80 protein-coding genes (1 of these 80 running past the window's edge) are annotated in these 115,343 nt (G+C 65.4%); 31 read left to right on the top strand and 49 right to left on the bottom strand.

The window, feature by feature from the left end; translation table 11 throughout:
- A protein-coding gene (locus ABIC90_RS20340; RefSeq protein ID WP_436318229.1) for a pilus assembly protein PilM crosses the window boundary here: on the bottom strand, positions 1 to 596 show its 5' portion. The gene continues 442 nt to the left of window position 1, outside the view; only the first 596 of its 1,038 coding nucleotides appear in the window; the start codon lies at positions 594 to 596; its stop codon lies beyond the left edge, outside the window.
- 280 nt (positions 597 to 876) lie between these two features.
- On the opposite strand from ABIC90_RS20340, the gene ABIC90_RS20335 reads away from it, so the two are divergent.
- Positions 877 to 3,288 carry a penicillin-binding protein 1A gene (locus ABIC90_RS20335; RefSeq protein ID WP_354357229.1) on the top strand — a complete coding sequence of 804 codons (2,412 nt, stop codon included), beginning with the start codon at positions 877 to 879 and terminating at the stop codon, positions 3,286 to 3,288.
- Positions 3,289 to 3,301: 13 nt separating this feature from the next.
- Here ABIC90_RS20335 and cyaY read toward each other — a convergent pair whose 3' ends face one another.
- Complete coding sequence (gene cyaY, locus ABIC90_RS20330) at positions 3,302 to 3,634, bottom strand: iron donor protein CyaY (protein WP_354357227.1); 333 nt, start codon at positions 3,632 to 3,634, stop codon at positions 3,302 to 3,304.
- A 63-nt stretch (positions 3,635 to 3,697) separates the two neighbouring features.
- On the opposite strand from cyaY, the gene lptM reads away from it, so the two are divergent.
- Both lptM and lysA read left to right on the top strand, forming a co-directional pair.
- On the top strand, positions 3,698 to 3,919 hold the full coding sequence (gene lptM, locus ABIC90_RS20325) for an LPS translocon maturation chaperone LptM (protein WP_354357225.1): 222 nt from the start codon (positions 3,698 to 3,700) through the stop codon (positions 3,917 to 3,919).
- Complete coding sequence (gene lysA / locus ABIC90_RS20320) at positions 3,916 to 5,187, top strand: diaminopimelate decarboxylase (RefSeq protein WP_354357223.1); 1,272 nt, start codon at positions 3,916 to 3,918, stop codon at positions 5,185 to 5,187. The genes lptM and lysA overlap by 4 nt, the downstream gene beginning before the upstream one ends.
- An 18-nt stretch (positions 5,188 to 5,205) precedes the next feature.
- Here the strand turns inward: lysA and ABIC90_RS20315 are convergent, their stop codons facing one another.
- The 5 genes from ABIC90_RS20315 to ABIC90_RS20295 form a co-directional block, all read right to left on the bottom strand.
- Positions 5,206 to 5,859, bottom strand: coding sequence for a sulfite oxidase heme-binding subunit YedZ (locus tag ABIC90_RS20315; RefSeq protein ID WP_354357221.1), 654 nt, complete (start codon positions 5,857 to 5,859; stop codon positions 5,206 to 5,208).
- A 28-nt stretch (positions 5,860 to 5,887) separates the two neighbouring features.
- Entirely contained in the window at positions 5,888 to 6,901 is a 1,014-nt protein-coding gene (msrP, locus tag ABIC90_RS20310) for a protein-methionine-sulfoxide reductase catalytic subunit MsrP (RefSeq protein WP_354357219.1), read from the bottom strand.
- A 142-nt stretch (positions 6,902 to 7,043) separates the two neighbouring features.
- Positions 7,044 to 8,360 carry a c-type cytochrome biogenesis protein CcsB gene (gene ccsB / locus ABIC90_RS20305; protein ID WP_354357217.1) on the bottom strand — a complete coding sequence of 439 codons (1,317 nt, stop codon included), beginning with the start codon at positions 8,358 to 8,360 and terminating at the stop codon, positions 7,044 to 7,046.
- Positions 8,357 to 10,528 carry a cytochrome c biogenesis protein ResB gene (locus ABIC90_RS20300; protein ID WP_354357215.1) on the bottom strand — a complete coding sequence of 724 codons (2,172 nt, stop codon included), beginning with the start codon at positions 10,526 to 10,528 and terminating at the stop codon, positions 8,357 to 8,359. Before ABIC90_RS20300 ends, ccsB begins: the two co-directional genes overlap by 4 nt.
- A gap of 117 nt (positions 10,529 to 10,645) precedes the next feature.
- Positions 10,646 to 11,329, bottom strand: coding sequence for a c-type cytochrome (locus ABIC90_RS20295; protein WP_354357213.1), 684 nt, complete (start codon positions 11,327 to 11,329; stop codon positions 10,646 to 10,648).
- Positions 11,330 to 11,400: 71 nt separating this feature from the next.
- Between ABIC90_RS20295 and yihA the strand changes: the two genes are divergently transcribed.
- Together yihA and ABIC90_RS20285 are read left to right on the top strand one after the other, a co-directional pair.
- On the top strand, positions 11,401 to 12,159 hold the full coding sequence (yihA, locus tag ABIC90_RS20290; RefSeq protein ID WP_354357211.1) for a ribosome biogenesis GTP-binding protein YihA/YsxC: 759 nt from the start codon (positions 11,401 to 11,403) through the stop codon (positions 12,157 to 12,159).
- 95 nt (positions 12,160 to 12,254) lie between these two features.
- Positions 12,255 to 13,169 carry an alpha/beta fold hydrolase gene (locus ABIC90_RS20285; protein ID WP_354357209.1) on the top strand — a complete coding sequence of 305 codons (915 nt, stop codon included), beginning with the start codon at positions 12,255 to 12,257 and terminating at the stop codon, positions 13,167 to 13,169.
- Here the strand turns inward: ABIC90_RS20285 and ABIC90_RS20280 are convergent, their stop codons facing one another.
- Complete coding sequence (locus ABIC90_RS20280; protein ID WP_354357207.1) at positions 13,170 to 14,054, bottom strand: LpxL/LpxP family acyltransferase; 885 nt, start codon at positions 14,052 to 14,054, stop codon at positions 13,170 to 13,172.
- On the bottom strand, positions 14,051 to 14,947 hold the full coding sequence (locus ABIC90_RS20275) for a lysophospholipid acyltransferase family protein (RefSeq protein WP_354357205.1): 897 nt from the start codon (positions 14,945 to 14,947) through the stop codon (positions 14,051 to 14,053). The genes ABIC90_RS20280 and ABIC90_RS20275 overlap by 4 nt, the downstream gene beginning before the upstream one ends.
- A gap of 215 nt (positions 14,948 to 15,162) precedes the next feature.
- Between ABIC90_RS20275 and metK the strand changes: the two genes are divergently transcribed.
- The gene (gene metK, locus ABIC90_RS20270; protein WP_354357203.1) at positions 15,163 to 16,347 is read left to right on the top strand and encodes a methionine adenosyltransferase; all 1,185 of its coding nucleotides are present in this window, start codon (positions 15,163 to 15,165) and stop codon (positions 16,345 to 16,347) included.
- Between the two features lie 27 nt (positions 16,348 to 16,374).
- Here the strand turns inward: metK and ABIC90_RS20265 are convergent, their stop codons facing one another.
- The 4 genes from ABIC90_RS20265 to ABIC90_RS20250 form a co-directional block, all read right to left on the bottom strand.
- On the bottom strand, positions 16,375 to 18,510 hold the full coding sequence (locus ABIC90_RS20265; protein ID WP_354357201.1) for a TonB-dependent receptor: 2,136 nt from the start codon (positions 18,508 to 18,510) through the stop codon (positions 16,375 to 16,377).
- A gap of 100 nt (positions 18,511 to 18,610) precedes the next feature.
- Positions 18,611 to 18,805, bottom strand: coding sequence for a hypothetical protein (locus ABIC90_RS20260; RefSeq protein WP_354357199.1), 195 nt, complete (start codon positions 18,803 to 18,805; stop codon positions 18,611 to 18,613).
- Positions 18,802 to 20,004, bottom strand: coding sequence for a PepSY-associated TM helix domain-containing protein (locus ABIC90_RS20255; protein WP_354357197.1), 1,203 nt, complete (start codon positions 20,002 to 20,004; stop codon positions 18,802 to 18,804). Before ABIC90_RS20255 ends, ABIC90_RS20260 begins: the two co-directional genes overlap by 4 nt.
- A 30-nt stretch (positions 20,005 to 20,034) precedes the next feature.
- A complete protein-coding gene (locus ABIC90_RS20250) occupies positions 20,035 to 22,155 on the bottom strand; it encodes a TonB-dependent siderophore receptor (protein WP_354357195.1) in 2,121 nt (706 codons plus the stop codon).
- 172 nt (positions 22,156 to 22,327) lie between these two features.
- On the opposite strand from ABIC90_RS20250, the gene ABIC90_RS20245 reads away from it, so the two are divergent.
- Positions 22,328 to 23,917, top strand: coding sequence for a phospholipase D family protein (locus ABIC90_RS20245; protein ID WP_354357193.1), 1,590 nt, complete (start codon positions 22,328 to 22,330; stop codon positions 23,915 to 23,917).
- 34 nt (positions 23,918 to 23,951) lie between these two features.
- On the opposite strand, the gene ABIC90_RS20240 is transcribed toward ABIC90_RS20245, so the two are convergent.
- Both ABIC90_RS20240 and pyrB read right to left on the bottom strand, forming a co-directional pair.
- The gene (locus ABIC90_RS20240) at positions 23,952 to 24,707 is read right to left on the bottom strand and encodes a sulfite exporter TauE/SafE family protein (RefSeq protein WP_354357191.1); all 756 of its coding nucleotides are present in this window, start codon (positions 24,705 to 24,707) and stop codon (positions 23,952 to 23,954) included.
- On the bottom strand, positions 24,701 to 25,654 hold the full coding sequence (gene pyrB, locus ABIC90_RS20235; RefSeq protein WP_354357189.1) for an aspartate carbamoyltransferase: 954 nt from the start codon (positions 25,652 to 25,654) through the stop codon (positions 24,701 to 24,703). The genes ABIC90_RS20240 and pyrB overlap by 7 nt, the downstream gene beginning before the upstream one ends.
- A gap of 171 nt (positions 25,655 to 25,825) precedes the next feature.
- Here pyrB and ABIC90_RS20230 point away from each other — a divergent pair, with 171 nt between their 5' ends.
- Entirely contained in the window at positions 25,826 to 26,776 is a 951-nt protein-coding gene (locus ABIC90_RS20230) for a LysR family transcriptional regulator (protein ID WP_354357187.1), read from the top strand.
- On the opposite strand, the gene ABIC90_RS20225 is transcribed toward ABIC90_RS20230, so the two are convergent.
- From ABIC90_RS20225 to ABIC90_RS20205, 5 genes are all read right to left on the bottom strand, one after another.
- Positions 26,754 to 28,004, bottom strand: coding sequence for a Zn-dependent hydrolase (locus ABIC90_RS20225; protein ID WP_354357185.1), 1,251 nt, complete (start codon positions 28,002 to 28,004; stop codon positions 26,754 to 26,756). The two genes, ABIC90_RS20230 and ABIC90_RS20225, sit on opposite strands and share 23 nt — an antisense overlap.
- A gap of 107 nt (positions 28,005 to 28,111) precedes the next feature.
- On the bottom strand, positions 28,112 to 29,020 hold the full coding sequence (locus tag ABIC90_RS20220) for an MFS transporter (RefSeq protein WP_354357183.1): 909 nt from the start codon (positions 29,018 to 29,020) through the stop codon (positions 28,112 to 28,114).
- 225 nt (positions 29,021 to 29,245) lie between these two features.
- Positions 29,246 to 32,128 (bottom strand): T6SS effector BTH_I2691 family protein, encoded by a 2,883-nt coding sequence (locus tag ABIC90_RS20215; RefSeq protein WP_354357181.1) that lies wholly within the window; start codon positions 32,126 to 32,128, stop codon positions 29,246 to 29,248.
- Positions 32,129 to 32,133: 5 nt separating this feature from the next.
- Positions 32,134 to 33,285, bottom strand: coding sequence for a DUF4123 domain-containing protein (locus tag ABIC90_RS20210; protein WP_354357394.1), 1,152 nt, complete (start codon positions 33,283 to 33,285; stop codon positions 32,134 to 32,136).
- The gene (locus ABIC90_RS20205) at positions 33,285 to 35,657 is read right to left on the bottom strand and encodes a type VI secretion system Vgr family protein (RefSeq protein ID WP_354357179.1); all 2,373 of its coding nucleotides are present in this window, start codon (positions 35,655 to 35,657) and stop codon (positions 33,285 to 33,287) included. The genes ABIC90_RS20210 and ABIC90_RS20205 overlap by 1 nt, the downstream gene beginning before the upstream one ends.
- 387 nt (positions 35,658 to 36,044) lie before the next feature.
- Here ABIC90_RS20205 and ABIC90_RS20200 point away from each other — a divergent pair, with 387 nt between their 5' ends.
- Both ABIC90_RS20200 and groL read left to right on the top strand, forming a co-directional pair.
- The gene (locus ABIC90_RS20200; protein ID WP_176660349.1) at positions 36,045 to 36,335 is read left to right on the top strand and encodes a co-chaperone GroES; all 291 of its coding nucleotides are present in this window, start codon (positions 36,045 to 36,047) and stop codon (positions 36,333 to 36,335) included.
- A gap of 52 nt (positions 36,336 to 36,387) precedes the next feature.
- Complete coding sequence (gene groL, locus ABIC90_RS20195; protein WP_042579049.1) at positions 36,388 to 38,043, top strand: chaperonin GroEL; 1,656 nt, start codon at positions 36,388 to 36,390, stop codon at positions 38,041 to 38,043.
- A 160-nt stretch (positions 38,044 to 38,203) separates the two neighbouring features.
- Here groL and xylB read toward each other — a convergent pair whose 3' ends face one another.
- The 17 genes from xylB to tal form a co-directional block, all read right to left on the bottom strand.
- Positions 38,204 to 39,673: a xylulokinase gene (gene xylB, locus ABIC90_RS20190; RefSeq protein ID WP_354357177.1), complete on the bottom strand. Its 1,470-nt coding sequence runs from the start codon at positions 39,671 to 39,673 to the stop codon at positions 38,204 to 38,206.
- A 30-nt stretch (positions 39,674 to 39,703) separates the two neighbouring features.
- Positions 39,704 to 40,660 (bottom strand): AraC family transcriptional regulator, encoded by a 957-nt coding sequence (locus ABIC90_RS20185; protein WP_354357175.1) that lies wholly within the window; start codon positions 40,658 to 40,660, stop codon positions 39,704 to 39,706.
- 11 nt (positions 40,661 to 40,671) lie between these two features.
- Positions 40,672 to 41,640, bottom strand: a complete 969-nt coding sequence (locus tag ABIC90_RS20180) for a carbohydrate kinase family protein (protein WP_354357173.1) — start codon at positions 41,638 to 41,640, stop codon at positions 40,672 to 40,674.
- 17 nt (positions 41,641 to 41,657) lie between these two features.
- Positions 41,658 to 42,332: a transaldolase family protein gene (locus tag ABIC90_RS20175; protein ID WP_354357171.1), complete on the bottom strand. Its 675-nt coding sequence runs from the start codon at positions 42,330 to 42,332 to the stop codon at positions 41,658 to 41,660.
- A gap of 114 nt (positions 42,333 to 42,446) precedes the next feature.
- Positions 42,447 to 43,235: an L-iditol 2-dehydrogenase gene (locus ABIC90_RS20170; RefSeq protein ID WP_354357169.1), complete on the bottom strand. Its 789-nt coding sequence runs from the start codon at positions 43,233 to 43,235 to the stop codon at positions 42,447 to 42,449.
- Positions 43,232 to 44,611: a D-arabinitol 4-dehydrogenase gene (gene dalD, locus ABIC90_RS20165; protein ID WP_354357392.1), complete on the bottom strand. Its 1,380-nt coding sequence runs from the start codon at positions 44,609 to 44,611 to the stop codon at positions 43,232 to 43,234. The genes ABIC90_RS20170 and dalD overlap by 4 nt, the downstream gene beginning before the upstream one ends.
- Before the next feature lie 79 nt (positions 44,612 to 44,690).
- Positions 44,691 to 45,731: an ABC transporter ATP-binding protein gene (locus tag ABIC90_RS20160; RefSeq protein WP_354357167.1), complete on the bottom strand. Its 1,041-nt coding sequence runs from the start codon at positions 45,729 to 45,731 to the stop codon at positions 44,691 to 44,693.
- Between the two features lie 18 nt (positions 45,732 to 45,749).
- Positions 45,750 to 46,574: a carbohydrate ABC transporter permease gene (locus ABIC90_RS20155; protein WP_354357165.1), complete on the bottom strand. Its 825-nt coding sequence runs from the start codon at positions 46,572 to 46,574 to the stop codon at positions 45,750 to 45,752.
- A 10-nt stretch (positions 46,575 to 46,584) separates the two neighbouring features.
- Positions 46,585 to 47,442, bottom strand: coding sequence for a carbohydrate ABC transporter permease (locus ABIC90_RS20150; protein WP_354357163.1), 858 nt, complete (start codon positions 47,440 to 47,442; stop codon positions 46,585 to 46,587).
- Between the two features lie 156 nt (positions 47,443 to 47,598).
- Entirely contained in the window at positions 47,599 to 48,909 is a 1,311-nt protein-coding gene (locus tag ABIC90_RS20145) for an ABC transporter substrate-binding protein (RefSeq protein WP_354357161.1), read from the bottom strand.
- Positions 48,910 to 49,375: 466 nt separating this feature from the next.
- Positions 49,376 to 49,789, bottom strand: coding sequence for a hypothetical protein (locus tag ABIC90_RS20140; protein WP_354357159.1), 414 nt, complete (start codon positions 49,787 to 49,789; stop codon positions 49,376 to 49,378).
- A 325-nt stretch (positions 49,790 to 50,114) separates the two neighbouring features.
- Positions 50,115 to 50,798, bottom strand: coding sequence for a hypothetical protein (locus ABIC90_RS20135; RefSeq protein ID WP_354357157.1), 684 nt, complete (start codon positions 50,796 to 50,798; stop codon positions 50,115 to 50,117).
- A gap of 3 nt (positions 50,799 to 50,801) precedes the next feature.
- Positions 50,802 to 53,084, bottom strand: a complete 2,283-nt coding sequence (locus ABIC90_RS20130) for a M23 family metallopeptidase (RefSeq protein ID WP_354357155.1) — start codon at positions 53,082 to 53,084, stop codon at positions 50,802 to 50,804.
- A gap of 10 nt (positions 53,085 to 53,094) precedes the next feature.
- On the bottom strand, positions 53,095 to 55,551 hold the full coding sequence (locus ABIC90_RS20125) for a type VI secretion system Vgr family protein (RefSeq protein WP_354357153.1): 2,457 nt from the start codon (positions 55,549 to 55,551) through the stop codon (positions 53,095 to 53,097).
- A gap of 209 nt (positions 55,552 to 55,760) precedes the next feature.
- Positions 55,761 to 56,093: a DUF805 domain-containing protein gene (locus ABIC90_RS20120; protein WP_354357151.1), complete on the bottom strand. Its 333-nt coding sequence runs from the start codon at positions 56,091 to 56,093 to the stop codon at positions 55,761 to 55,763.
- Positions 56,094 to 56,222: 129 nt separating this feature from the next.
- Positions 56,223 to 57,782: a glucose-6-phosphate isomerase gene (pgi, locus tag ABIC90_RS20115; RefSeq protein ID WP_354357149.1), complete on the bottom strand. Its 1,560-nt coding sequence runs from the start codon at positions 57,780 to 57,782 to the stop codon at positions 56,223 to 56,225.
- Positions 57,783 to 57,784: 2 nt separating this feature from the next.
- A complete protein-coding gene (gene tal, locus ABIC90_RS20110) occupies positions 57,785 to 58,741 on the bottom strand; it encodes a transaldolase (RefSeq protein ID WP_354357147.1) in 957 nt (318 codons plus the stop codon).
- A gap of 283 nt (positions 58,742 to 59,024) precedes the next feature.
- On the opposite strand from tal, the gene ABIC90_RS20105 reads away from it, so the two are divergent.
- On the top strand, positions 59,025 to 59,699 hold the full coding sequence (locus tag ABIC90_RS20105) for a lipocalin family protein (RefSeq protein ID WP_354357145.1): 675 nt from the start codon (positions 59,025 to 59,027) through the stop codon (positions 59,697 to 59,699).
- On the opposite strand, the gene ABIC90_RS20100 is transcribed toward ABIC90_RS20105, so the two are convergent.
- Positions 59,645 to 60,307, bottom strand: a complete 663-nt coding sequence (locus tag ABIC90_RS20100) for an HAD-IA family hydrolase (RefSeq protein WP_354357143.1) — start codon at positions 60,305 to 60,307, stop codon at positions 59,645 to 59,647. The two genes, ABIC90_RS20105 and ABIC90_RS20100, sit on opposite strands and share 55 nt — an antisense overlap.
- 250 nt (positions 60,308 to 60,557) lie before the next feature.
- Here ABIC90_RS20100 and zwf point away from each other — a divergent pair, with 250 nt between their 5' ends.
- Positions 60,558 to 62,024 (top strand): glucose-6-phosphate dehydrogenase, encoded by a 1,467-nt coding sequence (zwf, locus tag ABIC90_RS20095; RefSeq protein WP_354357141.1) that lies wholly within the window; start codon positions 60,558 to 60,560, stop codon positions 62,022 to 62,024.
- 21 nt (positions 62,025 to 62,045) lie between these two features.
- On the opposite strand, the gene ygiD is transcribed toward zwf, so the two are convergent.
- From ygiD to ABIC90_RS20055, 8 genes are all read right to left on the bottom strand, one after another.
- Positions 62,046 to 62,972 carry a 4,5-DOPA dioxygenase extradiol gene (gene ygiD / locus ABIC90_RS20090; RefSeq protein ID WP_354357139.1) on the bottom strand — a complete coding sequence of 309 codons (927 nt, stop codon included), beginning with the start codon at positions 62,970 to 62,972 and terminating at the stop codon, positions 62,046 to 62,048.
- 81 nt (positions 62,973 to 63,053) lie between these two features.
- On the bottom strand, positions 63,054 to 64,082 hold the full coding sequence (locus ABIC90_RS20085; RefSeq protein ID WP_354357137.1) for an ABC transporter ATP-binding protein: 1,029 nt from the start codon (positions 64,080 to 64,082) through the stop codon (positions 63,054 to 63,056).
- Entirely contained in the window at positions 64,079 to 65,149 is a 1,071-nt protein-coding gene (locus ABIC90_RS20080) for an ABC transporter ATP-binding protein (RefSeq protein WP_354357135.1), read from the bottom strand. The genes ABIC90_RS20085 and ABIC90_RS20080 overlap by 4 nt, the downstream gene beginning before the upstream one ends.
- A gap of 21 nt (positions 65,150 to 65,170) precedes the next feature.
- A complete protein-coding gene (locus ABIC90_RS20075) occupies positions 65,171 to 66,082 on the bottom strand; it encodes an ABC transporter permease (RefSeq protein ID WP_354357133.1) in 912 nt (303 codons plus the stop codon).
- A 162-nt stretch (positions 66,083 to 66,244) separates the two neighbouring features.
- Positions 66,245 to 67,825 (bottom strand): ABC transporter substrate-binding protein, encoded by a 1,581-nt coding sequence (locus ABIC90_RS20070; protein ID WP_354357131.1) that lies wholly within the window; start codon positions 67,823 to 67,825, stop codon positions 66,245 to 66,247.
- 30 nt (positions 67,826 to 67,855) lie between these two features.
- Positions 67,856 to 69,118: a M20 aminoacylase family protein gene (locus ABIC90_RS20065; RefSeq protein WP_354357129.1), complete on the bottom strand. Its 1,263-nt coding sequence runs from the start codon at positions 69,116 to 69,118 to the stop codon at positions 67,856 to 67,858.
- A gap of 2 nt (positions 69,119 to 69,120) precedes the next feature.
- Positions 69,121 to 70,101 carry an ABC transporter permease gene (locus ABIC90_RS20060; RefSeq protein WP_354357127.1) on the bottom strand — a complete coding sequence of 327 codons (981 nt, stop codon included), beginning with the start codon at positions 70,099 to 70,101 and terminating at the stop codon, positions 69,121 to 69,123.
- 193 nt (positions 70,102 to 70,294) lie between these two features.
- Positions 70,295 to 71,539: a porin gene (locus ABIC90_RS20055; RefSeq protein ID WP_354357125.1), complete on the bottom strand. Its 1,245-nt coding sequence runs from the start codon at positions 71,537 to 71,539 to the stop codon at positions 70,295 to 70,297.
- Positions 71,540 to 71,820: 281 nt separating this feature from the next.
- Between ABIC90_RS20055 and coq7 the strand changes: the two genes are divergently transcribed.
- Positions 71,821 to 72,450, top strand: coding sequence for a 2-polyprenyl-3-methyl-6-methoxy-1,4-benzoquinone monooxygenase (gene coq7, locus ABIC90_RS20050; protein ID WP_354357123.1), 630 nt, complete (start codon positions 71,821 to 71,823; stop codon positions 72,448 to 72,450).
- A gap of 12 nt (positions 72,451 to 72,462) precedes the next feature.
- Here coq7 and ABIC90_RS20045 read toward each other — a convergent pair whose 3' ends face one another.
- The gene (locus ABIC90_RS20045; RefSeq protein ID WP_354357121.1) at positions 72,463 to 72,912 is read right to left on the bottom strand and encodes an OsmC family protein; all 450 of its coding nucleotides are present in this window, start codon (positions 72,910 to 72,912) and stop codon (positions 72,463 to 72,465) included.
- A 269-nt stretch (positions 72,913 to 73,181) separates the two neighbouring features.
- Here ABIC90_RS20045 and ABIC90_RS20040 point away from each other — a divergent pair, with 269 nt between their 5' ends.
- Complete coding sequence (locus ABIC90_RS20040) at positions 73,182 to 74,381, top strand: porin (RefSeq protein ID WP_354357390.1); 1,200 nt, start codon at positions 73,182 to 73,184, stop codon at positions 74,379 to 74,381.
- 97 nt (positions 74,382 to 74,478) lie between these two features.
- Here ABIC90_RS20040 and ABIC90_RS20035 read toward each other — a convergent pair whose 3' ends face one another.
- Complete coding sequence (locus ABIC90_RS20035; protein ID WP_354357119.1) at positions 74,479 to 75,609, bottom strand: hypothetical protein; 1,131 nt, start codon at positions 75,607 to 75,609, stop codon at positions 74,479 to 74,481.
- A gap of 49 nt (positions 75,610 to 75,658) precedes the next feature.
- Here ABIC90_RS20035 and ilvA point away from each other — a divergent pair, with 49 nt between their 5' ends.
- Positions 75,659 to 77,266, top strand: coding sequence for a threonine ammonia-lyase, biosynthetic (ilvA, locus tag ABIC90_RS20030; protein WP_354357117.1), 1,608 nt, complete (start codon positions 75,659 to 75,661; stop codon positions 77,264 to 77,266).
- Between the two features lie 66 nt (positions 77,267 to 77,332).
- On the opposite strand, the gene ABIC90_RS20025 is transcribed toward ilvA, so the two are convergent.
- The gene (locus tag ABIC90_RS20025) at positions 77,333 to 77,965 is read right to left on the bottom strand and encodes a type II secretion system protein N (protein WP_354357115.1); all 633 of its coding nucleotides are present in this window, start codon (positions 77,963 to 77,965) and stop codon (positions 77,333 to 77,335) included.
- Between the two features lie 50 nt (positions 77,966 to 78,015).
- Here ABIC90_RS20025 and gspG point away from each other — a divergent pair, with 50 nt between their 5' ends.
- The 16 genes from gspG to ABIC90_RS19945 all read left to right on the top strand — a co-directional run bounded on the left by gspG (position 78,016) and on the right by ABIC90_RS19945 (position 115,269).
- Positions 78,016 to 78,456, top strand: a complete 441-nt coding sequence (gene gspG, locus ABIC90_RS20020) for a type II secretion system major pseudopilin GspG (RefSeq protein ID WP_354357113.1) — start codon at positions 78,016 to 78,018, stop codon at positions 78,454 to 78,456.
- Positions 78,431 to 78,904, top strand: coding sequence for a prepilin-type N-terminal cleavage/methylation domain-containing protein (locus ABIC90_RS20015; protein WP_354357111.1), 474 nt, complete (start codon positions 78,431 to 78,433; stop codon positions 78,902 to 78,904). The genes gspG and ABIC90_RS20015 overlap by 26 nt, the downstream gene beginning before the upstream one ends.
- Complete coding sequence (gspI, locus tag ABIC90_RS20010; protein ID WP_354357109.1) at positions 78,901 to 79,290, top strand: type II secretion system minor pseudopilin GspI; 390 nt, start codon at positions 78,901 to 78,903, stop codon at positions 79,288 to 79,290. The genes ABIC90_RS20015 and gspI overlap by 4 nt, the downstream gene beginning before the upstream one ends.
- The gene (locus ABIC90_RS20005; protein WP_354357107.1) at positions 79,290 to 79,976 is read left to right on the top strand and encodes a PulJ/GspJ family protein; all 687 of its coding nucleotides are present in this window, start codon (positions 79,290 to 79,292) and stop codon (positions 79,974 to 79,976) included. Before gspI ends, ABIC90_RS20005 begins: the two co-directional genes overlap by 1 nt.
- The gene (gene gspK, locus ABIC90_RS20000; RefSeq protein ID WP_354357105.1) at positions 79,973 to 81,004 is read left to right on the top strand and encodes a type II secretion system minor pseudopilin GspK; all 1,032 of its coding nucleotides are present in this window, start codon (positions 79,973 to 79,975) and stop codon (positions 81,002 to 81,004) included. Before ABIC90_RS20005 ends, gspK begins: the two co-directional genes overlap by 4 nt.
- Before the next feature lie 126 nt (positions 81,005 to 81,130).
- Positions 81,131 to 82,342 carry a type II secretion system protein GspL gene (gene gspL / locus ABIC90_RS19995; RefSeq protein ID WP_354357103.1) on the top strand — a complete coding sequence of 404 codons (1,212 nt, stop codon included), beginning with the start codon at positions 81,131 to 81,133 and terminating at the stop codon, positions 82,340 to 82,342.
- Positions 82,339 to 82,884, top strand: a complete 546-nt coding sequence (gene gspM / locus ABIC90_RS19990; protein ID WP_354357101.1) for a type II secretion system protein GspM — start codon at positions 82,339 to 82,341, stop codon at positions 82,882 to 82,884. The genes gspL and gspM overlap by 4 nt, the downstream gene beginning before the upstream one ends.
- A gap of 10 nt (positions 82,885 to 82,894) precedes the next feature.
- Complete coding sequence (gspN, locus tag ABIC90_RS19985) at positions 82,895 to 83,695, top strand: type II secretion system protein N (RefSeq protein ID WP_354357099.1); 801 nt, start codon at positions 82,895 to 82,897, stop codon at positions 83,693 to 83,695.
- 8 nt (positions 83,696 to 83,703) lie between these two features.
- Entirely contained in the window at positions 83,704 to 85,995 is a 2,292-nt protein-coding gene (gene gspD, locus ABIC90_RS19980) for a type II secretion system secretin GspD (protein ID WP_354357097.1), read from the top strand.
- Positions 85,996 to 86,000: 5 nt separating this feature from the next.
- On the top strand, positions 86,001 to 87,392 hold the full coding sequence (locus tag ABIC90_RS19975; RefSeq protein WP_354357095.1) for a GspE/PulE family protein: 1,392 nt from the start codon (positions 86,001 to 86,003) through the stop codon (positions 87,390 to 87,392).
- Between the two features lie 17 nt (positions 87,393 to 87,409).
- A complete protein-coding gene (gene gspF, locus ABIC90_RS19970) occupies positions 87,410 to 88,648 on the top strand; it encodes a type II secretion system inner membrane protein GspF (protein ID WP_354357093.1) in 1,239 nt (412 codons plus the stop codon).
- 22 nt (positions 88,649 to 88,670) lie between these two features.
- Positions 88,671 to 89,570, top strand: a complete 900-nt coding sequence (locus tag ABIC90_RS19965; RefSeq protein ID WP_354357091.1) for a 5'-nucleotidase — start codon at positions 88,671 to 88,673, stop codon at positions 89,568 to 89,570.
- A 322-nt stretch (positions 89,571 to 89,892) separates the two neighbouring features.
- The gene (locus ABIC90_RS19960) at positions 89,893 to 91,821 is read left to right on the top strand and encodes a LamG-like jellyroll fold domain-containing protein (protein ID WP_354357089.1); all 1,929 of its coding nucleotides are present in this window, start codon (positions 89,893 to 89,895) and stop codon (positions 91,819 to 91,821) included.
- A gap of 263 nt (positions 91,822 to 92,084) precedes the next feature.
- On the top strand, positions 92,085 to 94,316 hold the full coding sequence (locus ABIC90_RS19955; protein ID WP_354357087.1) for a phosphocholine-specific phospholipase C: 2,232 nt from the start codon (positions 92,085 to 92,087) through the stop codon (positions 94,314 to 94,316).
- Between the two features lie 4 nt (positions 94,317 to 94,320).
- Positions 94,321 to 96,567, top strand: coding sequence for a phosphocholine-specific phospholipase C (locus ABIC90_RS19950; RefSeq protein ID WP_354357085.1), 2,247 nt, complete (start codon positions 94,321 to 94,323; stop codon positions 96,565 to 96,567).
- A gap of 435 nt (positions 96,568 to 97,002) precedes the next feature.
- Positions 97,003 to 115,269 carry an Ig-like domain repeat protein gene (locus tag ABIC90_RS19945; RefSeq protein ID WP_354357083.1) on the top strand — a complete coding sequence of 6,089 codons (18,267 nt, stop codon included), beginning with the start codon at positions 97,003 to 97,005 and terminating at the stop codon, positions 115,267 to 115,269.
- Positions 115,270 to 115,343 lie beyond the last annotated feature (74 nt).

The raw sequence follows: 115,343 nt of genomic DNA, 5'->3' as shown, positions 1-115,343 counted from the left end.
ACCTGCATGCTGGTGGTGAATGCGCCCACTTCGAACAGGGCCACGATCGCATCCACGCCCTTGCCGGGCAGTTGCTCGATCAGGCGGGCGGTGGCAAGGCGCGACGCATAGGACTCGACGTCCAGAATCACGGCCTTGAGGCCCGCGGCTTCCGCCAGGCCTTCGCGATCCTGGACCTTCTCCTTGCGGGAGGCGGCGATCAGCACTTCGACATCGCCGGCGGACGTGGTGCTCGGGCCTGTGACGCAGAAGTCGAGGCTGACTTCGTCGAGCGAAAAGGGGATGTATTGGTTGGCTTCGGACTCGACCTGGATTTCGAGTTCCTGCTCGCTCATGCCGCCGGGAAGAATGATCTTCTTGGTGATCACTGCCGACGGCGGCAGGGCCAGGGCCACATTGCGCGTCTTCGTCCCGCTCTTGCGCACGACGCGCCGCACGGCCTCGGCCACTTCGTCGAACTTCTCGACGTTGCCATCGGTGATCCAGCCGCGTTCGAGCGGCTCGATGGCGCAACGCTCCAGAATCAGCTTACCGCTGGCGTCACGGCCGAGCTCGACCAGCTTGACGCTGGACGAGCTGACATCCAGCCCGAGCATGGGGGCGTTTTGACGACGAAACAATGTTCCAAGAGCAGCCAAGTTAGGTCCCTCTCCCCCTGTATTTGTAACCAATGGAAAAATATGCGTTCGGTTGCACTCTAGCAGCACGCGATTCGGCAACCAAGTACCCGCGAGGGACAAAGGGGGGAACCGTTGTCAAAACCTGACGCTAAAGCCGCATTCTGTAACCTTTGGCTTAGGACTGCGGAAGTAACAAAGATCGGGACCGCGTCCGTGGGGCGGCTTTTTATAATGTCCGGTGACTCTTCGGGCCCTCATGCAAGAAACTCCACGCCCCAAAGGGCCAGCCAAGACCCCTCCCCCCGCACGCCCCGCCTGGCTCAGGTGGCTGTTGCGCTTTGTTTTCTGGGGGCTCGGCATCGCCGCGGCAGGCGCGCTGTCGATCCTGTGCGTGGTGGCGGTGGCGCTGGCCGTCGCCTATCCCAACCTGCCGGACATCTCGGAACTCTCCGACTACCGCCCCAAGTTGCCGCTGCGGGTTTTCTCCGCTGAAGGCACGCTGATCGGCGAATTCGGCGAAGAGCGCCGCAACCTCACGCCCATCGCCGCGATCCCCAAGCTGGTGAAGGACGCGGTGCTCGCCGCGGAGGACGCGCGCTTCTATGACCACGGCGGCGTCGACTACAAGGGCATGGTGCGTGCCGGCCTGGCCAACCTGAACCGCGTGAAGAGCCAGGGCGCCTCGACCATCACGATGCAGGTGGCGCGCAATGTCTATCTGAGCTCCGAGAAGACGCTCACCCGCAAGGTCTACGAGGTGCTGCTGACCTTCAAGCTGGAGCACCTCCTCTCCAAGGACCAGATCTTCGAGATCTATCTGAACCAGATCTACCTGGGCAACCGTGCCTACGGCTTCGCAGCCGCTTCGGACGCGTATTTCGGCAAGCCCCTGCAGGATCTGACGATCGCGGAGGCCGCCATGCTCGCCGGCCTGCCCAAGGCCCCCGGTGCCAACAACCCGGTCAACAACCCGCAGCGTGCGCGCGGCCGCCAGTTCTACGTGATCGACCGCATGCTGGAGTCGGGCTTCATCACCGCCGAGCAGGCCGCCGAAGCCAAGAAGGAAGAACTGCACCTGCGCGACGCCGCCGACCCCAACCGCCTGCATGCCGAATACGTGGCCGAAACCGTGCGCCAGCTGATGTATGCGCAATACGGCGACAGCACCTACACGCGCGGCCTCAAGGTCTACACCTCGCTGGTCGCCGCCGACCAGGCCGCTGCCTACAAGGCCCTGCGCAAGGGCATCATGGATTACGAGCGGCGCCAGATCTACCGCGGCCCCGAGAAGTTCGTCGACCTGCCCACCGATCCCAAGGAGCTTGACGAAGCGGTGGACGACGCGCTCACCGACCATCCCGACAACGGCGATGTGATGGCGGCCGTGGTGCTCAAGGCCAACGCCAAGGAAATCTCGGCCGTGCGCGGCAACGGCGATGCGGTGCAGATCACCGGCGAGGGCCTCAAGCCCGCGCAGTCCGGCCTCTCCGACAAGGCGCCTCCCAACATCAAGATCCGCCGCGGCGCCGTCATCCGCGTGGTGAAGACGCCCAAGAACACCTGGGAAATCACGCAGCTCCCCGAAGTGGAAGGCGCCTTCATCGCCATGGATCCGCGCGATGGTGCCATCAAGGCGCTGGTGGGCGGCTTCGACTTCGGCAAGAACAAGTTCAACCACGTCACGCAGGCCTGGCGCCAGCCGGGTTCCAGCTTCAAGCCGTTCATCTATTCAGCAGCGCTCGAAAAGGGCTTCACACCCGCGACGGTCATCAACGACGGGCCGCTCTTCTTCGACGCCGGCACCACCGGCGGCCAGCCCTGGGAGCCGAAAAACTACGGCGGCGGCTACGACGGCCCGATGTCGATGCGCACGGCGCTGATGAAGTCCAAGAACCTCGTGTCGATCCGCATCCTGCAATCCATCGGCACCCGCTATGCGCAGGAATGGATCACCAACTTCGGCTTCGACAAGGAAAAGCACCCCGCCTACCTCCCGATGGCGCTTGGCGCTGGCGCGGTCACGCCGATGCAGATGGCTGTGGGCTACTCGGTGTTCGCCAATGGCGGCTACCGCGTCAATCCTTACCTGGTGACCCGGATCACCGACCACAAGGACAGGGTCCTGGTCGACAAGCAACCCTCGCTGCTCAACGAAGCGACTCGCGTCATTCCCCAGCGCAACGCCTTCATCATGGACACCCTGCTGCAATCGGTGGCGCGCGCGGGCACCGCCGCCAAGGCGCAGGCGATGCTCAAGCGCCCCGACCTCTACGGCAAGACCGGCACGACCAACGACTCGCTCGATGCGTGGTTCGCGGGCTTCCAGCCCACGATGACGGCCATCTCGTGGATCGGCTACGACACGCCGCGCAACCTGGGCGACCGCGAAACCGGCGGCGGGCTGAGCCTGCCGATCTGGATCAACTACATGGAAACCGCCATCAAGGGCGTGCCGGTGACCGACCTGTCGACGACGCCGCCCCCGGGCATCGTGAGCGTGGGCGGCGAGTGGTACTACGACGACTACGCACCGGGCCGCGGCGTGGCGAGCCTGGGCGTGGAAGCGGCTGCGCCCGTGGCGCCGGTCGAGGCCCTGACCGGCGTTCCGGTAAGCCCGCCGGCGCCGCCGGAAGAGCGCAACAGGATCCTCGATCTGTTCCGGAACTGAGGAGGCCGTTCGGTCAGGCGGCCGCGAACTCCAGCGGCTGGCCTGCCTGAAGGCTTGCTTCGCGCGAGAGGTTGCCAAAAAACTCCTCGCCCGTCTTGGTGTCGACCCAGGCCTTGCCGTCGTGCCGGTAGTGGTAGCCGCCGGAGCGGGCGGCCAGCCAGATTTCCTGCAGCGGCTTCTGCAGGTTCACGATCAACTGGCTCCCGTTCTGGAAAGACATCGTGATCATCCCGCCCACCCGCTGGTTGTCGATGTCGGCGTCGGTCGCGTCGTTGATGCGATCGCAGGCCTGCTCGATGGCGGCAAGCGCTGCTTCGGCGCGGTCCATGTACTCGGTGTCGGTCATTACAATTTCGCTATGTTGAATGTTCGCCAAATTCTAGTGACCGCCCGCGGCCGCACTGTGTTCATGGTCTGCATCGCCGCCGCTGCGGCAGCCGGCCTCGCGGCCTGCGGCCAGCGCGGTGCGCTGTACCTGCCGACCGATCCCGCAGCCGCTCAGCGCGCCACCTTGCCGCAGCTCATCACCCCCGGCGGCTCGGGCGCCTCTTCCAATGAAGCGGCCCCCAAGCCTGCCGCCGCCAGCAGCGCGCCGGCCGCAGCCACCTCCGGCAGCGGAGCGCCCAAGTGACGAACGCTTCCCTTCCCGGCCACCCCCACATCGCTCACCGCGACGGCGCCCTCCATGTCGAAGGGCTGGCGCTCGATGCGTTGGCGCGCGAGCACGGCACCCCGCTGTTCGTCTATTCGAAGCAATGGATGCTGGACGCGCTGGCCGCCTACCAGCGCGGCTTCGAGGGTCGCGACGCCCTCATCTGCTATGCGATGAAGGCCAATTCGTCGCTCGGCGTGCTGCGCGTGTTCGCCGACGCGGGCTGCGGTTTCGATATCGTCTCGGGCGGCGAGCTGGCGCGCGTGCTGGCCGTCGGCGCCGACCCGAAGAAGATCATCTTCTCGGGCGTCGGCAAGACCCGTGCGGAAATGCGCCAGGCGCTGGCGGCCGGCATTGCCTGCTTCAATGTCGAGAGCGAAGCCGAGCTCGATGTGCTCAACGAAGTGGCGCTGGCCGAAGGCAGCCGCGCGCCCATCAGCATCCGCATCAATCCGAACGTCGATCCGAAGACGCACCCCTACATTTCCACCGGCCTCAAAGGCAACAAGTTCGGCATCGCGCACGACCGCGCGGTCCAGGCGTACCAGCACGCCGCCAGGCTGCCGGGCCTCGAGGTGGTCGGCATCGATTGCCACATCGGCTCGCAGATCACCGAAGCCTCGCCGTACCTGGATGCCTGCGACCGCGTGCTCGACCTGGTCGAAGCCATCGAGGCGGCGGGCGTGCCGATCCATCATCTGGACTTCGGCGGCGGCCTGGGCATTGACTACAACGGCGAGGTGCCGCCCAAGGCTGATGCGCTCTGGCAGCAGCTGCTCGCCAAGCTGGATGCGCGCGGGTTCGGTGCGCGCAAGCTGGTCATCGAGCCCGGCCGTTCGCTGGTCGGCAACGCGGGCGTGTGCGTGACCGAGGTGCTCTACACCAAGCCCGGCGAGGACAAGAACTTCTGCATCGTCGATGCGGCAATGAACGACCTGCCGCGCCCCGCGATGTACCAGGCCTTCCAGAAGATCGTGCCGTTGCGCATTCGCGCGGGCGATGCGCCGACCTACGACGTGGTGGGCCCGGTCTGCGAAAGCGGCGACTGGATCGGCCGAGACCGCGCGCTCAACGTGGTGGCCGGCGATCTGCTGGCCGTGCTGTCGGCGGGTGCGTACTGCATGAGCATGGCCAGCAACTACAACACGCGTCCGCGCGCTGCTGAAGTGCTGGTGAGCGGCCAGAGCGCCACGCTTATCCGTCGCCGCGAGACGATGGAAGACCAGCTGCGCAGCGAGCAGGCCTGAGGCCGGCCTGCCCCGGGCTCAGGTGCTGCGCAGCGGCTTCTCGCCGCCGCGCGCGCCGACGACCGGCTTCTGCTTGCGCTTGCTCGCGTAGTGCCACACGCGCCATCCCAGCAGCACCGCGATGATCGCGGCGTAGACGAACACTTCGGCAAAGTCGTTCTTGCCCGCGCGCATCCAGAAGAAGTGCAACAGGCCGAGCCCTGCGATCACATAGACCAGCTTGTGCAGCATCTGCCAGCGCTTGGCGCCCATCGCCTTGATCGCGCGATTGAACGATGTGGCTGCCAGCGCCGTCAGCAGCACGAAGGCCGAGAAGCCCACCAGGATGAACGGCCGCTTCGGGATGTCCTTGGCGATCTCGCTCCAATCGAAACCCATGTCGAACCAGCTGTAGCACAAGAGGTGCAGCACCACATAGAAATAGGTGAACAGGCCCAGCATGCGGCGAAAGCGGACCAGCGCATTCCACTTGGTTGTCACGCGCAGCGGCGTCACGGCCAGCACGATGCAGATGAAGCGCAGGGTCCAGTCGCCCGTGGCGCGAATCAGGAACTCGGCCGGATTGGCGCCCAGCCCGCCGGTGAACGCACCGTAAGCCAGCTGCGCAAACGGCAGAAGGCACAGCAGAAAGATGACCGGCTTGGCCGCCGGGTGCATGAGCAGCTTGTTCATCGAACGAGGGGCAGGCGTTGCAGCAGGCTCAATAGTTCTTCTTCAGGTCCATGCCCGCATACAGCTGGCCGACCTGCGCTTCATAGCCGTTGAACATCAGCGTCTTGTTGCGCTTGGCGAACAGCCCGCCGCCGTCGCCGATGCGGCGCTCGGTCGCCTGGCTCCAGCGCGGATGGTCAACGTTCGGGTTCACGTTCGAATAGAAGCCGTACTCCTGCGCCGCGGCCTTGTTCCATGCGGTGCTCGGCTCCTTCTCGACAAAGCGGATCTTGACGATCGACTTGGCCGACTTGAATCCGTACTTCCATGGCACCACCAGGCGCACCGGCGCGCCGTTCTGGTTGGGCAGCACTTCCCCGTACATGCCGAAGGCCAGCAGCGTCAGCGGATGCATCGCCTCGTCCATGCGCAAGCCCTCGGTGTAGGGCCAGTCGAGCACACGCGAGCCCACGAAAGGCATGGTCTTGGGATCGGCCAGCGTCACGAATTCCACGAACTTGGCGTTGCCCTGCGGCTCGACCTTCTTGATCAGCTCGGCCAGCGAATAGCCGACCCACGGAATGACCATCGACCAGCCCTCGACGCAGCGCAGGCGGTAGATGCGCTCTTCCTGCGCGCTGAGCTTGAGCAGGTCCTCGATGCCGTACTTGCCCGGCTTCTTGACGAGGCCTTCGACCTCCACGGTCCACGGCCGCGTCTTCAGCGTGCCGGCGTTCTTGACCGGATCGCCCTTGTCGGTGCCGAACTCGTAGAAGTTGTTGTAGCTCGACGCGTCCTTGTAGTCGGTGAGCTTGTCCATCGCCTGCGCACCCGGCACGGTCGATTTGACGGCCGGCAGCAACGCCAGCTTGTGCGGACCCAGGGCTTGCGCGAAAGCCTCGCGTCCCGCAAAACTGGCCAAAGCCGCACCGGCCGCCCCGCCGGCCATCAGCTTGAGCAGGTCGCGGCGGCCTTCGTAGGCGGCGCGCGGCGTGATTTCGCTGGCCAGCGGATGGTTGAAGCCGCTGGTATCGCGGCGGTGCGAACGGGAATGGGACGACATGACAGGCCTTTCGCGTGAATCGGTGTGTGCAGGGTAGTTCGGAACACACCCTGCTTTGGTTACGCGCCATTGCATCGCGCGGTTTCAATTCTTCGCAATCGGCCTGTGCAGGCCCACGGGCCCGCTAGGGCGAAGCTCGCGCCTACAGCGTGCCGTAGCTGTGCAGCCCGCTCAGGAACATGTTGACGCCCAGGAACGCAAAGGTCGTGACCGCCAGCCCGCCCAGCGCCCACCAGGCCGCCACGGTGCCGCGCAGGCCCTTCACGAGCCGCATGTGCAGCCATGCCGCGTAGTTGAGCCAGACGATCAGCGCCCAGGTTTCCTTCGGGTCCCAGCTCCAGTAGCCGCCCCAGGCATCGGCGGCCCATAGGGCGCCGAGCACGGTGGCGATGGTGAAGAAGGCGAAGCCGACGGTGATCGACTTGTACATGACGTCGTCGAGCACTTCATTGGCCGGCAGGCGTGCCGCGATGCGCTTGCGGCCCAGCAGGATGCCCGCGGCGATCAGCGCCGAGATGCCCGCATAGATCACCCAGTAGCTGCCGCCGGCTTCCTGCACGCGCTGGCGGAACGCCACCGGCACGAAGCACAGCGCCACGCCCAGGAGCCAGATCGGCGTGAGCTTGTACCAGCGGGTTTCGGTGGCCTGCTCCTTGATGAGGTACGCAAACGCCACCATCGCGGCGAGCGCGAAGGTGCCGTAGCCGATGAAGTTGGCCGGCACGTGCAGCTTCATCCACCAGCTCTGCAGGGCGGGCACCAGCGGCTGGATCTCGTGCGCCTCGCGCACGATCGTGTACCAGAGCAAAAAGCCGACCGCGGCGCTCACCACCAGCATCACGAAGGCGCCGAGCGCGCGCGTGTTGTAGCGCTCCTCGAAGTAGAGGTAGAACGCGGCGGTCATCCAGCAGAACAGCACGAACACTTCGTACAGGTTGCTCACCGGGATGTGGCCGATGTCCGGCCCGAGCTGATGGCTTTCGTACCAGCGCACCATGGTGCCGACCAACGCCATCGTGACGGCCGCCCAGGCCAGGCGCGAGCCGATCGCGTCGAAGGTGTCGGACTGCTTGCCGCCGAAGAAGCCGAGCCAGTAGAACAGCGTGCTCATGAAGAACAGCACGCTCATCCAGAGGATGGCCGACTGGCTCGACAGGAAATACTTGAGCCAGAACACCGTGTCGGCGCGCGCCAGGTCGCCCTGGTACGAGGTAATGGCCAGCAGCGAGGCCGCAGCCACCACCAGGGCCAGCACCCGCAGCGGGCGCCAGAACCAGCCGATGGCGATCATCGCGACCACGGTCGCGGCGAGGATCGGCTTTTCGTACGAATCCATAGCCCCCGCATAGCGCGCAAAGGCGAACAGCCCGCCGGCCAGCACCAGCGCCGCGAACACCCAGTCGAACAGGTTCCGGCGCGAGAGCCAGCTTTCATTGAGCGTGAGGGTCGTGGTGTTCATGGTGTCTCTGGTTCTGTTTTGTTCAGCGTGAGCAGCTTGTGCTTGAGGTGCTCGAATTCGCGGTCGCTGTCGATCGTCTTGCGGTTGACCGAAAAAGCCATCGTGGCGGCTGTCGCGCTGCTTCCGGAAAGGTCGCCATCGGGTGTCAGCCACACCCAGAGCCGCCGCTCGCGCACGTAAAGCATGGCAAAAATCCCGATGATCAGCAACAGGCAACCCAGATAGACCACGTTCTTCCCGGGCGCGCGCGCCACCTGGAACACGCTGGCCTGCACCTGGGTGAAGTCGGTCATCATCATCGCGACGGGCGCGGGGTAGAAGTGCGCATCGCTGATGGCCAGCACCGCCTGGGTCAGGTAGGCCTGAGATTTTTCGTCGTTCGGCAGCACGGCCAGGCCGGCGCCCTCGCGGCTGAGGTTGAGCACCTCGAACAGCACGTCGTTGAGGATGCGCACCAGCACCGCGCCCGCGCGCTCGCGCTCGGCCTCGGGCACGTTGACTTCCATGAATTCGGCAATCGCCTGCCAGCCGCCCGCCGTGGCGGCGTCGGCCTTGGCCCGCTCGCTGCCGGAGAACAACGCCAGGGCGCGGGTGGCCGACACACGCAGCTGCTCCGCCATGTCGGGCCGCTTCGGATCGGTCGCGCGCGCGATGTAGCGCTCGATGGCGCGCGCGCGGGTGTCGGGGTCGGCCAGCGCCGCGCGCATGCGCACGAAGCCGTCCATCGAACCCTGTTCGTCGGCCGGCACGCGCAGATAACGGAACGGCTCCTCGGGCTTCTCGCGCATGCCGAGCAGGAACACCGGCTGGCCGTCGCCGGTGTCGACCGGGATCATGTAGTTCTGGTACTCCCGCGCCTGGCCCGCCGCATCGCGCAGCTTGTAGCCGATGCTCGGTCCGATGTTGCGCAACACCTTGGGCTTGTTGGTCTTGTTGGCGGCACCCAGGCGCGACTCGAGGCTGTGGCGCAGGTCGACCTTGCGCACGTCGGCGCCGCTGCCCATGGCACCGCCGTCGGCGAAGTTCTCGACGTTGATCACGCGCAGCGCGGCGTATTCGAGCGTGAGCTTGTCACGGCCGTTGGTGATCTCGGTGTTCGGCCCACCGATGACGCCCTCGACCTCGAAGGGCTTGGCCGCGGCCGACATCGGCACCGCTTTGAGCTTCACCTTGGAGCCGCCGTCGTCGAAGCTGGACTGGTAGATCTCCACGCCCTTGTAGCTGGCCGGATGGTTGACCTCGATGCGCGCGGGCACCTGGGCGCCGGTTTCGCGGTCGTGCAGCACCACCTCGCTCGCAAAGAGCTTGGGCATGCCGGTCGAGTAGTAGTCGACGATGAACTTCTTGAGCTCGATGGAGAACGGCAGTTCCTGCAGCAGCACGCCGTCGGCCTGGTTCAGGATGGCCACGCTGCCCTGCCCGCCCTCGGGCACGAGGATGTTGCCGCGGAAGGTCGGGTTGCTCGCCGACAGCCGGTGCTCGGGCGCCACGTCGGCGATCATGCCGCCGCCGGTGAACACGCTCTTGCCGTTGAACCAGGTCTGCGCGCGCACCACGAGATCGCCGTCCAGCAGGCCACCGATGCACACCAGCACGATGGCGCTGTGCGCCGCGATATAGCCCAGCTTGTGGGCGCCGCCGGCGCGCGCGGCGACCATCCAGCCCGGGGCGGCCTTGCCGTCGCCCGTGCCGTCACGCTGCTGCAGCTTGACCTTCCAGCCCCCACTCACCAGCAGTTGCCCGATGCGATTGGCGGCGGCCTCCGGCGTTTCGGCGAGCCGGTTCTCGGCGCGCTGGCCGAAGGCCTTGAGGCTCTGCGCGCGGATGTCTTCCTTGAAGGTCTTCAAGTCGACCAGGATGCGCGGCGTATTGCGCGCGATGCACAGCGTGGTGCTGATCACCAGGAACAGCAGGATCAGCAGAAACCACCAGGCGCCGTAGATGGAATCGAGCCGCGCCGCGCGAAAGAGCTGTGCCCAGAACGGTCCGAACTGGTTGATGTAGTTGTTGATCGGCTCGTGCTGCTTGAGCACCGTGCCGATGATCGAGGCGATGCAGATGACGGTGAGCAGCGCGATCGCGAAGCGCATCGACGAAAACAACTCCACCGCGGCGCGAAGCACTTGCGGGCCGCGATGAACGCGAAGGCCATGGGTGGAGACGGACATCTGGTGGAAAAAAAGGAAAAGAGAAAAAAAGCAAAAGGGCGGGCCATCCTCCTGGATCGGCCCGCCCTTTGTTTGGGATTGTTATCGGCGGTTAGTTCATGCGCGAAAGCGCGGAGATCAGCGCAGGCCGGCGATGTAGTCGGCCACAGCCTTGATTTCGCGGTCGTTGAGCTTGGCGGCAACGCCGGTCATGGGGAGGCTGTTCAGGCGCACGTTGTCGCGGAAGGCGATGAGCTGGGCCACGGTGTACTCGGCGTTCTGGCCGCCCAGGCGCGGGTACTGGGCGGGAATGCCGGCACCGTTGGGGCTGTGGCAACCGGCACAGGCCGGAATCTGGCGATCGCCGATGCCGCCGCGGTAGATTTTTTCGCCCAGGGCGATGGTGTCCTTGTCCTTCGAGAAGCCGGGCTTGACCTTCTTGGAGCCGACGAACCACGCGATGTTGCGCATGTCTTCGTCCGACAGCGCTGCCGCCAGCGGCTTCATGATCGCGCTCTTGCGGGCGCCGGACTTGAACTCCTGCAGCTGCTTGAGGATGTATTCGGGATGCTGCTGCGCCAGCTTCGGATTGGCCGCAATGGCCGAGTTGCCGTCGGCGTTGTGGCACGACGCACAGCTCTGGCTGTTGGCCGGCGTTGCGTTGAACAAGGTGTCACCCTTGGCCAGGTCGGGCTTGGCCGGCATTGCGGCAGCCGCCGCGGGTGCGGCCGCAGGCGCATCGGCTGCAAAACTCGCGCTGGCTGCACCACCCGCAAGGGTTGCCACGAGGGCTGCAAGCAGAATATTGGCAAACAACTTCATATCGGGGGCTTCGAATTTATGGCGCAAAACCCCGCGATTCTACAATGGCGCCCCGTTCCGAAAGCCCATTGATGACCTCCCCGCGCGCCAAGTCAGCCGCTTATCCTCCCCGCGCGGCCCCCGCCGCCGACCCGCAGGTCGCCGAACGCGAGCGCGTGGCACTGGGTTGGCTGCACACCGCCCACTTCCTCACCAGCGCTCCGCAGCTGGAACACCTGCCTCCGGTCGACCTGCCCGAGATCGCCTTCGTCGGCCGCTCGAACGCCGGCAAATCGACCGCCATCAACACCCTCACCCAGCAGACGCGCCTGGCTTTTGCCTCGAAGACGCCGGGCCGCACGCAGCACATCAACCTGTTCGGCATCGGCAAGCAGAAGGTCGACGACGCGGTGCTCGCCGACCTGCCCGGCTACGGCTATGCGGCCGTGCCCAAGGAAGCCAAGCTGCGCTGGCAACGCGTGATGGGCAACTACCTCATGACGCGCGAAAGCCTGCGAGGGGTTGTCCTGATGTGCGATCCGCGCCACGGTCTGACCGAGCTGGACGAGATCCTGCTCGACGTGATCCGCCCGCGCGTGGAGCAAGGCCTGAAGTTTCTCGTGCTGCTGACCAAGTCCGACAAGCTCACGCGCAGCGAAGCCGCCAAGGTGCTGTCGATTACGCGACTGAACGCCGGCGGCGGCGAGGTCAAACTCTTCTCCGCATTGAAGAAGCAAGGCGTCGGCGATGCGGCACAGTTGCTGTGGCAGTGGGTGCATCCGGACGGCGTTGCCGTGCCGGCGGAGCCGCAGGAGCCCCAGGGCTCGCCGGAGCCACCTGACCCAAGCTGAAGCCGCCCAGTTGCAAGCAGGCCGCATCGACGGCTCGCATCTGCCCAGTTCACTATCAAAACAATAGCGACAGTCAACCCCAGGAGACAACAAGCATGATCGAGACCTTCCAACGCAGCCTGCCCAACGGCACCACCCTGAGCTGCCGCGCCACGGGCGAGCCGGGCCGGCCGCTGATGGTGTTCCTGCACGGCTTTCCCGAGGCCGCCTTCATCTGGGATGAGCTGCTCGAATACTTCGCGGACCCCGCGCACGGCGGCTACCGCTGCGTGGCGCCCAACCTGCGCGGCTTCGAGAAATCGAGCGCACCGACCGAGGTGGCCGCGTACAAGCCCCAACTGCTGATCCAGGACATCCAGCAACTCGTCGCCACCGAAAGCACCGACGGCACGATGGCCGCGCTGGTCGCCCACGACTGGGGTGGCGCCTTCGCGTGGGGGTACGCCAACGCGTTCCCGCAGCAGATCGGCAAGCTGGTCATCATCAATTCACCGCACCCGGGCACCTTCACGCGCGAGCTGCGCAACAGCCCGGCGCAGCAGCAGGCCAGCGCGTACATGAACTTCCTTGCGCGTCCCGATGCCGAGGCCATGCTCGCGGCCGACGACTTCAAGCGCATGTGGCCCTTCTTCACGCTGATGAAGGCCGGCCCCGACGGCTTCGGCTGGCTCACGGAAGAGGTCCGGCAGAAATACCGCGAGGTCTGGGGCGCGGGCCTCACCGGTGCGTGCAACCTCTACCGCGTGACACCCATGAAGCCACCGCTGCCGGGCCAGACCATCGACGGCATCCCGGTACTGCCGCACGAACGCCTCACGGTGAACGTGCCGACCTTCGTGTTCTGGGCGCTCGACGACGCGGCGCTGCTGCCAGGGCTGCTCGAAGGGCTCGACGAATACGTGCCGAAGCTCGAGATCAAGAAGGTGCCCAAAGCGACCCACTGGATCGTGCATGAGCAGCCTCAGCTGGTCGCGCGCGAGATCGAGTCCTTCCTGCAGCGCAACGCGTAATCAGTAGATCTTCGGCTCGCCTTCGGGGCGGGTCTTGAAGCGGCGGTGCACCCAGTAGTACTGGGACGGCATCGTGTCGATGTAGCCCTGCAGCCGCTCGTTCATGAGCGCGGTGTCGGCTTCGACGTTGTCGGTGGGGAAGTTCTGCCACGCAGCCTTCACCTCGATCTCGTAGCCGCCGGGCGTGAGCTTGGCCACCACCGGCACCACCTTGGCCTTGCCCAGCCGCGCAAAGCGCGAGAGCGAAGGCACGGTCGCGGCCTGCACGCCGTAGAACGGCACGAAGATCGTCTGGTCGCGGCCGAAGTCCATGTCCGGCAGCAAGTACAGCAGGCCACCCTTGCGCAGCCCCGAGAGCACCGGCTTGATGCCGTCCACCCGGTTGAGCGCTGCCACGTCGCCAAAACGCGTGCGGCCTTCGCGGATCCATGCGTCCACCATCGGGTCGCGCTGGGTCGTGTAGATGGTGGCCGAGGGGCGAGCCGTGTGCATGGTCAGCGCGGTGGCCGCGGCATCGAGGCCGTAGAAGTGCGGCGCGAACAGGATCATCGGCGCGTCGCCCTCGGCGATCTCGGCGATCTCGGATGCCGAACCCACGATCTTCAGGCGGCTCGCCACCACCTTCTGCGGCGCATGCCAGAGCCAGCTGCGGTCCAGCCATGACTGCGCGACGAAGACAAAGGTCTCGCGCGCAATGGCCCGGCGCTCGGCCTCAGATTTTTCGGGAAAGCAGAGGGCCAGGTTCCGGTCGACCACACGGCGCCGCGGCAGCGCGACCATGTACAGCAAGCGGCCGAGGATCGCGCTGAAACCGCGCACCAGCGGCAGCGGCAACGGCGCCAGCACCCGCATGAAGCCGATGCCAAGTCGGGACCCGAGACTCATGGCGTCTGCTCTCCGATAGCAGCCGCAACGGCCCGGTCGCCGCGCGGCTCCTTGAAGCGCGCGTAGTCCCACACGTACTGGCCGGGCAGGCTTCGGATGAGGCGGCCGATGGCGTCGTTCATGGCGGCGGCGGCGTCTTCGACGGAAGCCTTCGGATCGGTCAGCGCCGTGCCCACGATGGGTTCGAAGCGGATCACATAGCCCGCGCCGCGCGGCAACCGCTCGCACACGCTGAGGAAACAGGCTGCGCCGGTCTGCTGCGCGAGGCGAGGGAGCAAGGTCATGGTGTAGGCCGCCCGGCCGAGGAACGGCACCCACACGCCCTGCCCCTGCGGCGGCACCTGGTCGGGCAGGATGCCGGTGTAGCCGCCGTTGCGCAGCGTGCGGATGAGGCCCCGCACGCCGGTGTTGTTGGTCGGCAGCGTCTGCAGGCCGGGGCGGTCGCGCGAGCCCGCGGCGATCAGGTCGGCCATCCATTTCTTGCGCGCCGGGCGGAACAACGCGGTGATCGGGCCGAAAGCCTCGAAGAAGCGCTCGCCGATTGCCTGGCCGCACATTTCCCAGCTGCCCAGGTGCGGCGCGACCAGAATCACACCCTTCTTCGCCCGCATGGCAGCCTCGAAAGCCTCGACGCCTTCCCAGCGCACCACGCGCGGCAGCACGCTCTCGCCCTGCGGACGCAGCCACAGCCATGGCAATTCGGACGCCATATGGCCGGCTGCAGCTACGGCGGGACGGTATTGGGCGGGGGTGAACCCCGCGCTTTCGGCATGGGCCTTGAACCGGCGGCGATAGTCCGGCGCGCAGATCCAGACCAGCCAGCCCAGCATGGCGCCCAGGCGATGCATCAAAGGCATCGGCACGCGGGCAAGCAGGCGGAACAGGGTGATCATTGAAACGGGAGGGGAGTCAAAAACAGGACGCGCGCGCATGGTAATGAGCGGCTCGAATAGAATGCAAATTGTCGCCGAGTTACGGAACAACTTGCAGGGCGACAAACACAAGCGCAAAGCGATTGTGCCCCGCCGATTCTCGGCATCTGCTAAAGCGTTCGCCAGGGCTCCGCAGAGTTGGCAACGCGCCAATCCACTTCAAGGAGCTTTGAAAAATGGCGAACGACTTCCTCTTCACTTCCGAATCCGTCTCCGAAGGCCACCCCGACAAGGTCGCCGACCAGATCTCCGACGCCATCCTGGACGCGATCTTCGAGCAGGACCCGCGCAGCCGCGTGGCCGCCGAGACGCTCACCAACACCGGCCTCGTGGTGCTCGCCGGCGAAATCACGACCAACGCGCACGTCGACTACATCCAGGTGGCGCGCGACACCATCAAGCGCATCGGCTACGACAACACCGACTACGGCATCGACTACAAGGGTTGCGCGGTGATGGTCTGCTACGACAAGCAGTCCAACGACATCGCCCAGGGCGTGGACCATGCCTCCGACGACCACCTGAACACCGGTGCCGGCGACCAAGGCCTGATGTTCGGCTACGCCTGCGACGAAACGCCCGAGCTGATGCCCGCGCCCATCTATTACGCGCACCGCCTGGTCGAGCGCCAGGCTCAGTTGCGCAAGGACGGCCGCCTGCCGTTCCTGCGCCCCGACGCCAAGAGCCAGGTCACGATGCGCTACGTGGACGGCAAGCCCCACAGCATCGACACCGTGGTGCTCTCCACGCAGCACAGCCCCGACCAGAGCGAGACCTCGACCAAGATGAAGGCTTCGTTCAACGAAGCCATCATCGAAGAAATCATCAAGCCCGTGCTGCCCAAGGAATGGCTGCAGAACACGCGCTACCTGATCAACCCGACCGGCCGCTTCGTCATCGGCGGCCCGCAGGGCGACTGCGGCCTCACCGGCCGCAAGATCATCGTGGACACCTACGGCGGCGCCTGCCCGCACGGCGGCGGCGCGTTCTCGGGCAAGGACCCGTCCAAGGTCGACCGCTCGGCCGCCTACGCCGCGCGCTATGTGGCCAAGAACATCGTGGCCGCGGGCCTGGCGCGCCAGTGCCAGATCCAGGTGGCCTACGCGATCGGCGTGGCCGAGCCGATGAACATCACGGTCTACACCGAAGGCACCGGCGTGATCCCCGACGACAAGATCGCCGAACTCGTGCGCGAGCATTTCGACCTGCGTCCCAAGGGCATCATCCAGATGCTCGACCTGCTGCGCCCGATCTACCAGAAGACCGCCGCCTACGGTCACTTCGGCCGCGAGGAGCCCGAGTTCACCTGGGAAGCCACCACGCAGGCACCCGCACTGCGCGCGGCAGCCGGCCTCAAGTAAGCAGGCACTGAAAACGACGGTGGGTCGTCAGAAGCGGTACGCACCGCTCAGGCCCACCGTCCAGTTGCGGCCCGGCGCGGGCTCGTAATAGCGCGCATTGCCTTCGTTGACGATCACCGAGCCCACATAGCGCCGGTCGAACAGGTTGTCCACGCGCGCGAAGGCGTTGAACTCCCAACGCTCCCATTTCTTCAGATACCCCGCATACAGCGCCGCCACGGCATAGCCCGGTGCGCTCGCGGTGTTGACGTCGTTCGCCTGGATGCGGCCCAGCGCGCGCATCTCCACACCCGCGCGCCAGCCCTCGGGCGGCACCCAGCCCAGCGATGCGAACAGCGACTGCCGCGCGATGCCCGGAATGCGGTTGCCGCCGGCCACGGTGTTGGCGGCCGCACAGGGCGACGGCGAGCAGAAGGCATCGCGGTAGGTCGCGTCCAGCCAGGTGTAGGCCACCTGCGTGCGCCAGTGGTTCGCCGTTTCGTGCTGCCAGCCCAGCTCGAAGCCGTTGCGCCGCGTGCGCCCGGCGTTCTGGAAGGTCGAGCGCCCGCCGACGTTGGTGTCGGTCACGATCTCGTCGCGCGTGCGGGTGTGGAACAGCGCGGCCGTCAGCAGCCCGCCCGCAAGCCGCGCCTTCGCGCCCAGCTCGATGCTGTCGTTGACCGACGGCCGCAGCGCGAAGTTGAGCCCGCTGGCACCGCCCGAGCGGTAAGAGAGCTCGTTGAGCGTCGGCGTCTCGAAGCCGCGGCCGATGGAGCCGTAGAGCGCGAGGTCGGGCGTGGCCTGGTAACGCAACGACGCCACGGGCAGCGTCTTGCTGTAGCGCGCGCTGCCGCTGTCGTCGCGGTTCGCGCCCACGATGTAGCCGTCGTGCGAATCGAAGTGCACGCTGCTGCGGCGCACGCCGGCCTCCAGCGTCCAGCGGTCGGTGAAGCGCCATGTGGCCTGCGCATACGGGTCGAGGTTCCAGACTTCGTTGCGTTCGCTGCGGCGCAGGCGCCCCTGCACGCCCAGCACCGGCGCGACCACGCGGCCCAGGTAGTTTTCGTAGCCGCGGCGGCGCTCGCGCAGGCTGTCGTAGCCCAGGCCGACCACCACGTCCAGCGGCCGGTCGGCCAGTTGCAGCGCGGCGGTCCATCGCAGGTCCACGCCGCCGTACTGCCGCGACAGGTCGATCACGCCGCCCGCGTGCAGGGGGGCCTGCTGCGCGGAAGGCGGAATCGACTGGTACTGCGTGGTCTTGCGCTCGCCGCCATAGACCATGAGGCGCAGCCCCTGGGTCGCGTCGATGCGCCGTTCGTAGAGCAGGCCCAGCTGCGACTGCTCCACCGTCTTGCGCGTGTCGTACTGCACGGCCAGCGGCGCGTTGCGCGGCGCCAGAGCGTACTGGCCGGCGGTCAGGCCCAGCGGGTCCTGCGCATCGATGCGCACGCTGTTGATCACCAGCGTGAGCTTGTCGCCGTTGTCCAGTGCAATGCCCAGCTTGCCGTTGGCGATGTCGCGCCGCGCCGCGCTGTGCTCGCGCCAGCCGTCGGTGTGGAAGCGGCTCGCACCGAGCAGATAGTCGACCGCGCCCTGCGAACCGCTCAGCTGCAGCGACTGGCGCCAGGTGCCGAAGCTGCCGCCGGCTGCGGAATAGGAAAGCCGCGGCGCACCCTCCCCCGACGCGGTGAAGGCCTGCACCACGCCGCCCGACGAATTGCCGTAGAGCGCGGAAAACGGCCCGCGCAAGACCTCGACGCGGTCGAGCGAGGCGATGTCGATGTTGGAGGTCTGCCCCTGCCCGTCGGGCAAGGTGGCCGGAATGCCGTCGACGTAGAGCCGCACACCGCGCACGCCGAAGGTGGAGCGCGCGCCGAAGCCGCGGATCGACAGCTGCAGGTCTTGCGCGTAGTTAGAACGGTTCTGCACCTGCAGCCCCGGCACGGCGCCCAGGCTTTCGGAAAGGTTGACCTGCAGGCGGCTGTCGCGCATTTCGGCGCCGTCCACCCGGTCGACCGAGCCGGGCACGTTGAAGGGCGCGACCTCGCCGCGCGGCGTGGAGACCGTGACCTCAGGCAATTGGCCGCTGGCCGCATCGGCAGGAGGCGCCTGCTGGGCCTGCACGGCGAAAGGAACGCCCAGTGCGAGCAGGCGAAGGGTGGTGGTGGAGAGTGCAACGGTCATTGCACCGATTCTGCGTGGGCGCCGCGATGCGCCGCCTAGCGAGAACCCCGCAAGACCCCTGAGAACCCGGCCGCAGCCGGAACACCGATGTGCCTGCCGGTCAGCGCCCGGGCGGCCGGCGCCAGCCGTACCAGGCGCACACGATGACCGGAATGCCGAGCGTGACCCAGGCGAAGACATCGCCGAACCCGCCGTCGCTGAACAGCGCCGAGACCAGGCCGGCGGACGTCATCACGCCGAGCGCGATCGGCCAGCCCCACATGCGCCAGAAAGATTGGTGCTGCGGCTTCGTCACAGCTGCGCCTTCATGGCCGGCGCCGGATCGGATTGCGGGCCGGAGACGGGCGGCGCACGCCCCTGCGCAGTTGTCGTGGGGACCGCGGGCGTCTTCGCCGGCACCGTGTTGCCGCGCTTGAGCCACAGATAGAGCCCGCTGCCCAGGACGATGATGGTTGCGATATCGAGCAGCGCCCAGAGAATCTGCATCGGCATGCCGCCGTAGTCGCCGAAGTGCAGCGGCTGCGACACCAGCAGCGCCGTGAGGTACCAGGGCATCTTCGGTGCGGCCGTCACCTCCGCGGTCTTGGCGTCGACCAGCACCGGCTGCAACAGCTTCGAGGTAAAGGGCTCGTTGCCGCGCATGAAGAATGTGTTGTGGTGCGGGCTTGAGAAGGCGGTGCCGGGGAAGGCGATGAAGGACAGCTTCATGCCGGGCGTGCGCTGCATGGCCTGGTCCATCGAGCGTTGCACCGAGCCGCGCTCGGACGCCGCCACCACCGGCTCGTTCTTGTAGGGCGCGAGCAATGTGCTGAGCTGGTCGTACTGCCAGTACTTGATGACCAGATCCGCCCAAGTGTTGATCATGCCGGTGGATCCCACCACGAACAGCCACACCAGCGTGACGATGCCCAGCAGGTTGTGCAGGTCCAGCCACTTCAGGCGCGGACGCTTCTCGCGCCGCACCGTGCCGAAATCGAGCTTGCGCATGAAGGGCGAATAAAGCACCACGCCCGAGACGATCGCCACCAGCAGCAGAAAGCCCATGAACCCGAGGAACAGCTTGCCCGCAAGCCCCGCGAACAGGTCGACGTGCAGCTTGAACATCACGTACATGAAGCCCTCGTCGAACTTGGGCTGGGCCAGCACCACGCCCGTGCGCGCATCGACCGCCACCGACTTGAAGTCTTCCGTGGGCGCGGGCGTGGGCGTGAGCGTGACGAACCACAGGCCGTCGTCGTCCTCGGGCTGCGAGGCGAACTGCACCACGCGGTCGGGGTGCTTGGCCTTGGCGATCTCCAGCACCTTGTCCAGGCTGATGCGCGGCGTGTCGGCCGGCATCTTCGGCGCCTCGACTTCGGTGCCCAGCAGGTGGCCGATTTCGTGGTGAAAGATCAGCGGCAGGCCGGTGATGCACAGCAGCAACATGAACACGGTGCACACCAGGCTGCTCCACTTGTGCACCCAGGCCCAGGTCTTGATCTTTCGGCTGTTCATGTCGTCGTGGCGGTTGGTTGAAGGCGGAGTTTAGAAGCGGTAGGTTGCGCTGGCGACGACACTGCGACGCGCACCGTACCAGCAATCGCCGCGCGCCAGGCAGGTGCTGAAGTAGGTCTTGTCGGCCGCGTTGTTGATGTTCAGGGCATAGCGCCACTTGTCCGACTCGTAGGCCAGCATCAGGTCCAGCAGGGCCACGGCCGGCAGGCGCGGGCCCACGCTGCCGCTGTCCACGTCGACGAAGCCGCCCATGTAGCGCAGCCCGGCACCGGCGGAGAAGCCCGTCACGCCGGCAACGGAAAAGCGGTACTTGCCCCAGACCGACACCTGGTTGCGCGGCATGTCGGTGAGCTTGCGATCGACATCGATGTAGGTGTAGTTGGCGATGAGGTCGAAGTCGCGCCCGACCGTGGTCTTGAGCTCGAGCTCAAGCCCCTTGTTCTTCGTCGCATCGACCTGGCGGCCGTAGTTCGGGTTGGTGCTGTCGGAGACGATGCGGTTCTTTTCCTTGAGCGAGTAGACCGAGGCGGTAAAGCTCGTGGTCGAGCCGTCCGGCTGGTACTTGACACCGGCCTCCACTTGCTCGCCGCGCAATGGCTTGAACAGGGTGCCATTGACGTCGGTACCCGTCTGAGGAGTGAAGGACTGCGTGAAGCTCAGGTAGGGCGACCAGCCCGAGGGCAAGGTGTACATGACACCCAGCCGGCCAGAATTGGCGCTGGTCGTCTCCGAATCGTTGCCGGCCGTTGCGGCGGTGCTCCGGTCGTGGCGCAGACCGGCGACGAAGATCCAGTTGTTCCACTTCATCTGGTCCTGCAGGTAGATGCCCGCATTGCGCTGGGTGGTGCGCGGCCGGTCTGTGAGTTCCGTGACCGGGACGTAGCCGAGACCGTAGACGGGGTTGTAGGCGTCGATGGTGCTGTACGTGGACCCTTCGCGCTTGTCCTGGCGCTGGCGCGAGTACTCTGCGCCGACCAGAAGCGTGTGGCGCACTTCGCCGGTGTTGAAGTGACCCTCGACGTGGTTGTCGATTCCGGTCATCCGGGTCCAGGTCAGCGATTTGTCGTTGTAGCGGCCGAGCAGGCGCTGGCCGAAAGGATCCGACCCCCAGCCGCCGGGCAGCGTGAAGGAGTCGCCGTAGTGGTAGTGCGAGTCGTTGAAGGTCCGCGACAGGCGGAGGTTCTGGCGGAACGTCCACTGGTCGTTGAACTTGTGCTCGAACAGCCAGCCGAAGCTCTTGCGCTCAGTGTCGTAGCCGTCGCCCGGCTCCCCGATGAACCGGTTGAGCGGCAGCGGGCCGTTGATGTTCGGCAGGAGGGTGCCCTGCCACGGGAAGAACTGCGACGTGCTGCCGGTCTTGTCCTTTTGCCACAGGCCCTGCAGCGTCAGCGAGGTCGCGGCATTGGGTCGCCAGGTGAGCGAAGGCATGATGAGCGAGCGGTCGTCCGGCACGTAGTCGACCTGCGTGTCGGACTTGCGCTGCAGCGCCACCAATCGGTAAGACCATGCACCGTCCGCCGTCAGCGGGCCGGTGAGGTCGGCCTGCACCTGCTTGCGGCCAAAGGAGCCGAACTGCACGCCCACTTCCCGGTACGCCTGCTGTTGCGGCCGCTTGCTGACCATGTTGACCACGCCGCCGGCCGTACCTGCGCCGAACAGCATGCCCGCCGGCCCACGGAGCACCTCGAGGCGCTCCAGCGTGTACGGGTCGGGGCGCGCGGTCGCGGTGTACCAGCCGGCCGAAAACATCTGCAGCCCGTCGAGATAGCCGGTCGGCGCGCTGCCGCGCACGAGGAAGCTGTCTGCTCTGGAGTCCAGGCCGTAGGCGTCCGAGCGCACGCCGGCGGCATAGTTGAGCGCGTCCTGCAGGTTGGTCGCGCCCTGGTCGACGATCTGGTCGCGGGTCACGATGGTCACGGACTGCGGCGTTTCCGACAGCGGCGTGTCGGTCTTGGTGGCGGTGACGGCGTTCTTCGCGCGGTAGCCGATCACGGGCGAGGTGGCGGTTTCGGCCTCGGCGTTTGCATCGACCCGCACTTCAGGCAGCGAACCCTGCGCAGTCGTCTGGGCCACAACCTGCTGCTGCATGTAGATCGCCATGCATCCCACCAGCACCGAAACGGCCTTGCGCCGCGCCAACGTCCTTTTCATTCCACTCCACTCCTGAATATAAACACGAATTATTCTCATTCTAATAGTCATAAAGTCTCAAATTCTGTAATCTCCAAGCGCGGCGCGGGGGTTGCGTTGCGAATATGCATCTCCGGTCCGCAGCAGAGCGGCTACCATGCCGCCGGCCCATTTCTCCGTGCCGGCAGGCCCCATGCACAAGCTGATTGCCCTTCTGTTACCTGCGCTGCGCGCCCCGGTCCTGCTGCTGATCGGCCTTGTGCTCGCGGGCTGCGCCGGGCTTCCGCCGCGCATCCCCGAGCCGCCGACGGCGGCCATCCCGGCCTCCCCCGCCACCGCGCTCGGCCACGCGTCCATCCGCCTCAATTCACCGCCCGACGGGCTCTCCAGCCTGCGCCCGCTGGTCGAGGCGTCCTACGCGCTCGACGCGCGCCTGGAGCTGATGCGGCGCGCCCAGTCCTCGCTCGACGTGCAGACCTACCAGTTGGGCAATGACAAGACCGGCCGGCTGCTGCTGCGGGAGCTGCGCGATGCGGCACGGCGCGGCGTGCGCGTGCGCCTGCTGCTCGACGATTTCTATACGACGGGCATGGACCGCCTGCTGCTCGGCCTGGCCTCGGAACCCAATGCCCAGGTGCGCCTGTTCAACCCCTTCGTCAACATGCGCGACCGCTCGGCCGGACGATGGCTGGAGTTCTTCGGCGACTTCCGGCGGCTCAACCACCGGATGCACAACAAGCTGTTCGTGGCCGACGGCGCCATGGCCATCGCCGGCGGGCGCAACCTCGCGGACGAATATTTCCTGCGCAACGAGAACGCGAACTTCATCGACTTCGAGGTGCTCATGGCGGGCCCGGTGGTGCCCGAGGCCGCCGCCATCTTCGACACCTACTGGAACAGCGATGTGGTCTACCCGCTGCAACGGGTCGCCGGCACCAGCCGCACGCCGGACGAGCTGAAATCCGCATTCGAGACCGACACCTCCCCGCGCTACGCCCCGCCGCCCGACCCGCTGGCCGCTACCGACCTGCTCGGCGACCCGCCGCTGGCGGTGCAGCTTGCGAACATCGACGAGGCGAGATGGATGCGCGCCGAAGCCAACGCCACCGCCGACAGCCCCAACAAGGCGCTGGGCGTGATGGCGCATCCCACGGCCTCGGTGGCCCAGCGCTTTCACGAAATGCTGGCGACCGCCCAGTCGAACGTGGTGGTGATCTCGCCCTACTTCATTCCCGGCGACGAGGGCATGGCCCGCATCCGCTTGGGGCGCGAGCAGGGAATCAACATCACCGTGATCACCAATTCGCTGGCCGACAGCGACGAGCCGCTGGTCAACATCAACTACAACCGCTACCGCGTTGACATGCTCAAGCTGGGCGTGAACCTGTACGAGGTCAGCACCCAGCAGCTGCGGCGCAGCGGGCAGTTTCGCGACATCCTGAAAAAGGCTCGAGGCCGGCTGCACGCCAAGCTGGCGCTGGTCGACCGCCAATGGGTGCTGCTCGGCTCCATGAACCTGGACCCGCGCTCCGCGCGCCTGAACACCGAGTTCGGCGTGCGCGTGCGCAGCTTCGACCTGACGCAGGCGCTGCTGTTTGCCTACCAGTTGGACGACATCGAGGGCGTGTACCGCGTCACCCTCAAGCCTGACGGGCAGAACGTGCAGTGGGTCGGCACCGGAGACGTCGACAACGAGGTGCTCGACAGCGAGCCGGATTCGAGCATGCTGACGCGGCTGCAACTGCTGCTGTTCTCGTGGTTCGTGCCGACGGATCAGTTGTAGGTGTCCGGCAGCCGTAGCCTAAGCACGCGGCCCCTTAACCCGCCGCCCACGCTTCCCACAACAGCTTGGCCCCCAGCAGCAGCGTGAAGGCCTGGAAGGCGGCCTTCATGCGCTTCGGGTTTGCCACGCGGGCCACCCACGCACCGAGCCATCCGCCCACCGCGCAGCCGATGAACAAGGGAATGCCCAAGCGGAAGTCGACGGCGCCGCTGGAGACGAAGGTGGCCACCGACGCCCCGACCACCAGCAGGTTGATGCGTGTCATGACCGCTGCGCTTTCGCTGAAGGTGAGCCCGTAGCAATGCATCAGTGCAAAGATCAGGAAGGTGCCGAAGCCCGCGCCGAAAAAGCCGGAGTACACGCACAGCCCAAAGATCACCGCCACGCCCACCGGTGCTGACGGCAGGTGCGCATGCGCATCGCGTGGGCGTCGCGAAAAGTCGGCCCGGTGCGTGATCAGCAGAATGACGACCATCAGCAGCGCCACCACGATCTTGAGCACCCGGTCGGCAATGCCGACCACCAGCAGCGAGCCCGACACCGACCCCACGACGGCCAGCGGCCAGACCACCCAGGGCATTGCCTTGCGCTCGGCGGGGTCGCCGCGTCGCGCCAGCGAACCCGTCACAAAGGAGCCCAGCAGCGCGAACTTGACCGTGGCAATGCTCTGCGCCGCCGAATGCCCCAGAAGCAACAGCAGCGGCACACCCGCAGTCGCACCACCGCCGATGGTGACCGCCACCACGCCGATGAAAAGCCCCAACGCCGGGACCACCAGGGCCGTCACCACGACCTGCCCCCGCCGAAAGATCCACGGGCTGGCTTGGCCGCAAGGCTCCGCAGCAGCACGGCACTTCGCACGGCTACGCCATGGCGCGCCTGCTGGAAATATCTGTTCTGCGGGGTGTCGTCGATGTCCGCGTCAAGCTCGTCGGTGCGCGGCAGGCAGTGCATGACGATCAGGCCGGGCAATGCGCGTGACAGCAGAGCGCGGTGCAGCCGGCATTTCTGCAATTGGCGTTGGTAAGCCGCCGGATCGGCGAATTTTTCCTGCTGCACGCGCACCACGTACACGGCGTCGACCTGCCCGATCATGTCTTTCGTGGACGGATATTCGAGCGCCGCGACGCCGTTCAATTCGCCGAGCTCCCGGGGAAATCGGGTGCCCTCGTCCGCCTCGTGCACCGCATCGACCACGTGAAGATGGACATTGCTGAATTTGCGCAGCCCCGCAATCAGCGATTTCGCCGCCCGCGAATAGCGAATGCCGCCTGCAATGCCCACATGCAGGTTGTCGATATCGCCGAAGTGTTCTTTCAACGTGTAGAGATCGATCAGCGTCTGGCTCGGATGCCCGACCTGTCCTTCGCCGGCATTGATGAGCGGCACGCGCACCGTTTCCTTGATGCGGTGCATGACGCCGTCCTCCTTGTGGCGCGCGACCACAGCGTCGCAATAGAAGCCCGCCATGCGCGTGGTGTCGAGCAGGCTCTCGCCGAGCTCCAGCCTTGTGCTGCGGATGTCTGACACGCTCAGCACGCGCGCGCCCAGGCGGTGCGCCGCCGCTTCGAAGCCCAGCCTTGTCCGCGTGCTGGGCTCGAAAAAGAGTGTGCACACCACACGGCCGGCCAACGCGCGCCGGAAGACCTCAGGTGTGCGCCGCAAATGATCGACGGTCGAGAACAGGTTCTCGATGTCGCTCCTGGAAAGGTCTTCGATGGAAATAAGGTCCTGCATGCCAATACCCCTTGAGTCATTTTTTTAGAAGTTATCCACGGGGTCTTTGTCATATAACCTGCCATCCGGATGTTGACGCCTTGGCGTTCAATTGGATCAGCCGGTTCTTGCTTTGCCCCTCCCCAGGTCATTCTTATATTCACGCATGCATAAAAGAAGCCGTGCATCGTTATGCACTCCATAAAAAACAATTTGGCTTTGCCGGTTAATTTCGAGCAATTGCGAACTTTTTCACTGGTGCTCGAATTGGGTAGCTTTTCAGCGGCGGCCGAACGGCTCGGCCTGACGCAGCCCGCGGTCAGCGTGCAAGTCAAACAACTCGAAAGGCGCCTGGGCGTGCGGCTTCTCGAACGGGTCGGTCGACGCGTAGGCCCCACGCCCGCAGGCACCGACCTGATGGCGGAACTTCCGCAACTGGAGGCGGCGCTTTCCAACGCGATCAACGCCGCCACATTCCACGCGGCGGGCGTGGCGGGCCGGGTACGGCTGGGCACCGGCGGCACCAGCTGCCTCTATCTGCTGCCTCCGGCGCTGCGCGACCTGCGCGCGCGGTACCCGCTGCTCAACATCATCGTGAGCACGGGCAACACGGAAAGCTACGTGCGGCGGGTCGAGGACAACGCGGTGGACGCCGCGATCGTCACGCTGCCGGTGAGCTCGCGCGCGCTGGCCGTCACGCCCATCCTGCTGGACGAGTTCGTGGCCATCTGCCAGCACGGCAGCACCGACTGGCCCGCCGAGGTGACGGCGGCTACGCTCGCGTCGCTGCCTCTGGTGAAGTTCGTGTCGGAAGCCAGCGTGCGCAGCCTGGTCGACGAATGGCTGCGGCGCGGAGGATGCACCTCGCCGCCCGTCATGGAGTTCGACAGCGTCGAGGCCATCAAGGAAATGGTGGCGGCCGGACTCGGCGTGGCGATCCTGCCGAAGATGGCCGTCACGGGCCGCGGCCGCCACCCCGAGCTCGACCTGCGGCCGCTGCATCCGCCGCTGCACCGCACCCTGGCGCTGGTCACCCGCAACGACAAGCCCTTGAGCAGGGGCCTGCGGCAAGTGATCGACGCGGTGGTCGCGGCAGGCCGCGCTTTCGACGCGACAGCGGCTAGCGGGCGTCCAGCGTCCTGAGCGTTTCCGCCAGCACCCGGGCGCCGGCGGCGACCTGTTCCTTGGTCGCCCACTCCTCCTGACAGTGGCTGCGCCCGTTGAGGCAGGGGATGAAGATCATCCCCATGAGGCCCGTGGCCGCGACGTGCATGGCGTCGTGGCCGGCACCGCTGGACAGTGCGCGATGCGCCAGTGCCAGGCGATCCGCTGCCTGCGCAACAGCCCGCATGACGACGTCGTCGCACCGCGTAGGCGGCGTCCGCGTCAGCGCTGTGGCGCTGCAGCGAACGCGCAGCCGCTGGAAGTCGTCCTGGCACAGGGCCATCACCCGCTCGGGGAAATCGTCGAGCACCGCCTGCGCGTTGCTGCGTACCTCCAGCACCATGTCGACCCGGCCGGGCACGGCGTTGGGCACGTTGGGACTCATCGAGATGCGCCCAACGGTCGCCACCACATAGTGCGGATTGCCGTCCATGGCACTGGCCTCGCGGTGCACCGCATCGATCAGCCGCGCCGCACCGACGAGGGCATCGCAGCGGATGTCCATCGGCGTGGTGCCGGCGTGGTCCGGTTGCCCGGTCACCGTGAACGCGACGCGGCGGATGCCCACGATGTCCGTGACCACGCCGATGGGCAGCCCTTCGCGCTCCAGCACCGGGCCCTGCTCGATGTGCAGTTCCACAAAAGCTGCGATGCCGCCGGGGCCACGCGCCGCCCCGGCCAGGTCGTCGGGCCGGGCGCCGATGCGCCGCATGGCGTCTTCAAGGCTTTCGCCGGCCTCGTTGCAGGCGGCGAGCATGGCCGCATCCAGCGTGCCCGCGAAGGCGCGGCTTCCCACACAGGAAATGCCGTAGTCGCTCGGCTCCTCCGACAGGAAGTCGATCACTTCCAGCGGATGGCGCAGCGAGACGCCGGCTTCTTGCAGCGACTGCGCCGCCTCGAGCCCCGCGAGCACGCCCAGGATGCCGTCGAAACGCCCGCCACCCACCACGGTGTCGCAATGCGAGCCGGTGACCAGCGGCGCCAATCCGGCCTCGGCGCCCTCGCGGCGCCCCGTGAGGTTTCCGGCGGCATCGAGGCGCACGGCGAGCCCGGCTTGCTCGAACTCGCTGCGCAGCCAGTTGCGCGCTTGTTCGAACTCGGGCGAAAAGGCGCGCCGCGTCCAGGGAATGTCGGAGCGCGTGAAGGAGGCGAGGGTTTCGAGGCGCCGCCAGAGGCGGCTGGCTTGGATGGGGAGGGTTGGAAGCATCCCCGCATGATGGTCCGCACCGCGACTTTCATGAAGCGTGCGCGGCTAATGCAAACCATGAAGCGCTTTTACGTTGCCGAACGGCCCGGGCACGGATCGTCAGGTCGTCAGGGCTTGCAGACCCACCGCGTGGGCTCTTCGGGACCGATGCCGCTTTCGCGACGCTTCTGCCCGCAGTCGCTGTTCCACTCCTCGGGGAAAGTAGGCCAGTAGCAAAGCCGCTCGGCCAGGCTGTGCAGCGGTGCCCAAAGGAAATTCACCGCGTAGTTGCCGTAGGTCGCGCTCGAGGTTCCTGTTCCGGTGATGTCGTCACGCAGATGCGAGCCGTGCATGACGGTTTCTTCCATATGCTCGCCCGGGCCGCTGAAGCCCTTGCGCAGCCACTCATGTTCGGACGGACCGGGCACGGCATGCATGCCTTCTTCCATGAAGGTGCGGATGTATTGCCACAACGATTCATCGCTCCCCGTGGGACCGACCCACAACACCTCTTCACCCTTGCGATGAGGGTCGTGGGCATCCAGCGGAGGCCAGTAGAGCAGCAGGTTGCTGTCGAGGCCTGCCGAACGCAACCGTTCTTCACGCGCCATTTCATCCGATGCCAATTGCTCGGCCGTCCATGACGTGGGTGGCGCCCACTTCACATGCGCCTGCACGCGGTCCCAATCGAGGACCACGTTGCCGCCGTACTTCTTTGGCCGCAACGCGTAGACCTTGCGAGTCGTTCTGTTGAACCGGTAACGCGCACGCAGGCTGGTGAGGAACGCCGGCGCGAACAGGTAGGGCCATGCAAGGAAATAGAGCATGCAGAACACCAGGAGGAACAGCCCGCCTCCGATCGAGATATTGAGAATCCAGCGTTGAGAAAAAACCTCCTTGCCTGGCACGGACCACATCAACCCCAGCAGGGGCAGGCACAGGATCAGGCCTGCGAGTATCAACAGCATGAAACTGAGCGAACGCTTCTCCTCTTCCGCATTGCTCAACTCGATGAAATGTTCGTTGAAGTCGAACATTGCACGCATTCCGTGGAGCCGGGGCAGCGCAACCTCTCGCTGTTCGAGCTTCTCCTTCCTAGTGGGCTTGGGCTCGTTCTCTCCTCGGGGCTTGGGGCCTTCGTGAATCCCGAAAAGTCGCGTGCGCTGATGGATGTCTGCGAAGTACGCCAAAGCCTGAGGCGCCCCCCGACTGTGTTGCTCTTGCTTGTAGCCGTTTTCCGAAAGAAACATGTTCGCCGCTCTTCACTCCATGTCCGCGATCGCATTGCTCAACTCACTGAGCATGAGTTGCTCGCTGCGATGCGGATCAGCTTTGCTATCGCTTTTCCGAAAAGGTTCAGCATTGAGCCACGCAATCCATTCCTTTTCCTTCAATTTCTCAATCGCATAGCTAAGGGCCAGCGTGGCGACCCCCGTCACGAAATTGATTCGCGCACACCAGAAGATAACTCTCAGGTTCTTCAGCTTATAGGCGGCGGCGAGTCCCGAGCCTATCGCCGTAGTTCCAGCGATGGACCGGCCCACGTAAGCCCACATCAAAAGATCGCGATCCTGCTTGATTGCCGTACGTGCATCGACCATATCCCAGATGATGCCGATCACAGCCGCCGATGCCACCCAATGGGCTGCCCCTATCTTCAGCGTGCGCAGTTCATGGTCTACGGCCTTGATCAGGTTTTCGTGCGTTTTGAAAGGCATCTCGGCCTTGATCGCCTCGTAGACGTTCTTCTCGTAGTAGTCGGTCCGCCAGCTCTTCCAGGCCGCCATTGCGCCAATAACCGCTCCGGCACTCTGGCTGCCCGCTCTGGGGTCGTTGCTGCGCTCGCTCGCAAGCCCCAGGGTCGGGATCAGCCCAAAAATCTCCAGGCCGCCGATCACCGAGGGAATGCGCATGTTCTGCACCGCTTTTTCAGCGCCCAGGGCAAGGGCCCGATCTACCCGCGCCTGCAGCTTCTCGCCCTTGTGGGCGTACTGTCGGGTCCACGTCCGTCCGCCCGGCTCGGGATTGCGTTTGTTGCTGTAGTCGACCTTCGTTCCGGCGGCACGCAGTTTCTCGCCCGCCAGAAGCTGTTCCTGGCGCACGAACTCGATGGCGTTGTCACCCAGCCCGTGCGCAAGCAACACGATCTGCGCCTTCGCCATGCTCAGCTCCATTGCAGAAGCACCCAGATTCCGGGCCGCCTGAACTACCGCGATTCCCCAGACCGAATGAACATTCTTGGTGGCCGTCGCGGCAATCTTCTGCAACGATTCGAGCCGCTCCATCATGCTCGTTCCACGGTCAACGAGCTTCCGTGCTTGTTTGATCAGCGTCTGGCTGCCCTCCAGCGTCTTGGGGATCTTGCCCAACGCCGCCGCCATCGCAGCCCACGCCCGCTGCTGCCGTGCACTCTCCTCAGCCGTCTCCGAATCCGTCACCTCGGTGGCCGGCGGCACCGTGTCCTTCAACGTATCGAGCACGCGCAGCAACTCTTGCGAAATCTCCTCGTTGTTCAGCGTCGCCATGCGCCACACGAGGTTCTTCGGTTCGTCCTTGAACAACTGCAATTCCGAATACCAGCGCCGCCCGCGCGGGCTGCTGTCCATGGTTTCCAGAATGGCGCACAGCTGTCCTGCGCAGCGCGCACCGTCTCGGGTGTCTATGCCACTGGGCTTGCGGTCATAGCGCCCCAGTGTCTTGACGAGAAAAGCATCGCACTGGAGCCACGCGATCAGGTCTTCGCTGACCTTGTCCATGCGCTGGTCGCGGTCCCTGATCTGCGCGATGTGCTCTTCGTCGAATTTCTTGAGCCGCGCTTCGTCGACATGCGCAAGGGTCGTCTCGACAGCGGATCTGGACTCCACATCGCTGATGAGCCGGCGATCAGATTCACGCGCGGCAATCTCCCCTTCCAGCGCATCCCTGCGCTGCGCCCGCATCTCCTCGACGGACATCTCGGTCACGCTGCCGTCCGCTTGCCGGACCATCGTCCTGCCCACGGGGTAGGCGCGCCGCTGGCCGAGCACGTCGTACACGCTCTTGAGGCGGTCCGTTTCGGCGTCGTACATGCCCATGGCCTTTTTGTAAAGAGCCCCGCGCACGGTCTTGATGCTCTCGCTGGCGGCGTGTTTCCACGCATTCGTCACGGTCGCATTGCCGGGGTCCGAGGCATCGACCTCCTTGAGCCACTGCACATACGGCATGGCCGCGGTGAGATGGTGCAGGCTGAGTTCCTGGGCGATGCCGATGGGGTCTTCGCAGGCGACGATAGCGCCTTTGTGCTGCTCCAGGAACTCGGCCATCTTGCGCAGCCGGGGGCCGTGCGCGTCCTTGTAGAGCGGGCCGGTGACGCGGGCGATGTAGGGGCCCACCGCCATGCCGGTGACGGCCCCCGTGTCGGTCACGACCACGCTGCCGTCGGCACGGCGCGTCTCGTTGCGCACCTTCCCGAAATGCCGCCCGGTGCGCGCCTCCTCGTAGTTCCCCCACTCGCGCTCGGCGCCGTGCACGCCCATGGGCCCGTAGTGCTGCTCGCTGCCCACGGTCTGCACGGCCGGATCCTTGACGGCGGAGAACTCCATGACCTGGCTGTTGAGCTGGCCCGGCTGGCAGGTGTCCTTCTGCCCCGTGTTGCCGCCGAGCCATCCGGCGACATCGAACTTCTGCATGTAGGTGTCGCGCTGGGGCTCGATGTGCTCGAACAGGTGTTTGGGCACGATCGGATCCGGATGAAACATGTAGTGCAGCTCCGCGACGTTCTTCGCGTCCGCCACCCACACCATGGAGGCATTGGCGCCGCGCACTTCCATTTCGCAGGCCGGGTTGGACTTGGCAGCCTCCGGAAACCCGACGTCGAACTGCGCCAGGTAGCCGTGGGGATGCACGATGTAGGCGAGCCACTCGGGATGGGCCTTGCACACATTCTTGATGCGCACGTACAGGTAGCCTGGCCTCAGCATGCGCACGCCGTACAAGGCTGTGCGCATGGCCACGCCGCCGGGCTGGGCCTGGAAATTTCCGGTGGGCTGCAGTTGCTTCAACGCGGCGAGCCCCTGCGCCTGCGCGCTGAAGGCGGCGGCGTAGCGGGTGAACAGGATGGGCAGGCCCTTGCGATCGCAGTTCCTGCAGGGGGTGGCGCACGGCATGGGCTTCAGCCTTTTCGCGGGGTGAATGGGTGGGGCGGCTGGGCTTGTGCGGCTGCGTACAGCGAGCTCGCAAAGCCGGCCGGAGGATCGCCGCCGGCTTCGCCGGTGCGAGCGCCTGTCGCGTGCATCGAGGCCAGCGCCTGTTGCAGCAAGGCCGCGTCGCGGGGGGCCGACCAGTCGCGCTGGACGACCGGGTCGCCCGGGCGGTGAGCCGGCCATGACGCGTCGACGAATTCGCAAAGGTCCGACTCCTGGGTCAGCCCCAGTTCGGCGCCCTGACGAAGAAGCCGGGTCATCGTCTCGCCGTCGGGCTGGTGGCGAGTGGAGATTTTTCGCGAAGCCATGCTCAGCCACAGCCGGTTGCCGGTGGTCGCGGTGTGCGCGGCGCGCCATTGATCCAGGCGCAGCAGACGGTGCAGGGCCTCGTCCGACGAGTCGGGGGTAGACACGTGCGGCAAGGCCGGCCGGTCAGCAACGAACCATTCGGTTGCTTCAGCCGCACCGCCCGCGGCAGCTTCGGTCGTGGCGAAGGCCTCGGCACCGGCCCACGGTCCCCAGGGCTGGCTCAGCGACCACCATGCGGTCACAGGCCCCAACCACCGCCGTCGTTGTGCCTCGTCGAGCAGGGGCCACACCCGCTGCATGACCCGCGCATCCTGATAGCGGAAAAGCTTGTCCTTGCCGTCCTCGGGCGAAATCTGAAAACCGAGATGCTTCCAGTGCAGCGCGATGCGCGCAGGCGTTGCGGCACTGAAGACGACAGCGCACAACATCTGATCCACCAGGCGACGCCGGCTCTGCAGGCGTGCCGCATCCAAGGCCAGCGCCATGGTGTTCAACAGGGCGAGGGTGTCATCGCCGGGCGCATCGGCCGCCCAGTGCTCGGGCATCGGCACGAGCGTTGGCGCGGCTTCGGGGCGGCCCTTGTAGATGTCGTCGGGTACGTCGACCCGTTCATCGGCCAGGAGCGGATGGTGTTCTTGCAGGTGCTCGGCCAGCGGGTTGTCACGCCAGCGCTCGAGGACGAGAAAAGCCGACAGCGGACGGCCGACCGATGCGTGCACCGGCGGCGCCAGCGCGAGCGCCCGTACGAAGCCCTTTTGCAGGCTGCGCAGCAGGAGCACGGCATCGGGGTGCGCGGAAGACAGGGCGCGCATCAACGAGAAGCCGAGGCGCCGCCCGCGGGGCCGCTGTCCTGCAACTCGCACCGGGCTTCGTACCCCTTCGGCGGCGGAAGGCTCTTCGGACCCATGAGACTGTGCGATGCCGCATGCTCGCGCCAGATGCCGCCTGTGCCGTGTTCTATGCCCGCGGCGCTCCAGCGGGTGTAGCTGGCGCCGCCGATGAGCATCACTTCCTCCTGGCCGGAAATGGTGATCCGGTTGGCCTCCAGCTTGATGTTCAGCTTGGCCAGCAGGTTGACGCTGTCCTTCAGCGCACGGATGTCGATGTCCGACTGCCCGGAAGACAAACGGACGCCAGCCTTTGCGGCGAACAGGCGCACCGCATCCTTGGCACTGGCCAGCAGGCTCTTGCCGGCGCTCACGCTGGCATGGCCGCCGCTGGTGAACGCGTTGTGCTCGGTGCTCGCGACGTGGGTGGCCCCCTGCGCGATGGTCTGGATGCCCGCGGCACCGGCGAGGGTGAGATGCGGATCCTGGAATTCCGGAAAGATGCCGTGCGCGGGATCCCCTCCGCTGCCGCGCAGGTCATCGTTCTGTGCCTTGAGCGCGCCGGTGACGGCGTCCTGATCGCCCGCGTCGTGTGCGCCGGCCTCCTGGGCCGCCTGGCTCAGGCCCTCATGCAGGTCTCGGCCCTGCGTGAGGCGCGCCACGGTTTCGGGCATGTCGGTGACGTGGGCTCGGGCAGCGGGGCGTGCTTCGGTCGTGAACAGCAGCCCCTTGCCGCTGCGCACTGCGCCGTGGCCATCGGTTCGCAGTTCGGCCCCCTGGCCCCGGCTGTCCTTGCGGCCCGCCGTGTCTTCGATGCGACCGATATGGCCCAAGCTCAGGCTGGAGCTCTGGTGATCGCTCTTGAGCTGCACCTGCACCTTGCCCTCGGAGTCGTCGAGCACCACGTGGTTGGACCGCCCGCCGCCGAGTTCGCGACTGCGAAGGCCGGACAGGTGTTTCTGGCCCGGCAAGACCCATGCCGGCATTTCATCGGCGTTGTGGACGCGGCCTGTGACGATCGGGCAATCCGGGTCGCCGTTGAGAAAGTCGACGATGACCTCTTGCCCGATGCGCGGCAGGGCAGCCACGCCAAAGGTGGCACCAGCCCACGACGACGACACGCGCAACCAGCAAGACGAGTGTTCGTTCATCTGGCCCAGGCGGTCCCAGAAGAATTGCACCTTGACGCGGCCATGCGCGTCGGTCCAGATTTCCTCGCCCGCCGGGCCGACCACGATCGCGGTCTGCGGGCCTCGCGTGCGTGGCTTGTGCGTTGTGCGACGCGGGCGCCAGGGGTAACTGGTGGGCTGCGCAACGAAGGCGAAGCGCTGGACCGAGCCTTCGGCACCGTCGCCCCCTTCGCTGGCCTCCAGGTTTTCCTGCAACTCGTAAGCGACGCTGACCAGCAGGTGCTCCCTGTTCTGGTCATCCCTCGGGTGGTCGGCAAGCTTGAATGTGTGGCCTATAGCCAATTCGCGCCGGTTGGAACGGCCGACCGCCCGGCTACGTTCGCTCGCCAGCGCTTCGTTGCGGATACGCGCGTAGGCCTCGCCGTCGTCGTGCTGGGTGTAGTTTCCGGGCCAGTCGTATTGCTCATGGCTGTCGTGGTCGTGGCCGGCCGGCATTCGGCGATGGCTGGAGAGGTCCGCCCCGGGCTTGAGAAAGTCGAAGTCGTCGGTGAAATACGCGCCACTGCGAACGTCTTCCGACAGCGCCCAGGCGTAGACACGTTCGCTGGGGTCCGGGCCGCCGGTCATGCCGGCCTCGGCATGCGGGTGGTAACGCAGGGTTTCGCCGCCGGGCAGCGGCCCGTGGGAACTGGCGATGTCGTCGGCGAAAACGAGCACGTGCTGACCCGCCTCGTGCCGGATGTAGTAATAGATGCCTTCCTGCTCGCACAGCCGTGAGACGAAATCGAAATCGCTTTCGTCGTACTGCGCGCAGTAGTTCCATGTGCGGTAGCTGCGGGCAAGCTTTTGCTCGAAGGGGTAGCCGTAGCGCCCGAGCACGGTCGTGACGATGTCCGGAACGCTTTGGTCCTGGAAGATCCGGAAGTCCTTGCGGCGGGTGGCGAGCCAGAGCCATGGCCGCAGCCGCATCCGATAAAAGGACTGTCGGGCGTCTTCCTGCGACAGGCCGAAGCGCGTGACGACGCCGCCAAGGTAGCGAACGCCGGTCTCCGTCTGCACCGTGACAGTGGCGGCCTTGCCGAGCAAGGCCGCAGGGTCCAGGGCGTTGCTGCGACCGAGCAGATCGACGTCGAAGACATAGGCCTCCGCCAAGGCTTCCCGGCCGGCAAGACGGTGGAATTTGAGTGCGTCGCCCAGCGGCGTCTGCACAGTGACGCGCCGGTTCATTGCGAAATGAGCGTGCGCGAACGCGCACGATCGTGAATAGACATGGGGCTCCCTCGGACTGGCCTGCCGTGAGATGTCGGCAGCCCGTTCGATTATGTAAGCCCATGCTGCTGCAGCGGAAGCAGGTAAAAGTAGCAGCCCGAGGCTGGCGCGATGAGCCCGCGACTCCCTGTCTGGCCCCGTTCAAAAGCACGATCGTTCGGTGCCGTCGGCCTTCCAACTCGTCCGCGGACACGCCCCCGCCCTTGAAACGCCACCGAATGCCCTTATCATTAGCACTCGCTGATGATGAGTGCTAACAGCCCTCGCTTCCAGTCGATGGGTCGCCAACCTTCCGGTCCGGCGCCCCGACCAACAACCCGTTTCTTATCCATATCAGGAGATGCAATGAAACTTCGTCCTTTGGCCGATCGCGTGATCGTCAAGCGTATCGACAGCGAAACCAAGACCGCCTCTGGCATCGTCATCCCCGACGCAGCCGCCGAAAAGCCCGATCAGGGTGAAGTTTTGGCCGTGGGCCCGGGCAAGCGCAACGACAAGGGCGACCTGGCCGCACTGACCGTCAAGGTCGGCGACCGCGTCCTGTTCGGCAAGTACAGCGGCCAGACCGTCAAGGTCGATGGCGACGAACTGCTCGTGATGAAGGAAGACGACCTGTTCGCAGTCGTCGAGAAGTAAGCCTTCTCCCTTTCGATCCATTCAAATCCAATCCATTCGGAGTTAATTCATCATGGCAGCAAAAGACGTAGTCTTCGGCGGAGAAGCCCGCGCACGCATGGTCGAGGGTGTCAACATCCTGGCCAACGCAGTCAAGGTCACCCTGGGCCCCAAGGGTCGCAACGTGGTTCTGGAGCGCTCCTTCGGCGCCCCCACCGTGACCAAGGACGGTGTGTCCGTGGCCAAGGAAATCGAACTCAAGGACAAGCTCCAGAACATGGGCGCCCAGCTCGTGAAGGAAGTGGCCTCCAAGACTTCGGACAACGCCGGTGACGGCACCACCACCGCGACCGTGCTGGCCCAGGCCATCGTTCGCGAAGGTTTCAAGCTGGTGGCTGCCGGCATGAACCCGATGGACCTGAAGCGCGGCATCGACAAGGCTGTCACGGCCCTGGTCGCCGAGCTGAAGAAGGCTTCCAAGCCCACCACCACCTCCAAGGAAATCGCGCAAGTCGGCTCCATCTCGGCCAACAGCGACGAAACCATCGGCAAGCTCATCGCTGACGCGATGGACAAGGTCGGCAAGGAAGGCGTGATCACCGTGGAAGACGGCAAGTCGCTGGACAGCGAACTGGACGTCGTCGAAGGCATGCAGTTCGACCGCGGCTACCTGTCGCCCTACTTCATCAACAACCCCGAGAAGCAATCGGCGCTGTTGGACAACCCCTTCGTGCTGCTGTTCGACAAGAAGATCAGCAACATCCGTGACCTGCTGCCGGTGCTGGAGCAAGTCGCCAAGGCCGGCCGTCCGCTCCTGATCATTGCCGAAGAAGTCGAAGGCGAAGCCCTGGCTACGCTGGTCGTGAACACGATCCGCGGCATCCTGAAGGTCGTGGCCGTCAAGGCACCTGGCTTCGGCGACCGCCGCAAGGCCATGCTGGAAGACATCGCCATCCTGACGGGCGGCAAGGTCATCGCTGAAGAAGTGGGCCTGACGCTCGAGAAGGTGACGCTGGCCGACCTGGGTCAAGCCAAGCGCATCGAAGTGGGCAAGGAAAACACGATCATCATCGACGGCGCCGGCGCTGCTGGTGACATCGAAGCCCGCGTGAAGCAAGTGCGCGTTCAGATCGAAGAAGCGACCAGCGACTACGACCGTGAAAAGCTGCAAGAGCGCGTGGCCAAGCTGGCCGGCGGCGTTGCAGTGATCAAGGTCGGCGCTGCCACCGAAGTCGAAATGAAGGAAAAGAAGGCTCGCGTCGAAGACGCCCTGCACGCCACGCGCGCTGCAGTGGAAGAAGGCGTCGTGGCTGGCGGCGGCGTGGCTCTGCTGCGTGCCAAGCAAGCTGTGGGCGAGTCGGTCAAGGGCGACAACGCCGACCAGGAAGCCGGCATCAAGCTGGTGCTCAAGGCCATCGAAGCGCCGCTGCGCGAAATCGTGAACAACGCCGGCGGCGAAGCCTCGGTGGTGGTGAACGCTGTGTTGGCCGGCAAGGGCAACTACGGCTTCAACGCTGCGAACGACACGTACGGCGACATGCTCGAGCTGGGCATCCTGGACCCGACGAAGGTCACCCGCACCGCACTGCAGAACGCCGCATCGGTGTCCTCGCTGCTGCTGACGACCGAAGCCATGGTTGCCGACGCACCCAAGGACGAGTCGGGCGCTGGCGGCGGCGGCATGCCTGATATGGGTGGCATGGGCGGCATGGGCGGCATGGGCATGTAATTTCGCTCGCCCCCAGGCTGCGCGGCACTTCGTGTCCGCTACGCCAACCCCCTACCGGGGGCAACACCTGCGGCCCGGCAAAGCCGGTTCCGCGGTGTTTCGCGAAAGTAAAAAACCCGTCTTGCGACGGGTTTTTTTATGGGCGGCCGGTTTGTGTCGCCTATCGAAACTGGTCGCGCAGCGCCATGTAGAGCACCTGGAATCGCGCGTGCCGCGTCCTGTGCCCATCGGCCCCTTCGGACGAAGGCACCAGTTGCTGTCTGACCGGCGGCAGCGTGCACACCTCGGCCACCGCGCCGCCATCGGCCAGCCACGCAAGCCGCGCCGCGCCGAGTGCCCCGCCCGTCTCGCTGCCCGCATAGAGCGTCAACGGCACCTGGAAGATGTCCGCCAGCAGCTGACCCCACCAGATGCTGCGCGCACCGCCACCCACCAGCGCAACTTCTCGCAACGGCATATCAGCCGGCAGGCGCAGGGTGTCGAAGCCGTCGCGCAGGCCGAAGCTCACGCCCTCGACCACGGCATAGGCGATCTCCGCCGGGCCGTGCGCATGCGTCAGGCCGAACAGCGCGCCCTGGGCATTCGGGTTGTTGTGCGGCGAGCGTTCGCCCGACAGGTAAGGCAGGAACAGCGGGCATCGCGCCCTGTCCTTCAGGGCCACCGACGACGCCGCTTCGAGCAGCGCCGCCTCGTCCGTGAACTTGAATGTCTTCGCGGCCCAGCTCACCGCGCTCGCGGCCGAGAGCATCACCGACATCTGGTGCCAGCGCTTGGGCAGCGCGTGGCAGAAGGCATGCATCGCCTGAGCCGGGTTCGGCAGAAAGCGATCGGTCGAGACGAACACCACGCCCGAGGTGCCCAGCGACACGAAGCCCTGCCCCGGTTCGACGAGCCCCATGCCGACCGCGCTCGCAGCGTTGTCGCCCGCGCCACCGGCGATCAGCACCGCGCCGCTGCCCACGCCCCAATGCGCCGCCAGCTCCGGCTTGAGCCGTGCCGACACCTCGCTGCCTTCGACCAGCCGCGGCATGTGATCGCGCGTGAGCCCCGTGGCTGCAAGCAGTTCGTCGGACCAGTCTCGCGCGCCCACGTCCAGCCACAGCGTGCCGGCCGCATCCGACATCTCGCTGACCGCCTCGCCGCTGAGCATGAAGCGCAGCCAGTCCTTGGGCAGCAGCACGCGCGCGGTGCGCTGGAAGATCTCGGGCTCATGCGCGCGCACCCACAGGAGCTTGGGCGCGGTGAACCCCGGCATCGCGAGGTTGCCCGCGATCTCGCCCAGGCGCGGCACGGCACGCGCGAGTGCCTCGCACTGCGCGCCGCTTCGCCCGTCGTTCCAGAGGATGGCCGGGCGCAGCACCTCGCCCGCTGCATCGAGCAGCGTCGCGCCGTGCATCTGGCCCGAGAGGCCGATGGCGCGCACGGCCGACAGCGCTTCTGCATGCGCGCCGCGCAGCTGTGCCATGACCTGCTCCAGCGCCTGCCACCACTGGCTGGGCGCCTGCTCCGACCACAGCGGTTGCGGCCGTTCGACCGTGAGTGCGGCGCGCGCCACACCGACGATGCGGTGATCGTCGGCGAGCAACAGCGCCTTGAGCTCGGACGTGCCGAGGTCGAGTCCCAGATACAAGATGAACTCCCTGCCTGATGGCGAAGATGTCTACGGCGCCATGCCCGAGCCGAAACGGGTGTCGGCCTGGCGCCTGAATTCGCTGGGCGTCATGCCCTTGATTTCGAGAAAGCGCCGGTTGAAATTGGCCACGTTGTTGAAGCCGACCTGATAGCAGATGTCGGTCACGTAGTGATCGGTCTGCATCAGCAGGTGGCAGGCGCTGTTGATGCGCACGCGGTTGACGAAGTCGGTAAAGCTGTTGCCGGTGGAGCGCCTGAAGAAGCGGCTGAAGCGGCTCTCGCTCATGCCCAGCTCGGCGGCCACGTCGGACATCGAGATCGACTCCGTCATGTTGTTGGTGATGCGGTTGACGACCTCGTTGATCTGGTCGACCTGCGCATCGCCGTCGCTGCCCTGCACGCCCTGCATCTGCACGCTGGACAGCAGCCGGTAGTCGGTGCACTGCGCCAGGTCGGCCATGAACTCCAGGAACAGGGCCAGGCGGCGCACGCCGCGCGCGGCCTTGATGCTGTCCCAGTGCGTCTGCGCCTGCTGCGACATGCCGAAGAACTCGATGCCGTGGCGCGCGCGCTCCAGCAGTTGCATCACTTCGCGCAGCTCGGGGATGTCGGCGGCGGCGCGTTCGATCGGCTCGTGGCGAAACTGGATCACCCGGTCGCGGCCGGCGGCGCCGCCTTCGGGCACGTCCAGCGAGATCCAGTTGTGCGGCAGGCGCGGCCCGCACAGCACCAGGTGGCCGGGCTGGAACGGCCCGATCCAGTCGCCGATGAAGGCCTTGCCCGAGGTCTCGGTGATCAGGTGCAGCTCGTAGTCTTCATGGAAGTGCCAGCGCACCAGCGGGCTCGGAAAGCCGTGCGCAAGGCAGCGCACCAGGCCGGCTTCTTCGGCCGCCTCGTAGCCCAGCGAGGGCGAGCGCGCAAAGTCGCGTTCCAGCTCGGGTTGGCGTTGACGGGGGACCGAACGTTTGCGTGTGGTCGTTGTCATGGCGGCACGGCTCAAGGCCGGGAAGCGACGGCCTCATTGTGTTCCTGCGCCAGCGCGGTGTGAACCGCTTGCAGCGTCGGCGGATCGGCCCCCTCGCGGGTGCAGTTGAGCGCGGCGGCGGTGGCGGCGAAGCGCATCACCTCGGTCCAGGCTTCGTCGCTCAGATCGCCCAGCTGCGCCGGATGCTCGACGCCATGCGCGAGCAGCGACACCGAGAGCCCGGCGGTGAAGGTGTCGCCCGCGCCGATGGTGTCGACCACGGTCACGCGCGGCGCGGCCACGGTGAGCGGCGCATGCCCCGTGCGCCAGAGCGTGGCACCCGCCCCGCCGCGGGTGACGATCACCGCGCGCGCGCCGGCCTTGAGGCAATCGGCGGCCAGCGCATCGACGGGCTGGCCCGGTGCCAGCAGTTCGGCGTCTTCGTCGCTGAGCTTGACCAGGTCGGCCAGGGTCATCCAGTTCGCAACGCGCTCGCGGTAGTCGGCCATGTCGGAAATGAGGCTCGGCCGCACGTTCGGATCGAACACGATCACGCAGCGCCCGGCATTCGCCGTGACCAGCTCGGCGATGTGCGTGGAAGCCGGCTCCTGCAACAGCGAGATCGAGCCGAAGTGCAGGAAGCGGCAGTCCGCCGGCAGCTGCGGCAGCGGCTCGGGCGCCCAGGTCGCGTCCGCGCTGCCGCTTGTGTAGAACGCATAGCGGTTGGTCTGGGGCGTGCGCTCGACAAAAGCTAGCGTGGACGGTGCGTTGCTGCGCAGGATGAAGCTGGTGTCCACGCCGTTGCGTGCCAGAAAAGCCATCAACCGCTCGCCGAACAGGTCGGTCGACAGCTGGGTGAGAAACCCGGTGTGCACGCCGAGGCGCGCGCAGGCCACGGCGGTGTTGAGCGGCGAGCCGCCCTCGTGGCCGAGAAACGCCAGGGTGCCCGCCTCGCTGGCGGTGAAATCGATGAGGGCTTCGCCCGTGAGTGCTATGCGCATGGTTCTTGAATTCTCATTCAGTCAGGCAGGGCCTGGGCATCGGCCAGGAATCCGCGCTCGGCGGCCAGCGTGGCGGGATGGTCCAGCAGTTCGGCAAAGAGGCGCGGCGGGATCGTGATGGCGCCCACGCCCAGCGCGAGCAGCGACAGGTAGGCCTCGCGCGAGCGGATGCTCGCCACCAGAAGGCGCGTACCCGACGAAGGCCGCTGCGCCACCAGCAACTGCATCTGCGCGATCAGCGCCAGGCCGTCGACGCCCGAGTCATCGAGCCGCCCGAGGTACGGCGCCGCATAGGCCGCGCCCAGTTGCGCCGCAAAGTGCGCCTGCTCGGGCGCGTACACCGCCGTCCAGGTGACGGGCACGCCCTGCGCGATGAGCGCCGCGCCTGCATCCAGGCCCTGGCGCGTGGCGGGGATCTTCACCACCAGCTGGCCGGGATCGAAGTGCGACAGCAGAAGGCGCGCGTCTTCGAGCATGCCGTCGACCTCGCTCGAAGACACCTGCGCCTGCACCTGCCGCGCGCCCAGGTCGATGCAGCGCTTGAGCAGAGCGGGCACTTCAGCTCGGCCTACACCGGCACGCCGGAGCAGCGTCGGGTTGGTCGTCACGCCATGCACCACCGGGTGCGGCAGGCAGGCCTGCAATTCGGCCAGGTCGGCGCTGTCGAGGTAGAGATGGAAATCTTCGTTCATGGATCGCGTGCTGCAAAGGAATCTGATCTTCTCACCGAGCCGACTGCGATTCACCGCGCCGAAGGGAGCCGTCCTGATACTTTCCTGACGGGTCTGCTTTCAGCCCGGCTCACTTCAGCTCATGACGTTGCCGCCATCGACATTCAAGGTCTGCGCCGTGATGTAGCGCGCCTCGTCGCTGGCCAGGAATACCGCTGCACCCGCGATGTCACTGGGCAGGCCCATGCGGCCCAGCGGCACCTCCAGCCCCACGCGCCGCTTCTTCTCGCCGGGCGCGAGCCCTTCGGCCTTGGCGAACAGGCTGTCGACATGGTCCCACATGGGTGTATCGACCACACCGGGGGCAATGCCGTTGACGCGGATGCCGTTCGGCGCCATGGCCAGCGCCGCGCTCTGCGTGTAGCTGATGACCGCCGCCTTGGTCGCGCAGTAGTGCGACACCAGCGCCTCGCCGCGGCGCCCGGCCTGCGACGCCATGTTGATGACCGATGCGCCCTGGGTGCCGGCCTCGACCATGTGGCGCAGCACCGCCTGCATCACAAAGAACATGCCCTTCACGTTGACCGCGAACAGTCGGTCGAAGGAGGCTTCGTCGCTGTCGAGCAGCGGCGCGAGGTCGAACACCGCTGCGTTGTTGAACAGCGTGTGGACCGGGCCGAAGGCCTCCTGCGCTAGCACCAGCAGTTGCGCGATGGCCTGCGTGTCGGTGACGTCGGCGGCGATGTACGCCAGCCGCTCCGGGTGGCGCTGCTGCAGTGCCCGCACTGCGTCGGGCGCCGCCGCCGCGCGGTCGATCACGCTGCAGCACGCGCCTTCGGCAATGCAGGCCTCGGCCACGGCAAGGCCGATGCCGCCGCCCGCACCGGTCAGCAGCACATGGCGGTCTTCAAGTCTCTGGCTCATGGCTTGCTTTGTGTTTCGATGAAGCGAGCGACGCGCGCGCTGCCGCGGCGAACCGCATCGACCAGCCGCGCGTCGCCAGCGAGATGGCCCCACAGCCCGGCATCCGCGCACATCGCAGCCACCGGATCGGTCGCATCGCAGATGGCATGCGCCACCGCTTCGTCCATGCCCTGGTCCTGATAGGCGTACGGCAACGCGCCCTTGTGCCAGCGCTGCAGGAAAGCGAGGAACAGCGCGGGCAGCATCGCCACGCTGTCGATGCCCTGCCCGGCGTCCAGCCGCTCACGCACGGTCGGTGCGATGAAGCCGGGGATCTTGGAGAAACCGTCCGCCGCCACGCGCTGATTGGTATCGCGGATCGAGGGGTTGCCGAAGCGGTCGAGCACCACGTCGCGGTAGGCCTCCAGGTCGATGGGGCTGGGCGTGAGGCAGGGGATCACGTCGTCGGTGACGTAGTCGAAGGCCATCTTGCGGATCGCCGTGTTGTGCGTGCCTTCGTGGATGAAGCCCAGCCCCACCAGCGTGCCGGCCCAGGCGATACAGCTGTGCGTGGCGTTGAGGATGCGGATCTTGGCCTCTTCGTAAGGCTGCACCGATTCGACCAACTCCACGCCCACGCGGCCCCAGTCGGGCCGCCCGTCGGCGAAGTTGTCTTCGATCACCCACTGGATGAAGCTCTCGCCCGTGACCGGTGCCGCGTCGTCGCGGCCCGTGGCGGTTTTCACACGCTCGCGCAGCTCCGGCGGGGGGCGCGGCGTGATGCGGTCGACCATCGCGTTCGGGCAGCGCGTGTTGGCGTTCACCCACGCGAGCAGTTCGGCATCGCCCGAAAGCTCGATGAACTCGAGCAGCCCGGCGCGAAAGCGGTCGCCGTTGTGGCGCAGGTTGTCGCAGTTGAGCAGCGTCACCGCGCCGGCGCCCGCCGCCTTGCGCGCACGCAGGATCGCGCAGACGGCGCCGTAGATCGTCTCGCCCGCTTCACCGCGGCGCGCGCGCTCGATGTCCGCCGCCAGGTCGGCGAACGACAGGTCCAGCTTGCCCTTGTCGTTCAGGTAGTAGCCGGCCTCGGTCACCGTGAACGACACGATGCGCGTCGAGGGCGCCGCGCCGCGCGCGATCACCGCCGCCAGCGAACGCTCCCACGGCAGCACTTCGCGGATGGCTTCGATCTGCTCGTAGCGGTACGCGCCCGCGGGCGACACCGTCTCCAGCGTGTAGCGCCCGCCCTGTGCCCGCAGCGCCGCGACCACCTCGGCCATGTCGGGCCGGATGTTGGCGCCCGACAGCGACCAGCGGGTGTCGCCCGCTTCGATCAGCCGTTGCAGGTAGACCGCCTGGTGGGCCCGGTGGAACGAACCCAGGCCCAGGTGGAGCATCGTGAATTCGGAGAGGTCCGAAGGTGTTTGCGCGCTGGGCGCTGCGGAGGAAGTCACGGGAAATTTCCGAAAAGAAAAATCAGGCGGAGACCGAACGGCCTTCGCGATTGAAGAGATGGAGCACCGCGGGGTCCAGCTCGACCGCCACGTCGTCGCCCGCCTGCAAGGGCGTGCGGTCGTTCTGGCGCGCAACGAGCGGCACGCCGCCCACGTCGACGTGGATCAGCGTGTCGGCGCCCAGCGCCTCAACCAGCTCGACGCGGCCCACCACGTCCGACACCGGCGCGCCCTGCTTGGGGTGCACACGCAGGCCTTCAGGGCGCACGCCCAGGAAGCCGTCGTTCGGCAGGCGGCCACCGGTGGCCGCAGAGAAACTCGGAATCGCGTTCGCCGCCACCATGTTCATCGACGGCATGCCGATGAACTGCGCGACGAACTGGTTGGCCGGGTGGTCGTACAGCTCCAGGGGCGTGCCGACCTGCTCGATCAGCCCGTCCTTCAGCACCACCACGCGGTCGGCCAGCGTCATGGCCTCGACCTGGTCGTGCGTGACGTAGATGGTGGTTGCGCCCAGCGCGCGATGCAGCTTGTGGATTTCGACACGCGTGTTGCCGCGCAGCGCCGCATCCAGGTTCGACAGCGGCTCGTCGAACAGAAACACCTTGGGCGCGCGCACGATGGCGCGGCCGATGGCCACGCGCTGGCGCTGGCCGCCCGAGAGGTCCTTGGGCGTGCGGTCCAGGTACTGCGTGAGGTTGAGCGTGTTGGCCGCGTGCTCGACCTTGGTCTTGATTTCGCTCTTGGACACGCCCGCGAGCTTGAGCGCAAAAGACATGTTGTCGTACACGCTCATGTGCGGATAGAGCGCGTAGCTCTGGAACACCATCGCCAGGTCGCGCTTGCCCGAAGGCGTCCAGGTGATGTCCTTTTCGTCGAGCATCAGGCTGCCGCTGGTGATGGGCTCCAGCCCCGCGATCAGCCGCAGCAGCGTCGACTTGCCGCAGCCCGAAGGCCCGACGAAGACGATGAACTCGCCCTTGCGGATTTCGAGATCGACGCCCTTGATGATGTGGACGTCGCCAAAGCTCTTCTTGATGTTCTTGAGTTCGAGGTAGGCCATGAGATGTCTCCCTTTTCTTTACTTGACGGCGCCGAAGGTCAGGCCTTGCACCAATTGCTTCTGGCTGAACCAGCCGAACACGACGATGGGCGCGATGGCCATCAGCGAGGCGGCCGACAACTTGGCCCAGAACAGGCCCTCGGGGCTGGAGTACGAGGCGATCAGCGTCGCCAGCGTGCCGGCCTTGGCGGAGCTGAGGTTCAGCGCCCAGAAGGCCTCGTTCCAGCTCAGGACCAGGCACAGGAGGCCGGTCGATGCGAGCCCGCCCACCGACAGCGGCATCACGACATGGCGGAACTCGGTCCACAGGCTTGCACCGTCCATGCGCGCGGCTTCGAGGATCTCGTTCGGAATGTCCTTGTAGGCGCTGTAGAGCATCCACACCATGATCGGCAGGTTCGACAGCGTGAACACGATCGTGAGCGCGGTGAGCGAATCCAGCAGGCCCGCGGTCTGCGCGAGCACGTAGATCGGCACCAGCGCGCCCACGGCCGGCATCATCTTGGTGGAGAGCATCCACATGAGGATGTCGCGCGTGCGCTTCGTGCGAAAGAACGCCATCGAGTACGCGGCGGGCGCGGCGATCAGCAGGCCCAGGATGGTCGAGCCCAGGCTGGTGATCAGCGAGTTGCGCGCGTACAGCAGGTAATCGCTGCGGCGCTGCACTTCGCCGAAGTTGTCGAGCGTGGGCTCGAAGATGAAGAGCGGCGGCACATGAATGGCCTGCAGCTCCGTCTTGAAGGCCGTGAGAAACAGCCAGCCGAGCGGAAAGAACAGGAGCAGCGCCACGGCCCACGCACCGACGGTGCGCAGCAGTTGGGGAAGGAAGTTGCTGGGTTGCATGGTCGCTCCTTCAATCGAGGTTCTTGCCGATGATGCGGATGAGGAAAAAGGCCACGATGTTGGCCAGCACCACCGCGAACAGCGCGCCGGCCGAGGCCACGCCCACGTCGAAATTCATCAGCGACTGCTTGAAGATCAGGTAGGTCATGTTCGTGCTCTCGTTGCCCGGGCCGCCATTGGTGGTGATGGCGATCTCGGCGAACACGCTGAGCAGGAAGATCATCTCGATCATGATCACCACGGCCATCGGACGGCCCAGGTGCGGAATGGTGAGATAGAAGAAACGCTGGAAGGAACTCGCGCCGTCCATGCGCGCGGCTTCCATCTGCTCGCGGTCCAGCGACTGCAGCGAAGTGATGAAGATCAGGCAGGCAAAGGGCAGCCACTGCCAGGCCACCATGATGATCACCGAGAACAGCGGCACGTCGGTGAGCCAGTCCACCGGCGTGGCGCCGAAGAAGCGCCACAGGTCGGCCAGCACGCCGTAGATGGGGTTCATCATCATGTGCTTCCACAGCAGCGCATTGACTGCGGGCATGACGAAGAACGGGGAGATGAGCAGCACCCGCACGATGCCGCGGCCCGGGAAGGGCTCGTTCACCAGCAGCGCGAGCAGCACGCCGAACACCACGGTGATGACGATCACGCTGCCGATCAGCATCAGCGTGTTCCAGGTCGCGGGCCAGAAGTCGGGGTCGGTGACGAAGTAGTGAAAGTTCTCGAGCCCCGCGAAGGTGCGCTCGCCAGGCTGCATGAGGTTGTAGTTCACGAAGGAGAAGTACAACGTCATCAGCAGCGGCACGATCATCCAGAGGAAGAGCGTGAGCACGGCGGGCGCCATGAGGGCCCGGGGCAGGAGTCTTTTCATGAGGAAGTCCTTCTCGTTGTCTCTGGCTCCTTCCCCCTCTGGGGGAAGGCGGGGATGGGGGCTCCCTGATCGACCACGGCGGCCGATCGATGCGCCGCGTGCCCCCACCCCGACCCTCCCCCGGAAGGGGAGGGAGTAAAGCCAGGGCTTATTTACTTACTTGTACTGACCGGACTTCTTGATCTCGCGCTCAGCCAACGTCTGCGAGGTCTTCAGCGCCTGGTCGACCGTGACCTTGCCCGACAGCGCCGCGCTCATCTGCTGGCCCACGCCGGTGCCGATGGCCTGGAACTCGGGAATGGCCGCGTACTGAACGCCCACGTACGGTGACTTGGGCAGCGTGCTGTCGCTCAGGTTGGCGCTGTCGATGGCCTTCTTCTCGGCGGCGGCGAACTTGGCCACCTTCTGGAACTCGGGGTTCGCATAGGTCGACTTGCGTGTGCCGGTGGGCACCGTGCCCCAGCCATGCTCCTTGGCCACCAGGTTGATGTATTCCTTGGAGGTCGCCCACTTCACGAAGGTCTGCGCGGCCGCGCCCTTGGTCGAGCTGGCGGGAATCGCCAGGTTCCAGGTCCACAGCCAGTTGGCGCCCTTGGGCGTGACGGCCACCGGCGCCTGCGCGAACGCGACCTTGTCGGCCACCTTCGACTGCTTCGGATCGCTGATGAACGAGGCCGCGATGGTCGCGTCCACCCACATGCCGCACTTGCCTTCGTTGAACAACGCCAGGTTCTCGTTGAAGCTGTTGGCCGCGGCGCCCGGCGGGCCGTAGGCCTTCATCAGGTCGACGTAGAAGGTGATCGCGTCCTTCCAGGGCTTGGTGTCGATCTGCGGCTTCCACTGCATGTCGAACCACTGGCCGCCGTTGGTGTTGACCAACGTGGTCAGGAAGGCCATGTTGTCGCCCCAGCCCGGCTTGCCGCGCAGACACATGCCGTACACGCCCGCCTTCGGGTCGTGAATCTTGCCGGCCAGCTCCTTCACCTGCACCCAGGTGGGCTGCTCGGGCATCTTGAAGCCGACCTTGTCGGCCAGGTCCTTGCGGTACATGAGCATCGAGCTCTCGCCGTAGAACGGCGCGGCGTACAGCTTGCCTTCGTACGACAGGCCCGCGCGGATGGCGGGCAGCAGGTCGTCCACGTCATAGGCCGCGTCGGTGGCGATGGGCTGCAGCCAGCCCTTCTTCGACCAGATCGGCGCTTCGTACAGGCCGATGGTCATCACGTCGAACTGGCCGCCCTTGGTGGCGATGTCGGTGGTCACGCGCTGGCGCAGCGTGCCTTCTTCCAGCGTGACCCACTTGAGCTTGATGTCGGGGTTGGCTTTCTCGAAGAACGGGGTGAGCTTTTGCATCTCGATCATGTGGCCGTTGTTCACGGTCGCGATCACGAGTTCGGTGGCAGCCTGGGACACAAGGCCCGTGCCGGAGAGTGCGAGGACGAGGCCCGCTTTCAGAAAACGCTTCATGTTGTCTCCTAGAGGTGAGCGACGCCCTCTTCCAGTCGGGTCGCCGTGGGATGGATTCTGGAGAAACACCGTTGCGGTTTTGGTACTTCAGCCAGCAGCAATGGTACTTTCATGCACCAGTTGGCTAGTGAATTCCCTAGTTAACGCAATACAGCATGTAGATCTGATGATCGAGGGCTTTGGCTGTTCAGGAGGTCGGGCGTTGGCGCGTGGAAGCTGCCGATGGGGTTGGGCGGCTGCCCATGTCGGGGGCACTTCGATGCGCCTTGCTGGTCGCGTCCGACGCGGGTTTGTCCAAGTCAGCTTTGAGTGCCGCCAGTTGGCGTACCTCCAACTTTCAGGATCACTCAAGTCCGGCGCCCACCCCACCCAACTGCGGAAGCTGCTTTCTGCCGAAGTGGTATCGGGCTTGAGGTTGCCTCGCTATTCATTTCATCAGTTGATCGCGAATACGAGCACTAGATCTTTAATTTTTTCGTGCGCACTCTTTTGCCAATGCATCCATGATTTTGTATTTCAACAACGCCACTTCCATTTGGACATCGTACCCACTCCAAGTACTGTCAAAGGGGGGACGGATTTTCAGTTTTGAACTGAGATTCTCGATTTCATTGGAGGCTGAATTAGCGGCCCCTGCGCAACGCTCGGCACCTAATTTTTTCACCAAGAGCTCGGTTGCCAGTGAAACTACATCTATCTGCCTCTCATAGCAAGATCCAGCAATATTTCCGCACCCCCCGAAATCACACCGTTCTCTGTCTTTCGTTGTTTCTCTCATGCAGGCATCAAATGCCTTCTTTGCCGTCAACTCTACTTCTGCCGCAAAGACAAAAATCGGCAACACAAGAAAGACTGCAAAGTATAAAAATTTTGATTTCATGGCCACTGAACTTGATAGTCGACCAGAATCTTGACTCTTGCCTAGCAACAAGAATTTAATTTGAATTTCATTAAAGCACAAAAATGCAAACCCGCACGTCGCACGCATTGCGATAATCACTTGGACGACATTTAAGTTTATCTACGGCGCCATACCCACCAATTTCACCATTATTGAGATTTATCCAACAACAAGATAAAGCCACAACAATTCGGACTTCGCGATGCCTAGCAATCGAATAACTTCCCTTTCACGAAATCTTCAATTTCAGACTTATTAAATAATTCCAAATCTCAAGATACAATTACCCATGAGCAACGAATAGCTATTCGACAAATTCGATTCCACGGATAACCTTAAGCGCGTAAGAAATTAAATCACCAGCGGGATCATCCTGCTTCTGACCGAGATGCCCATTTCCGCACAACGCCTTCGGCGGGCGAACAATACAAAACGACAAGAGCACGGGGCCGGAATTTTGTCCCTCTTTGTCGAGCTCATCCGGAATGGATCCGGCTTCCGTTTGAGTACTATCAAAAATAGCGTAGCCATTGGCATTGGACGAGCTCAGCTGAATTATTTTATATTTTTTACTGAACCACTGGTACAGCCACCGATCTTCGCGCTTCGTACCAGCACTCCCGAAAATTCGACTCCAGTCCAGAGTCCATTTTTTTGTATAGGGGTTGAGTATTGCTATGCCGTGAAATCCTACGCGACTGTCATCACTCGAAATGCAAACCCAATTTATCTTTAATTCTTCTAGAAATAATGGCACAAAAGGTACGCTTTTTAAGTGCCCGCTGTCCGGCAATATTTTTTTTGCGGCCTGCTGGTCAGGTGGACCAAAAAAACGAATATCGCAGTCAGGCTCCACCCTGATCTGACTAGAGACTGACGAATTTGATGCAAGAACTTGAGCATTGGCCGGCGCACCAGTCATTCCGGGGAAAGCCGCGATTCCGAGCCCCATAGTCAGAGCAATTAATTTTTCTGAGCAGTATTTCATCGATCACCTTCTAGGCAAATTGGCATCAGGAAAATCCAGAGCCGCGCTTCCTGCAGCATTTGGGAATCTTATTTCTGCGAGCACAGCCAATGCATAGCCATAGGCCACGCATCGCGCGTCAAACCCGTTTATTCCGGTGTAGTTGATTCTATTGACGACTCCTGGCAAATTTACCGTTGCCGACGCCCGCCAGAACGCACGGCTTCGATAATATGCTTTGATGCCTTGATCAGTTTGAATGGGGACGTGCTCCAAGACATGGACTGCATCTGCTTCGGCAGACATTCTGTTCTTGGCCCAGTAATAACCAGCACTGTCGGCAGGGGCAATCAAATCTTCTGAAGATGAAGAGCGACCTGCCATATCCGCGCCAACATGAGAGCGCCACTCGCGCATCTGCAGGGTTAACGCTGGGAAGTTTGCATCTTGAAGACCGAGGTTGCTCCGGCGTGCAAGCGGCATTCCTGCGACGGCTCCATGTGCTGCAACCAGTCCAACGCGGAGCGCTTCAGGCACTATTCGTCCGCGGTATTTCCAGTATCCGATGTAGTTTTCAGGGTTGGTGAGCTGCAGGAAGCCGCGGCCATACCATGGTGCATACCAAAGCGTCGATCCTGAGCCCTCGGCCAATAGCGCCCACCATTGGGTTTCTTGTATCGAGTTTCCAAAGAAGGTCGCCTTGCGCAAGGGTGTATCGATCCCCCATTTAAGAAGTGCACGATTCAACGGAATTCGGTGATTCGCAATTGTTGCGTTCCGGTTTCCGTTGAGTCGGATGGGCTCCCATAGAAGTACCCGGCCTCGATCCAATCGCATTGCGAACTGCGGCAGCAATTGCTTGAACTCAGGCTCACTCAGCCACCCACATTTCCTGAAATGCTTGATGAACTCCCTGGGATGAAAGTGCCAGGGCTTGATCGTCAACCGGCTCTTGTCTTCGGCGGGCAGCTCTTCCCAGAAACACAGCTTCTGCGCGAAATCCGTCATTTCCGTGAAGTCGGTTTCGTCTTCCAGCGGGTATGGCATCGAGGGATTGCCGGTTTCCCTCGTCCATGCCCAGCGCTTGCGCACCTCATCCTTGGCCCATTCGGTCGGAAACTTGCAGATGGTCTTGGCCAATTTCTCCTGCACGTCGGATTTGCACAGGTTTTGCATGCGATCGGCTGCCTTCTGCGCTGGCGTGAGGACTGCGGTGGCTCCAGGCTGGGGCGGGGAGTTCAGCATCGCGTTGATCAGGGCTGAGTCGCAGCGACTGTTGTCGTCGTTCACGTCGTCGTCGATCAGCTTCCAGCCTGCCCAATGGGGGAAATCGGCGTCGCTGAATTTCCTGGTGTTGGCGGCATTCAGATTGATCCAGACGCCGCCAGGCTGGCCCGGCACGACGACCTTGCGCCAATGGGCGGCATTTGCGGGCAGAGGGTCAGAGCCCAGGTTGCGGCCGAAACGAAGCAGCTCGTACCAGCCGCTGGGGCTGCTGATGAGTTGGTCGGCTGCGCTCAGGCGGCGATGGCGCGTGTTTGCCTCGGTGTAGAGGTTGTATTCCGCATCGGTCTCTAGGGGCGCCGTACCGACGATGCCGCCGTTGAGTTTGTAGGTGGTGAGCGTGGCGCCGCCCGCTTCATACCGAATGCCAATGATCAAGTCGTCGTTGCCGCTGTCCCCGGCCGCGGCGGGCATCGAGGCGTTGACTGGCTGAGCGCTGAAACACGGGCTTTTGGCAGGGACCAGCACGTACATCTGGCCGTAAACCGCATCTGTGCGCCCGTTGCCACCGACAGCCAGTTCACCAGCGACACGGCCGACCAGCTTGAGTGTGTCGGCGTCGCCCGCGACGATTTCCAGATGAACGCGGTCGCTCTCGCCGTGGATGGTGCCGGCCAGCCCGAGTCTGTCCTTGCGGTAGATGGCCCTGCCGACAGCAGGCAGTTCGCGATCCAGTTGCCTCAGGTGCTGGGTGATGGAGTAGTAGGTGACGGTGACGGGCGCGGTGCCTTGTGCGCCGATCTCGGTCACGTGGCGGATGACGACGCACCCCGTGGAGTGGTCCTCGTTGTCGTAGCGCGCGTTGCCCGCATCGCGCCGGAAAACCACGGTGCCGTCGGCGATGGCGCGCACGGGCTCCAGGTTGGTCGGCGCATGGATGTGAATTCCGCCGTGCCAGCCCATGGCCTGGCTGACGGGGTAGGCACCGCTGCCGACGATGCCTCCGGGCATGACGTTGCTGACGCATTGCCCGTCATAGACGGGGATGTCGCTCAGCGAAAGAAAGGGAGGGCTGATGATCATGCGCGCCAGCTCAGACAGAGAAAGGGAACTTGCCGTGCTTCTTGGGCAGCACATGGGGCGAGTCGAATGACGTGATCGGGACTGGCAGCCTGTCCGGCCCCGCAAAGCTGTGTGTCGCCGCATGCTCGATCCACGCGCCGGTGGTGCCATGCACGATGCCCGAGGCATTCCAGCGGGTGTAGCTGCTGCCCCCGTTGATCAGGATTTCCTCCCTGGCGGTGATGCTGATCCGGTTGGCCTCCAGCCTGATGTCGAGCCTGGCCATGAGCTTGATGCTGTCCTGCAGAGCCACGATGTCGATGCCGGCCGTGGCGGCCGTTAGGCGAATGGCCTTGAAGGCAAACATGCGCACCGCATCCTTGACGCTGGCCAACAGGCTCTTGCCCGCACTGATGCTGGTATGGCCGCCACTGCTGAGCGCGTTGTGCTCCACGCTTGCGATGTGCGTCGTCGTGCCGGCGGTGCTGTGAATGCCCGCCGGGCTGGCCAGTACCAGATGGGGTTCGTCCAGCTCCGGAAATTGCCCTGGTGCCGTGTGGCCGCCCTTGCCCCTGACAGCGTCGTTGTGTTCCTTCAGGACCTTCGTGACGGCATCCTGATCGTCCGGCTGGTGCGCCCTGGCCTGCTGCGCCAGCGCGCTCATCCCCTCGTGCAGGTCGCGCGCCTGCGTGAGCCTGACGATCGTCTCTCCCATGTCGGTGATATGCGCCTGCGCGTTGGGCCTGGCCTGCGTGGTGAGCAGCAAGCCTTTGGCGGCGCGCACGGCGCCATGGCCGTCGGTACGCAATTCGACGCCCTGGCCCCGGTCGTCCTTGCGGCCCATCGTGTCCTCGATGCGCCCGATGTGCCCCAGACTCAAGCTGCTGCTCTGGTGGTCGCTCTTGAGTTGCGCCTGGATCTTGCCGGGATGGTCGTCCAGTTCCAGGTGGTTGCCGCGCGCGCCCAGGCCGCTGCCGTCGGCACTCAGCTCGCGGCTGCGAAAGCCGGAGAGATTCTTCTGGCCGGGCAGTTGCCTTGGCGGCATGTTTAACCGGTTGTAGACACGGCCGGTGACGATGGGACGGTCGGGGTCGCCGTTCTCGAAGTCGACGATCACTTCCTGGCCGATGCGCGGCAGGTGCATGCCCCCGAAGTGGACCCCGGCCCAGGGGGAGGAGACACGAATCCAGCAGGAAGCGTTTTCGTCCTTGGTGCAGTAGCGGTTCCAGTGAAAGCTGACCTTGATCCGGCCATATTCGTCCGTCCATATCTCCTGACCGCTCGGGCCGGTGACGATCGCCGTCTGCGGCCCCGTGGTGCGGGGCTTGGGCTGGGTCTGTGGCGAACGAAAGATCTTGTGGGCCGGCTGAACCTCGAAGGTGGTGTGGCAAACGTAGTCTTCCTGGCCGCTGGCATGCGCGCTCTCGTGCAGGCGCAGGGTGCTGCCGATGACCAGGTATTCCTGGTTGGCAGCATCCTGCGGATGGTTGACCAGGGAGAAGGTGCAGCCCGTGACCACGGCACGCAGGTTGCCGCTTCCTCGTGCGCGGCTGCCGGTTGCGCCGGCCGCTTCCATGCGCGTGCGCGCCAGGTCTCGGCCTTCGTCCGGATCGCTGTAGTCGCCCGGCCACCGGTACATCTCCTGCGTGCTGTTGCCGGTGTTGCGCGGCATCCTGGCGATCTGCCGGAGCGTGGCGCGCGGCTTGGTGAAGTCGAAGTCATCGGTCACCCACTGGCCCGATTCCAGGTTTTCGATGCTGCAGAAGTGGTCGCAGTATTCCTCGTCGATCTTGTGGCCCGGCGGGTGGTAGCGGATGGTCTGGTAGGCCTGGCTTTCGAACGCCCTGTGGGCGCCGAGGTCGTCCACCAGCACCAGCTTGTGAGCACCCTCCCTGTGCTCGAAGAAATAGTAGATGCCGAACTCCTGCATCAACCTCGTGATGAACTCGAAGTCGGTTTCGCCGTACTGGACCTGGAACACCCGCGGCGGGTAGCGGTGGGTGATGCGTTTGTCGGTCGGAAAGTTGTAGTCGGCCAGCACCTCCTGGATGATTTCCAGCGGGGTCTTGTTCTGGAAGATTTTGTAGTCGCTGGTGTGTGTGGCCAGGCTCAGCCATGGGCGCAGGACGATCTCGTAGATGCCGCGGCGGTTCTCGTGCTGCACGAAACGGGCGCTGGTCACCAGGCCGTTGATCTCGCGTGTGCCTTCGCCGGTGCGAGCCGCAGCGCCGAAGCCCTTGCCGTCCAGTTCGATGACGATGCTGAATTCCTTGCCGACCAATTGCTTGACCGGCACATTGGCGGTCACATAGTCGGTGAGCATCGGGCTGTCCGGTGTCTGCAGCCGGACGACGTATTCGAAGAGTTCGCCCAGTGCTTCGCTGCCTTGGAGCGACTTGAATTCCAGCGCCGGGCTGCCAAGCAGGCCAGGCATGGCGGGGCTGCCAACGCAGATGGTTCGCGGGCTGGTGAAGATGGAAGACAGCATGCGCAGACCTTGACGAGTGACCGTTCAAGAAGTCTCCAGCAGGCCTGCACAGCACCATTGCAAACAATGGTCGCCCAGCCTCCGCTGCCTCACAAACCCCAAAAGATCGAGAAGTAATCTGCAGAATCCGGGTCCCGCAAAGCAAAAGGGCCGCTTGCGCGGCCCTTGAGGCTTTTATTTTTCGAGGCGCGTTCAGCGCCGTGCAAGGCTCAGGCGATCGGAGGCGCGCCGTGGGCGTTGCTCTCTGGCTGCGAGGGCTGCACGTAGAAATAGATCAACACCAGGTTCACCAGCGGAATCAGCATCAGCAACTGGAACCAGCCGCTCTTGCCGATGTCGTGCAGGCGGCGTGCGCCAACCGCCAGTGCGGGCACCAAAAAGCCCAGTGCGGCGATGAGATACACGATCTGGTGGATCAGGCTGGCCACAATCAGGACAACCACCTCGCCCAACACAAACCACCAGAATTCCGAACGCGAGGCGCGTCCGCTGAAATCGGCGAACTTGGCGAAGCACGTCTTCATTGCTGTTTGAAAATTCATCAGTCGACTCCTCTTGATTGATCCCAGGGAAGATTTCCCTGGACCGATCATATCGACGCAACATTCAACAACAAAGTCGGCTATCGGTTCGCAAACAAACGGCCTATTGCGCCTGGCCTGGAAGGATGTTCAGGGTGCCAGGCGCTTCAACAGGCCGGCCGTCGAGGCGTCGAGCCCCGCAATGTCGCCCGAGGCCAGGCGCGGTTCGATGTCTTTGGCCAGCACCTTGCCCAGCTCCACGCCCCACTGATCGAAGCTGTTGATGCCCCACAGCGCACCGCTGGTGAACACGCGGTGCTCGTACATCGCAAGAAAGGCGCCCAGCGCTTCGGGCGTGAGCTTCTCGAACACGAAGAAGGTGCTGGGCCGGTTGCCCGGAAAGTTCTTGTGCCCGCCCTCGTCGAGCTTGCCGACCATCAGCGCCTGCGCCTGCGCGAGCGCATTGGCCAGCAGCTTGGGATGGTGGCCCTCCAGGTCGTGCGCCGCATCGCGCACCGCCACGAATTCGAGCGGGATCACGTCGGTGCCCTGGTGCAGCATCTGGAAGTAGGCGTGCTGGCCGTTGGTGCCGGGCTCGCCCCAGAGCACGGGCGAGGTGCCGAAGGCCAGCGGCGCACCGCTGGCATCCACCTGCTTGCCGTTGCTCTCCATCTCCAGCTGCTGCAGGTAGGCCGGCACGCGCTTCAAGGCGCTGTGGTACGGCGCGATGCTGCGGCTGGTGAACTTGTGGAAGTTGCGGTACCAGACGTCGAGCAGCCCGAGCCGCACCGGCAGGTTCTGCGCGAGCGGCGTGGTGCGGAAGTGCTCGTCCATCGCATGCGCGCCCGCCAGCAGCCGGCGAAAGCCGTCGGGACCGATGGCCAGCGCAATCGGCAGGCCGATGGCCGACCACAGCGAGTAGCGCCCGCCTACCCAGTCCCAGAAACCGAAGGTGGTGTCGATGCCGAATTTGTTCGCCGCTTCCACGTTGGTGGTGAGCGCGGCGAAGTGGCCGGCGATGTCGGTGCCGCCCGATTGCTCGTACCAGCGCTTGGCCGAGAGCGCGTTGGTCATCGTCTCGGTCGTGGTGAAGGTCTTTGAGGCGATGAGGAACAGCGTGTGCTCGGGCGCCAGGTCGCGAAGCACGCCGGCCAGTTCATGGCCGTCGACGTTCGAAACGAAATGGAAGCGCTTGCCCGGCGCGGCGAATTCGGCCAGCGCCAGCACCGCCATCTGCGGGCCGAGGTCGGAGCCGCCGATGCCGATGTTGACCACGTCGGTGATCGTGTGGTCGCCGCGCACCTTCTCGGCATAGGCCAGCATCGCGTCGAGCGTGGCATGCACCTCGCGCAGCTTGTCGGCCGTCTTGCCCACCTTGGCATCGGCCGGCGCGCGCAGCAGCGTGTGCAGCACGGCGCGGTCTTCGGTGTTGTTGATGTGCTCGCCCGCGAACATCGCGTCGCGGTGCGCTTCGAGGCCGCATTCGCGGGCCAGCGTGAGCAGCAGCTCTTCGGTGCGCGCGTCGATCAGGTTCTTGGACAAGTCCGCGAACACATGCGGCGCCTCCTGGCTGAAGCGCTCGAAGCGCTGCGCGTCGTCCACGAAGGCATGGCGCACGTCGAACTGCCGGCCTGCCGTCTCGAAATACGACTGCAGTTGCGCCCAGGCCGGCACACGGTCGCAGCGTGGGGTCACTTGGGTCACGGCCATGTTTACTTGCCGCTTTCCTGCATGAGCTTTTCGAGCTTCACGGCATCGGCCGCGAAGGCGCGGATGCCTTCGGCGAGCTTCTCGGTGGCCATCGCGTCTTCGTTGAGCGCGAAGCGGAAGCCGGCTTCGTCGTAGCTCACCTTCTGGGCGTCGCCCTTGGCCGCGGCCTTGGCGTCGAGCGCGTGTTCCAGCGGCTCGTTGCTCGCAGCGAGTTCGGCCAGCAGCTCGGGGCTGATGGTCAGCAGGTCGCAGCCGGCGAGCGCCTGGATCTGCCCCACATTGCGGAAGCTCGCGCCCATCACCTCGGTCTTGATGCCGTGCTGCTTGTAGTAGTTGAAGATTTCGCGCACCGACTTCACGCCCGGGTCGTTGGCGCCGGCGTTGGCCGCTTCGTCCCACTTGGCACCCGCCGACTTCTTGTACCAGTCGTAGATGCGGCCCACGAAGGGCGAGATCAGTTGCACCTTGGCGGCGCCGCAGGCCACAGCCTGCGCGAACGAGAACAGCAGCGTGAGGTTGGTGCGGATGCCCTTTTGCTCGAGCTGGCGCGCGGCCTCGATGCCTTCCCAGGTGGAAGCGACCTTGATGAGCAGGCGCTTCTCGGTGTCGATGCCTTCGGCCTTGTAGAGCGCCACGATGCGCTCGCCGCGAGCGATGGTGGCGGCGGTGTCGAACGAGAGGCGCGCATCGACTTCGGTGGAGACGCGGCCCGGGATGATCTGGAGGATTTCGGTGCCGAAATTCACCAGCAGCCGGTCGATGACTTCGTCCAGCGGCTTGCCCGCGTGCTTCTTCACGGTTTCGTCGAGCAGGGGGCGGTATTCGGGCTTCTGAACGGCCTTGAGGATGAGCGACGGATTGGTGGTCGCGTCCTGCGGCTTGGAAACGCTGAGCTGTTTGAAGTCACCGGTGTCTGCGACGACGGTGGTCCACTGGCGGAGGGCATCGAGTTGGTTCATGAAATCATTATCCTGTGCGGGTTGTGACAAGTCCTGCACGCATATGCGCGTTGGCCGATGTTTTCATGCGTACCGTAGCACGGGTTTTCGTGCGGCTGCATCGGCCTGCGGCCCACAGGGTTGTCGGCCACCCTGCCCTACAGGGGCTGTGGTCCGTGACTGACGGCACGCGGCGCCCGGCGCGGGCTACCCTGAAAGGCATTCGTAGTTTGCTGCGTTGAGGTTGAACTCGCCGCGGCGAATTTGCTGCGTGAAGCCGAACGTTTTATCTTCAGGAGCCCCCATGTCCCAATACCCCCGACGCCAAGTAGAAGCACCCCCCGGCCGGGTCTTCGACGACCGCCGCACCAGCCATGCCATCGGCGCCATGGCCACCGCCTTCGTGGTGGGTGGTGTCGCGACTTGGCTCGCACTGGGCGCGGTGCGCACCGCCCGCGCGCAGGTGGCCGGCCCGGCCGACGGCGCCCCGCTCATGCGTGCGCCGCTGCAGGTGGTGGCCCCGGTCGACCTGCAACGCTACGCGGGCATGTGGCATGAACAGGCCCGCCTGCCCAACCGGTTCCAGAAAGCCTGTGCCGGTCCGGTCACGGCCGAGTACACGCCGCAGCCCGACGGCACGGTGCAGGTGCTCAACCGCTGCGTGCAGGCCGACGGCAATTTCGACGAGGCCGTCGGCACCGCGCGCGTGGTGCCTGTGGCCGGCCAGCCGGGCGCCGGTCGCCTCGAAGTCCGCTTTGCGCCCGCGTGGCTCAGCTGGCTGCCGATCGTGTGGGGCGACTACTGGATCCTGAAGCTGGACCGCGACTACCAGGTGGCGTTGGTCGGCTCGCCCAACCGCGAGTACCTCTGGGTGCTGTCGCGCGCGCCGCGCCTGGACGATGCGACGCTCCAGGTCGAACTGGACTACGCGCGCAGCCTGGGCTTCGACGCCGACAAGGTCGTGCTGACCGGCAGGTAGCGCGACAACTGCGCCGGCAGCATGTCCGGCGCGGTGCAGTGAATGGCCTGCCAGCCGAAGGCACGTGCGGCCTCCACATTGGCAGCCGCGTCGTCGATGAACACGGTTTCCGACGGCGCCAGCGCATGGCGCATGGCCAGCACTTCGAAAATTTCGCGGTCGGGCTTGATGAACTTCACATCGCCCGAGAACACCCCTCCGTCGAAGCGACGCATGAACGCATGCCGCCGCTCGATGGCGCGCGCATACGGCGCCGGCATGTTCGACAGGTAATAAAGGCGCAGCGGCTGCCCGGCTTCGCGGTGCGCGAACAATTCTTCGAGCATGCCGACCGTGACGGCGATGGCTTCGAGTTGCTCGCCCCTGTGGTCCAGCATGGCGTGCAGCGCGTCCACCGGCAACGACAGCCGCGCCGCCATGCGGGCGATGGCATCGTCCAGCGTGCGCGTGCCGCGGTCGAAGCCGGTCCAGTCGTCGTGATGGAAAAGCGCCCTGCCCAGTGCCGAGGCGGCGGCTTCAGTGGGCGCGTGCGGCGCCAGATGGGCCTGCACCAGCCGCGCGGGCTCCCATGCGAGAAGCACGGCGCCAAGATCGAAAACCACATTCATTGCGACATTGTTTCATGCGCCGCGCGGAACACGCACGCCATGGGCTAGCAGCGACGGGGCGCCCTGCGCCAAGCCGACTGGTACTTCCCTGCCTCGCGAACCCAAAAAAGTCCTTGCAGCCCGAAGGCGGTGCAGTTGAGTACAGGTGCGGCGAATCGGTGCAAGTACCATCGCGACTGGCGTTCCCGGCGGGCCCGGGCGTCGTCAGGCACACGGCCTGCTAGGCACTCAGACAAAGGAAAGTTTTCTCATGAGCTTCGATCTCGTTCTGTTCGGCGGTACTGGCGACCTTGCGTGGCGCAAGCTGATGCCCGCGCTGTTCCAGGCCTTCCGGCACGGCAGCCTGCCGCAAGACGGCCGCATCATCGGCGTGGCGCGGGACGATCATTCGGACGACCAGTACCGCGAGCTGATCCAGTCGCGCTTCAACGCGGTCGAAGGCGCCAAGCGGCCGTCGACGGAAGAGTTCAAGAAGTTCGCATCCATGCTGCACTACCTGCGCATGGACCTGTCCAGGCCCGACGACTACACGCGGCTGGCCGACCTGCTCAAGCAGCGCGATGCCGACACCGTGGTGATGTACGTGGCCACCGCGCCGGCCCTCTTCACGCAGGTGGTCGAGCAGATTGCCGTTGCGGGGCTCAACGGCCCCAAGACCCGCATCGTGCTGGAGAAGCCGCTGGGTCACGACCTCGCATCCAACCGCGCCATCAACGCCGCGGTGGGCAAGGTGCTCGAAGAAAAGCAGGTCTTTCGCATCGACCACTACCTGGGCAAGCCTTCGGTGCAGAACCTGTTTGCCATGCGCTTCGGCAATGCGCTGTTCGAGCCCATCTGGCGCCGCGAGCACATCGCCAACATCCAGATCACCATCGCCGAAGACCTGGGCGTGGAAAAGCGCGGCGCCTTCTATGACCAGACCGGCGCGCTGCGCGACATGGTGCAGAACCACGCGCTGCAGCTGTTGTGCGCGATCGGCATGGAGCCGCCGATCAACTCGCATGCCGACGCGATCCGCGACGAAAAGCTCAAGGTGCTGCGCGCGCTCAAGCCCTGGACGCCCGAGAGCCTCGGACTGCATGCGGTGCGCGGCCAGTACACCGCCGGCACGGCCTACGGCGAGCGGGTGCAGGGCTACCGCGAAGAACCCGGGGTCGATCCCGACAGCCGCACCGAAACCTTCGTGGCGCTGCGCACCGAAATCGCCAACTGGCGCTGGGCCGGCGTGCCCTTCTACATCCGCACCGGCAAGCGCCTGGCCTCGCGCGATGCGCGCATCGAGGTCAACTTCAGGCCCACGCCGCATGCGATCTATCGCGCGCCCGCAGGCACCGTCAACAAGCTGGTGATCAACCTGCAGCCCAAGGACGGGCTGGAACTGCACCTGCTCGCGCAGGCGCAGGACAACCGGCAGCGCAGCAACGGCAAGCCGGTGGCTCAACTGGCGCCGGTGCAGCTGGACCTGGACTTCGACAAGCGCTTCGGCGCCGAACGCGTGGGCGCCTACGAGCGCCTGCTGCTGGATGTGATCGACGGCCGGCTCAACCTGTTCGTGCGCAGCGACGAGCAGGAAGAAGCATGGCGCTGGGTGGAGCCGCTGATCGACAGCTGGGCATCGGACGGCGGCCCGCGCCCCTATGCGGCCGGCACCTGGGGTCCGAGCGCGTCGAGCGCGATGATCGCGCGCGACGGCTTCTCGTGGGGCGAAGAGCAGTAGCCGCCCCGGCGGCGTGTGCGTTCAGCCGAACTGGATGCAGCGCATGCTGAGGGTGCCCGACTGGAAACCCTCATACACCGTCTTCGCGCGCTCGCCAGTACCGGCGGCGCCCAGGGCGTAGAGAAACGGAAAGTAGTGATCGGGCGTGGCCACTGCCATGGATGCGCCTTCCAGCTTTTCATAGCCGATCAATGCGCGGTCGTCGCGGCCCGCCAGCGCTGACTTCACCGCATCGTCGAAAGACTGCGCCCACGGGCGGCTGGCATTCGGGCCGTCGGCGGTGCCGCGGTCGGTGGCGCGCAGGTTGTGCACCACGTTGCCGCTGCCCATCACGAGCACGCCCTTGTCGCGCAATGCCGCCAGGTCGCGCCCCACCGCATAGTGGAAGGCAGCCGGCTTGTCGTAATCGATGCTGAGCTGGAAAACGGGAGTGTCGGCCTTCGGGTAGAGGTGCTTGAGCACCGACCAGGTTCCGTGGTCCAGGCCCCATTGCTCGGTGGCGATCACGGGCGTCTGCTTCACCGCGCCCACGGTTTCCCTGGCCAACGCCGGGTGCCCAGGCGCCGGGTATTCGACATCGAACAGCGCCTGCGGAAAGCCGCCGAAGTCGTGGATCGTCTTCGGCCTGGCCTGCATCCCGACGCCTGTCGCGCCCCGGCTCAACCAGTGCGCCGAGACGCTGAGGATGGCCGTGGGCGGCGGCAGCTCCCGGCCCCACGCAGCCAGGCGCCGGGTGAAGCTGTTGTCGGCAATCGCATTCATCGGCGTGCCGTGCCCGATGAAGATGACCGGCATGCGCCGCGACGGCGTGCCCGCCGCATGGGCCAGCGATGCGAGGGAAGCCAGCGCGGTGGTCGCGCCGAGCGCCGACGCCATCACGAAACCCCTGCGGCCGAGTCCGGACGCTGCTACTTGCCCGGCAATGGAGAAGGTCGTCTGGACTGCCATGGTTCCCTTGATGATGTCTTGCGCATCACTGTGCGGCAGCACCGGGGAACGCGCAGTGCGTTTACGCACACATCGCAGCGCTCAGATGCGGCCCTCTTCCGCCGCGTGGCAAGCCACCTGCACGCCCTTGATGCTCAACAGCTTCGGCCGCTCCGCCGAACAGCGCGCATTGGCATGCGGACAACGCGGGTGAAAGGCGCAGCCCGTGGGCGGATTCAGCGGATTCGGCACTTCGCCCTGCACCGGCGTGCGCTGGCGACCGGTGTGCTTCATCTGCGGGATCGCGTCCAGCAGCATGCGGGTGTACGGGTGCTGCGGCTCGGCGAAGAGCTTGTGCTTGTCCGCCACCTCGACCAGGCGGCCCAGGTACATCACGCCGACCTGGTCCGCGACGTGGCGCACCACCGCGAGGTTGTGCGAGATGAAGAGGTAGGTCAGGCCCCGCTCGCGCTGCAGGTCCTTCATGATGTTCAGCACCTGCGCCTGCACGCTCACGTCGAGCGCGGAGGTGGGCTCGTCGCACACCAGGAACTCGGGCTGCGTGGCGAGCGCGCGGGCGATCGAAATGCGCTGGCGCTGGCCGCCCGAGAACTGGTGCGGGTACTTGCTCATGTCCAGCGGCGAGAGGCCAACCGACTTGAGCAGCTCGCCCACGCGCTCGCGCAGCTCGGCCTTGCCGCTCAGCAGGCCGTGCTCGCGCAGCGGCTCGCCGATGATGTCTTCCACGATCCAGCGCGGGTTCAGGCTGGCATAGGGGTCCTGGAAGATCATCTGGATGCGGCGACGCAGCTTCCGGCCTTCGGGCGTCTTGAACGCGGCATGCGCATCCTGCCCGTCGAACTGCAGGCCGCCGCGGGTGGGCGCATAAAGGCCCACCAGGAGGCGCGCCACCGTGCTCTTGCCGCAGCCCGATTCGCCCACCAGCGCCAGCGTCTTGCCGCGTTCGATGGAAAAGCTCACACCGTCCACTGCATGCAGCAGCACGCGTGGCTTGCGTTCGAGCACGCGGTTGAGCCAGGGCGGCGAGACGTCGAAGGTGCGTGCCAGATCGTGCGCGACGACCAGGGGCTCGCCGGTTGATTCCTTGCGGGGTTCGATCACGGCGCTCATCGCGTCACCTCCGCGATGGGTTCGGCCGCTTCGGGCGTGGCGCGCTCGCCGGCAGCCATCGCTTCGTGATGCCTGGCCGCGATTTCGGCCTGTCCCAGATGCGGATCGGTTGCGTCGTGCAGCCAGCATGCGGCGCGCGTGGCGCCCGCGTGCATCAGCTCGGGCCGCTCGGTCAGGCAGCGCGCAAAGGTGCGCGGGCAGCGCGGGTTGTAGGCGCAGCCGGTGGGAATGGCGTTGAGCCGCGGCATCGCGCCGTCGATCTGGTTGAGCCGCTCGCGGTCCATGGTCATGTCGGGAATCGAGGCCATCAGGCCCGCGGTGTAGGGGTGCGCGGGCTGATGGATCACCTCGTGCACCGGGCCGATCTCGGCGATGCGGCCCGCGTACAGCACGGCCACGCGGTCGCAGGTTTCGGCGATCACGCCCATGTCGTGCGTGATCAGCATCACGGCCGCGCCGCGGTCTTTGCAGATGCGCTTGAGCAGCTGAATGATCTGCGCCTGGATCGACACGTCCAGCGCGGTGGTGGGCTCGTCGGCCACGATGAGCTTGGGCTCGGCCGCGAGCGCCAGCGCAATCACCACGCGCTGCCGCATGCCGCCGGAGAACTGGTGCGGAAAGTGGTCGATGCGCTGTTCGGCGGCGGGAATGCCGGTGTCCTGCAGGAGGCCGATGGCGCGCTTGCGCGCTTCGGATTCGGTCACGGGCAGGTGTGCACGGATGGTTTCGGTGAGTTGCCGGCCCACGGTGTAGAGCGGGTTCAGCGAAGTCAGCGGGTCTTGAAAGATCGCGCCGATCTTGCGACCGCGAATGGGCCGCATCGCATCGAAACTCAGGTTGTCGATGCGCTGGCCGTCCAGCAATATCTGGCCGCCGGCCACGCGGCCGGGCGGCTCGAGCAGGCCGATGATGGCCGCGCCCGTGAGCGACTTGCCGGCGCCCGATTCACCCACCACGCCCAGGATTTCTCCGGGCGCGATGTCGAAGGAAATGCGGTCGATCGCACGCAGCGTGCCGCGGCGGTTGGGAAACTCGACGACGAGGTCTTTGACCTGGAGCAGCGTCATGGTGGCGTTGTCCTTTTCTCTTCAGCGCAGCCGTGGGTTGAGGGCGTCGCGCAGCCAGTCGCCCAGCAGGTTCACGCTCAGTGCGATCAGCACCAGCATCAGGCCCGGAAACACGGTGATCCACCATTCGCCCGAGAACAGGTATTGGTTGCCGATGCTGATGAGCGTGCCCAGCGATGGCGAGGTCGGCGGCACGCCGACGCCCAGGAAGGACAGCGTGGCCTCGGTGATGATCGCGGTCGCCACCTGGATGGTGGCCAGCACCATCACCGGCCCCATCACGTTGGGCAGCACATGGCGCAGCATGATGCGGATCGGCGCCACGCCGGTGACGCGCGCCGCCTGCACGTACTCCTTGTTGCGCTCCACCAGCGTGGAGCCGCGCACCGTGCGGGCGTACTGCACCCAGCCGGTCAACGAGATGGAAATGATCAGCACGCCGAAGGCGAGCGACTCGTGCGCGCCCGGAAACAGCGCGCGGCCGACGCCCGCGATGAGCAGCGCGACCAGGATGGGCGGGAACGACAGCATCACGTCGCACACGCGCATGAGGAACGAGTCGAGCCAGCCGCCGAGAAAGCCGGCCAAGAGGCCGAACACCACGCCCACGACCACCGACAGCACCACCGACACCAGGCCGACCACCAGCGAGATGCGCGCGCCGTAGATCACGGCCGAGAGAATGTCGCGGCCCTGGTCGTCGGTGCCGAGCAAGTACTTGGAAGAGCCTTCGGCAGTCCATGCCGGCGGCAGGCGGGCATCGCTGAGTTCGAGCGTGGCCAGGTCGAAGGGGTTGTGCGGCGACACCCATCCGGCGAACACCGCGCAGACCAGGCAGACCAGCGCGATCAACGCGGCACCGATGGCGACCGGCGAGGTGCGGAAGCTGTAGCCGACATCGCTGTCGAGCCAGCGGGCAATTGTTTTTTTCATCGCCGGGCCGCCTCAAGGTGAAAAACGGCCCCCTCGGGGGGCAGCGGACCTTGCGCAGCAAGGGGAGCGTGGGGGTTGATTTTCATCGTGACGCAAAAAGGAAAGGGCCCGCAAGAAGCGGGCCCATGGTCGGGCTGCGCCGCAGCGCAGCCCGGGGTCGACTTACTTGATGCTCATCCACTTGAAGTACATGAAGTTGTCGGCCAGTTGCACCAGCTCGACCTTCTTGCTCACGCCCCACGCCAGCGATTGCTGATGCAGCGGCAGGTGGCCGATGTCATCCGAATGCAGCTTGAAGGCTTCCTTGATCAGCTCGTTGCGCTTGGCCTTGTCGGACTCCGACTGGATCCTCTTGGTCAGGTCGTCCAGCTTGGGGTTGCAGTACGCGCCCAGGTTGAACTGGCCGGTGCCCTTGTCGTCCGGACAGGCGGTGAGCGAGCTCAGCGCGTTGTGCGAGTCGTAGGTGGTCGGCGTCCAGCCCAGCATGTAGAAGCTGGTGTCGCGGCGCAGGATCTTCGGGAAGTACGTGCCCTTGGTCTCGGCCACGAGGTTGATCTTGACGCCGATCTTCGCGAGGTTGGCGGCCACGCTCTGGCAGATCTGGCCATCGTTGACGTAGCGGTCGTTCGGGCAGTTCATCGAAACCTCGAAGCCGCTGGGATAGCCGGCTTCGGTCAGCAGCTTCTTGGCGGCTTCCACGTCGAAGGGCAGGCGCTTGTCCTGCTCGGCGGTCCAGCCGTTGATGCCGGGGCCCACCAGCAAGGCGGTGGGCTTGGACGCGCCGCGCATCACGGTGCGCTGGATGCCCACGATGTCGATGGCCTGGTAGAAGGCCTGGCGAACGCGCTTGTCCTTGAACGGGTTTTTGCCCTTGATGTTGGAGTAAAGCAGTTCGTCGCGCTTCTGGTCCATGCCCAGGAAGATGGTGCGCATCTCGGGGCCGGTGATGACGCGGGCGTTGGGCGCAGCGTTGATGCGGGCGATGTCCTGCACCGGCACGGGCTCCATCACGTCGACTTCGCCGGAGACCAGGGCGGCCACGCGGGTGGCGGGGTTGGCGATGGGCGTGAAGACGATCTCTTGTGCGTTGCCTTCGATCTTGCCCCAGTAGGTGCCGTTGCGCGTGAACACGGTGCGCACGTTGGGCTGGCGCTCGCGCACGCGGAACGGGCCGGTGCCGTTGGCCTTGAAGGAGGCCGTGTTCTCGATGCCCTTGCGGCGGTCCACCGGCTTGGTGGCCTGGTTTTCCTCGCACCATTTCTTGCTCATGATCATGGTGAGCGAAATCACGTCGGGCAGGATCGGGAACGGGCCGTTGGTTTCGATTTCGACAGCCAGGTCGCCGACCTTGCGCACGGCCTTGATCTCGCTGAGCGTGGCCTTCATGTCGGAGCCGTCGCCCTGCGCGCGCGCAAAGCTGAAGACCACGTCGTCGGCGGTGAACGGGGTGCCGTCATGGAACACCACGCCCTTGCGCAGTTCGAAGCGCCAGATGTTCGGCGAGGTCTGCTTCCAGCTGGTGGCCAGCAGCGGTGCGAGGCTCAGGTCCTTGTTGCGCCCCACGAGGGTTTCATAGACGTTGGCGGTCACGCTCAACTGCAGCGACTCGTTGAGCGAGTGCGGGTCGAGCGACAGGGCATCGCCCTGGTTCGCGATCCGGATCGTCTGCGCGCTGGCGACCAGGCTGACGGCGCTCAGGGCGCACAGAACGGTGGCGGCTGCCATTTTCTTCTTGAAACTCATGGAACTACTCCTCGGGTTGAATCAAACACATCAGGACGCCGCGGTGGCGGCTGCTTTTGCTGGCTGCGTGCCGCGGGTAACGGCAAGCGGCATGCCCTGCTCGATCAGGCCCGCGTGCAACGCGGCGCCCAGCGGCAGGATCTCGTCATTGAAGTCGTATCGGCTGTTGTGCAGGAAGGCGCCGTGCTGCGCGTCCTGGCCGATGCGCAGGTAGGCGCCGGCCTTCTTCTGCAGCATGAAGGAAAAGTCTTCGGCGCCCATGCTGGGCTCCAGGCTGCGGTCCACGTTTTTTGCGCCGACCAGCGATTCGGCCACGTCGGCCGCGAACATCGCCTCGGGGGCGGTGTTGATGGTGGCCGGATAGATGCGCTCGTACTTGATGGTGGCGGTGGCGCCGAAGCCGCCGGCGATGGCCGTGCACAGCTCGGTCAGGCGCTGCTCGACCTGGGCCTGCACGCGCGCGCTGAAGGTGCGTACCGTGCCGACCAGCGTGGCCTCGCCCGGGATCACGCTCATCGCGCCCAGGTCGCCCGCCTGCACGGCGCAGATGCTGACGACCGCCGCGTCGATGGGGCGCACGTTGCGCGAGACGATGGTCTGGGCTGCGGTGATGATGTGCGCGGCGACCACCACCGGGTCGATGGTCTGGTAGGCGTGCGCGCCATGGCCGCCCTTGCCCTTGATCTCGATGGTGATGCGATCGGCCGCGGCCATCATGGCGCCGCGGTTGATGCCCACGGTGCCGGCCGGCATGGCGGGCCAGTTGTGCATGGCGTAGACCGCGTTCACCGGGAAGCGGTCGAACAGGCCGTCCTCGATCATCACGCGCGCGCCGGCAAAGCCTTCTTCGCCGGGCTGGAAGATCAGCACGGCGGTGCCGTCGAAGTCGCGGGTTTCGGCGAGGTAGCGCGCGGCACCGACCAGCATGGCGGTGTGGCCGTCATGGCCGCAGCCGTGCATGAGGCCGTCGTTGGCGGAGCGCCAGCCGAACTCGTTGTCTTCGCGCATGGGCAGCGCATCCATGTCGGCGCGCAGGCCGATCATCCGGCCGCTGGCCGTGGACTTGCCGCGGATCACCCCGACCACGCCGGTCTTGCCGATGCCCTCGTGGATCTCGTCCACGCCGCAGGCGCGCAGCGCCTCGCGCACGCGGCCGGCGGTGTAGAACTCTTCGAAGCCGAGCTCGGGGTGCGCATGCAGATCGCGGCGAAAGGCCGTGATCTCGGGATAGAAGCTCGCAATGTGCGCGAAGGCACGGCCCGATGCCTTGAGGCGTGGAGCGCTTGCCGCCATGCTCAATGCCCTCCCGCCTTGCCCACGCGCAGACGCGGATCGACCACGAAATACAGCAGATCGACCACGAGATTGATGACCACGAAGATCAGCGCGATCAGGCACAGGTAGGCGGCCATCACCGGGATATCGGCAAAGGTCACGGCCTGGATGAACAGCAGGCCCATGCCCGGCCACTGGAACACCGACTCGGTGATGATGGCAAAGGCGATCAGGCCGCCCAGTTGCAGGCCGGTGATGGTCATGACCGGCACCAGCGTGTTCTTGAGCGCATGGCCGAAATGGATCGCCCGGTTCGACAGGCCGCGGGCGCGCGCGAACTTGATGTAGTCGGTGCGCAGCACCTCGAGCATCTCGGCGCGCACCAGCCGCATGATCAGCGTGAGCTGGAAGATCGCCAGCGTCACCGCCGGCAGCACGATGTGGTGCCAGCCGTCGGCCCTGAAGAGACCGCTGGTCCACCAGCCGAACTGCACCGTCTCGCCGCGCCCGAAGCTCGGAAACCAGCCCAACTGCACCGCGAACACCAGGATCAGCAGGATGCCGATGAGAAAGGTCGGCAGCGACACGCCGAGCAGCGAGACCGTCATGAACACCTGGCTCATGAAGGTGCCGCGGCGCAAGGCGGTGTACACGCCCATCGGAATGCCGACGAAGAGCGCAAGCGCGGCCGCCACGAGGGCAAGTTCGAGCGTGGCGGGAAAGCGTTCACCGATCAGGCGCGACACCTTGGCGCCCTGGCGCAGGCTCAGCCCGAACTCGCCCTGGGCCGCATTGACCAGAAAGTGCCAGAACTGCACGAAGAAGGGTTGGTCGAGCCCCAAGGCGGAGCGCATTTCGCGGATCTGCTCTGGTTTGGCATCCTGCCCCAGCAGAAAAACGACGGGATCGCCGACATATTGAAAGAGGAGGAAGGCGATGAAAGCGACCGTGATCATCACGATCACGGCCTGGATCAGGCGGCGCAGTACGAAGGCAATCATTCAGCTACAAAAGTGATCGGGCATCCTAGCAGCGCAAGGTGCGTGCCCGCACGGGGGTTCCCCGGGGGTGCACGCACATGGTGCGCTTTGCCAACACTTCGCGTCTGCGACGCCGAAAAGAAAAAAGCCACCCGACTTTCGTCGGGTGGCTTTTGAGTCTTTCGATTCGAAGCTGGCTTACGCCAGCATCAAATTAGAAAGCGTGACGGATACCGAAGTCGTAGCCGGTCGAGTTCTTCGGGGTGAAGGTGCCGTTGCTCAGGAAAGCGGGGCCGCCAACCGTCAGAGCTGCACCGTTCTTGTTGCTCACGCGAGCGATCGTTGCGTACAGAGCCGTGCGCTTCGACAGGTTGTGCACGTAGCCGAGAGCAATCTTGTTGGCCTTCGGATCGGGATCAGCCACTTCGAACAGACCAACGGTCTGGTTCAAGTCGTACTTGACGCTCGAGTACGAAGCGCGGATCAGGCCAGCACCCACCGGCACCGTCACGCCGATCAGGTAGCCCTTGAGCTTCGTGTCGGTGTTGGTGGCGAAGAAGTCCCGGTTCTCGAAGTCGGTCTTGTTCTTGGCTTGCGAGATTTCACCGAAGAGCTTCACGGGACCGAAGTCATACGAAGCGCCCAGGTTCAGCGTGTTGACCTTGTTGGTCGTGCCGAGGTAGTAGTCGTCACCAACGGTGCTGCTGCCGTAAGCCAGTGCAACGTCCAGAGGACCGTTTGCGTAGCCGAAGCGGCCACCGACGTAACGGCCTTGACGCTGGCTGTTCTCGACGTCAGGCGTAGAGAGACCAGGGCTGTACTTGGTCTTCTCGCTGAAGCCGTACATCACTTGACCGTAGAAACCACCCAGGTTCGGCGGCAGGAAGTAGCCAACGGTGTTGCTGGCGCGAACGTAATTGCTGTTGCCAACGTTGGTGAAACCAGCGGTCGAAGCAGCGGGGGTACCGAAGGCGCCGAAGCTGCCGTTGGCCGTCGAGATCAGGTTGGTGCCAACGCCGTTGGTGCCGAACGGATCGAACACGGTGTCGTTCCAGAACGTCGGGGTGTAGTCACGACCCAGGCGGATTTCACCGAAACCACCCGACAGGCTCACGGTAGAGCGACGTGCGAACGTTGCGATACCTTCTTGGCCGTTGTCATTGCTGATCGGGGCTTCGAGCCAGAAGCTGGCTGCCAGGCCACCACCGAGGTCTTCCGTGCCACGGAAGCCCAGACGGCTGGAGTTGTAGCCCGAGTTGGCCAGAACGCGCTGGCTGCGCTTGACGCTGCCTTGGTTGACGTAGAACGGGTCCAGGAAGGTCGCACCGTTCAGGTCACGCGAGGTGGACGAGTAGCCGCTGATCGACGCGTCGACCACACCGAAAAGAGTGACGGACGACTGGGCCGAGGCAACACCGGCAACAGCCAGGGCAGCCAGAGCAACTAGAGATTTTTTCATTGCAAGTTTCTCCAAGGTTAAACATAGGGCTCCGGTGCGAAGGGCTCACTGTGACTGGCACTTTGTGCTCCCACCGGACCCCGGGCCAACCTCCTTTTGGGAAGTTGTTGCTATTGCACCAGAGCCGCTGCGGCAGGGCAAAACAAATCGCCCGAAATCTAGGATGGCGCGGGCGTTTCGTTGCAGTCCTGCAACAGAGGACTTTGGCCCGTCTGCTACGCACAATTTGAAACAAAACCTGTGCAACTTCCGGTGCTTCCGCCGTGGGTTCAAATAACCGCATGACTCCCTTGCTCGATCCCCTCCTGACCGCTGCCGACTCGGCGTTGCGCACACTGTTTGCGCGCCCCCATGCGACACGGGCCATGCCGGTCCCTTCGCAGATCACCGGGGACATGAACGACAAGGAGCGGCGCGAAGCTGGCGCATTGATGCGCGTGAACCATGTCGGCGAAGTCTGTGCCCAGGCGCTCTATACCGCGCAGGCCGCCGTCGCACGAGATCCGGCCCTGCGCGCCCACTTCATCGAAGCGTCTCATGAGGAAACCGATCATCTGGCCTGGACTCGGCAGCGGATGGACCAACTCGGCGCACGCGCTTCGATGCTGAATCCGCTCTGGTATGCGGGCGCCTTCGGACTGGGGCTGGTGGCGGGAAAGCTCGGGGACCCCTGGAGCCTCGGATTCGTCGCAGAGACGGAACGGCAGGTGGAAGCGCACCTCGACAGCCACCTGGACCGCCTGCCGCCGTCCGACACCGCCTCCAGAGTCATCGTCGAACAAATGAAGTTCGACGAAGCGCGCCATGCCGCGCAAGCCGTCGATGCCGGAGCCGCCGAACTGCCGGCGCCAGTCAAGGCCATGATGCGCGCTGCGTCCCGCGTGATGACCACGCTGGCGCACCGCATCTGAGGTTGAACAGCTTCAGGTTTCGATCAGCTCGAAACTGGTGGTGATCTCGGCGGTCTTCGCCAGCATGATGCTCGCCGAGCAATAGGTTTCGTGGCTCAGTGCCACGGCCCGCTCCACGGCGGAGGCCGGGATTCCCTTGCCCGCCACGGTGAAATGCATGTGAATCTTCGTGAAGACCTTCGGGTCCTTCGGCGCCCGCTCGCTGGTGAGCTTGACGCTGCAGCGTTCCACGCGATGGCGGCCGCGTTTCAGTATCAGCACGACGTCATAGGCAGTGCATCCGCCGGTGCCGGCCAGCACCGTTTCCATAGGCCGTGCCGCCAGGTTCTGGCCGCCGTTCTCGGGTTTGGCAGCATCGGGCGCGCCGTCCATCATCAGGACGTGGCCACTGCCGGTTTCGGCAACGAAACCCATGGCTGATCGCGTGCCCGCGTCGCCGGTCCAACTTACTGTGCATTCCATGGTTCTTCGGATTCCAGTCTGGGATGGCCGGCAAAAATGCACGCCGGCCTCGATTTGTGTGGGAAAAGCATCACTCGCTTGTTGCAACGCAACAAACAATCGATATACTTTATTTCATCGCGCAAACGTATGCGCAAACAGTTGTCTCCTCCACCCTTCCAATTGGTGGATTTAGCCCCGAGCTGCAAAGCTCGGGGCTTTTTTCTTTGCGGATCGGCTTGTGCGACCTGTCGCACCACTCTAGTTTTCGCCTCGAAAGGGCAACTGCTCTGGCTGCCCTGGCTGTTGCCGGTGTTGCCTCGGCCCAGTCGTCCGTCACTCTTTTCGGTGTGGTCGACGCGTCGATCAGCGGCTACTCGTCCACCTCGCGTGACCTGACCCTCCCGGCCCCGCTCAACCAGGGCAGCGTCAAGATCAGCCAACGTGCTCTGGCCAACTCGGGCTACAACAGCAGCCGGCTGGGCTTCCGCGGCACCGAAGACCTCGGTGGCGGCCTGGCAGCCAGCTTCTGGCTCGAAGCTCCGGTCAGCAACGACGATGGCGCCAAGGGCGTTGCCGATTTCACGCGCCGTTCGACCGTGAGCCTGTCGGGTGGCTTCGGTGAAGTCCGCCTCGGCCGCGACTACACCCCGACGTTCTGGAACGACACCGTGTTCGACCCGTTCGGCACCAACGGCGTTGGCTCCAACCTGATCAATACGGCCAACGGGTACAACGTCCTCACAGAGGGTGCCAAGGATACGGGCGGCTTCGGCGGCAACATGAACTACGCCCGCGCAAGCAATTCGATCGGCTACTTCCTGCCGCCGAACCTGGGTGGCTTCTACGGTCAAGTGATGTACGGCTTCGGCGAGAAGACCAAGTACAGCCCTGGTCTCTCTACGCCTGACGTCGAGAACAGCCAGCGTCAAGGCCGTTACGTCGGTGGCCGCTTCGGCTACGCAAACGGTCCTCTGGACGTTGCACTGGCTTACGGCAGCAGCACCGTTGGTGACGACTACTACCTCGGCACGACCAACAAGGTCAACACGCTGAACCTGGGCGCTTCGTATGACTTCGGTCCCGTGAAGCTCTTCGGTGAAATCTCGCAAGCCAAGAGCAAGACGGACTTCGAAAACCGGACGTTCTCCGCCGCCAACACCGACACGAAGCTCAGCGGCTACCTGATCGGCGTGACGGTGCCGGTGGGTGCTGGCCTGATCCGCGCTTCGTACTCGAGCGTCAAGTACAACGAGAACCAGATCCTCGCGCCGTTCGAACTGGCTGATCCTGATCCGAAGGCCAACAAGATTGCACTCGGCTATGTGCACAACCTGTCGAAGCGCACTGCCCTGTACGCAACGATCGCTCGCGTGAGCAACAAGAACGACGCAGCTCTGAAGGTTGGCGGCCCCGGTTTCCTGAGCAACGGCATCTTCACGCCGAAGACCTCGACGGGCTACGACTTCGGTATCCGTCACGCGTTCTGATCTTCTTCGTTTGATCCCGATGCTGGCTCACGCCAGTTCGAATCAGCAAAGCCTCAAGTCGCCCGGTGCAAGCCGGGCGGCTTTTTCCGCTTTGGATTCAACTTGTCCGGCCGCGCCTGCTTTGCAGCAGCCCCACATTCATTTCTCCGCTCAATACCGATGCGTAGAAACGCTCGACCATGTTGACGCTCGTGCGCGCGTTGCGCGCCAAGGTCAGCATGTCGATTCCCTGTCCATACAACAGCCTCAACGTGATGGCGGTGTGACGCAGGCAATACAGCGTCCTCGACTGACCCAGAGGCCCCTTCGCGAGCCCTGTCTTCTCGAGCACCCAATGAAAGAAGAAGTTGAGCACTGCCAACGCGTGCTCGCGGTTCTTCAGGTGCGGCATGAAGATGTAATCTTCCGCGCCGCCAAATCCATGCTCGCTGCGATAAGCGAGCAAACATTCATAGACCCGCACCGCAGGGCGAAGGCTCACGATGGGCTGGCTGTGCCGCTTGGTCTCCGGCAGGTTCATGCGCAGGTAGACATGCTTGCCGCGCACGACCTCGATGTGCTTGTGCTTCATGAGCTTGATGTCGCTCGGACGCACGAAGGTGTTCACCATCCAGCGGATCAGCCAGGGCAGTTCGTCCGGCATCACAAGCAGTTCTCGCGCAATCCAGAAGCGTTCGCCGGCACTCAAGCGGTCGAGCACGGGATGCGCATGCCCGCGCAACTTGCGCGCGGCGCCAATGATCGTTCGGTACTCCGCCACGCTGAAGCTGCCCCGCGGCTGGCTGCGGACTTTCACTTTGGGAAATGCCGGCGCATCGCGCAGCACCCCGGTGTGCACACCGTGCATCAGCACCTTGCGCAACAGCACCAGGTACTGCGCGATCGTCGTGCTGGTAAAGCCCTGCGCGCCGAGGTGATCGATGAGGCGCTGCGCATCGGCCGTGGAGAACGACTGCGCCGGCACATCACCCAGCAACGGAACGATGTGCGCACGCAATCTGTTGCCCATGACCTGCCATGTGGGCCTGCCAATTTCTTTTCGCTGAACACGCGCAGCCTCCGCTTGCATCAGCCCTTTCGAAAGATCACTGACAGAAATTGATAACAAATTTTGCTCAATCGTAATTTGATTGGCAGGCATGCGAACTGCGGGATAGGTGCGTCCAAAAAATCCCGAATCGTTTGCAGCCGGGGTGCTTTGAAATAGGTTTATGACATTTGTGTCCATGTCAAACCCGCATGCAATCCCGATGCCTCTTATCATCGATGGTTAGCAAATGAAAACTCCCTTGGAAAAAATCGTGCGCAATGCACCTGTTACTCCGGCGCTGACGCCCGCCGACTATCTCAGAAAAATTCTCAACGCCCGGGTTTACGACGTCGCTGTCGAGTCCGCGCTGGAGAAAGCGCGCGCGCTCAGCGAACGGCTCGGAAACACCGTTCTTCTCAAACGCGAAGACCAGCAACCGGTATTCAGCTTCAAGTTGCGCGGTGCCTATAACAAGATGGCGCACTTGAGCGCGGCGCAATTGGCGAGCGGTGTCATTTGCGCGTCGGCCGGCAATCACGCGCAGGGCGTTGCGCTCGGCGCGCGAAAACTCGGCACGCGCGCGGTGATCGTCATGCCGGTGACCACGCCGAAGTTGAAGATCGACGCCGTGCGCGGATTCGGCGGCGAAATCGTTTTGCACGGCGACAGCTATTCCGATGCGTATTTGCACGCACGCGAATTGCAGATCCAGCAAAACCTGACTTTCGTTCACCCCTTCGACGACCCCGACGTCATTGCAGGCCAGGGCACCATCGCCATGGAAATCCTGCGACAGCATCAAGGCCCGCTGGATGCGGTCTTCGTTGCCATCGGCGGGGGCGGTTTGATTTCCGGCGTGGCCAACTACATCAAGGCCGTGCGTCCCGAGATCAAGGTGATCGGCGTGCAGATGAACGACTCCGACGCGATGATGCAATCGGTCGCGGCGCACCAGCGCGTGAACCTGCCCGATGTCGGTCTGTTCTCCGACGGCACTGCCGTCAAGCTCGTGGGCGAGGAAACCTTCCGCATCGCCAGCGAACTGGTCGACGACTACATCGCCGTCGACACCGATGCCGTGTGCGCCGCCATCAAGGATGTGTTCGTGGACACGCGCAGCATCGTCGAGCCGGCCGGCGCCCTGGCCGTGGCGGCGATCAAGCAGTACGTGGCCGGGCACGGCCGCCAGGGCGAGACCTACGCCGCCATCCTCTGCGGCGCCAACATGAACTTCGACCGGCTGCGCTTCGTGGCCGAGCGTGCCGAAGTCGGCGAAGAACGCGAGGCGCTCTTTGCCGTCACGATCCCCGAAGAGCGCGGCAGCTTCCGCCGCTTCTGCGAACTGGTGAGCGAACTGCCCGCCGGGGAACCGGATGCGGGCGCAGGTGCGCCGCGCAGCGTGACGGAGTTCAACTACCGCATCAGCGACGCGGCCACGGCGCATGTGTTCGTCGGCCTCACGACGTCGGCGCGCGGCGAGTCGGCCCTCATTGCCCGCAACTTCATAGACCACGGCTTCGATGCGCTGGACCTCACGCACGACGAGCTTGCCAAGGAGCATCTGCGCCATCTGGTGGGCGGACGCACGGGCCTGGCGCACGACGAGCGCCTGCTGCGCTTCGTGTTCCCCGAACGTCCGGGCGCGCTGCTCAAGTTCCTGAGCCTGATGCGGCCGAACTGGAACATCAGCCTCTTCCACTACCGCAACCAGGGCGCGGACTACGGCCGCATCCTCGTGGGGTTGCAAGTGCCCGCCGGAGACGCCGCCGTCTTCGACGAGTTCCTCGACAACCTGGGCTATCCCTACGTCGAGGAAACGGCCAACCCGGCCTACCGCCTGTTCCTGCAGGCCTGACCGACGCCCCCCAAAAAGAAAGAGCCGGCACTGCGCCGGCTCTTTGTCTTCGTCGGCGGGAATCCGCTACTGCGCAGGCCCTTGTGCCTCCTGCCCTTGCGGCGGTGCGATCTGGGGCTGCGCCATCACCGCGGGCATGGTGGACGGCAACATCCCGCCCGGCCTCTGCGCCGCCGGCGGCGCGGGAGCGGCGGGAACTGGCGCGGGCGACACGCTCGGAATCGGCGCCGCCGGCAGGCTGACGCTGATCGGCGCACGCACCGGCAGTTGCAGCGTGAACCCCGGCGGCCCGTCGATCTGCGCACCGAGCGTGGCCGCACGCACGCCCACCGACTGCAGCACATAGCTGTCGCCGACACGCGAGCCAACGCGGAACGGCCGCGGCGGCTTGCCGTCGATGGCGATCAGGGCCGCGCCCTGGTTCGACGGGTCCGCCACCACGCCCACCAGCGCGAAGCGGCTGGCCGCCTCGGGCGCTGCGGGCGCCTTGTTGTCCGCCGAAACCACGCCCAGCAGGCGCCCGACGGCCTCTGCATCGGCGGCGACCGAGGGTCGCGGCATCGCCGCCGCGGCGGCCACCGCATCGGCCGGCGATGCAAGGCGCAAGGCCCAGAACACCGCGGCACCGGCAGCCAGAGCCCAAAGCCCCGTCGTTGCAAGTGGGGCATGCCAGCGGGCAGCGGAGTAAGGACTTGTCATGGGCGCGGATTATCATGCAGCGCGCTTTCCGAATCATGTCCGCCCTACCTATGAACAAATTCCTTCGTGCCGCCACCCGCACCGCCCAACGCGGCTTCACGCTGATCGAACTCATGGTGGTGCTCGTCATCATCGGCGTGCTGGCCGCACTGATCGTGCCGAACGTGATCGAGCGTGCCGACGACGCCCGCGTGACGGCCGCGCGCACCGACATCAACAACCTGATGCAGGCGCTCAAGCTGTACCGCCTGGACAACCAGCGCTACCCCACCGCCGAGCAGGGCCTGCAGTCGCTGCTGACCCGCCCGACCGTCGGCCCGGCCGCTCCGAACTGGAAGCCCTATGTGGAGAAGCTCCCCAACGACCCCTGGGGCCACCCGTACCAGTACATGAACCCGGGCATCAAGGGCGAAATCGACGTGCTCTCGTTCGGCGCCGATGGACAGAACGGCGGCGAGGGCAAGAATGCCGACATCGGCAGCTGGCAGTAGCAGCAACCGGACCGCGCGCGGCTTCACGCTGCTCGAGCTGATCGTGGTGATCGCGATCATCGCGATCGCTACCGCCGGTGTGAGCTTTGCCATGCGCGACAGCAACACCGCCAAGCTCGACCGCGAGGCCGACCGGCTCGCGGCCCTCCTCGAATCCGCCCGTGCCCAGTCGCGGGCCAGCGGCGTCGCGGTGCGATGGCGCCCTGTGGAAGGCGGCTTCGTCTTCGACGGCCTTCCGCCCGATGCATTGCCCAGCGGCTGGGTCGCCGAAGGCATCACCGCGCAGGCCGCGCTCGGCAGCGGCTTGCAGGTGCCCGCATTGCAGCTGGGCCCCGACCCGATCATCGCGGCGCAGCAGATCACCCTCTATTCCGCCGGCCCGCCCGCACGCTCGTTGCACATTGCCACCGACGGCCTTCGGCCCTTCGCCGTCTCGCCGGTGCCATGAAGACGCCGCCGCGACACCGCCAGAAGGCGCCGGCCGCCCGCGGCTTCACGCTCATCGAAGTGCTGATCGCGCTGGGCATCGTCGCGCTCGCGCTGGCCGCCGGCTCGCAGGCCACGATGTCGCTCACGCGCAATGCGCAGCGCCAGTCCGACCTGGTATTGGCCGACATGTGCGCGGGGAACGAACTCGCCAAGGCCCGCCTCGCACGGCAGATGCCGGCCGTGGGCGACTCCGGCTCGATCTGCCTGCAGGCCGGCATCTCTTTCAACGTGACGACCTCGACGGTGCCCACGCTCAATCCGAACTTCCGGCGCGTCGACGTGCAGGTGCGCAACGAAGCCGACGAGCCCATCCTGCGCGTCTCGACCGTGGTGGGCCGCTTCTGATGACGATGCAGAAGAAAAAGACGCACGGCTTCACGCTGATCGAGCTGCTGGTGGCCATCGCGGTCATGGCCTTGCTCTCGCTTGTGAGCTGGCGCGGCCTGGACAGCATGTCGCGCGCGACCACGCAGAACCAGCTGCGCGCCGACGCTGTCCTGACGCTGCAGGCCACGCTTGCCCAATGGGGCGCCGACCTCGACGCCGTGGCCTCGATCGCGCAGACCCGGCCCATCGACTGGGACGGCCGCGTGCTGCGTCTCACGCGCCGCGGCAGCGACCCGACGGCACCGTCCATCCAGGTGGTGGCCTGGACGCTGCGCCCCGACGCCGACGGCAACGTCCGCTGGCAGCGCTGGCAATCGCAGCCCTTCAGCACGCGCGGCGACTGGCAGCAGGCCTGGAATCTCGCGGCGGCCTGGGCGCAGACCGGCGGCGCGCCTTCGGGCGGCGACACCGCCTTGGCGCTGATGCCGGCCAGCAGCTGGCAGCTCTTCTATTTCCGCGAGAACACCTGGGCGCCGGCGAGTTCGCTCCCCAACACGCCGGCCAATCCGGCCAACCCCGCCGGCCCGGTCGTCAACATGCCCGACGGCGTGCGCCTCGTGCTCACCCTGCCGCCCGGCGACGGCCTCTCGGGCACGCTCACGCGGGACTGGGTCAGGCCGACCGTGGGAGCGCCGCGGTCATGACCCCGCGCACCACGCCCCGTGCCGCGAAACGCACACGCCGCCAGTCCGGCGCTGCGCTGCTCGCCGCCATGCTGACCGTGATGCTGGTCGCCACCTTCTCGGCCGCGGCGCTGTGGCAGCAGTGGCGCTCCGCCGAAGTCGAAGGCGCCGAGCGCGCGCGGGTACAGGCGGCGTGGGTGCTGATCGGCGCGCTCGACTGGTCGCGCCTGATCCTCGGCGAAGACGGCCGCTCCGGCGGTCCCGACCACCTGGGCGAGCCCTGGGCCGTGCCGCTCGAAGAGGCCCGGCTCACCAGCTTCCTGTCGGCCGAAAAGAACGTGGCGAGCGACAACCTCGAAGGCCTGCCCGATGCCTTTCTGTCGGGCCGCATCGTCGATGCACAGTCCAAGCTCAACGTGCTGTCGCTGGTCGATGCGGGCAAGCCGGTGCCGGCCAGCCTTGCCACCTTCACCCGGCTGTTCGGCCTGCTGGGGCTGCCGGCGTCCGAGCTCAGCCAGATGACCACGGGGCTCATCAGTGCACAGGGGGCCAGCACCGATGCGGCGTCCGGTGGCGGCAGCGGCATCAGCGCCGGCAGCGGCGACGGCGGCAACGCGCCGCTGATGCCGCAGGAGGTGTCGCAGCTGGTCTGGCTCGGCCTGTCGCCCTCGACCGCCACGGCCCTGGAGCCCTACGTCACGGTGTTGCCGGTGCGCACCACGCTCAACCTCAACACCGCCAGCGCCGAGGCCATCAGCGCCAGTCTGGAAAACATGCCGATCGCCACCGCACGCCAACTCGTGGAAAAACGCACCCGCTCCTACTTCAAGACCATCGACGAGGCCAACGCCGGGCTGCCCAGCGGCGGCTCGCGGTTCAATGCGGCGCAGCACGGCGTGGGCACCCAGTTCTTCGAGGTCTACGGGCGCCTTCGGCTGGACCGCACCTGGGTCGAGGAGCATTCCTTGCTTCAGCGCAACGGCGTCACGGTGACAACCGTCTGGCGCACCCGCGGCGCCGGCGCAACAACCACTCAGGCCAAACCCTGAGTGCGGTTGGCACATAGTCATCAAAAAGCCTTATTTCGCCCGTCAAACCTATAGCTCACGCTATTCAATCAATAGCACGCATCTGTAAGACGTCCACCTACAATCACCGGCTTTTCCGACATCCTCATGACTCCGCTGCTGCTCATTGCCCCCCTCCCTCCGGCCGATGCCGGAAGTGAGTACGACTGGGCCCAGGCAGGCGACGACGGCATTGCATTGCGCAACCAAGGCCGCGCACTCCTGGCGCTCCTGCCCTCGGGCAACGAAGTCACGCTCGGCATTCCGTCGGCGGCGCTGTCGTGGCACCGCGTCACGCTGCCCAAGGGCAGCATGGGCAGCGCGTCGAAGCTGCGCCTGGTGCTCGACGGACTGCTCGAAGAACACCTGCTCGACGATCCCGAAGCCCTGCACTTCGCGCTCGAACCCGACGCCAAGGCCGGCGGCCCGGTGTGGGTTGCGGCCTGCAACCGCATCTGGCTGCGCAGCGTGGTGCAAGGGCTCGAAGCGTCCGGCCGCCGCGTGGTGCGCATCGTTCCCGAATTCGCGCCGCAGCCGCCCGACAGCCCGGCGCTGCTGCAGATCACCGGCGAGCCCGAAGCACCGCAGCTCACCGTCTGTGACGCCGACGGCGTGGTCTCGCTGCCGCTGGCCGGCGCGGGGCTGGCGCTGTCGACCACGCTCCCGCTCGACACTGCCGTCATCACCACCGAACCGGCCGTCGCCGAAGCGGCCGAGCACCTGCTCGAGCGCCGCGTGCCCATCGTGCAGGCGCCGCAGCGCTGGCTCAACGCCGCGCGCACGCCCTGGGAGCTCGCGCAGTTCGACCTGGCCGCCACCGGCCGCGCACGCGCCGGGAAAAAGTTCGCGTCGGTGCTGCAGACCCTGCGCTACGCGCCTGAATGGCGTGCGGCGCGATGGGGCGCGGTCGTGCTGGTGCTCACACAGATCGTCGGCCTCAACGCCTGGGCCTGGAAGGAGCGCAGCGCGCTCGACGCCAAGCGCCAGGCCGCCAAGACCATCCTCACCCAGACCTTTCCCTCGGTAAAGATCGTCATCGATCCGCAGCTGCAGATGACACGCGAAGTCGCCGCGCTCCAGCAGGCCGTGGGCGACGTGGCCGCGACCGACTTCGAGCCCATGGTCGGCGCGCTCGCCGTCCACCTGCCTCCGGGCCGCACGCCCTCGGCCGTCGACTACAACGCCGGCCAGCTGCGCCTGCGCGGCCTGGGGCTGCAACCCTCGGAGGTCTCGCAGATCACCGGCGCCATGGCGCCGCGCGGCTACAGCGTGCGCACCGAGGGCGATCTGCTGCTGGTGCAGGCGGAGGCCAAGCCATGAATTTCGGCGAACAACTCAAGGCCCGCTGGGCCGCACTCGCGGTGCGCGAACGCCAGATGGTGGGCGCGGCGATGGCCCTCGTGGCGCTGGCCCTGCTCTGGTGGCTGGCCCTGGCCCCCGCGTTGCGCACGCTGGCCACGGCGCCGGCCGAACACGCGCAGCTCGATGCGCAACTGCAGCAGATGGCCACCTTGCAGAACCGCGCCAAAGCGCTGCAGTCGCAGCCCCGGCTCGCCCGCGACGACGCGATGCGCGCCCTGGAGGTTTCGGTGCGCGAAGGCCTGGGCGCGAGCAACGCGCAGCTCATGACGGCCGGCGGCGACGGCGCCACCGTCACGCTGCGCGCCGCGCCTGCCAGCACGGTCGCCCAGTGGCTCGCGCAGGCGCGCGGCAATGCCCACGCGGTGCCGCGCGAAGTGCATCTGACCCGCGCCCCGGCGTCGGCCGCAGCGCCATCGGCGCCCGGCGCCAAGGACACCCCGCAGCTCCCGCAGGTGCGCTGGGACGGCACGGTGGTCATGGCCCTGCCCGCCCCCCGATGAACAGCCCGGCATGCTGACCCGCACCTCGATCTCCGCGTCCCAACCCCGCCGCGGCTGGCGCTGGGCCGTGGTCGGCATCGCCATCGGTGCGGTGCTCACCGTGGTGCTGTTCGCGCCGGCGCGGTGGCTGGCCTCGGCCCTCGCGGGCTGGAGCCAGGGCCGGCTGCTGCTGGTCAATCCGCGCGGCACGGTCTGGAACGGCGCCGCCGCCGTGGTGTTCGCCAGCGGTGCCGGCGGCGCCCAGGCGGTGTCGCTGCCCGGCCTGCTGAACTGGCGCATCCGGCCGAGCTGGGGCGGCATGTTCGCGTCGCTCGACCTGCCCTGCTGCGCCGCCAGCCCCCTCGAACTCAAGGCCAGCCCGCGCGCCGGCGGCATGCGGCTGGACTGGCAGGACGCTCGCTCGCGCTGGCCTGCCACGCTGCTCACCGGCCTGGGTGCGCCCTGGAACACGCTCAAGCTCGAAGGCGCACTCGATCTCTCCACCAAGGCCTTCTCGATGCAGTGGGACGGCCCCGCATTGCGCATCGCGGGCCAGGCGACGCTGGACGCCACCGATGTCTCGTCCAGCCTGTCGACGCTGCGGCCCATGGGCAGCTACCGGCTCACGCTCGAAGGCGGCAACAGCACCACGCTGCTGCTGAGCACGCGCGCAGGCAGCCTCGAACTGAACGGCAGCGGCAGCTGGAACGGCACCGCGTTCCGCTTCAACGGCGAAGCCAGCGCCGCACCCGGCCGCGAAGACGCGCTTTCCAATTTGTTGAACATCATCGGGCGGCGCGACAACGCGCGCTCGATCATCACCCTGGGTTGAACCTCACCATGAAGCCACTGTTCTCGACCGGCACCGTCGCACTCGCCGTGCGCCTGCTGATCGCCGCCACCTTCCTGCAGGCGGCGCCCACGGTGTTCGCGCAGACCGGCGAAGCGCCGCGGCGCGGCGAGCCGATCACGCTGAACTTTTCCAACGCCGACATCGAGGCCGTGGCCCGCACCATGGCGGTGGTCACCGGGCGCGACGTGGTGGTCGATCCGCGCGTCAAGGGCACGATGAACCTGGTCACCGACCGCGCCATCCAGCCGGCCGCCGCCTTCAACCAGTTCGCCTCGGCGCTGCGCCTGCAGGGCTTTGCGGTGGTGGAGGCCGACGGCCTCTACAAGGTGGTGCCCGAGGCCGACGCCAAGCTGCAGAGCAGCACCGTGAACACCTCCATCGGCGCCACCTCGTCGTCGGGCAGCAACCAGATCGTCACGCAGATCTTCCGCCTGAACTACGAGTCGCCCAACAGCCTGCTGCCGGTGCTGCGCCCGCTGATTCCGCCCAACAACACCATCAACGTGAACCCGGGCAACAACTCGCTGGTGATCACCGACTACGCCGACAACATGCGCCGATTGGCGCGCATCATCGCGGCGCTCGACGTGCCCAACGCGTCCGACATCGAGGTCATTCCGCTCAAGCACTCGATCGCCAGCGACATGCTGCCGCTAGTGCAGCGGCTGATCGACGGCAGCGGCTCGGGCGCTGCGCCGGGTGCCGCGCCCGGCGCGGTCGATGCGTCGTTCCGCACCACGCTGCTGGCCGATCCGCGCAGCAATTCGCTGATCCTGCGCGCGGCCAACCCGGCGCGCGTGCAGCTCGTGCGCACGCTGGTCGAGAAGCTCGACCGCCCGCCCGCGGAAACCAGCAACGGCGCCGCCGGCAACATCTATGTGGTCTACCTGAAGAACGCCGACGCGGTGCGGCTGGCCGCCACGCTGCGCGCCGCCATGGCGGCGAACCAGCAGTCCACCACGCCCGGCGCCCCGGGCGCCGCCGGCGGCGGCACAGCGCCACAACAGCAGCAGAACTTCCAGCAGGCCAGCCAGAACAACAGCAGCGGACAAGGCGGCTCTCCGGCGGCCAATGCGCCGCTCAACAACGCCAACCAGCCGTCCACCGGCGGCCAGATCCAGGCCGACCCGTCGACCAACTCGCTCATCATCACCGCGCCCGAGCCGCAGTACCGCCAGATGCGCGCCGTGATCGACCGCCTCGACGGCCGCCGTGCGCAAGTGATGATCGAAGCGCTCATCGTCGAGGTCAACGCCACCAAGGCCGCGAACTTCGGCGTGCAGTGGCAGAGCGCGCTGGGCAACAACGCGGTCATCGGCACCAACTCCACCCTGACCGGCGCGAACCTGCTGACCCTCACGCAAGCCATTGCCACGCGCAACCCGGCCGGCATCAACCTGCCCACCGGCCTGAACCTGGGCATTGCCGGCAAGGTGGGCGGCCAGTACATCCTGGGCGCCATCGCCAATTTCTTCAGCAGCGACAACGACGCCAACGTGCTCTCCACGCCCAACCTGCTGACGTTGGACAACGAAGAAGCCAAGATCGTGATCGGCCAGAACGTGCCGTTCCCCACGGGCTCGTACGCCAGCACCTCGGGTTCGGTGGGCGTGAATCCGTTCACCACGGTGGAGCGCAAGGACGTGGGCCTCACGCTGCGCGTGCGCCCCACCATCAACGAGAACGGCACCGTGAAGATGCAGATCTTCCAGGAGATCTCCAACGTCGCCGCGGGCACCACGAGCGACCCGAACGGCCCCACCACCAACAAGCGCTCGCTCGAATCCAGCGTGCTGGTGGAAGACGGCGGGCTCGTCATGCTCGGCGGCCTGCTGTCGGACACCTACGGCAACGCCATCGAGAAGGTGCCGCTGGCCGGCGACATTCCGATCGTGGGCAACCTCTTCAAGAACGAGACCCGCAAGCGCGAGAAGAACAACCTCATGATGTTCCTGCGCCCGGTCGTGATGCGCGACGCCAATGCCACCGAAGCCTTCGCCTACGACCGCTACGACCAGATCCGCGGCCTGCAGCAGGCAGCGCAGCCCAACACCGACAACGTGATGCTGCGCAACGTGGACGCCGCGCCCATCCTGCCGGCAACGCCGCCGCTGGGCACCGCCAACAACAGCGCCCGCACCGGGGGCCTGCGCGAACAAGGCACCCAGCTCATTCCGCAGCCCCAGGCGCCGGCCGACAACCGCCGCCTCGCGCCCAGCCCGCTGCGCGGCGCACTGCCGCCCACGTCCGACCCGGTCAGCGCCCGCGAACTGCCCTGATGTCCATGCGCTACCCGCTTCCCTACGCGTTCGCACGCAGCCAGCAACTGCTGCTGGAGCACACCGACGACGGCCGCTACACGCTGTGGATGTCCAGCCACCCCGCACGCAGCGCGGTCGGCGAGGTGGCGCGCAAGTTCGGCGTGCAGGCCTTCGAGGTGCTGGCCGACGGCGCGCTCGCTCAGCGCATCAGCGCGGCCTATGCGCAGGGCGAATCGAGCGCCGCCGCGGTGGTGAGCGAAGTGCAGAACGACGCCGACCTCTCGCGGATGATGCAGGAGCTGCCGGCGGTCGAAGACTTGCTGGCGAGCGCGGGCGATGCGCCCATCATCCGCATGCTCAACGCGCTGCTCACGCAGGCCGCGCGCGACGGCGCCAGCGACATCCACATCGAGCCCTACGAGCGCACGTCTTCCGTGCGCTTTCGCATCGACGGCACGCTGCGCGAGGTGGTGCAGCCCAACCGCGCACTGCACGCCGCGCTGATCTCGCGCCTGAAGATCATGGCCGACCTGGACATCTCCGAAAAACGGCTGCCGCAGGACGGGCGCATCAGCTTGCGCATCGGCACGCGCGCGGTGGATGTCCGCGTGTCCACGCTGCCCAGCGCCCACGGCGAACGCGCGGTGCTGCGTCTGCTGGACAAGAGCGAATCCAAGCTCACGCTCGAATCGGTGGGCATGCAGGGCGACACCCTGGAGCGCTTCGAGAAGCTCATCACGCAGCCCCACGGCATCATCCTGGTGACCGGCCCCACGGGCTCGGGCAAGACCACCACGCTGTATGCCGCGCTGGCCCGGCTGGACGCCAGCCGCAGCAACATCATGACGGTGGAAGACCCGATCGAGTACGAGCTGCCGGGCGTGGGCCAGACGCAGATCAACGCCAAGATCGAACTCACCTTCGCCAAGGCCCTGCGCGCCATCCTGCGACAGGACCCGGACGTGATCATGATCGGCGAAATCCGCGACTTCGAAACCGCGCAGATCGCCATCCAGGCTTCGCTCACCGGCCACTTGGTGCTCGCGACGCTGCACACCAACGACTCGGTGAGCGCCGTGACGCGCCTGACCGACATGGGCGTGGAGCCCTTCCTCTTGAGCTCGTCGCTGCTGGGCGTGCTCGCGCAGCGCCTCGTGCGCAAGGTGTGCGTGGCCTGCGCCGGCGCCGGCTGCGACGTCTGCGGGCAAACGGGCTACCAGGGCCGCACCGGCATCTTCGAATTGCTGGTGGCCGACGAAACCGTGCAGGGCCTCATCCACAGCAAGGCGGCCGAGAGTGAACTGCTGCAGGCCGGCGCGCGCGGCGGCCTGCGCCTGATGCGCGAAGACGGCGAGCGGCTGGTGCAGGCCGGCATCACCTCGCGCGCCGAGCTCGTGCGCGTGACCCGCGACTAGCGACCCGGCCCTCCCCCATGCCCGCCTATTCCTTCGAAGCCATCGACGCCAGCGGCCAGTCGCGCGAAGGCGTGCTCGAGGCCGACACCGCGCGCAGCGCCCGCAGCCTCCTGCGCGCGCAGGCGCTGATTCCGCTGTCGGTCACGCCGGTCGGCAGCGACCATGTCAACGGCACCGGCGAGCGCACCGGCCTTGGCCGCTGGCTGGGCGGCGGCAAGCGCGTCTTCAATTCCACGGGCCTGGCGGTGTGGACGCGCCAGCTCGCGGGCCTCGTCTCATCGGGCCTGCCGCTGGAACGCGCGCTCACCGCGCTCACCGACGAAGCCGAGTCCGAGCCGCAGCGCAACCTTGTCGCCTCGCTGCGCGCCGAGGTCAATGCGGGTTCGCCTTTTGCGCGTGCGCTCTCGGCGCATTCGCGCGAGTTCTCGCCCATCTACACCGCCGTGATCGGCGCCGGCGAGCAGACCGGCAACCTGGGCTTGGTGCTCGACCGCCTGGCCGACGACCTGGAAGAACGCCAGGCGCTGCAGCAGAAGCTGATCGGCGCGGCACTGTACCCGGCCATCGTCACGCTGGTGGCGATCGTGATCGTGATCTTTCTCGTGAGCTACGTGGTGCCGCAGGTGGCGCAGGTGTTCGCGGGCACCAAGCGTTCGCTGCCCTTTCTCACCACGGTGATGCTGTCGCTGAGCGCGGGCGTGCGCAACTACGGCTGGTGGATGCTGGGCGGCGTGGTGCTCGCCGCCGTCGGCATGCGCATGGCGCTCGCGCAGGAAGCGTTTCGCCTGAAGTTCGATGCGGCGTGGCTCAAGCTGCCGCTGGTCGGCAAGCTCGCGCGCGGCTACAACGCGGCGCGCTTTGCCAGCACGCTGGCCATGCTGGCCACGGCCGGCGTGCCCATCCTTCGTGCACTGCAGGCCGCCGCCGAAACGCTGAGCAACCGCGCCATGCGCGCCGATGCGCTCGACGCGCTGGTGCTGGTGCGCGAAGGCGCGCCGCTGGCCTCGGCGCTGGCGCAGAAAAAGCGTTTTCCCGGACTGGTCTCGATGTTCGCGCGCCTGGGCGAACAAACCGGCACGCTGCCGCTGATGCTGCAGCGCGCGTCCAACCAGTTGGGCGCCGAAGTGCAGCGCCGTGCGATGCACCTGGCGACCATCCTGGAGCCCTTGCTCATCGTGGCGATGGGCGGCGTGGTGATGCTGATCGTGCTGGCGGTGATGCTGCCGATCATCCAGCTGAACCAGTTCGTCAAGTAACGCAAGCCAGGGACCGCCGCACATGCCCGTCACGCTCGAAGACAAACTCGTGGTCGCGATCTCCTCGCGCGCGCTCTTCAACCTCGAGGAAGAAAACAGGATCTTCGAGGCCGGCGACAACGAGGGCTACATGAAGCTGCAGCTCGACCGGCTCGACGTGCCGGCCGCGCCCGGCATCGCGTACTCGCTGATCCGCAAGCTCCTGCGCTTCAACGACGACGGCGTGCAGCGCGTGGAGGTGGTGATCCTCTCGCGCAACGATCCGGTGTCGGGCATGCGCATCTTCAAGTCGAGCGCGGCGGCCGACATCAAGCTTCAGCGCGGCGTGTTCACGCAGGGCCGCCCGCCTTTCGGGTACCTGCGGCCCTTGCGCGCGCACCTGTTTCTCTCGGTCAATGCGCAGGACGTGCGCGAGGCCCTGGGCGCGGGCTTTCCGGCCGCGCGGGTGCTGGTCGAATCGGTGAAGGCCAGCGACGCCTGGCCCAACGAAGTGCGCATTGCCTTCGACGGCGATGCGGTGCTGTTCTCCGACGAAGCCGAGCGCGTGTTCCAGGCCGAGGGACTCGACGCCTTCCAGGCGCACGAACTCAGCAAGGCCGAACTGCCGCTGCCCGAGGGTCCGTTCAAGCCGCTGCTGATGGCGCTGCACCGGCTGCAGATGGCGGGCAACGCGCAGATGCGCATCCGCACCGCACTGGTCACCGCGCGCAGCGCACCGGCGCACGAGCGCGCGATCCGCACGCTGATGAACTGGAACATCCGCGTCGACGAAGCGATGTTCCTCGGTGGCCTGCCCAAGGGCGAATTCCTGCGCGAGTTCGAGCCCGACTTCTTCTTCGACGACCAGACCGGTCACGTCGATGCGGCCTCGCAGCATGTGCCTGCGGGGCATGTGTCCAGCGGCATCAGCAACGAGCCCTGAGTTGCATCAGCGCCGGGCGCGCGGGACACACTTCGTCACGCCAGCGCCTTCGCTTTGTCATCGCCTGTTCATGGCGACGTAACGCGTTCTCCATAGTCTTGCGGTCTGTCCGGTGCGCGGTGCCTTCGAGGCACTTTTTTTTCGTCGCGCCGGTATTCATCACCCGAACGACAGACCACCGGCTGAACCGATGCGCCCGATCACATCACCCCTGCACGCCTCGCGCTTTTATTTACGATGGCTCCTGCCCGTTGCCACCTCCGTTGTGCTTGCCGCCTGTGGCGGGGGTGGGGGTAGTGGCTCATCGTTTCCGGTCTTCAGCGTGCCGCCTGCTGGCAGCAATCCCCCCGCACCCGGCGTCAATCAAGGCAAGAGCGGCCCGAAAGCGCTCGTCGTCGAGATCGACGGCCTCACGCACGCCACCTTGCGCGATGCGATGGCACAGAAGAAAGTGCCGGCCCTGCAATCGCTTCAGCTCGCACCTGCATGGACCGGCGGCACCGACGGCGCGCTCAGTGAGCAACCCACCACCGACGGCCCGGGCTGGGCCACGCTGCTGACCGGCACCTGGGTGGCGCGCCACGCAGTGCACGCAGACACGCCGGACCGGCGCATCGACACCAAGCTTGCGCCCTCGGTCTTCGCATTCGCCAAGCAGAAGAAGGACGCGGGCTACCTGACCGCATCGGTCACCGCCAACGCGCTCTATCCGAGTCTTCTAGTGTCGGAAACCGGCACGCTGGACACTGCGGTCGACTGCGCCGGCGCCGACGCCTGCGTGACCGCGAACACCTCGCGTCTCATTGACGCAGGCTACGACCTGCTGGTGGCGCAGTACGGCGCGCCCGCAGCCACCGCAGCAAACGGCCTGCGCAGCGAGGCCTACGAGCGCGCCGTGTCCGACACTTCTGCCGCCATCGGCCAGTTGCTCGCACGCATCGCGCAACGCACAACCAACGACGCCAGGGAAGACTGGCTCGTGATACTCACCACGGGCCATGGTCTCGACGCCTTCGGCAGCGTGACCCCTCTGAAGGGCATCGACAGCAGGACGGTCTTCATCGCCAGCAACAAGACACTGGCCGCGCTGCCCGGCATCGGTGCAGCCGCGCCGACCGACAACGCCCTGTTCCAACTGGCGGCCGCGACCGACATCGCGCCCACGGTGCTGCGCCATCTGGGCGCGTTGCCTCCATCGGAGGCATACAACTTCAACGGACAGGCGCTGCAGGCCGCTACCGCAGTGCACAAGCTCGCGGCCCGCACCAGCGCCGACAAGGGCAGCATCGAACTCTCGTGGACGCTCGCGGGTGAACTGAGCGGCCCGGTGAAAGTGCTGCGCGACGGCAAGGCGATCGCTACCCTCCCCGCAGGCGCCACCACCTACACCGACCCAGTGAAGGCGGCCAGCGACGGCCTCTATGCCTTTCAGTACACGGTCGTCGTCGGCGAAGCCAGCGTCTCGATCTCCGCGCAGATCGCCTATGTGAAGGTGGGCCTGATCAACCTCTACGCGCTCGACGCGCTGCCGGCCATCGACGTCAACGCAACGTCGACACTGACACCCTGGGCATCGGAGGCAGACGGTGGTTCGCTGGTCGCCGACGACAACTTCCAGCCTCCCTATAGAGCCCAAGCCCTTCGCGTGGACAACAGAGTCAAGAGCGCGAGCGGCATGGCCGGCTACCGGCTGCTGCAGAACCGCGACGTGACCGCCGATCCGAACGTGAGCGCCTTCACCATCGGTTTCTGGCTGCGCACAGATGCCACCTGCAGCCAGGGCGTCAGCAACGGCGCCTCGGTCATCGCCAACAAGAACTACACCAGCGGCGCCAACGCTGGCTTGGCCATCGGTCTCTTCAACAGCTGCGAGATCCGCTTCAACGTGGGCGCCGGCGGTCCGCGCGCCGACAGCAACGGGTACCTCCTGAGCGCGGGCCAGTGGGCCTATGTGGCAGTCGTGGTCGACAAGGCGAAGCTCAAGCTCAGCGGCTATGTACTCGATGCCTCTCGCGGCACGCAGACCGGAAACGCCACGCTCACGAGCGCGCTGGTCGCGCAACTCGGCGGCCTGAAGAACGGCATCGGCCTGAACGAAGACGGCACCGGCCAGTACTACCAGCGCGAGACGAGTTCGCCGCGTGGGGCCATGGACTTCAACGACCTCGCCATCTGGAACCGCGCGCTCACCGCCGAAGAGTTGACGAACGTCTTCACATCGGGGCAGCCGCTCTCGGCAACTACCCCCTGATCACACACCGCAACAACAACTCGCCCCCAAAGGATCACCCCATGCGACTTCTTTCATCGCCCCTTCGCCTCGTGACCGCGCTGGTGCTGGCTTGCACGCTTTCCGCTTGCGGTGGTGGTGGCGGCGGCGGCTTCTTAGGTGGACTGCCCGGAGCGGGCACTCCCACGACGCCTGTCGCACCGACCCCGCCGGACACCGGGGTCAAGCCCGAAATGCGCTGCGCGCCCTGACCTCCCGCCAGCGACCAGAACCAGAACAGCACCATGACCTCACGCCGCAAATTCCTCACGGGCACCGCCACCACTGGCGCCGCCGCTCTTGCGCTCTCCGCGTTTCCGCCCAGCATCCGACGCGCGCTCGCTATTCCGGCCAACAACAAGACCGGCACGATCAATGACGTCGAGCACATCGTGATCCTGATGCAGGAGAACCGCTCGTTCGATCACTACTTCGGCACGCTGATGGGCGTGCGCGGCTTCGGTGACCGCTTCACGATTCCGCTGCCCAAGGGCATGAGCGTCTGGCAGCAGAGCGATGGCAGTGGCGGCAACTCCATCCTGCCCTACCACCTGGACAAAACCCAAGGCAACGCGCTGCGCTCGGGACAGACACCGCACGACTGGACCGACGGCCAGAACGCCTGGGACGGTGGCCGCAACTACCAGTGGCCGCGCTACAAGAGCGCGCTCTCCATGGGCTACTACAAGGAAGCGGAGGTGCCCTATCAAACGGCGCTCGTCAACGCCTTCACCCTGTGCGATGGCTACCACTGCAGCATGCACGCCGGCACCAACTCGAACCGCATGTTCGTCTGGACCGGCACCAATGGCCCGACCGGGGCTAGCGTGGCCACGGTCACCAACGAATGGGACGACAGCTACGCACCGCCCTCGACCACCGGCTATGAGTGGAAGACGTACCCCGAGCGCCTGCAGGCGTCCGGCATCAGCTGGATCGTGTATGAAAACATGCGCGACAACTTCGGCGACAACCCGCTCACCGGCTTCAAGCAGTACCGCCGGGCCAGCGAAGCATCGGCCAAGCCTGTCACCAACAGCGGTCCGGTGCCGGCCTACGATCCGGCAAGCGACGACGCGGGCAACCCCCTGTACAAGGGCATCGCCAACACCATGCCCGGCGCCAACGTAGACGAGTACCTGAACACCTTTCGCAATGATGTGAAGAACGGCAAGTTGCCACAGGTATCGTGGATCATCGCGCCCGCCACTTACTCCGAGCATCCGGGCCCTTCGAGCCCTGTGCAGGGCGGGTGGTACATCCAGCAGGTGATGGATGCGCTCACCGCCGTGCCCGAGGTGTGGAGCAAGACCGTGCTGTTCATCAACTTCGACGAGAACGATGGCTTCTTCGACCACTATCCCTCGCCGGCCGCGCCCTCCATCAATCCGGACGGCACGGCCGCCGGCAAGACCACGCTGAACGATGCGCAGCTGGCCTTCGAGTACCACAACTACCCGGCACCGCCCGGTACCGTCAAGCAGAAGAACTACCCGCCGGACGGCCGGGTCTTCGGACCGGGCAAGCGGGTTCCCATGTTCGTGGTCTCGCCTTGGAGCCGTGGCGGCTGGGTGAATTCGCAGGCCTTCGACCACACCTCGGTGCTGCGCTTCATCGAGGCGCGCTTCGGGGTCGCGGAGCCCAACATCAGTCCGTTCCGCCGTGCCGTGTGCGGTGACCTGACGAGCGCTTTCAATTTCACCAATCCGAACGGCGAGCCACTGCCCCCGCTCGCAGGCCGAAAGAGCCTTGACGAGGCCAATCAACAGAGCAGGTCGCAGGAGTTCGAAGCGGATGGCAAGACTCCGCGGCCAGCGGTCCCCTTGCCTGCCGACCCGCAACTGCCGCGCCAGGACACCGGCACGCGGCCCTCGCGCGCATTGCCCTACGAACTGCACGTGAGCGCGCGCAACGATGCGATCAGCGGCAAGGTGCAGTTGCTCTTCGCGAACACCGGCAAGGCTGCCGCCGTGTTCCATGTCTACGACAAGAACAACCTCGACCGCCTGCCGCGCCGCTACATGGTCGAGCCTGGCAAGACACTGGACGACACCTGGAACGCCATGGCCGACAACGCAGGAACCTATGACCTCTGGGTGCTCGGCCCCAATGGCTTTCACCGCCATTTCCGGGGCGACCTGAGCAGCCTGCGCGCGGGCGATGCGGCCAACCCCGAAGTGCGCGTGTGCTATGACATTGCCAACGGCAATGTCTACCTGAGCATGCTCAACGGCGGCAAGAACGCATGCAAGTTCACGATCCGCGCCAAGGCCTATCGCAACGACGGCCCATGGACCGCCACCGTGGCCGGCGGCAATGCGGCCGAGCAGCACTGGGACCTCGCCGCCAGCGGCGCCTGGTACGACTTCGATGTGACCTGCGATGCGGACACCAGCTTTCACCGCCGCTTCGCGGGGCGTGTGGAAACCGGCAAGCATTCGGTGAGCGATCCGGCGATGGGCCTGGCGGACCTCTGAAGCCATGAACTCCCGCCGCAAGTTCCTCACAGGCACCGCCACCACCGGTGCCGCCGCGCTCGCGCTCTCGGCCTTTCCACCGAGCATCCGGCGTGCGCTGGCCATTCCGGCCCACAACAAGACCGGCACGGTCATGGACGTCGAGCACGTCGTGATCCTGATGCAGGAGAACCGGTCGTTCGACCACTACTTCGGCACGCTCGCGGGCGTGCGCGGCTTCGGTGACCGCTTCGCGATTCCGCTGCCCAAGGGCTTGAACGTGTGGCAGCAGAGCGATGCCTCGGGCAAGACCGTTCTTCCCTATCACCTGGACAGCCGCAAGGGCAACGCCCAGCGCGACGGCGGCACGCCGCACGACTGGGACGACAGCCAGCTGGCCTGGGACAGCGGCCGCATGAACGAGTGGGCGCGCTACAAGACCAGCAAGGCGATGGGCTACCACAAGGAGGCCGAGATTCCCTTCCAGTTCGCGCTGGCCAACGCCTTCACGATCTGCGACGCCTACCACTGCGGGATGCACACCGGCACGGATGCGAACCGCTCCTTCCACCTCACCGGCACCAACGGCCCGACCGCGCAGAACGTGGCGTTCGTGAGCAACGAGTGGGACTGGATCGAGGGCAAGCCCGCCTCGGCCAACACCGGCTACACGTGGAAGACGTACGCCGAACGCCTCGAAGACGCAGGCGTCGGCTGGATCAGCTACCAGAACATGCCCGACGAGTGGGGCGACAACATGCTGGGCGCATTCCAGCAGTTCCGCCAGGCCAACCTCGCCTCGGGCTTCCCGGTGTGCAGCGGCGGCGCACCGAACAAGCCCTACGCGGACACCGGCCAGGCCTTGCCGTACCACGCCTACGACGCGGCCAGCGACAACGCGAGGAACCCGCTCTACAAGGGCGTGGCCAACACGCTGCCGGGCACGCGCCCCGAGGAGTACCTGGACGCCTTCAAGCGCGACATCCGCGAAGGCAAGCTGCCGCAGGTCTCGTGGATGAACGCGCCGTCGATCTACTGCGAACACCCCAGTCCGTCCAGCCCGGTGCAGGGTGCCTGGTTCCTGCAGGAAGTGCTGGACGCGCTCACCGCCGTGCCCGAGGTGTGGAGCAAGACCGTGCTGATCATCAACTTCGACGAGAACGACGGCTACTTCGACCATGTGCCCTCGCCCTCCGCGCCATCGCCGAACGGCGACGGTACCTTTGCCGGCAAGACCACGCTGCCCCAGGCGGACCTGGGCGCCGAGTACTTCACCCAGCCGGCGCCGGCCGGCAGCAAGAGCCAACCCGCGCCCGACGGCCGCGTCTACGGCCCCGGCCCTCGCGTGCCGCTGTATGTGATCTCGCCCTGGAGCCGCGGCGGCTGGGTCAACTCGCAAGCCTTCGACCACACCTCGGTGCTGCGCTTCCTCGAGACGCGCTTCGGCGTGAAGGAGCCCCACATCTCGCCGTTTCGCCGCGCGGTGTGCGGCAACCTCACCAGCGCCTTCAACTTCGCCACGCCCAACAGCGAGGCTTTGCCCACGCTCACGGGCCGCACCACCAAGGCCGATGCCGACAGGCTGCGCATCGACCAGCAGGCGCTGCCGCAGGTGCCGCTGCCGCTGGATCCGCAACTGCCGCGCCAGCCCACCGGCACCCGGCCTTCGCGCGCGCTGCCCTACGAGTTGCATGCGAGTGCCAAGGTCGACACGATCGGCGGCAAGGTGCAGTTGCTGTTCTCGAACACAGGCAAGGCGGCCGCCGTGTTCCACGTCTACGACAAGCTCAACCTCGATCGCCTGCCGCGCCGCTACATGGTGGAGCCCGGAAAGATGCTCGACGATGCATGGACCGCGACGACCGACAACAGCGGCTTCTACGACCTGTGGGTGCTCGGGCCGAACGGTTTCCATCGCCACTTCAAGGGCGACCTGAACCGCCTGCGTGCGGGCGACGCGGCAGTGCCCGAAGTGCGCGTGTGCTACGACATCGCGAATGGCAACGTGTACCTGAGCATGCGCAACGACGGCAAGAACGCTTGCAGGTTCACCGTGCGTGCGAAGGCCTATCGCGACGACGGCCCGTGGACCGCGACGGTCGAAGGCGGCGCCACGACCGACCAGCACTGGGAGCTCGCACAGAGCGGCCAGTGGTACGACTTCGCCGTGACCTGCGACGCCGATGCCAGCTACTACCGCCGCTTCGCAGGCCGCGTGGAAACCGGCAAGCATTCGGTCAGCGACCCCTTCATGGGCATGGCCGACCTCTGAGCCTTGCGCGCCCGTCAGCAACGCAACCGGATGAGCGTGATGCCCATCCGGTTGTCTCGTCGCGCCGCGACTCCCCACAGATCGCCGGGAACAGTGGTAAGAATTCATGGCAAGTTGCGATGCAGACGCTCTCCCCAACCACTGCTTCGCTACCCGCATAGCGATCGGCAAGCCATAGGTCCGGCGATCCGCTCATGGATATGCCAGATCTCGGAGTTTTGGATAACAAGCAATAAGCCCACCATCTTGTAGGGACTCCCTAAACAATTCCACCGCTCACTGGATAGCTTGCTCAGAACCGTTAGCCGACTCAAAGAAGTTGGTACAGCCATAGGGGAGGAATCCTGTGGATAGACCCGCACGCATCGCCTGATGCGCGCGGTCTATTAGCTGCCATTCGGCGGTTCGCAGGAACGATCAAAAGGTAAGGCTGTCATGGTTGCAATCGTCAGTGGAAATAGTCTGGGTGTGAGCTTGGGTTCGCTGGTCACTCTGGGTCAGCGGGGAATGCTGGGATCGGCAGGCCAGGGCCGAAGCGGCGAGCAATCCTTCGTCAACGTTGTCAACGGCAACCTCGTGCTGCAAGGTCGCGACGATGTGCTGGTTGGGCGCGGGCTCGATGTCCATACGGTGCGCACCTACAACAGTCAAGGATTGTTAACCGACGACAACGGCGACAACTGGAGCGTCGGCGCCTTCGGCCAGAAGGTGGCTCTGACCTCCGGTGCCGTGGGCACCGCCGGCAGCACTGTCACCCGCACCGACCGCGACGGTGCCCAGGCCATCTATACCTGGGACGTCAGCCGCAACGGCTACGTCAGCCCCGCCGGCTCCGGCGCCTTCGACACCATCGCCTACGACAGCAGCGCCTCGCAGTTCATCTGGACCGACGGCGAAACGGGCCGCATCGAACGCTACCAGTCCAGCGGGGCGGGTCGCTTGGTCTCCGTAACCGACACCGACGGCAACAACGTCAGCTACGTCTACAACCCCAACGGCACAGTGAAATCCGTCACCGATGCCAATGGTGAAGTCAGCCTCTACGACTACAGCGGCGCGAATCTGACTCAACTGCGCACCGCCTCGAAGTCGGCCGATGGCAAGACCGATGTCCCGCTCACGCGGGTGCGCTATGCCTACGACAGCGCCAACAGGCTCGCCAGCGTTACTGTCGATCTCAGCCCCGAGGACAACGCCGTCACCGACGGCAAGACCTACGTCACCACCTACACCTACGACGGCACCAGCAAGCGCATCGCCTCGGTCACGCAGAGCGATGGCACCAAGCTGAGCTTCACCTACGTTCAGGCGGGTGGCAGCTACAAGGTCGAGACCGTGACCGATGCGCTCGGGCAGGTCACCCGCTTCGCCTACAGCGCAACGACCGGGACCACCACCGTCACCGATCCGCTGGGCGCGCAGAGCACCTACCTGTATGACGCAGATGGCCAGCTCTTGCAAATGCGCCAGGGCGTCACCGCCGGCAACCCCTCGGGGCTGTCGCAGGTCAGCTACCGCTACGACGCCGCCGGCAACGTCACCGGCGTGACCGATGGAGAAGGCCGCGAGGTCGCCTACGCGTACGACGCCAACGGCAACCTGCTGAAGGAAACCGACTCCGCGGGCAACCTCCATACCCGGACCTACAACGCCGCGAACCAGTTGCTCACCGACACCGTCTATGCCGATGTGGCCGTCAGCCGCGGCGTCTTCAGCAAGGAAGCGTCGCTGGCGGAAATCACCCGCTATGTCTACGCACAGGGCAATCCCCGGCTGCTGCGCTTCGTGGTCAGCGCGCAGGGCGACGTCACCGAGCATCGCTACGACAGCTACGGCCAGGTGCTCACCACCGTCCGCTACACGGGCGACAGCTACAACGTCGCCCCGCTCGATGCAACCGCCGTGCCCACGGAAGCGCAGATGACCACCTGGGCCGGTAGCAGCACCCGGGACCTGCGCCGCACCGAGCGCACCGACCGTGTCTACGACGCGCGCGGCGCGCTGAGTTCCTCCACGACCTATGGCGAAGTCGATGCGACGGGGGCCGGCGTCACCGCCTCGGCGGCCAAGACCCAGTACGTGTACGACCAGCACGGCTGGCTGCTCAAGTCCACCGAACCGACCGGCGGCGGCACCGCGACCTACGTCTACGACGGCCTGGGCCGCGTGCTCAGCGTCAGCGCGCCGTCGCTGGACGGCGGGACCACGGCCAACACCACCGTCACGAGCTACGACGATGCGGGCGGCAAAACGAGTGTGACCATCGCCACCGGGCTGGTCACCGTCTCGGCCTACGACAAGGCCGGGCGTCTGGTGAGCGTCACCCAGCAGAGCGCCGGTACCGGCGTGCTGGGCACCACCACCTACGCCTACGACAAGGACGGCAACCTGCTGATGACGCAGGACCCGACGGGCGTGCGCAAGTGGATGCTGTACGACGAGGCGGATCGCAAGATCGCGGACATCGATGCGACCGGGGCGGTGATCGAATACGTCTACAGCGCCAGCGGGCAGTTGCGTCAGACCGTGGCCTATGCCACGAGGCTCGCAGCCCCGAAGCTCGCGCAATTGGTGGATGGAGCGGGTCTGCCGACCACGGCGTGGAGTGCGACGAACACGACGACCAGCCTGGCGGCGTTGCGGCCGGCAGCCAGCACGGTGCAGGACCAGAAGGTCTGGCGCTTCTACGACAACGCGGGGCGCCTGGCCTGGCAGGTGGATGCGTTGGGGTATGTGACGCAGACGACCTATGACGGGGCGTCGCGCATCCTTTCCGTCACGAAGCTGGCCAATCCGATCGATGTGGCACCGTTACTCAATGGGGCCAACGTCAACTTGGGGGTGGATCCGTCCACCCTCGGAGGCATTGCGCTGAGCGTGGACAACACTGCGCCGACGTCACTGGGGCAGTCCGTGGTATTGGTGGTCACCGTCGAGGGCGCCACCCCTGAAGGCATGGTGACTTTTTTCGATGGCGAGATGGTCATCGGGAGCACGATTGTGATCGACGGAAGGGCTGTGCTGGTGACAGACCGACTCTCGATCGGTACCCATAGCCTGCGGGTAGCGTATTCGGGAGATGCCTGGCGACCAGCCAGCGTGTCGAAGGCGATCAAGAAGGTCGTCGGGGCCGTCACCAGCGCTGTATTGAGTTCGTCGCCGCGCGACGGCCTTAACTACGGCGCGCCGGTGGAGTTGTCGATGGTTTTGACCAGTGAGCAGCCACCCGGCTTGGCGGCCGCAACGGGCGAGGTGACGTTCTACAACGAAGACGGCGGCGCGCTCATTGGTACGGCTTCCGTTATTGATGGGCGGGCGGTACTCAGAACCAACAGTCTTCCAGTGGGCAACTTCAGGATTCGTGCGGAATATTCGGGCGATGCAAGCCATGCGACGGCAACGTCTTACTCGGGATGGCTCTCGATCAGCCCCAATCAGACCACCACCACACTGAAGATTTCGGGTAGCAGTTCATCCTTGACGTTGGCTGCTGTCGTCGCGAACGCCGGTAGGGCATCGGGCGCTCCTGGCGGCATGGTCACCTTCTATAACGGGACAGTCGTCATCGGCTCTGCCGCGTTGGTTAATGGTGTTGCGACGCTCCAATACGATGGAATAGTCACTGCGGCGGCCTTCAACGCCGTGTATTCCGGGGACAGCAGCAATGTTGGGAGCCGCACGCCCTTCGACCCGTCCGAGCGCGCAACGGCATCTCCCACCAGCATCACGATGACCGCCTCCGCATCAAGCGCGACGCAGGACGCGTCGGTGACGTTGATGGCGCGCGTCGCGGGGGCGGTGCCCGCGGGAATGGTGACTTTCTTCGCGGATACGCAATATTTGGGGAGTGCCTCGATAGTTAACGGGGTGGCGAGCCTTGTGACGCGCTACCTGCCGGCGGGCTCCAGGGTTGTGCTGAGTGCCGCGTATAAGGGAGATGCAAACAATGCGAGCAGCGTGCTCGCCGAGGGACCGAGCCTTCAAGTCACTTCGGTGAGTCCGCCACCTGCATCGACTATCGTATCCGTCGATGCGCGGGGCGAATTGTGGGTGGACAAAGCGACGGTCGGATTCCCGACGAATGCCTTCATTTCTTTTGGCGCACGCCCTGCCAGTCATGCCGATTGGGGGAGTGTCTACGTCTTCGACGGATCGACGTTGATCGCAAGTGGATCGGATTACGGGGTCAACTATGAAACCGGCATCAGTTTCAACTTGCCGCCAATGTCATCCGGTATCCACGCGCTCAAGTTGGTGCATGTGGACGTAAGCGGAGCAGTCGTCGACACGCGCGCGATCCAGCTCAGCGTGGACCCGGCGGCCAGCGTGGTCACTGTGACCTCCTCGGATGCACCGATGGTCGATGGCACACAACTGACGTTGACTGCCAAGGTCGCATCGCCCGACCCTCGCAAGGGGAGCGCGCTCTTTGACGGCGCGCTCGCGGGCGGCGATATCACCTTCTATAACGACGAGAGCGGCGCGCTAATTGGCACGACCTCCGTCATCAACGGGCTTGCGGTGCTCAGGATCAACAGCCTTCCCGTAGGCAACCTCAGGGTCCGCGCGGAATATTCGGGCGATGCGAGCCACGCAAAGGCAACGTCCTATTCGGACGTGATCGCGAGCGGCTCGAATCCGACCACGACCACGCTGAAGATTTCAGGCAACCCTCCTCCAGACGACAGATTTGGCAACTCCGGCCCCTTTAAATCCTGGACATTGAGTGCCGTCGTCGCAAATTCCGGAGAGGCATCATCGACTGCCCCGGGCGGCACAGTGACTTTCTATAACGGGACGGTCGTCATCGGCAACGCCGCGTTGGTCAATGGCGTTGCGACGCTCCAGTACGCCGGTAGCGTCACTGCGGCGGCCTTCAAGGCTGTGTATTCCGGGGACAGTGGCAATGCCAAGAGCAGCACTCCCCTTGGCCAGTACGGGGATGCAGCTCCATCTCCCACCAGCATCACGCTGAAGACCCAAGGTAATAGCTCGGCAAAGACGCAGGTTACTTTGACGGCGCGTGTGGCGGGGGCCGTACCCAGGGGAACGGTGACTTTCTTCGCAGGTACGCAACTCCTGGGCATCGCCACAGTTAATCAGGGGATGGCAAGCCTCACTGCTTACCTGCCGGTGGGGCCCGACGTCGTGCTGAGCGCCGCGTATTCGGGAGATGCAAACAATGCGAGCAGCGTGCTCGCCGCGGGGGCGAGCCTTCCAACTGGGGCTTTGAAAACTTCATTGCGACGAGGCGATAGCTTGACAATTGGGCAGTCCATCTACTCGCCCGACGGGCGCTATTGGTTGACATTGCAGTGGGATGGAAACCTCTGTCTATACGATCTGAAGAAGGGGGGCTCAAATCTTTTCTGGAGTAGTAAGGTACCGGCGAATCAGGGAAAAAGTTTCGCATTTCAGAGTGATGGCAATCTTGTTCTCTATACGGCCGCTGGCCAAGCCGTGTGGAACTCCGCAACCTATGGCAAGGGCGGCGAGTCACTCGAATTGCAGGCGAACGGCAATCTGGTGCTCTATGCAGCCGACAGAACAGTCGTTTGGTCCACGGGGCCGAATGCCATCGCAGTCCAACCGACGCCAGAATCCCCCGCAGAGTATTCCAATGCGATGAGCTTCGTGCCTGTGCGCGAAGGGCTCGTCGGGTTCCCGACGCAAGCGCGAATTATCTTGGGTGCGCCCCTTGATATCCCTTCTCAATTGGGGACTCTGAGCGTCTTCGACGGATCGACGTTGATTGCCAGCTTCTTGAATCCTTTCGGGAACGAGTTCAGCTTGCCGCCGATGTCATTGGGCGTTCACAAGCTCAAGCTGGTGTATGTAAGCGGAGCCGCCGCCGCCACTCAGACGATTGAACTCAGCGTGGGCCCAGCCGCCAGCCAGATCGTCGTGACCTCCTCTCGACCTATTGCGCCCTTTGGCTCACCGCTGGTCCTGACGGCCCAAGTCGCACCAAGGGCAGATCTCAAGGCCAAGGCGTTCGTGGGGCGCGCCGCGACCGGCACTGTGACTTTCTACCGCAATGGGGTGGTGCTAGGAATGGCCCAGGTGATCAATGGCGTGGCCACGCTGTCCGTGAGCGACATGCCAGCGGGGACGGCCAACATCACGGCCAGCTATACAGGCGACGAAAACTACCTCACTTCGCAAACATCCGGCAATTCGTGGGTGCAGGTCACCGGTTCGCCGGTCACTTTGATCAATCTCACAACGCCTTCGATTGCTAACGATGGTGCCCTGTCGGTGCGGATCGATGGAATGACACCGCCGACGGGCCTGGTGAGCTTCTATAGTGGCACCACGCTTCTAGGAACAGTCGCCGTCATGGCGGATGGCATGGCCATCTTGCGTGGCGTTCCAATCCCAGCTGGCACTCATACCTTTAGCGCGGTGTACTCGGGCGACGAACGCAACGCTGACGGCGCCCTCACTTTCACCCAGGTCGTCGAAGGAACACCCGACGCTCCCCAGGTCTTGGTGGGCCTGGACATCGCCCAGGACCGCACCGCCACCCAACTGTACAACCGCAACGGCCAACTTCAAGGCACGCTAGACGGCGAGGGCTACCTCACCGAGTACAAGTACAACGCCGTCGGCGAGCAGGTGCAGACCATCCGCTACGCCACCCGCGCGGCCAACTTCGCGAGCGTGTCGACGCGCATGATGGCCGTGGCCATCGCGCGCGCCAGCGGCGACCTCAAGGGCCTGCGCCCTGTGGGCACCAACCCCGACGACATCCGCACTTACACCTTCTACAACGCCCGCGGCCAGCTCGTGGGCCAGGTCGACGGCGAAGGCTTTCTCACCGAAACCATCTACGACGCACGCGGCAACGTCACGCAGACCAAGCGCTACTACAACCCCGCCAAGACCCCGGGCAGCGCCACCGCCACCCTCGCGACCATTCGCCCGGATCTGCACGCGCAGGATCAAACCGTCACCCAGACCTGGAGCGCCGCGAACCAGCTGCTCAGCCGCACCAACGTCGAAGGAACGGTCACAAGCTTCACTTACGACGCCGCCGGCCGCCTCGTGCAGACCACCACTGCAGCAGGTACGCCGGACGAACGCATCAGCCGCGCGCGCTACGACATCCAGGGTCGCCTCATCGGCGAACTCGACGGCCGCGGCAGCGATGCCGTCGCGCTGGCGGATCCGCTCGCGAAGTGGGCCACCAATGGCTCTACCCACACCTACGACAAGGCCGGCCGGCGTACCAGCACCACCGACGCCAACGGCCACCGCACGCTTTTCTTCTACGACGCCCTGAGCCGCCTCGCCTACAGCATCAATGCCTTGGGCGAAGCCACCGAGAACAGCTATGACGCACTGGGCCAGTTGAGCGAGCAGATCGTCTACGGCAGTCGCATCGACCCGAGCGCCCTCGGCACCCTTGGAGCCACCACGCCCGGCGGCCTGGACACATCCAAAGTGATGGAGCTGCTCGCCAAGCTGGCCAATCCGGCCAAGGACAGCCATGTTGTGCGCAAGTACAACGCCACCGGCACCCTGGCGACGAATACCGATGCGATGGAGGGCATCACCAGCTACTCCTACAACGCCTTCCGTGAAGCCACTGCCAGCAGCCAGACGCGCCTGAACGGCCAGGTCATTACCGACATCATCGGCTACGACCGCCGCGGCCTGAAGACATCGACCACCGAAGATGCCGCCGGCGTTGCAGCCACCCGCAGCACGGGCTACGACGCCTTCGGCCGGGCCACCACAAGCATCGACGGCAACGGCAATACAGGCAGCATCGCCTACGACCGCCTCGGGCGCGTCGTTACCACCACCGATGCCACCGGCGCCAAACGCACCACCACCTACGACGCCTTCGATCGCGTGCTGACCCAGCGCGATGCGCTGAACAACACCACCAGCTACGCCTACAGCGTGGCCAACCGCAGCGTCACCGTGACCACGCCCGAGGGCGTTGCGGTGACCACCGTGCACAACCGCCACGGCCAGACACTGAGCATCCTCGACGGCCGCGGCAACACAACCATCTACAGCTACGACAAGAGCGGCAACCTGCTCAAGATACAGGCGCCCGAAGGTGTCGCTACCAGCACCACCTACGACAAGACGGGCCTCAAACTCACCAGCACCGATGCCAGGGGCACCGTCACGGCCTATGCCTACGACGCGGCCGATCGCCTGTTCACCCGCACCGTCGACAGCGCCGGCCTGAACCTGGTCACCACGTACCAGTACGACGCCACGGGCCGCAAGATCAGCGTCACCGATCCCGGCGGCACCGTCACCAGCTACAAGTACGACCTGAATGGTCAGGTCCTGCAAGAGACCGTGGACCCCACGGGCTTGAACCTGCAGACCGTCTACACCTACGACACCGACGGCACCACCCTCACCGTGCAGGGCCCCGACGGCCGGCTCACCCGCTACACCTACGACGGCGCGGGCCGGCGCATCAAGGAGCAGGTCGATCCGCTGGGTTTGAACCTCACCCGCAGCTACGGGTACGACGGCCAGGGCAATGTCGTCAAGGCGGTCGACGCCGCCGGCAACGCCACGCTCTACATCTACAACAAGGCCAATCGCAAGGTCTTCACCATCGATGCGACGGGCGGCGTCCGGCAGACGAGCTACGACACCGAAGGCCGGATCAGCGCCGAGACCACCTATGCGGCGACGATGCCGGTGGCCAATCTCAACGGCATCGCGCCGAGCCTCGAGGCGATGTGGACAACGCTGCCGACCCTGGGCGCGGCCGCGACCCAGCGGCTGCGCTACGACCGCGACGGCCGGATGCGCTTCGCGGTCGATGCCACCGGCGCCGCGGTGGAGTCTCGCTACGACACGGGCAACAACGTCATCGAGACCCGGGCCTATGCGCAGCGCATCGACCTGGCGAAGTGGAGCCCGGACACCGATCCGGCGGTGGCCGAGGACCCGCACGACGCGCGCACGCGCAACGTCTACGACGCCCTGGGCCGCAAGACCTACGTGGTCGACGGCACCGGTGCCGTGGTGAAGCAGGTCTTCGATGCCAACGGCAACGTCACCGAGCGCATCGCGTACAGCAACCGGGTGCCTGTGGCCACCGCGGCCACCGCGGCAGCACTGCCGCCCGCGGTGGCGGCCGTGGCCAGTACCGCCCGCGACCAGCGCGACTTCTACGTCTACGACCGTGCCAACCGGCAGACCTCACACACCGATGGGGTGGGAACCGTCACGACGCAGACCTTCGACAAGAACGGCAACGTCACCAACCGTGCGTCCTGGAACCCCCGGCAGTCGGGCGTCAACCTGCTCACGCAGAGCGAGTTCGCCAATGGCGTGAGCGATGCACCCGCCAGGGGCGGAGCGGTGACGACAGCCTCGATGGCCGGCTTTGCGGGCGCTGTCAGGCTCGCGAGCGATCCCGCGGGTTCGTACGCCTACAAGACGCTGGCGACCACGGCCGGAGCCACCTACACCTTGTCGGTGATCGTGGAGATGGAGGATGGCCAGCCGCCGTCCTTTGGCAACGCGAGGGCCAATAACGCCGCGAATTCGTTCGCGCTCGTAATGTTCGCGAATGGCGCCAACCCGCTCGCCTACACGGTTCAGAACCTCGGCGGTGGTCGCTATCGCGTCTCGGCCACGGGTGTGGCGCCGGCATCGCCGGGAGAGAACTTCGGGGTTGTCAAGTACGCGGGGAACGACACCCGTGCCTTCCGCGTCTCCGGCTACCAGCTCGAGCAAGTGAACGCCGGCAATCTCACCTCGACCACTACGGCGGCAGTCACTGCTGCGGCTGACGCAAAGAAGCAGGTGACGCGCTTTGCCTACGACAGTGCCGGGCGGCTCGTATACACGCTCAGTCCGCTGGGGCAGGTGGAGAAGAACACCTACGACGCGGCCGGGCGCGTAACGCAGACCACGCGCTATGCCACGGCGATCAACACCACGAGCCTGGGCGCCGCGCCCATGATCGCGCAGCTGCAGGCCCTCGTCGCCCCCAACACGGCACAGGACCAGCAGCAATACAGCGTGTACGACAAGAGCGGCCGATTGAGCGCGGCGGTCGATGCGCTGGGCAATGTCGTCACCTTCACGCGCGACGGCAATGGCAACGTCAACGAGCGCACGGCTTGGGCCAACCCCATCGACATGGCCAAGTGGGTGCCCGGCACCGCGCCCGCACCGACGGCGGATTCCGCGCGCGACCAGCGCACCCGCAGCTACTACGATGCCGCCGGACGCGAGGCCCTCACGGTCGATGCGCTGGGCTACGCCTTGCAGCGGCAGTACGACGCGCAGGGTCGACTGACGTATGTCGTGCGCTATCCGGTCGCCATGCCTGCGGCCACCGCCGACTCTCAGCAGGCACAGCTCGATGCAGCCATCGCCCGGGCCTCGACTTCCGGCCAGCCACTGCAGATCACCGCCTACGGCTACGACGCTGGAGGCAACCGCACCCGCCAGACCCAGGCTTTTGGGCAACCCGAGGCGGCCACCACGCAGTACGTCTACGACGGCATCGGCCGGCTGACCCGCACCATCGACCCACGCGGTGTCGAGCTCTCGCAAAGCGACAGCCAGTGGGCGCTGAACGAACGCCTGGAACTGAGCAAGGGAGCGAAGAAGTACCTCAACGCGGCAGGCAGCGCCCTGAAGGCGTCCGAACTGAGCCCGACCCAGCGCCAGGAGTTGGCCACTTTGTACACCACGGTCAACGACTACGACGCGGCCGGCCACAAGATCAGCGTCACCGATGCACTCGGTGGCGTCACCCGCTCCGAGTACGACGCAAACGGCCATGTCGTCAAGATCACCGATCCGCTGAAGAATTCGGCCGTCTACTACTTCGATGCGGCGGGACGCGTGGTCCTGAGCGTAGATCCCGAGGGCTACGCCACCGCGACCAGCTACGACATGTTCGGCCAGACGCTGAGCATCAAGCGCTACTTCAACAAGGTCGCGGGAACCCCCAGCCCTGCCCAGGCACCGGCACTGCCGGCCGCCCATGCCAGCGACGCCCTCACGCGCTTCGAGTACGACGCGGTCGGACGCCTCGCGCGCACGATCGATGCCGAGTCGAACGCCGAGCGCTACACCTACAACGCGCTGGGCCAGCGCGAGACGCTGACCAACAAGCTTGGCGGGGTCACCGCCTACGCCTACGACCGGCTCGGACGCGTGGTCAGCGAGACGCTGCCGATCACGAGCAAGAACGCGGCGGGCCAGGCAGTGGCGGTGGTGAACCAGTCCACCTACGATGCCTTCGGCAACAAGACCAACGTGACCGAGGCGGCGGGCCTGCCCGAGCAGCGCGTCACGCAGTTCAAGTACGACGGGCTGAACCGTGAGGTGGAGCAGCGCCAGGCGCAGGTCCAGATCTACGTGGATGGCAAGGGATGGAGCACGGCCACGCCCACGCGCACCAAGACCTACGACGCCAATGGCAACCTCATCGCCGTGGTGGACCCCAATGGCGGACGCACGCGCACCTGGTTCGACGGCAGCAACCGCAAGGTGGCCGAGGTCAGCGCAACCGGCACGCTCAGCCAGTGGGCGTACGACGCCGCGGGCAATGTGAAGGTGCAGAACGTCTATGGCGATGTGCTGGCCTTGCCCGTTGGCGATACACCGCCCGTCCCGGTCAATGCCGCCAACGTGCGCACGACCACCTACGAGGTCGATGCCAACAACCGGGTGCTCAGCAGCACCATCGCGAAGGTCCAATGGGGCCACAGCGACCCGGACAACCCCGGCTACTACGTCATCGGCGACGGTAACCTGACCAACAGCAGCTTCTATGACGCCAACGGCAACGTGGTGCGCCAGCAGAACGGCGAGAAGGTGGCCACCCTCACCTGGTACGACAAGTTGGGCCAGAAGGTGCTGGAGGTCGACGCCATGGGCTATGGCGTGCGCTGGGAGCGCGATGCCAACGGTGCCGTGCTGCGCGAGACGCGCTTTGCGAGCGCATTGACGACCATCGAGCTCTCCACCACAAGCGAGAGCACTCTGGTGACCGCCGTGCTGGGTAAATTCAAGTCCAGTGCGGCCGATCAGATCACCGAGTACAGCTACGACCGCAACGCCCGCGTGCTCAGCCAGGCCAGGCTGAACGTAGCCTACGGCAGCGTGGCCGCCAATGGCGCGCTCAGCGAAGCCACCACCAGCGCCACCCAGCGCACCGCGTACGACGCCATGGGCAACAAGACCGCCACCACCGACGCCAAGGGCCAGCGCAGCGACATGCGCTACGACGCGATGGGGCGGCTGCTGGGCGCACAGCGCCCGGGCGCTGTTGATTTGAACGGCAATCTGGTGCGCCAGGTCACCGACTATGAATACGACGGTCTGAACAACGTGCGCCGGGAGATCCGCCGCGGCACCGACAACATCGTGGAGACCGACGACCAGATCGTGCGCTACGGCTACGACGCGACGGGCGTGCGTACTTCAATGGTGACGGCCAACAAGGACAAGGCAGAGACCTTCACCTATGGGCGCGATGCCAATGGCAACACGACCGCACAGATGGTGGACCGGCTGGACGCCGACGGCAAGGTCTCGCGCGAGATCGTGAGCATCGCCTTCGACGCTGCCAACCGCGAGGTCCGCCGTTTCACCGGTACACGGGACGCGGCCAACATGCCGGTCTTCGATGTCGCCAACACCATCACGCTCGGCTACACCGCCTACGGCGAGCTGGCCAGCAAGCGCACCGGCAGCGGCAACGCGCAGGGCCAGGCCCAGGAGTACTACGACTACGACAACGCCGGGCGCCTGTGGCGCACCAATTCACAGGACGGCGTGAACAAGGCCTGGCGCTACGACCTGGCGGGCAACGCCACGATGCTGCTGCAATCGCAGCGCGTGGACTTGCGCTCGCTGTCGCTGGAAGCAATGGCCAAGAACGGGACACAGATCAACCCGGACATCATGGTCACCCTCACGGCCTACGACAAGGACAACCGCGCCGTGAGCGTGGTGCAACCGCTGGTCAACGCCGCGCGCCCGAACCTGGTGATGTACGCCGTGCCGGTCGATGTGGATGCGGCCGCCTTCGGCGGGCTGGATATCACGACGGCCTCCGTGATGGCGGCCAACTCGGCCATGATCAACGGACCCACCGACAAGTCGGCCGCGGGCCAGGTCGGCATGCTGGGCATGACGTTCAGCGGCGGGGGGGCGCGCGTTGTCACGGACCTCGAAATCCGCGGCGGAAGGAATTTCATTTCACGCTCTGTGTTCGGGTTTACCGACGTGGTGGTTGGCTCGACCGGCGTCGATTGGACGTCACAGATCGAGAACCTCTACGGGCGCGTGACGTGGCGCGTGGAGGTGGCTGGCAATTCCTACTACCTTGGCAGCGTCGCAACCTGGCCGAAGACGGTGCGGCCGATGGATCCTCTTAATAGCGCCAAGCGCCTTTACGTGCCTCGGGCTGCAGTCAACGCCGCAACAAGCATCAGGCTGATTGCCACCGTTGAAGGCAGTGGTGTCGAGATCGTGGTTGCGAACCAAAAGCTCGGCACCCCCGTGGAAAATGCAGCAGGGATAATCTTTCCCGCTCAGCCGCGGGAGACGCTCAGCGGCACCTTCATGGCCCTGACCGAGGCCGGGGTCCACGACGGCGACACGATCCAGTTGTACAGCCGAGCGCGAGGCACGAGCGGGCCGTTCTCGCAAACGCTGCCGGTCTTCAAGGCCGGCCAGGGCGGCTCCAGTTTGAACAACATCTCCATCGGTGGCCGCTACCTCACGCGCCTGGACGGCCAAGGATCGTTGGACATGTTGCTGGTGGTGACGAGCTCGGACGGCACGGTCAAGCGACGTCAGTCGTTCCAGTGGGATGCCGCCACGCGCCAGACGTCATCCTCCGTGGCCGAGGCCAAACCGGTCTTCACCACCGACAACGTGGCGCACTTCACGGGCCTTACGACCGCGGCTGGTTCCCCGGCCATGATCCGGGTCACGCAGAACCCCGTTGGCAGACCAGACCTCAAGTCGCAACGTACGTATTCACCGAACGCGGCTGGAGCCGCCGGTCGCTTCGACGTCCAGTTTGCCGCCGGCGCCAGCGACGTGACGATCGAGCTGCTGGATTCAAGCGGCGCAATGATGGACCAGCTGATTGGCACCGTCGATCCGGGGTCGTCCCGCTACGACATGCGGCCCGCCGGGGCGATGCCCTCGAGCATCACGTTCCGCGATCTTCCGGCGGCCACGAAGACCTTGCTGATCGAGTACACGCCGCTGGACGGAGGTGTGGCCGCCGGCTCGGTGCGCATTCCCATCGCCAGCGTCATCAAGAGTCGAGACGGATGGGTGTGGGATGCGCGCGCCCTCATTCCTGCCGGAGGAGCGCGCAACCTCTACCAGTATTCGCTGCGCTTCAAGGCCCTGGACGAGGACGATTTCGTGCTCAACGATGCCACCGGCAAAGCGAGGATCGGGGCCGGCCAGGGCACCAGCGCCACGCTGACCGCCAACGTCAAGCATCCGCTGCTCACCTTCGATCCCGGCGTTCCCGAGGGAACCGTGCTCAAGCTGCGTTTTCGCGAGAAGGGCATGACGGCAGCGCCCTTTACAGAAACCATGGCCACGCGCGGGCGCGTGAGCGCCATCTTCAAGTGGGACACCATCGACAACCACCTGAGCCCGGACAAGGAATACGAGTTCCTGTACGACGTGTACAACGCTGCGGGCGCGATCATCGCCAATGGCGAGGGCTACTTCCGTCCGGGTGGCAACGACGACACCAACCAATATGCGCGTTGGGGCATACCGAACACGGCCAGCGGCCGCATCGACCCCACCAAGCCCGAAGCCATCAACACCTACTGGCGAGTGCAGCGCCGCCAGGACTGGGACGCCTTCGGGCATGTCGTCACGGAGATGGACGGCAACAAGAAAATCGCCGAGCTGCGCTACAACACGCTGGGCCTGCTGGTCGACAAGATCGGACCGAGCGTGGACATCAGGGGAGCCGATGGTCAGGTTCAGAAGAATGTCAAACCAACCGAGCACTACAGCTACGACCTGAACGGTCAGCTGGTGGGCAAGCGCGATGCGAACGGCAACCAGAGCACGGTAGAGATCAATGCCGCGGGGCAAGCCGTGGTCGAGTGGCACCCGGGAGCAGCCGCAGGCAGCCGGACGAAGGTGCTCAAGGCCTACGACGTCTTCGGCAACCTGCGCACCGTGACCGATGAGATCGGCCGCGTCACCAACAATGAGTACGACTGGAACAATCGACTCAAGAAGGTGCTGCGCCCCGCCAACGCCGACGGCACCCGCGCATTCGATCTGTACGAGTACGACATCCTGGGCCAGCGCATCGCGCACACCAATGCGATGGGCTTCAGGGAACGCACCTACTACGACACCATGGGGCGGGTCAGCCAGTACGTGTCGGCCGCGGACGCGACCGTCAAGTACACCTACACCTACGACAAGACGATCGGTTCGGCCGGCGGCGTGAACACCGGCGGCTGGGTGAACACGACCACCGACGCCAACGGCAAGGTGCAGACGATCAAGAACGACATGTTCGGCCGCGCGATGTGGAAGAAGGACCTGGGCGGCCACCAGTTCACCTACACCTACAACTGGTTCGGTCTCATCGCCACCCAGCGCGGGACCTCGGGCCAGAAAATCGACTACACCTACTTCGACAACGGCTACCTGGGCAAGGTCGTCGACGCGGGCACATCCACCGAAAGCACCTTCGACTACGACGCCAACGGCAACCGCTCATTCGAAGGCTTCAAGTCCACCGCCGGCAACGTGGCCACGGTGTTCCAGTGGTCCACGGTGTCCTATGACGCCTACAACCGCGTGACGAAGATCAAGGACGATCGCTACGAGATCAACTACGAATACGACGCCAACGGCAACCGCCGGCGCGTGCTGAGCAACTACTTCGACATCGTCGGCCAGAAAAAGGATACGCAAGACTACTGGTACGCCTACGACGGCATGAACCGCTTCACCACCACCATGGGGCAGCGGCTGGCCAGCGGAGAGGTCTGGCGCGGTGGCTCCGGCGACGGCGTGACCATCGAGTACGACGATGCGGGCCAGCGCAAGGCGGCCACCTACGCCAGCGACGGACACCGCGAAGACTATGCCTACGACGGCATGGGCAACCTCACCACGATGAAGATGAACGGCGTGCTGCGCAGCCGCCGCATCAACGACCTGGCGGGGCGGGTGACGCGCTACGAGGAGCTTTTTGCGGACCAGACCCTCAACGTGGGAAAGGACCGCACCTGGAACAAGGACAACCAGCTCACCAAGGAAGTGGAGACCATATTCTCCAAGGGTGGCATCAAGGGCTCCCTGGCGACGACGACGTACGGGCTCATGAAGGACGGCACGCTGTCCACCACGAGCGCGGTCACCAACAAGTACGACCCGACCCCCGGGCTGCCCAACAACGGCGTCAGCATCACCGTGCTGAACACCGCCTACGCCTACGAGTGGTGGGACAGCGCCAAGCAGAGCTCTATCACCGTCGACCCGAAAAGTACCGACGTCAAGACCCCCTGGGCTCCCGGCTACTCGGCGTTTACCTACGACGTGAACGGGCACGTGAAGACCGCGACCGACCGCAATCTCACGACGCCGCGCAGCTTCTCGTACTGGACCAACGCGGAAGGGCAGGTGCTGCAGCGCCAGGAGCTCATCGGCGGCAAGGTCGACCCCAAGACCGGGGCAGTGAACCTGGGCGGTGCGTCCAAGAGCCGCGACCATCGCTACTTCTACTTCGACGGCAAGCGTGTGGGCAATGTAGGCAACGACGGGGTGGAGCGCGAGGACTATGCGCAGCAGCTGGCGCGCAGCGCGAATGCCCTGGAGAGCTCCGACAACAAGTACCGAAAGTTCACGCCCACGAGCTCGGCGGACTTCGACGAGAACTACCGGCCGATCAATGCGGGCTACCCGGGACCGGCGCCGGGCAGCTACACGGTACGCGCGGGCGACACGCTGGAGAACATCGCGCGGTCGCTGTGGGGAGACGGGCAGCTGTGGTACCTGCTGGCCGAAGCCAATGGACTGGACGGGCAGCCGTCGGCACAGCTGACGCCGAACACGGTGCTGCAGGTGCCCAACCAGGTCACGAACTTCCACAACACCAGCAGCACCTTCCGGCCGTACGACCCGGGCAAGGCGATGGGGGATACGAGTCCGACGCTGCCCGATCCGATGCCGGCGCCAAGGGGCAAGGATGGCGGGTGTGGGGGACTTGGGCAGATCCTCGTCATCGTGGTGGCAATCGTCGCGACGATCTGGACTGCGGGTGCATCGGCCGCTGCCTTGGCTCCGGCAGGCTCCGCAGCTGCGGCCACGACCGGCTTTGGTGCCACGATGTCCCTCGGGGCAACAGCGATGGTCGGCGGCGCGGGAATAGGTTTTGGGGCCGGAATGGCGGCCGCAGCCATTGGCGGCGCTGTGGGCTCCATTGCCAGCCAGGGTGTAGGTATCGCCATGGGGTTGCAAGACTCCTTCAGTTGGAAGGGGGTGGCCCTGGGCGCGCTGGGCGCGGGCGTGACTGCCGGCGTGGGCGGGTGGCTGCAGGGCGGCGGTCTTGGCGGCGCGTTCGCCGGTAGCGAGCCCCTTCGGGTCGCGGGCCGGCTGGCGATTGGCAACATCGCCAGCCAGGGTCTGAGTATTGCGACCGGGCTGCAGAAAAGCTTCGACTGGAGAGGCGTGGCGGCCAGCGCGGCTTCAGGCTACGTTTCTGCTTGGGCGCAGCCGATGTTGACATCGCTCGGACCGATTGGCGGTGATCTTGCAACGCGCATGGCCGGCGGCATCATGAGTGCGGCTGTTCGTGGGGGAAGCATTGGCAGAGCGTTGCCCGGCATCATTGGGGATGCGGTGGGGTCAACCATCGGCAATGCTCTGGCCGAACGTCTAGGAACGGATTCTGGCGAAGCACGAGCCTTGGCCACGCAGCGTGAGATCGCTGAGCAAGGATCGGGTTATTTCAAGCCTCTGTTGAAGGCCACTGGAGCATCCGACAGCCAAACCGAGGATGTTCTTGCCTCATCGGAACTGTCGCAATTGATCAAGACGGCGCAAGCTCTGAACGCGGCACGAGAGCAATACGGCAAGCCGCTTTATCAACTCACACCGGAGCAACAAACGGCGGTGTTGAGTCCGTTGTACAACCAAGATCAGCTGTATTCCTCACCGACGAACTTCGCTCCGGCACAGACTGCTGCAGCGATGTCACCGGGGGCAACTGCCGGCGAGATCTGGCCGAATGTCATTGAAGGCACACAGCCGCTCCCTGTAATCACAGTACCGGGGGGAGGACCGACGCTTGTTGATGGCGCGGCAATCGTGCTGGACACCGGGGCTGCGGCCACTCGTCGGCTGGTACAGGTTGTTGGTGGGGAGGAAGTGGCCGGCGCGCTGCTGATGGGGGTTCAGGCGGCGATCTATGGCGTGCCCAAGACGATTCTCCAATTGGCCGGTGGCAAGGCGCTCGAGCAGCCCAAAGCGAACCTGGCAGACAAAGTGTCTGGCCTGCTGCAAGAGCATATTTTTGATGGCATGGGGTCACCCGATGCCGTCAAGACGATCAGTGATGCGCTCGGGAACTTCACCGTCGATGCCGTGTTTGATGCCGGCCGTGGGATGGTGCGCAGCGCCAACAGTTACATGGTGGCCAAGGAAAAAATGGGGGGGGCTAGTGTCCTGTCCCGTTAATTCGCCCGCATAGGCGGGTGAGTTTTTCGAGGATCGAATTGGCCGTTGCTGTCCATGTGAACGGCTTGCAGTTC

This window comes from Variovorax boronicumulans (assembly GCF_040544675.1).
GTDB classification, from domain to species: Bacteria; Pseudomonadota; Gammaproteobacteria; order Burkholderiales; family Burkholderiaceae_C; genus Variovorax; species Variovorax boronicumulans_D.
The sequence above is the reverse complement of the archived record's forward strand: the minus strand, read 5'-3'. Positions and strand labels throughout refer to the sequence as shown.

Excerpts from the sequence above, each read along its gene's own strand:
- ABIC90_RS20150 (WP_354357163.1), bottom strand. The coding sequence starts at position 47,442 with ATGAAAAGACTCCTGCCCCGGGCCCTCATGGCGCCCGCCGTGCTCACG.
- ABIC90_RS20245 (WP_354357193.1), top strand. The coding sequence starts at position 22,328 with ATGCACAAGCTGATTGCCCTTCTGTTACCTGCGCTGCGCGCCCCGGTC.
- dalD (WP_354357392.1), bottom strand. The coding sequence starts at position 44,611 with ATGCTCCACCTGGGCCTGGGTTCGTTCCACCGGGCCCACCAGGCGGTC.
- ABIC90_RS20135 (WP_354357157.1), bottom strand. The coding sequence starts at position 50,798 with ATGAAATACTGCTCAGAAAAATTAATTGCTCTGACTATGGGGCTCGGA.
- ABIC90_RS19945 (WP_354357083.1), top strand. The coding sequence starts at position 97,003 with ATGGTTGCAATCGTCAGTGGAAATAGTCTGGGTGTGAGCTTGGGTTCG.
- ABIC90_RS20070 (WP_354357131.1), bottom strand. The coding sequence starts at position 67,825 with ATGAGTTTCAAGAAGAAAATGGCAGCCGCCACCGTTCTGTGCGCCCTG.
- gspG (WP_354357113.1), top strand. The coding sequence starts at position 78,016 with ATGAACAAATTCCTTCGTGCCGCCACCCGCACCGCCCAACGCGGCTTC.
- ABIC90_RS20145 (WP_354357161.1), bottom strand. The coding sequence starts at position 48,909 with ATGAAGCGTTTTCTGAAAGCGGGCCTCGTCCTCGCACTCTCCGGCACG.
- gspI (WP_354357109.1), top strand. The coding sequence starts at position 78,901 with ATGAAGACGCCGCCGCGACACCGCCAGAAGGCGCCGGCCGCCCGCGGC.
- ABIC90_RS20155 (WP_354357165.1), bottom strand. The coding sequence starts at position 46,574 with ATGCAACCCAGCAACTTCCTTCCCCAACTGCTGCGCACCGTCGGTGCG.
- ABIC90_RS20285 (WP_354357209.1), top strand. The coding sequence starts at position 12,255 with ATGATCGAGACCTTCCAACGCAGCCTGCCCAACGGCACCACCCTGAGC.
- gspL (WP_354357103.1), top strand. The coding sequence starts at position 81,131 with ATGACTCCGCTGCTGCTCATTGCCCCCCTCCCTCCGGCCGATGCCGGA.
- ABIC90_RS20170 (WP_354357169.1), bottom strand. The coding sequence starts at position 43,235 with ATGAGCCAGAGACTTGAAGACCGCCATGTGCTGCTGACCGGTGCGGGC.
- ABIC90_RS20085 (WP_354357137.1), bottom strand. The coding sequence starts at position 64,082 with ATGAGCGCCGTGATCGAACCCCGCAAGGAATCAACCGGCGAGCCCCTG.
- pyrB (WP_354357189.1), bottom strand. The coding sequence starts at position 25,654 with ATGCAGGACCTTATTTCCATCGAAGACCTTTCCAGGAGCGACATCGAG.
- ccsB (WP_354357217.1), bottom strand. The coding sequence starts at position 8,360 with ATGAACACCACGACCCTCACGCTCAATGAAAGCTGGCTCTCGCGCCGG.
- lptM (WP_354357225.1), top strand. The coding sequence starts at position 3,698 with ATGGTCTGCATCGCCGCCGCTGCGGCAGCCGGCCTCGCGGCCTGCGGC.
- ABIC90_RS20055 (WP_354357125.1), bottom strand. The coding sequence starts at position 71,539 with ATGAAAAAATCTCTAGTTGCTCTGGCTGCCCTGGCTGTTGCCGGTGTT.
- pgi (WP_354357149.1), bottom strand. The coding sequence starts at position 57,782 with ATGGCCGTGACCCAAGTGACCCCACGCTGCGACCGTGTGCCGGCCTGG.
- ABIC90_RS20230 (WP_354357187.1), top strand. The coding sequence starts at position 25,826 with ATGCACTCCATAAAAAACAATTTGGCTTTGCCGGTTAATTTCGAGCAA.
- gspF (WP_354357093.1), top strand. The coding sequence starts at position 87,410 with ATGCCCGCCTATTCCTTCGAAGCCATCGACGCCAGCGGCCAGTCGCGC.
- gspD (WP_354357097.1), top strand. The coding sequence starts at position 83,704 with ATGAAGCCACTGTTCTCGACCGGCACCGTCGCACTCGCCGTGCGCCTG.
- ABIC90_RS20205 (WP_354357179.1), bottom strand. The coding sequence starts at position 35,657 with ATGAACCGGCGCGTCACTGTGCAGACGCCGCTGGGCGACGCACTCAAA.
- ABIC90_RS20120 (WP_354357151.1), bottom strand. The coding sequence starts at position 56,093 with ATGAATTTTCAAACAGCAATGAAGACGTGCTTCGCCAAGTTCGCCGAT.
- ABIC90_RS19975 (WP_354357095.1), top strand. The coding sequence starts at position 86,001 with ATGCGCTACCCGCTTCCCTACGCGTTCGCACGCAGCCAGCAACTGCTG.
- gspM (WP_354357101.1), top strand. The coding sequence starts at position 82,339 with ATGAATTTCGGCGAACAACTCAAGGCCCGCTGGGCCGCACTCGCGGTG.
- ABIC90_RS20335 (WP_354357229.1), top strand. The coding sequence starts at position 877 with ATGCAAGAAACTCCACGCCCCAAAGGGCCAGCCAAGACCCCTCCCCCC.
- ABIC90_RS20160 (WP_354357167.1), bottom strand. The coding sequence starts at position 45,731 with ATGGCCTACCTCGAACTCAAGAACATCAAGAAGAGCTTTGGCGACGTC.
- cyaY (WP_354357227.1), bottom strand. The coding sequence starts at position 3,634 with ATGACCGACACCGAGTACATGGACCGCGCCGAAGCAGCGCTTGCCGCC.
- ABIC90_RS20210 (WP_354357394.1), bottom strand. The coding sequence starts at position 33,285 with ATGCGCGCCCTGTCTTCCGCGCACCCCGATGCCGTGCTCCTGCTGCGC.
- ABIC90_RS20045 (WP_354357121.1), bottom strand. The coding sequence starts at position 72,912 with ATGGAATGCACAGTAAGTTGGACCGGCGACGCGGGCACGCGATCAGCC.
- gspN (WP_354357099.1), top strand. The coding sequence starts at position 82,895 with ATGCTGACCCGCACCTCGATCTCCGCGTCCCAACCCCGCCGCGGCTGG.
- ABIC90_RS20125 (WP_354357153.1), bottom strand. The coding sequence starts at position 55,551 with ATGCTGTCTTCCATCTTCACCAGCCCGCGAACCATCTGCGTTGGCAGC.
- ABIC90_RS20185 (WP_354357175.1), bottom strand. The coding sequence starts at position 40,660 with ATGACAACGACCACACGCAAACGTTCGGTCCCCCGTCAACGCCAACCC.
- ygiD (WP_354357139.1), bottom strand. The coding sequence starts at position 62,972 with ATGGCAGTCCAGACGACCTTCTCCATTGCCGGGCAAGTAGCAGCGTCC.
- ABIC90_RS20140 (WP_354357159.1), bottom strand. The coding sequence starts at position 49,789 with ATGAAATCAAAATTTTTATACTTTGCAGTCTTTCTTGTGTTGCCGATT.
- ABIC90_RS20275 (WP_354357205.1), bottom strand. The coding sequence starts at position 14,947 with ATGATCACCCTGTTCCGCCTGCTTGCCCGCGTGCCGATGCCTTTGATG.
- ABIC90_RS20215 (WP_354357181.1), bottom strand. The coding sequence starts at position 32,128 with ATGCCGTGCGCCACCCCCTGCAGGAACTGCGATCGCAAGGGCCTGCCC.
- ABIC90_RS20075 (WP_354357133.1), bottom strand. The coding sequence starts at position 66,082 with ATGAAAAAAACAATTGCCCGCTGGCTCGACAGCGATGTCGGCTACAGC.
- coq7 (WP_354357123.1), top strand. The coding sequence starts at position 71,821 with ATGACTCCCTTGCTCGATCCCCTCCTGACCGCTGCCGACTCGGCGTTG.
- zwf (WP_354357141.1), top strand. The coding sequence starts at position 60,558 with ATGAGCTTCGATCTCGTTCTGTTCGGCGGTACTGGCGACCTTGCGTGG.
- ABIC90_RS20080 (WP_354357135.1), bottom strand. The coding sequence starts at position 65,149 with ATGACGCTGCTCCAGGTCAAAGACCTCGTCGTCGAGTTTCCCAACCGC.
- ABIC90_RS20225 (WP_354357185.1), bottom strand. The coding sequence starts at position 28,004 with ATGCTTCCAACCCTCCCCATCCAAGCCAGCCGCCTCTGGCGGCGCCTC.
- ABIC90_RS20180 (WP_354357173.1), bottom strand. The coding sequence starts at position 41,640 with ATGCGCATAGCACTCACGGGCGAAGCCCTCATCGATTTCACCGCCAGC.
- ABIC90_RS20300 (WP_354357215.1), bottom strand. The coding sequence starts at position 10,528 with ATGTCCGTCTCCACCCATGGCCTTCGCGTTCATCGCGGCCCGCAAGTG.
- ABIC90_RS20280 (WP_354357207.1), bottom strand. The coding sequence starts at position 14,054 with ATGAGTCTCGGGTCCCGACTTGGCATCGGCTTCATGCGGGTGCTGGCG.
- ABIC90_RS20295 (WP_354357213.1), bottom strand. The coding sequence starts at position 11,329 with ATGAAGTTGTTTGCCAATATTCTGCTTGCAGCCCTCGTGGCAACCCTT.
- ABIC90_RS20220 (WP_354357183.1), bottom strand. The coding sequence starts at position 29,020 with ATGTTCGACTTCAACGAACATTTCATCGAGTTGAGCAATGCGGAAGAG.
- ABIC90_RS20250 (WP_354357195.1), bottom strand. The coding sequence starts at position 22,155 with ATGAAAAGGACGTTGGCGCGGCGCAAGGCCGTTTCGGTGCTGGTGGGA.
- msrP (WP_354357219.1), bottom strand. The coding sequence starts at position 6,901 with ATGTCGTCCCATTCCCGTTCGCACCGCCGCGATACCAGCGGCTTCAAC.
- ABIC90_RS20005 (WP_354357107.1), top strand. The coding sequence starts at position 79,290 with ATGACGATGCAGAAGAAAAAGACGCACGGCTTCACGCTGATCGAGCTG.
- ABIC90_RS19955 (WP_354357087.1), top strand. The coding sequence starts at position 92,085 with ATGACCTCACGCCGCAAATTCCTCACGGGCACCGCCACCACTGGCGCC.
- ABIC90_RS20015 (WP_354357111.1), top strand. The coding sequence starts at position 78,431 with ATGCCGACATCGGCAGCTGGCAGTAGCAGCAACCGGACCGCGCGCGGC.
- ABIC90_RS20035 (WP_354357119.1), bottom strand. The coding sequence starts at position 75,609 with ATGGACACAAATGTCATAAACCTATTTCAAAGCACCCCGGCTGCAAAC.
- ABIC90_RS20315 (WP_354357221.1), bottom strand. The coding sequence starts at position 5,859 with ATGAACAAGCTGCTCATGCACCCGGCGGCCAAGCCGGTCATCTTTCTG.
- metK (WP_354357203.1), top strand. The coding sequence starts at position 15,163 with ATGGCGAACGACTTCCTCTTCACTTCCGAATCCGTCTCCGAAGGCCAC.
- gspK (WP_354357105.1), top strand. The coding sequence starts at position 79,973 with ATGACCCCGCGCACCACGCCCCGTGCCGCGAAACGCACACGCCGCCAG.
- ABIC90_RS20130 (WP_354357155.1), bottom strand. The coding sequence starts at position 53,084 with ATGATCATCAGCCCTCCCTTTCTTTCGCTGAGCGACATCCCCGTCTAT.
- ABIC90_RS20175 (WP_354357171.1), bottom strand. The coding sequence starts at position 42,332 with ATGAACGAAGATTTCCATCTCTACCTCGACAGCGCCGACCTGGCCGAA.
- yihA (WP_354357211.1), top strand. The coding sequence starts at position 11,401 with ATGACCTCCCCGCGCGCCAAGTCAGCCGCTTATCCTCCCCGCGCGGCC.
- groL (WP_042579049.1), top strand. The coding sequence starts at position 36,388 with ATGGCAGCAAAAGACGTAGTCTTCGGCGGAGAAGCCCGCGCACGCATG.
- ilvA (WP_354357117.1), top strand. The coding sequence starts at position 75,659 with ATGAAAACTCCCTTGGAAAAAATCGTGCGCAATGCACCTGTTACTCCG.
- ABIC90_RS20200 (WP_176660349.1), top strand. The coding sequence starts at position 36,045 with ATGAAACTTCGTCCTTTGGCCGATCGCGTGATCGTCAAGCGTATCGAC.
- ABIC90_RS19965 (WP_354357091.1), top strand. The coding sequence starts at position 88,671 with ATGCCCGTCACGCTCGAAGACAAACTCGTGGTCGCGATCTCCTCGCGC.
- ABIC90_RS20100 (WP_354357143.1), bottom strand. The coding sequence starts at position 60,307 with ATGAATGTGGTTTTCGATCTTGGCGCCGTGCTTCTCGCATGGGAGCCC.
- ABIC90_RS20065 (WP_354357129.1), bottom strand. The coding sequence starts at position 69,118 with ATGGCGGCAAGCGCTCCACGCCTCAAGGCATCGGGCCGTGCCTTCGCG.
- ABIC90_RS20255 (WP_354357197.1), bottom strand. The coding sequence starts at position 20,004 with ATGAACAGCCGAAAGATCAAGACCTGGGCCTGGGTGCACAAGTGGAGC.
- ABIC90_RS20265 (WP_354357201.1), bottom strand. The coding sequence starts at position 18,510 with ATGACCGTTGCACTCTCCACCACCACCCTTCGCCTGCTCGCACTGGGC.
- ABIC90_RS19950 (WP_354357085.1), top strand. The coding sequence starts at position 94,321 with ATGAACTCCCGCCGCAAGTTCCTCACAGGCACCGCCACCACCGGTGCC.
- tal (WP_354357147.1), bottom strand. The coding sequence starts at position 58,741 with ATGAACCAACTCGATGCCCTCCGCCAGTGGACCACCGTCGTCGCAGAC.
- ABIC90_RS20060 (WP_354357127.1), bottom strand. The coding sequence starts at position 70,101 with ATGATTGCCTTCGTACTGCGCCGCCTGATCCAGGCCGTGATCGTGATG.
- ABIC90_RS20105 (WP_354357145.1), top strand. The coding sequence starts at position 59,025 with ATGTCCCAATACCCCCGACGCCAAGTAGAAGCACCCCCCGGCCGGGTC.
- ABIC90_RS20025 (WP_354357115.1), bottom strand. The coding sequence starts at position 77,965 with ATGACAAGTCCTTACTCCGCTGCCCGCTGGCATGCCCCACTTGCAACG.